This window comes from Ureibacillus yapensis, from assembly GCF_003515775.1.
In the GTDB taxonomy this organism is placed as follows: domain Bacteria; phylum Bacillota; class Bacilli; order Bacillales_A; family Planococcaceae; genus Ureibacillus; species Ureibacillus yapensis.
In genome coordinates this window covers 1-115343 of record NZ_QWEI01000009.1, presented here as the reverse complement: position 1 = coordinate 115343, position 115343 = coordinate 1, and the positions used below count along the sequence as shown (strand labels likewise).

The 115343-nt window shown below is 36.7% G+C and carries 126 protein-coding genes, 3 pseudogenes and 1 riboswitch (1 of these 130 running past the window's edge); of the genes and pseudogenes, 100 read left to right on the top strand and 29 right to left on the bottom strand.

Features of this window, described 5'->3' with window-relative positions:
- From D1B33_RS14830 to D1B33_RS14820, 3 genes are all read left to right on the top strand, one after another.
- Positions 1 to 545: the final stretch of an MFS transporter gene (locus D1B33_RS14830; RefSeq protein WP_118877182.1), read on the top strand. The gene continues 637 nt to the left of window position 1, outside the view; the window shows 545 of its 1182 coding nt (coding positions 638-1182); its start codon lies beyond the left edge, outside the window; its stop codon occupies positions 543 to 545.
- A gap of 204 nt (positions 546 to 749) precedes the next feature.
- Positions 750 to 1829, top strand: a complete 1080-nt coding sequence (locus tag D1B33_RS14825) for an aldo/keto reductase (protein WP_118877181.1) — start codon at positions 750 to 752, stop codon at positions 1827 to 1829.
- A gap of 302 nt (positions 1830 to 2131) precedes the next feature.
- A complete protein-coding gene (locus tag D1B33_RS14820) occupies positions 2132 to 3454 on the top strand; it encodes a hemolysin family protein (RefSeq protein ID WP_118877180.1) in 1323 nt (440 codons plus the stop codon).
- Between the two features lie 202 nt (positions 3455 to 3656).
- Here D1B33_RS14820 and D1B33_RS14815 read toward each other — a convergent pair whose 3' ends face one another.
- Entirely contained in the window at positions 3657 to 4619 is a 963-nt protein-coding gene (locus D1B33_RS14815) for an aromatic acid exporter family protein (protein WP_158582999.1), read from the bottom strand.
- Positions 4620 to 4808: 189 nt separating this feature from the next.
- Between D1B33_RS14815 and D1B33_RS14810 the strand changes: the two genes are divergently transcribed.
- The 5 genes from D1B33_RS14810 to D1B33_RS14790 all read left to right on the top strand — a co-directional run bounded on the left by D1B33_RS14810 (position 4809) and on the right by D1B33_RS14790 (position 12104).
- Complete coding sequence (locus tag D1B33_RS14810) at positions 4809 to 5957, top strand: ArgE/DapE family deacylase (RefSeq protein WP_118877178.1); 1149 nt, start codon at positions 4809 to 4811, stop codon at positions 5955 to 5957.
- A gap of 195 nt (positions 5958 to 6152) precedes the next feature.
- Complete coding sequence (locus tag D1B33_RS14805; protein WP_118877177.1) at positions 6153 to 8435, top strand: ATP-binding cassette domain-containing protein; 2283 nt, start codon at positions 6153 to 6155, stop codon at positions 8433 to 8435.
- Between the two features lie 299 nt (positions 8436 to 8734).
- Positions 8735 to 9478 (top strand): SDR family NAD(P)-dependent oxidoreductase, encoded by a 744-nt coding sequence (locus tag D1B33_RS14800; RefSeq protein ID WP_118877176.1) that lies wholly within the window; start codon positions 8735 to 8737, stop codon positions 9476 to 9478.
- 373 nt (positions 9479 to 9851) lie between these two features.
- Positions 9852 to 10472, top strand: a complete 621-nt coding sequence (cdaS, locus tag D1B33_RS14795) for a sporulation-specific diadenylate cyclase CdaS (protein WP_118877175.1) — start codon at positions 9852 to 9854, stop codon at positions 10470 to 10472.
- Between the two features lie 243 nt (positions 10473 to 10715).
- Positions 10716 to 12104: an NCS1 family transporter gene (locus D1B33_RS14790; RefSeq protein ID WP_118877174.1), complete on the top strand. Its 1389-nt coding sequence runs from the start codon at positions 10716 to 10718 to the stop codon at positions 12102 to 12104.
- Between the two features lie 193 nt (positions 12105 to 12297).
- On the opposite strand, the gene sspO is transcribed toward D1B33_RS14790, so the two are convergent.
- Complete coding sequence (gene sspO / locus D1B33_RS14785) at positions 12298 to 12453, bottom strand: small acid-soluble spore protein O (protein ID WP_233549495.1); 156 nt, start codon at positions 12451 to 12453, stop codon at positions 12298 to 12300.
- Positions 12454 to 12814: 361 nt separating this feature from the next.
- Here sspO and D1B33_RS18515 point away from each other — a divergent pair, with 361 nt between their 5' ends.
- The 3 genes from D1B33_RS18515 to D1B33_RS14775 all read left to right on the top strand — a co-directional run bounded on the left by D1B33_RS18515 (position 12815) and on the right by D1B33_RS14775 (position 14056).
- Entirely contained in the window at positions 12815 to 12979 is a 165-nt protein-coding gene (locus D1B33_RS18515) for a hypothetical protein (RefSeq protein ID WP_158582998.1), read from the top strand.
- A gap of 182 nt (positions 12980 to 13161) precedes the next feature.
- Positions 13162 to 13446 (top strand): DNA-binding protein, encoded by a 285-nt coding sequence (locus tag D1B33_RS14780; protein ID WP_118877172.1) that lies wholly within the window; start codon positions 13162 to 13164, stop codon positions 13444 to 13446.
- Positions 13447 to 13492: 46 nt separating this feature from the next.
- Complete coding sequence (locus D1B33_RS14775) at positions 13493 to 14056, top strand: DUF6434 domain-containing protein (protein ID WP_118877171.1); 564 nt, start codon at positions 13493 to 13495, stop codon at positions 14054 to 14056.
- A 137-nt stretch (positions 14057 to 14193) separates the two neighbouring features.
- Here the strand turns inward: D1B33_RS14775 and D1B33_RS14770 are convergent, their stop codons facing one another.
- Positions 14194 to 14643, bottom strand: coding sequence for an AraC family transcriptional regulator (locus D1B33_RS14770; protein WP_118877170.1), 450 nt, complete (start codon positions 14641 to 14643; stop codon positions 14194 to 14196).
- Positions 14644 to 14942: 299 nt separating this feature from the next.
- On the opposite strand from D1B33_RS14770, the gene D1B33_RS14765 reads away from it, so the two are divergent.
- From D1B33_RS14765 to D1B33_RS14750, 4 genes and pseudogenes are all read left to right on the top strand, one after another.
- Positions 14943 to 15824, top strand: coding sequence for a helix-turn-helix transcriptional regulator (locus D1B33_RS14765; RefSeq protein ID WP_118877169.1), 882 nt, complete (start codon positions 14943 to 14945; stop codon positions 15822 to 15824).
- 271 nt (positions 15825 to 16095) lie between these two features.
- Positions 16096 to 17349 carry an S-layer homology domain-containing protein gene (locus D1B33_RS14760; protein ID WP_118877168.1) on the top strand — a complete coding sequence of 418 codons (1254 nt, stop codon included), beginning with the start codon at positions 16096 to 16098 and terminating at the stop codon, positions 17347 to 17349.
- Between the two features lie 253 nt (positions 17350 to 17602).
- Positions 17603 to 18013 (top strand): annotated as a pseudogene (locus D1B33_RS14755) (DUF4275 family protein); the annotation flags it as partial.
- A 367-nt stretch (positions 18014 to 18380) separates the two neighbouring features.
- Positions 18381 to 19946 (top strand): sensor domain-containing diguanylate cyclase, encoded by a 1566-nt coding sequence (locus tag D1B33_RS14750; RefSeq protein WP_118877166.1) that lies wholly within the window; start codon positions 18381 to 18383, stop codon positions 19944 to 19946.
- Positions 19947 to 20038: 92 nt separating this feature from the next.
- On the opposite strand, the gene D1B33_RS14745 is transcribed toward D1B33_RS14750, so the two are convergent.
- Positions 20039 to 21286: a YeeE/YedE family protein gene (locus D1B33_RS14745; RefSeq protein WP_118877165.1), complete on the bottom strand. Its 1248-nt coding sequence runs from the start codon at positions 21284 to 21286 to the stop codon at positions 20039 to 20041.
- 347 nt (positions 21287 to 21633) lie between these two features.
- The gene (locus D1B33_RS14740) at positions 21634 to 22053 is read right to left on the bottom strand and encodes a hypothetical protein (RefSeq protein WP_118877164.1); all 420 of its coding nucleotides are present in this window, start codon (positions 22051 to 22053) and stop codon (positions 21634 to 21636) included.
- A gap of 314 nt (positions 22054 to 22367) precedes the next feature.
- Here D1B33_RS14740 and D1B33_RS14735 point away from each other — a divergent pair, with 314 nt between their 5' ends.
- The 27 genes from D1B33_RS14735 (at position 22368) to D1B33_RS14600 (ending at position 48194) form a co-directional block, all read left to right on the top strand.
- Positions 22368 to 22577, top strand: a complete 210-nt coding sequence (locus tag D1B33_RS14735) for a hypothetical protein (protein ID WP_118877163.1) — start codon at positions 22368 to 22370, stop codon at positions 22575 to 22577.
- A 684-nt stretch (positions 22578 to 23261) separates the two neighbouring features.
- Entirely contained in the window at positions 23262 to 24677 is a 1416-nt protein-coding gene (locus tag D1B33_RS14730) for a YfcC family protein (RefSeq protein WP_118877162.1), read from the top strand.
- 309 nt (positions 24678 to 24986) lie between these two features.
- Positions 24987 to 25505 (top strand): general stress protein, encoded by a 519-nt coding sequence (locus tag D1B33_RS18670; protein ID WP_118877161.1) that lies wholly within the window; start codon positions 24987 to 24989, stop codon positions 25503 to 25505.
- Positions 25506 to 25721: 216 nt separating this feature from the next.
- Complete coding sequence (locus D1B33_RS14720; protein WP_118877160.1) at positions 25722 to 26174, top strand: GNAT family N-acetyltransferase; 453 nt, start codon at positions 25722 to 25724, stop codon at positions 26172 to 26174.
- Positions 26175 to 26561: 387 nt separating this feature from the next.
- Positions 26562 to 26795: a hypothetical protein gene (locus tag D1B33_RS14710; RefSeq protein ID WP_118877159.1), complete on the top strand. Its 234-nt coding sequence runs from the start codon at positions 26562 to 26564 to the stop codon at positions 26793 to 26795.
- A gap of 317 nt (positions 26796 to 27112) precedes the next feature.
- A complete protein-coding gene (locus D1B33_RS14705) occupies positions 27113 to 27805 on the top strand; it encodes a GntR family transcriptional regulator (RefSeq protein ID WP_118877158.1) in 693 nt (230 codons plus the stop codon).
- Positions 27806 to 28007: 202 nt separating this feature from the next.
- Complete coding sequence (locus D1B33_RS18890) at positions 28008 to 28091, top strand: hypothetical protein (RefSeq protein WP_407656746.1); 84 nt, start codon at positions 28008 to 28010, stop codon at positions 28089 to 28091.
- Positions 28092 to 28180: 89 nt separating this feature from the next.
- The gene (locus D1B33_RS14695) at positions 28181 to 29731 is read left to right on the top strand and encodes an MFS transporter (RefSeq protein WP_118877157.1); all 1551 of its coding nucleotides are present in this window, start codon (positions 28181 to 28183) and stop codon (positions 29729 to 29731) included.
- Complete coding sequence (uxaC, locus tag D1B33_RS14690; protein WP_118877156.1) at positions 29732 to 31162, top strand: glucuronate isomerase; 1431 nt, start codon at positions 29732 to 29734, stop codon at positions 31160 to 31162. It abuts the gene before it with no gap.
- Between the two features lie 433 nt (positions 31163 to 31595).
- Positions 31596 to 32021 (top strand): hypothetical protein, encoded by a 426-nt coding sequence (locus tag D1B33_RS14680; RefSeq protein WP_118877155.1) that lies wholly within the window; start codon positions 31596 to 31598, stop codon positions 32019 to 32021.
- Between the two features lie 115 nt (positions 32022 to 32136).
- Positions 32137 to 33186 carry a serine hydrolase domain-containing protein gene (locus D1B33_RS14675; protein WP_118877154.1) on the top strand — a complete coding sequence of 350 codons (1050 nt, stop codon included), beginning with the start codon at positions 32137 to 32139 and terminating at the stop codon, positions 33184 to 33186.
- Positions 33187 to 33627: 441 nt separating this feature from the next.
- On the top strand, positions 33628 to 34362 hold the full coding sequence (locus tag D1B33_RS14670; protein ID WP_118877153.1) for a polysaccharide deacetylase family protein: 735 nt from the start codon (positions 33628 to 33630) through the stop codon (positions 34360 to 34362).
- Between the two features lie 433 nt (positions 34363 to 34795).
- A complete protein-coding gene (locus tag D1B33_RS14665) occupies positions 34796 to 35347 on the top strand; it encodes a sigma-70 family RNA polymerase sigma factor (RefSeq protein WP_118877152.1) in 552 nt (183 codons plus the stop codon).
- 3 nt (positions 35348 to 35350) lie between these two features.
- The gene (locus tag D1B33_RS14660; RefSeq protein ID WP_118877151.1) at positions 35351 to 35773 is read left to right on the top strand and encodes a PadR family transcriptional regulator; all 423 of its coding nucleotides are present in this window, start codon (positions 35351 to 35353) and stop codon (positions 35771 to 35773) included.
- A complete protein-coding gene (locus D1B33_RS14655; protein ID WP_118877150.1) occupies positions 35770 to 37104 on the top strand; it encodes an FtsW/RodA/SpoVE family cell cycle protein in 1335 nt (444 codons plus the stop codon). Before D1B33_RS14660 ends, D1B33_RS14655 begins: the two co-directional genes overlap by 4 nt.
- Before the next feature lie 348 nt (positions 37105 to 37452).
- Entirely contained in the window at positions 37453 to 38073 is a 621-nt protein-coding gene (locus tag D1B33_RS14650; protein ID WP_118877149.1) for an NAD(P)-dependent oxidoreductase, read from the top strand.
- Between the two features lie 122 nt (positions 38074 to 38195).
- Complete coding sequence (locus D1B33_RS18510; protein WP_158582997.1) at positions 38196 to 38345, top strand: hypothetical protein; 150 nt, start codon at positions 38196 to 38198, stop codon at positions 38343 to 38345.
- A 121-nt stretch (positions 38346 to 38466) separates the two neighbouring features.
- On the top strand, positions 38467 to 39534 hold the full coding sequence (locus D1B33_RS14645) for an NAD(P)-dependent alcohol dehydrogenase (protein WP_118877148.1): 1068 nt from the start codon (positions 38467 to 38469) through the stop codon (positions 39532 to 39534).
- A gap of 326 nt (positions 39535 to 39860) precedes the next feature.
- The gene (locus tag D1B33_RS14640; protein WP_118877147.1) at positions 39861 to 40070 is read left to right on the top strand and encodes a hypothetical protein; all 210 of its coding nucleotides are present in this window, start codon (positions 39861 to 39863) and stop codon (positions 40068 to 40070) included.
- 463 nt (positions 40071 to 40533) lie between these two features.
- Complete coding sequence (locus D1B33_RS14635; protein WP_118877146.1) at positions 40534 to 40920, top strand: pilus assembly protein PilB; 387 nt, start codon at positions 40534 to 40536, stop codon at positions 40918 to 40920.
- Between the two features lie 283 nt (positions 40921 to 41203).
- Positions 41204 to 41824, top strand: coding sequence for a hypothetical protein (locus tag D1B33_RS14630; RefSeq protein WP_118877145.1), 621 nt, complete (start codon positions 41204 to 41206; stop codon positions 41822 to 41824).
- A gap of 294 nt (positions 41825 to 42118) precedes the next feature.
- The gene (locus D1B33_RS14625; protein ID WP_028395991.1) at positions 42119 to 42328 is read left to right on the top strand and encodes a hypothetical protein; all 210 of its coding nucleotides are present in this window, start codon (positions 42119 to 42121) and stop codon (positions 42326 to 42328) included.
- Positions 42329 to 42780: 452 nt separating this feature from the next.
- A complete protein-coding gene (locus D1B33_RS14620; RefSeq protein WP_118877144.1) occupies positions 42781 to 44052 on the top strand; it encodes a RidA family protein in 1272 nt (423 codons plus the stop codon).
- 156 nt (positions 44053 to 44208) lie between these two features.
- On the top strand, positions 44209 to 45345 hold the full coding sequence (locus D1B33_RS14615) for an ArgE/DapE family deacylase (protein ID WP_118877143.1): 1137 nt from the start codon (positions 44209 to 44211) through the stop codon (positions 45343 to 45345).
- A gap of 299 nt (positions 45346 to 45644) precedes the next feature.
- Entirely contained in the window at positions 45645 to 46562 is a 918-nt protein-coding gene (locus tag D1B33_RS14610; RefSeq protein WP_158582996.1) for a DMT family transporter, read from the top strand.
- Positions 46563 to 46805: 243 nt separating this feature from the next.
- Positions 46806 to 47654, top strand: a complete 849-nt coding sequence (locus D1B33_RS14605; protein WP_118877141.1) for a stalk domain-containing protein — start codon at positions 46806 to 46808, stop codon at positions 47652 to 47654.
- 315 nt (positions 47655 to 47969) lie between these two features.
- Complete coding sequence (locus tag D1B33_RS14600) at positions 47970 to 48194, top strand: hypothetical protein (RefSeq protein WP_118877140.1); 225 nt, start codon at positions 47970 to 47972, stop codon at positions 48192 to 48194.
- A 66-nt stretch (positions 48195 to 48260) separates the two neighbouring features.
- Here the strand turns inward: D1B33_RS14600 and D1B33_RS14595 are convergent, their stop codons facing one another.
- Positions 48261 to 49499: a mechanosensitive ion channel family protein gene (locus tag D1B33_RS14595; protein WP_118877139.1), complete on the bottom strand. Its 1239-nt coding sequence runs from the start codon at positions 49497 to 49499 to the stop codon at positions 48261 to 48263.
- A gap of 412 nt (positions 49500 to 49911) precedes the next feature.
- A pseudogene (locus D1B33_RS14590) lies at positions 49912 to 50342 on the bottom strand (divergent polysaccharide deacetylase family protein).
- Positions 50343 to 50489: 147 nt separating this feature from the next.
- On the opposite strand from D1B33_RS14590, the gene D1B33_RS14585 reads away from it, so the two are divergent.
- From D1B33_RS14585 to D1B33_RS14565, 5 genes are all read left to right on the top strand, one after another.
- On the top strand, positions 50490 to 51314 hold the full coding sequence (locus D1B33_RS14585; protein ID WP_118877138.1) for a hypothetical protein: 825 nt from the start codon (positions 50490 to 50492) through the stop codon (positions 51312 to 51314).
- Positions 51315 to 51716: 402 nt separating this feature from the next.
- Positions 51717 to 52103 carry a hypothetical protein gene (locus D1B33_RS14580; protein ID WP_118877137.1) on the top strand — a complete coding sequence of 129 codons (387 nt, stop codon included), beginning with the start codon at positions 51717 to 51719 and terminating at the stop codon, positions 52101 to 52103.
- 391 nt (positions 52104 to 52494) lie between these two features.
- A complete protein-coding gene (locus tag D1B33_RS14575) occupies positions 52495 to 53187 on the top strand; it encodes a stalk domain-containing protein (protein ID WP_118877136.1) in 693 nt (230 codons plus the stop codon).
- Between the two features lie 331 nt (positions 53188 to 53518).
- Entirely contained in the window at positions 53519 to 53836 is a 318-nt protein-coding gene (locus D1B33_RS14570; RefSeq protein ID WP_118877135.1) for a PadR family transcriptional regulator, read from the top strand.
- A complete protein-coding gene (locus D1B33_RS14565; protein WP_118877134.1) occupies positions 53823 to 54389 on the top strand; it encodes a DUF2812 domain-containing protein in 567 nt (188 codons plus the stop codon). Before D1B33_RS14570 ends, D1B33_RS14565 begins: the two co-directional genes overlap by 14 nt.
- A 483-nt stretch (positions 54390 to 54872) precedes the next feature.
- On the opposite strand, the gene D1B33_RS14560 is transcribed toward D1B33_RS14565, so the two are convergent.
- Positions 54873 to 55010: a YjcZ family sporulation protein gene (locus D1B33_RS14560; RefSeq protein ID WP_118877133.1), complete on the bottom strand. Its 138-nt coding sequence runs from the start codon at positions 55008 to 55010 to the stop codon at positions 54873 to 54875.
- A 437-nt stretch (positions 55011 to 55447) separates the two neighbouring features.
- On the opposite strand from D1B33_RS14560, the gene D1B33_RS14555 reads away from it, so the two are divergent.
- Complete coding sequence (locus tag D1B33_RS14555; RefSeq protein ID WP_233549493.1) at positions 55448 to 55867, top strand: DUF4181 domain-containing protein; 420 nt, start codon at positions 55448 to 55450, stop codon at positions 55865 to 55867.
- 196 nt (positions 55868 to 56063) lie between these two features.
- Entirely contained in the window at positions 56064 to 56321 is a 258-nt protein-coding gene (locus D1B33_RS14550; protein WP_118877131.1) for a hypothetical protein, read from the top strand.
- Positions 56322 to 56540: 219 nt separating this feature from the next.
- Here the strand turns inward: D1B33_RS14550 and D1B33_RS14545 are convergent, their stop codons facing one another.
- Positions 56541 to 57134, bottom strand: a complete 594-nt coding sequence (locus tag D1B33_RS14545) for a TetR/AcrR family transcriptional regulator (protein ID WP_118877130.1) — start codon at positions 57132 to 57134, stop codon at positions 56541 to 56543.
- Between the two features lie 166 nt (positions 57135 to 57300).
- Here D1B33_RS14545 and D1B33_RS14540 point away from each other — a divergent pair, with 166 nt between their 5' ends.
- A complete protein-coding gene (locus tag D1B33_RS14540) occupies positions 57301 to 58242 on the top strand; it encodes a zinc-binding dehydrogenase (protein WP_118877129.1) in 942 nt (313 codons plus the stop codon).
- A 517-nt stretch (positions 58243 to 58759) separates the two neighbouring features.
- On the opposite strand, the gene D1B33_RS14535 is transcribed toward D1B33_RS14540, so the two are convergent.
- On the bottom strand, positions 58760 to 59440 hold the full coding sequence (locus D1B33_RS14535; protein ID WP_118877128.1) for an NAD(P)H-dependent oxidoreductase: 681 nt from the start codon (positions 59438 to 59440) through the stop codon (positions 58760 to 58762).
- Between the two features lie 289 nt (positions 59441 to 59729).
- Here D1B33_RS14535 and D1B33_RS14530 point away from each other — a divergent pair, with 289 nt between their 5' ends.
- A complete protein-coding gene (locus D1B33_RS14530) occupies positions 59730 to 60305 on the top strand; it encodes a TetR/AcrR family transcriptional regulator (protein WP_118877127.1) in 576 nt (191 codons plus the stop codon).
- 447 nt (positions 60306 to 60752) lie between these two features.
- On the opposite strand, the gene D1B33_RS14525 is transcribed toward D1B33_RS14530, so the two are convergent.
- Positions 60753 to 61403 (bottom strand): SDR family NAD(P)-dependent oxidoreductase, encoded by a 651-nt coding sequence (locus tag D1B33_RS14525; RefSeq protein WP_118877126.1) that lies wholly within the window; start codon positions 61401 to 61403, stop codon positions 60753 to 60755.
- A gap of 713 nt (positions 61404 to 62116) precedes the next feature.
- On the opposite strand from D1B33_RS14525, the gene D1B33_RS14515 reads away from it, so the two are divergent.
- Positions 62117 to 62686, top strand: coding sequence for a hypothetical protein (locus D1B33_RS14515; protein WP_158582995.1), 570 nt, complete (start codon positions 62117 to 62119; stop codon positions 62684 to 62686).
- 557 nt (positions 62687 to 63243) lie between these two features.
- On the opposite strand, the gene nagB is transcribed toward D1B33_RS14515, so the two are convergent.
- Positions 63244 to 63975 carry a glucosamine-6-phosphate deaminase gene (nagB, locus tag D1B33_RS14510; RefSeq protein WP_118877124.1) on the bottom strand — a complete coding sequence of 244 codons (732 nt, stop codon included), beginning with the start codon at positions 63973 to 63975 and terminating at the stop codon, positions 63244 to 63246.
- A 631-nt stretch (positions 63976 to 64606) separates the two neighbouring features.
- Here nagB and D1B33_RS14505 point away from each other — a divergent pair.
- From D1B33_RS14505 to D1B33_RS14470, 9 genes are all read left to right on the top strand, one after another.
- Positions 64607 to 64969: a Na-translocating system protein MpsC family protein gene (locus D1B33_RS14505; protein ID WP_118877123.1), complete on the top strand. Its 363-nt coding sequence runs from the start codon at positions 64607 to 64609 to the stop codon at positions 64967 to 64969.
- Positions 64970 to 65216: 247 nt separating this feature from the next.
- Positions 65217 to 65381: a multidrug transporter gene (locus D1B33_RS14500; RefSeq protein WP_118877122.1), complete on the top strand. Its 165-nt coding sequence runs from the start codon at positions 65217 to 65219 to the stop codon at positions 65379 to 65381.
- Positions 65382 to 65732: 351 nt separating this feature from the next.
- Positions 65733 to 66716 (top strand): MBL fold metallo-hydrolase, encoded by a 984-nt coding sequence (locus D1B33_RS14495; RefSeq protein WP_118877225.1) that lies wholly within the window; start codon positions 65733 to 65735, stop codon positions 66714 to 66716.
- 209 nt (positions 66717 to 66925) lie between these two features.
- Positions 66926 to 67459 carry a YtxH domain-containing protein gene (locus D1B33_RS14490; protein ID WP_233549492.1) on the top strand — a complete coding sequence of 178 codons (534 nt, stop codon included), beginning with the start codon at positions 66926 to 66928 and terminating at the stop codon, positions 67457 to 67459.
- 289 nt (positions 67460 to 67748) lie between these two features.
- Entirely contained in the window at positions 67749 to 67895 is a 147-nt protein-coding gene (locus D1B33_RS18595; RefSeq protein ID WP_199677428.1) for a hypothetical protein, read from the top strand.
- 292 nt (positions 67896 to 68187) lie between these two features.
- Positions 68188 to 68586, top strand: a complete 399-nt coding sequence (locus tag D1B33_RS14485) for a VOC family protein (RefSeq protein ID WP_118877121.1) — start codon at positions 68188 to 68190, stop codon at positions 68584 to 68586.
- A 162-nt stretch (positions 68587 to 68748) separates the two neighbouring features.
- Positions 68749 to 69252, top strand: coding sequence for a GNAT family N-acetyltransferase (locus D1B33_RS14480; protein WP_118877120.1), 504 nt, complete (start codon positions 68749 to 68751; stop codon positions 69250 to 69252).
- Positions 69253 to 69428: 176 nt separating this feature from the next.
- Positions 69429 to 69698 carry a hypothetical protein gene (locus D1B33_RS14475; RefSeq protein ID WP_118877119.1) on the top strand — a complete coding sequence of 90 codons (270 nt, stop codon included), beginning with the start codon at positions 69429 to 69431 and terminating at the stop codon, positions 69696 to 69698.
- Positions 69699 to 69824: 126 nt separating this feature from the next.
- Positions 69825 to 70607, top strand: a complete 783-nt coding sequence (locus tag D1B33_RS14470; protein ID WP_118877118.1) for an arylamine N-acetyltransferase family protein — start codon at positions 69825 to 69827, stop codon at positions 70605 to 70607.
- A 115-nt stretch (positions 70608 to 70722) separates the two neighbouring features.
- Here D1B33_RS14470 and D1B33_RS14465 read toward each other — a convergent pair whose 3' ends face one another.
- Positions 70723 to 70908, bottom strand: coding sequence for a hypothetical protein (locus D1B33_RS14465; protein ID WP_118877117.1), 186 nt, complete (start codon positions 70906 to 70908; stop codon positions 70723 to 70725).
- Between the two features lie 73 nt (positions 70909 to 70981).
- On the opposite strand from D1B33_RS14465, the gene D1B33_RS14460 reads away from it, so the two are divergent.
- The gene (locus tag D1B33_RS14460; RefSeq protein WP_118877116.1) at positions 70982 to 71548 is read left to right on the top strand and encodes a DinB family protein; all 567 of its coding nucleotides are present in this window, start codon (positions 70982 to 70984) and stop codon (positions 71546 to 71548) included.
- 75 nt (positions 71549 to 71623) lie between these two features.
- Here the strand turns inward: D1B33_RS14460 and D1B33_RS14455 are convergent, their stop codons facing one another.
- Positions 71624 to 72619: a DoxX family membrane protein gene (locus D1B33_RS14455; RefSeq protein WP_118877115.1), complete on the bottom strand. Its 996-nt coding sequence runs from the start codon at positions 72617 to 72619 to the stop codon at positions 71624 to 71626.
- A 236-nt stretch (positions 72620 to 72855) separates the two neighbouring features.
- On the opposite strand from D1B33_RS14455, the gene D1B33_RS14450 reads away from it, so the two are divergent.
- The 3 genes from D1B33_RS14450 (at position 72856) to D1B33_RS14440 (ending at position 74814) form a co-directional block, all read left to right on the top strand.
- Positions 72856 to 73143: a hypothetical protein gene (locus tag D1B33_RS14450; protein ID WP_118877114.1), complete on the top strand. Its 288-nt coding sequence runs from the start codon at positions 72856 to 72858 to the stop codon at positions 73141 to 73143.
- Between the two features lie 658 nt (positions 73144 to 73801).
- On the top strand, positions 73802 to 74242 hold the full coding sequence (locus D1B33_RS14445) for an ASCH domain-containing protein (RefSeq protein WP_118877113.1): 441 nt from the start codon (positions 73802 to 73804) through the stop codon (positions 74240 to 74242).
- Between the two features lie 170 nt (positions 74243 to 74412).
- Positions 74413 to 74814 carry a bleomycin resistance protein gene (locus D1B33_RS14440; protein ID WP_118877112.1) on the top strand — a complete coding sequence of 134 codons (402 nt, stop codon included), beginning with the start codon at positions 74413 to 74415 and terminating at the stop codon, positions 74812 to 74814.
- A 299-nt stretch (positions 74815 to 75113) separates the two neighbouring features.
- Here the strand turns inward: D1B33_RS14440 and D1B33_RS14435 are convergent, their stop codons facing one another.
- Positions 75114 to 75677 (bottom strand): cohesin, encoded by a 564-nt coding sequence (locus D1B33_RS14435; protein WP_199677427.1) that lies wholly within the window; start codon positions 75675 to 75677, stop codon positions 75114 to 75116.
- A gap of 384 nt (positions 75678 to 76061) precedes the next feature.
- Here D1B33_RS14435 and D1B33_RS14430 point away from each other — a divergent pair, with 384 nt between their 5' ends.
- Positions 76062 to 77243, top strand: a complete 1182-nt coding sequence (locus D1B33_RS14430; RefSeq protein ID WP_118877111.1) for a macrolide family glycosyltransferase — start codon at positions 76062 to 76064, stop codon at positions 77241 to 77243.
- Between the two features lie 310 nt (positions 77244 to 77553).
- On the opposite strand, the gene D1B33_RS14425 is transcribed toward D1B33_RS14430, so the two are convergent.
- From D1B33_RS14425 to D1B33_RS14415, 3 genes are all read right to left on the bottom strand, one after another.
- Entirely contained in the window at positions 77554 to 77829 is a 276-nt protein-coding gene (locus D1B33_RS14425; RefSeq protein WP_199677426.1) for a transporter, read from the bottom strand.
- 335 nt (positions 77830 to 78164) lie between these two features.
- Positions 78165 to 79181 (bottom strand): copper resistance D family protein, encoded by a 1017-nt coding sequence (locus D1B33_RS14420; protein WP_158582994.1) that lies wholly within the window; start codon positions 79179 to 79181, stop codon positions 78165 to 78167.
- Positions 79182 to 79259: 78 nt separating this feature from the next.
- On the bottom strand, positions 79260 to 79814 hold the full coding sequence (locus D1B33_RS14415; RefSeq protein WP_158582993.1) for a copper resistance CopC family protein: 555 nt from the start codon (positions 79812 to 79814) through the stop codon (positions 79260 to 79262).
- A 410-nt stretch (positions 79815 to 80224) separates the two neighbouring features.
- Here D1B33_RS14415 and D1B33_RS14410 point away from each other — a divergent pair, with 410 nt between their 5' ends.
- The 6 genes from D1B33_RS14410 (at position 80225) to D1B33_RS14385 (ending at position 85436) form a co-directional block, all read left to right on the top strand.
- Entirely contained in the window at positions 80225 to 80614 is a 390-nt protein-coding gene (locus tag D1B33_RS14410) for a DUF1259 domain-containing protein (protein WP_233549491.1), read from the top strand.
- Positions 80615 to 80810: 196 nt separating this feature from the next.
- On the top strand, positions 80811 to 81179 hold the full coding sequence (locus tag D1B33_RS14405; protein ID WP_118877107.1) for a hypothetical protein: 369 nt from the start codon (positions 80811 to 80813) through the stop codon (positions 81177 to 81179).
- 200 nt (positions 81180 to 81379) lie between these two features.
- Positions 81380 to 81703, top strand: coding sequence for a hypothetical protein (locus D1B33_RS14400; RefSeq protein WP_118877106.1), 324 nt, complete (start codon positions 81380 to 81382; stop codon positions 81701 to 81703).
- A 375-nt stretch (positions 81704 to 82078) separates the two neighbouring features.
- Entirely contained in the window at positions 82079 to 83155 is a 1077-nt protein-coding gene (locus tag D1B33_RS14395; RefSeq protein ID WP_118877105.1) for a Fe(3+) ABC transporter substrate-binding protein, read from the top strand.
- Positions 83155 to 84798 (top strand): ABC transporter permease, encoded by a 1644-nt coding sequence (locus D1B33_RS14390; RefSeq protein ID WP_118877104.1) that lies wholly within the window; start codon positions 83155 to 83157, stop codon positions 84796 to 84798. Before D1B33_RS14395 ends, D1B33_RS14390 begins: the two co-directional genes overlap by 1 nt.
- Positions 84798 to 85436, top strand: a complete 639-nt coding sequence (locus D1B33_RS14385; RefSeq protein WP_118877103.1) for an ABC transporter ATP-binding protein — start codon at positions 84798 to 84800, stop codon at positions 85434 to 85436. Before D1B33_RS14390 ends, D1B33_RS14385 begins: the two co-directional genes overlap by 1 nt.
- A 220-nt stretch (positions 85437 to 85656) precedes the next feature.
- Here the strand turns inward: D1B33_RS14385 and D1B33_RS14380 are convergent, their stop codons facing one another.
- Positions 85657 to 86037, bottom strand: a complete 381-nt coding sequence (locus tag D1B33_RS14380) for a YmaF family protein (protein ID WP_118877102.1) — start codon at positions 86035 to 86037, stop codon at positions 85657 to 85659.
- Between the two features lie 261 nt (positions 86038 to 86298).
- Here D1B33_RS14380 and D1B33_RS14375 point away from each other — a divergent pair, with 261 nt between their 5' ends.
- On the top strand, positions 86299 to 87087 hold the full coding sequence (locus D1B33_RS14375; RefSeq protein WP_118877101.1) for an alpha/beta fold hydrolase: 789 nt from the start codon (positions 86299 to 86301) through the stop codon (positions 87085 to 87087).
- Positions 87088 to 87188: 101 nt separating this feature from the next.
- On the opposite strand, the gene D1B33_RS14370 is transcribed toward D1B33_RS14375, so the two are convergent.
- The gene (locus tag D1B33_RS14370) at positions 87189 to 87482 is read right to left on the bottom strand and encodes a spore coat protein (RefSeq protein ID WP_118877100.1); all 294 of its coding nucleotides are present in this window, start codon (positions 87480 to 87482) and stop codon (positions 87189 to 87191) included.
- 10 nt (positions 87483 to 87492) lie between these two features.
- Positions 87493 to 87690, bottom strand: a complete 198-nt coding sequence (locus tag D1B33_RS14365) for a hypothetical protein (protein ID WP_199677425.1) — start codon at positions 87688 to 87690, stop codon at positions 87493 to 87495.
- Positions 87691 to 88319: 629 nt separating this feature from the next.
- On the opposite strand from D1B33_RS14365, the gene D1B33_RS14360 reads away from it, so the two are divergent.
- From D1B33_RS14360 to D1B33_RS14345, 4 genes are all read left to right on the top strand, one after another.
- On the top strand, positions 88320 to 88562 hold the full coding sequence (locus D1B33_RS14360) for an acyl carrier protein (protein WP_118877099.1): 243 nt from the start codon (positions 88320 to 88322) through the stop codon (positions 88560 to 88562).
- Positions 88562 to 90010: an AMP-binding protein gene (locus D1B33_RS14355; protein ID WP_118877098.1), complete on the top strand. Its 1449-nt coding sequence runs from the start codon at positions 88562 to 88564 to the stop codon at positions 90008 to 90010. The genes D1B33_RS14360 and D1B33_RS14355 overlap by 1 nt, the downstream gene beginning before the upstream one ends.
- A gap of 200 nt (positions 90011 to 90210) precedes the next feature.
- Positions 90211 to 91662 (top strand): MBOAT family O-acyltransferase, encoded by a 1452-nt coding sequence (locus tag D1B33_RS14350; protein ID WP_233549490.1) that lies wholly within the window; start codon positions 90211 to 90213, stop codon positions 91660 to 91662.
- Positions 91663 to 91739: 77 nt separating this feature from the next.
- A complete protein-coding gene (locus D1B33_RS14345; protein WP_233549489.1) occupies positions 91740 to 92660 on the top strand; it encodes a hypothetical protein in 921 nt (306 codons plus the stop codon).
- A 165-nt stretch (positions 92661 to 92825) separates the two neighbouring features.
- On the opposite strand, the gene metE is transcribed toward D1B33_RS14345, so the two are convergent.
- Together metE and D1B33_RS14335 are read right to left on the bottom strand one after the other, a co-directional pair.
- Positions 92826 to 95114, bottom strand: coding sequence for a 5-methyltetrahydropteroyltriglutamate--homocysteine S-methyltransferase (gene metE / locus D1B33_RS14340; protein ID WP_118877097.1), 2289 nt, complete (start codon positions 95112 to 95114; stop codon positions 92826 to 92828).
- A gap of 159 nt (positions 95115 to 95273) precedes the next feature.
- Positions 95274 to 95452: riboswitch (cobalamin riboswitch) on the bottom strand.
- Between the two features lie 227 nt (positions 95453 to 95679).
- Complete coding sequence (locus tag D1B33_RS14335) at positions 95680 to 96432, bottom strand: TrmB family transcriptional regulator (protein WP_407656745.1); 753 nt, start codon at positions 96430 to 96432, stop codon at positions 95680 to 95682.
- A 540-nt stretch (positions 96433 to 96972) separates the two neighbouring features.
- Between D1B33_RS14335 and D1B33_RS14330 the strand changes: the two genes are divergently transcribed.
- Positions 96973 to 97914 carry a sensor domain-containing diguanylate cyclase gene (locus D1B33_RS14330; protein ID WP_118877095.1) on the top strand — a complete coding sequence of 314 codons (942 nt, stop codon included), beginning with the start codon at positions 96973 to 96975 and terminating at the stop codon, positions 97912 to 97914.
- Positions 97915 to 97983: 69 nt separating this feature from the next.
- On the opposite strand, the gene D1B33_RS14325 is transcribed toward D1B33_RS14330, so the two are convergent.
- Positions 97984 to 99657, bottom strand: a complete 1674-nt coding sequence (locus D1B33_RS14325) for a putative bifunctional diguanylate cyclase/phosphodiesterase (protein WP_118877094.1) — start codon at positions 99655 to 99657, stop codon at positions 97984 to 97986.
- A 391-nt stretch (positions 99658 to 100048) separates the two neighbouring features.
- Here D1B33_RS14325 and D1B33_RS14320 point away from each other — a divergent pair, with 391 nt between their 5' ends.
- The 6 genes from D1B33_RS14320 (at position 100049) to D1B33_RS14300 (ending at position 103569) form a co-directional block, all read left to right on the top strand.
- Positions 100049 to 101017, top strand: coding sequence for an acyltransferase family protein (locus tag D1B33_RS14320; RefSeq protein ID WP_158582992.1), 969 nt, complete (start codon positions 100049 to 100051; stop codon positions 101015 to 101017).
- A gap of 194 nt (positions 101018 to 101211) precedes the next feature.
- Entirely contained in the window at positions 101212 to 101451 is a 240-nt protein-coding gene (locus D1B33_RS14315; protein WP_118877092.1) for a hypothetical protein, read from the top strand.
- Between the two features lie 197 nt (positions 101452 to 101648).
- Complete coding sequence (locus D1B33_RS18505; RefSeq protein WP_158582991.1) at positions 101649 to 101810, top strand: hypothetical protein; 162 nt, start codon at positions 101649 to 101651, stop codon at positions 101808 to 101810.
- A gap of 87 nt (positions 101811 to 101897) precedes the next feature.
- Complete coding sequence (locus D1B33_RS14310) at positions 101898 to 102329, top strand: general stress protein (RefSeq protein WP_118877091.1); 432 nt, start codon at positions 101898 to 101900, stop codon at positions 102327 to 102329.
- Positions 102330 to 102511: 182 nt separating this feature from the next.
- On the top strand, positions 102512 to 102931 hold the full coding sequence (locus tag D1B33_RS14305; protein ID WP_118877090.1) for a general stress protein: 420 nt from the start codon (positions 102512 to 102514) through the stop codon (positions 102929 to 102931).
- A gap of 260 nt (positions 102932 to 103191) precedes the next feature.
- Positions 103192 to 103569 (top strand): SET domain-containing protein, encoded by a 378-nt coding sequence (locus D1B33_RS14300; protein ID WP_118877089.1) that lies wholly within the window; start codon positions 103192 to 103194, stop codon positions 103567 to 103569.
- A gap of 295 nt (positions 103570 to 103864) precedes the next feature.
- Here the strand turns inward: D1B33_RS14300 and D1B33_RS14295 are convergent, their stop codons facing one another.
- The gene (locus tag D1B33_RS14295) at positions 103865 to 104017 is read right to left on the bottom strand and encodes a BH0509 family protein (protein WP_118877088.1); all 153 of its coding nucleotides are present in this window, start codon (positions 104015 to 104017) and stop codon (positions 103865 to 103867) included.
- A 194-nt stretch (positions 104018 to 104211) separates the two neighbouring features.
- Here D1B33_RS14295 and D1B33_RS14290 point away from each other — a divergent pair, with 194 nt between their 5' ends.
- Positions 104212 to 104838: a PH domain-containing protein gene (locus tag D1B33_RS14290; protein WP_118877087.1), complete on the top strand. Its 627-nt coding sequence runs from the start codon at positions 104212 to 104214 to the stop codon at positions 104836 to 104838.
- Positions 104839 to 105371: 533 nt separating this feature from the next.
- Here D1B33_RS14290 and D1B33_RS18590 read toward each other — a convergent pair.
- Positions 105372 to 105548 (bottom strand): hypothetical protein, encoded by a 177-nt coding sequence (locus D1B33_RS18590; protein ID WP_199677424.1) that lies wholly within the window; start codon positions 105546 to 105548, stop codon positions 105372 to 105374.
- A gap of 210 nt (positions 105549 to 105758) precedes the next feature.
- Here D1B33_RS18590 and D1B33_RS14285 point away from each other — a divergent pair, with 210 nt between their 5' ends.
- From D1B33_RS14285 to D1B33_RS14275, 3 genes are read left to right on the top strand one after another with little or no spacing between them, the layout of a single operon-like run.
- The gene (locus D1B33_RS14285; protein WP_158582990.1) at positions 105759 to 106184 is read left to right on the top strand and encodes a DMT family transporter; all 426 of its coding nucleotides are present in this window, start codon (positions 105759 to 105761) and stop codon (positions 106182 to 106184) included.
- A gap of 10 nt (positions 106185 to 106194) precedes the next feature.
- The gene (locus tag D1B33_RS14280) at positions 106195 to 106863 is read left to right on the top strand and encodes a Crp/Fnr family transcriptional regulator (RefSeq protein WP_158582989.1); all 669 of its coding nucleotides are present in this window, start codon (positions 106195 to 106197) and stop codon (positions 106861 to 106863) included.
- The gene (locus D1B33_RS14275) at positions 106860 to 107312 is read left to right on the top strand and encodes a DMT family transporter (RefSeq protein ID WP_118877084.1); all 453 of its coding nucleotides are present in this window, start codon (positions 106860 to 106862) and stop codon (positions 107310 to 107312) included. The genes D1B33_RS14280 and D1B33_RS14275 overlap by 4 nt, the downstream gene beginning before the upstream one ends.
- Positions 107313 to 107357: 45 nt before the next feature.
- Here the strand turns inward: D1B33_RS14275 and D1B33_RS14270 are convergent, their stop codons facing one another.
- Entirely contained in the window at positions 107358 to 108188 is an 831-nt protein-coding gene (locus tag D1B33_RS14270) for a LysM peptidoglycan-binding domain-containing protein (protein WP_118877083.1), read from the bottom strand.
- A 313-nt stretch (positions 108189 to 108501) separates the two neighbouring features.
- Between D1B33_RS14270 and D1B33_RS14265 the strand changes: the two genes are divergently transcribed.
- From D1B33_RS14265 to D1B33_RS14240, 6 genes are all read left to right on the top strand, one after another.
- Positions 108502 to 108705, top strand: a complete 204-nt coding sequence (locus tag D1B33_RS14265; RefSeq protein WP_118877082.1) for a hypothetical protein — start codon at positions 108502 to 108504, stop codon at positions 108703 to 108705.
- A 345-nt stretch (positions 108706 to 109050) separates the two neighbouring features.
- Positions 109051 to 109527, top strand: a complete 477-nt coding sequence (locus D1B33_RS14260) for a YkyB family protein (protein ID WP_118877081.1) — start codon at positions 109051 to 109053, stop codon at positions 109525 to 109527.
- A 62-nt stretch (positions 109528 to 109589) separates the two neighbouring features.
- Positions 109590 to 110030 carry a cell wall hydrolase gene (locus D1B33_RS14255; protein WP_118877080.1) on the top strand — a complete coding sequence of 147 codons (441 nt, stop codon included), beginning with the start codon at positions 109590 to 109592 and terminating at the stop codon, positions 110028 to 110030.
- Between the two features lie 260 nt (positions 110031 to 110290).
- Positions 110291 to 110683 (top strand): SLAP domain-containing protein, encoded by a 393-nt coding sequence (locus D1B33_RS14250; RefSeq protein WP_118877079.1) that lies wholly within the window; start codon positions 110291 to 110293, stop codon positions 110681 to 110683.
- A 20-nt stretch (positions 110684 to 110703) separates the two neighbouring features.
- Positions 110704 to 111411 (top strand): DNA alkylation repair protein, encoded by a 708-nt coding sequence (locus D1B33_RS14245; RefSeq protein WP_118877078.1) that lies wholly within the window; start codon positions 110704 to 110706, stop codon positions 111409 to 111411.
- Between the two features lie 118 nt (positions 111412 to 111529).
- The gene (locus tag D1B33_RS14240; RefSeq protein ID WP_118877077.1) at positions 111530 to 111718 is read left to right on the top strand and encodes a hypothetical protein; all 189 of its coding nucleotides are present in this window, start codon (positions 111530 to 111532) and stop codon (positions 111716 to 111718) included.
- 105 nt (positions 111719 to 111823) lie between these two features.
- Here the strand turns inward: D1B33_RS14240 and D1B33_RS14235 are convergent, their stop codons facing one another.
- The gene (locus D1B33_RS14235) at positions 111824 to 112456 is read right to left on the bottom strand and encodes a LysE family translocator (RefSeq protein ID WP_118877076.1); all 633 of its coding nucleotides are present in this window, start codon (positions 112454 to 112456) and stop codon (positions 111824 to 111826) included.
- 166 nt (positions 112457 to 112622) lie between these two features.
- Here D1B33_RS14235 and D1B33_RS14230 point away from each other — a divergent pair, with 166 nt between their 5' ends.
- The 5 genes from D1B33_RS14230 to D1B33_RS18355 all read left to right on the top strand — a co-directional run bounded on the left by D1B33_RS14230 (position 112623) and on the right by D1B33_RS18355 (position 114511).
- Entirely contained in the window at positions 112623 to 112835 is a 213-nt protein-coding gene (locus D1B33_RS14230; RefSeq protein WP_118877075.1) for a hypothetical protein, read from the top strand.
- 310 nt (positions 112836 to 113145) lie between these two features.
- Positions 113146 to 113466, top strand: coding sequence for a hypothetical protein (locus D1B33_RS14225; RefSeq protein WP_118877074.1), 321 nt, complete (start codon positions 113146 to 113148; stop codon positions 113464 to 113466).
- A 199-nt stretch (positions 113467 to 113665) separates the two neighbouring features.
- Complete coding sequence (locus tag D1B33_RS14220) at positions 113666 to 113881, top strand: hypothetical protein (RefSeq protein ID WP_118877073.1); 216 nt, start codon at positions 113666 to 113668, stop codon at positions 113879 to 113881.
- 207 nt (positions 113882 to 114088) lie between these two features.
- Positions 114089 to 114247 (top strand): YjcZ family sporulation protein, encoded by a 159-nt coding sequence (locus D1B33_RS14215; protein WP_407656743.1) that lies wholly within the window; start codon positions 114089 to 114091, stop codon positions 114245 to 114247.
- A 45-nt stretch (positions 114248 to 114292) separates the two neighbouring features.
- Positions 114293 to 114511: a hypothetical protein gene (locus tag D1B33_RS18355; RefSeq protein WP_147370417.1), complete on the top strand. Its 219-nt coding sequence runs from the start codon at positions 114293 to 114295 to the stop codon at positions 114509 to 114511.
- 77 nt (positions 114512 to 114588) lie between these two features.
- On the opposite strand, the gene D1B33_RS14205 is transcribed toward D1B33_RS18355, so the two are convergent.
- Entirely contained in the window at positions 114589 to 114918 is a 330-nt protein-coding gene (locus tag D1B33_RS14205) for a winged helix-turn-helix transcriptional regulator (protein WP_118877070.1), read from the bottom strand.
- 329 nt (positions 114919 to 115247) lie between these two features.
- Here D1B33_RS14205 and D1B33_RS18665 point away from each other — a divergent pair.
- Positions 115248 to 115343, top strand: a pseudogene (locus tag D1B33_RS18665) (NADPH-dependent oxidoreductase); the annotation flags it as partial.

Sequence of the window (115343 nt, the reverse complement as noted above, 5' to 3'; positions counted from 1 at the left end):
AAAATCCAAAATTGTGTATAGCATTTGTCATTACCTTTATGCTGCTGTTCTCACTAGTGGGAATGTATACGATTCTGGGTGATTATTTAGCATCAGAGAAATTCGGATTCACGGAACAGGAAATTCTAACTGTTCGGGCATTGGGGATTATAAGTATGCTTATGTCTATGTTCGCCGGGAAAATTTCGGGGAAATACGGGGTTATTCTTTCATTGCGCATCGCTTTGCTTGTTGCAGCTCTTGCATTATTCCTCATGGGTGTTAGTTCTTCAGCCATCATCCTGATTCTTTGCAGTCTTCTATTTGTTGGAGGCATTGCATTTGTCGTACCCGTCAATATTTCATTGGTTAATATATTCGCCGGGGCACAACGAGGAAGCGCTGTGCTGTTCAATGCTTTTATTCTGTTTCTTGGGGCGAGTGTAGGGCCCATGTTAGCAATAAAATTGATGGAATCAGGAAATTACCTCTTATCCTTTTCTATTTTTAGTATCGTTTTATTTATTGGTTTCCTCTTGTCATTGTTTATCAAAAAAACTTCGTGATGAAAAGTGTGTTGATCCAATAAGGTTTAACGCACTTTTTACTTTTATTGTGCTTGAACACCCTCAAAATTCAAGATAGCGATAGTGATGTTTTAGGGTATTAAATTCTAGAATGTCTTTCTTCAAACAAGGCTAAGATTCTTTCGCAGCGTTCATGTTTCACTTATGAAGTGCATGGGAAAACAAGCCATAGGAGGAATGATGATGGATTACAATCTATTTGGCAATTCAGGTCTGAATGTTTCTAAATATGCTTTAGGCACAATCCCGTTCAGTGGCACTAACGGCTTTGAAAAAGCGGGTGACATGGATCAGGAAACGGCAAATTATATGGTTGATTATGCACTGGATCAAGGCATCAACCAATTTGATACAGCAAATTTATATGCAAAAGGCGATGCGGAGATTGTTCTGGGCAAAGCGATAAGAGGCAAGCGCCATGATATGGTCATCAGCAGTAAAACAGGATTCCAACTCACAGATAATCCGAACGATGTCGGAGCGACAAGAATCAATATTGAATCGTCAATAGACGCTACATTGAAAAGGCTCGGTACTGACTATATCGATTTGTACTATGTACACTGTTGGGACGGGCAAGTACCGGTATACGAAACTGTCCAAGTGATGAACGACCTAATTAAAAAAGGGAAAATCCGCTATTGGGGAGTATCCAATTACAGCGGTTGGGCACTCGCAAAGACACATACGCTGGCAGTGGAAAATAAACTGATGCCGCCAATCGCGCAGCAAATCTATTACACACCTGAATCACGTGAAGCCGAGTACGAACTTTTGCCGGCAGGTAAAGAACTGGGCATTGCCAATAGTATTTGGTCCCCGCTGGGTGAGGGGCTTCTCACAGGTAAAATTACAAGAAACAAGAAAGCGGAACCCGGGACAAGACAAGGCAATGATTGGCCCGAACCATATATTAAAAATCTGGAATTATTTTATGACCTAGTTGATTTATTGCAAGAGGTGGCTTCCAAACATAAAGCGACAGTTCCACAAGTCGTTCTTGCATGGCTGCGCGATCAACCAAATGTAGACTCAATCGTCATAGCTGCAAGAAATAAAGAACAACTGCATGAAAACATTGCATCCTATAATTTAAAGTTAACGGACGATGATATTTCGCAAATTACTGACTTAACCGCACCTGAACCCATCTATCCATTATGGCATCGCGCGATGAATTCATTTGATCGAGCTTCAGACGCTGAGAAAGTATATTTGGAACAATACAATAAGTTGATGAACAGCAAAAACCAAGATATATAAAGAAGAAGTGGAGACATAAGTTGTGGCGATCACTTAAAGATTATTTCCTTCAGAAAATAAAAATATAGTGTCCTTAAATGAATCAAAAGAATCCGGGCGCTTTTCTGTAAAAAAGAAAAGCGCTTATTTTCATAGGTCCATCTATAGGATATCTGCAGATTAGAAGAGACTGGATAAAGTTTGCAGATAATCAGGCAGTTTGGGTGAGTGTATAAAGAGGGAATAAATTTGTATGATATAATTTATAGTTTTAAATTTAATGCATTATGTACCTATTTAAATAAAGGAACGGTGAATAATTCTTGGGCAGTATATGGATTTCAGTTGTAATTGTGTTAATACTCATTGTAGCAAATGGCATTTTTGCGATGACGGAAATTGCGATTGTGACATCTAAAAAGAACAGACTAGAGAAAATGCGGGATGAAGGAAATGCCAGTGCTGCATATGCATTAAAATTAGCAGAGGACCCGAACCAATTATTATCAACAATCCAAATTGGCATCACATTAATCGGGGTATTTACAGGCGCATTTGGAGGAGCAACAATAGCCAGTGAACTTGCTGTTTATGTTGAACGGGTCGAAGTTCTTGCTCCTATCAGCTATCAGCTAAGTTTTATCATAGTGGTTGGACTTTCTACTTATTTATCTTTAATTATCGGGGAGTTAGTGCCGAAACGGATAGGGATGGGAGATCCGGAAAAAGTGGCTTGTGCAGTAGCGAAACCGATGTTTTATTTCTCAAAAATTGGACGTCCCATCATATCTTTTTTAAGCATCTCTACTGAATTTGTATTGAAAATAATGGGGATAAAGCCAACAAAAGAACCGGATGTAACCGAAGAAGAAATTTCCCAATTGATTGCACAAGGTGTTTACAGTGGGGTTGTCGAAGAAATCGAGCAGAATATGGTCGAACAAATTTTTTATCTAGGAGATAAACGTCTTAGGGATATTTTGACAACCCGCACCCAGCTTGTGTGGATTGATATTGAGAATTCATTTGAAGAAAATATGAAAATAATGAAGGAAAGCCCTTACTCCAAATTTCCTGTTGGGGAAGGCAGTCTAGATAACTTTAAAGGAATAATTCATGCAAAAAATCTCTTATCAAATATTGTAGCAGGAGAGAAATTTGCGCTAGCTGATTATGTCGAAGAAACACTCGTCCTCCCTGAAGCGATGAAGGTGTTTCAGGCATTGGAAACATTTAAGATACATGGACAGCATGAAGCCATCATTATTGATGAGTATGGCGGAATTGAAGGATTTGTCACGCTTCATGACATTATGGAAAATATTGTTGGTGAAATGCCGGAGAAAGATGATGAAGAAGATCCGCAAATTATAGAGCGAAATGAGAATTCATGGTTAGCGGATGGTCTTGTTTCAATTGATGCATTCATCCGATTTTTCGACTTGGAAGATAACATCATCATGAACCCTAATAAAAACTTCCACACATTGGGAGGTTTTATTACCGATCACATAGGGGATATTCCGAAATTAAGGGATATCATTCAATTAGGGGAATTGCAATTGGAAGTGGTGGACATGGACGGTGTCCGGGTAGATAAAGTATTAATTTCAAAGATAGAAGTTGAGGAAGAAGAGGAAGATTAAACGTTAGGGGCGTTATCCTGAATAAGGATAATGCTCTTTTACATTGCCGAAAGGTGCTGCTGACATTTCATTAAAGCATCTCTAGTTTCATTAACATCATTTGGTTTATCCAAGAGAAAATCATAGGGGCGGCTTTCTTGACAAAAAAGCCAAAAAAGCCGCCCCTATGTTCATTGCCGCCAATCATGACCAGCCAATGAAGCTAAAGTTTGCTTCTATTAAAAATATTTTTCTTGATGATTAAATAGTTCCGGATTTCAAAATTTAAATAAAATAAATTTGCTCTGACTTCAAATTCTTCTCTTGACTTCGGCAATTCTGTTTCACGTATGGACTCTTCGTACTCTTCTAATTTCTTTAAAGCAATAGTGGTATCTCCTGAATCAACGTGTTGGCTGATATTCAGAAAGATATTGGCAAGCATTCCTTTTTGTTTGATCACTAACTCTGATGAAGAAATTATGCCGACAATTGTTGCCATTTTTTTTAGAATTTCCAATTGATCCTCCCGCATTTCGAGATAATAATAATCTTTATTTTCCTTTCTTAACAGATGGTTTTCTACCTCTTGAATCGTGATGCTTTTAGCTTGATTAAGCAAATCTTCTGCTTCCATTAATTCTTTTCTGTCCCATTTCCGATTGCTATCCTTTAAAAAAGCTGAGAATTCGTAGAGAATCACGCTGAATTTATGTTCAATTTGTGTTTTATATTTTTCAATTTTTTCCTTATGGCTTGGCATAATGCTGTTTACAAGTAGGGAAATTCCAATACCGATGAAGATAATATAAAGTTCATTCAATAAGTTTTCCAGATTGGCTTCCTCTACTGTATAAATATGCAAAACAATCACTATGCTCGTGACCAACCCTTCTTGAATACGTGCTTTAACAAGGATTGGAACAAACAATAAAATAAATAGCGTTAAGACAATTGGATTATATCCTAATAGCTCAAAAAAGATGGAACCCAGAATTAAAGAGAAAAGAGAGGCGAAAAACTTTTTCTGAATGGAATGCAATGTCTTTTTCTTTGTCTTTTCAATACACATAATGACGATGATGGCCGCAAATGATGCGAATTCCAAGTCGAGCAAACTCGCAATCCAAATTGCTAGCCCTGCTCCTATAGCAGTCTTAATTGTCCGATAGCCCATTCCAACCATATATACCATCCTGTGCTTTCTTATTTTTTAACTAATAGTTATGGACCCATTGTAACAGAAAAAATGCGGGGCGGTGGAAGCAAAGGATTCTTGGCCTATGAAAAGTGGCGCCATGTTATGGAGTGGCCATAATAAGGGTAAACAAAACTATGTAGGATATAAACAGAGAAGCTTTTGGAGGGATTTATCGTGAAACGTTTTACAGAAGAAGAAAAGATAAAGATTTTATCTGACATGATTGCGATAAAATCGATTAATGAAAACGAAATCGAAGTGGCAAATTACTTGAAAGATTTATTTGCTGAATACGGCATTGAATCTAAAATTGTTCCAGTTACAGACACTCGTGTAAACTTAGTGGCTGAAATCGGAAGCGGGAGTCCAGTTATTGGCGTTTCCGGTCATATGGATGTCGTTTCTCCAGGTGATGAAAGCGAGTGGACTTCAGATCCCTTCACATTGACAGAAAGTGAAGGGAAATTATACGGACGCGGAACAAATGACATGAAAGCTGGATTGGTGAACCTTGCTTTAGTGATGATTGAACTCAAGGAAAATAATGAACTGAAAAAGGGTACTGTCCGTTTTATGGCAACGACTGGCGAGGAAGTCGGCGGCGCTGGTTCCAAAAAATTATATGAAGAAGGCTATATGGAGGATGTCGATTATCTATGGGTGGCTGAACCATCCCATGATACGATTATTTACTCCCACAAAGGATCGCTTAACTTGCGTGTAACCTCCATTGGTGAAGCAGCACACAGCTCTATGCCTGACCAAGGGTATAACGCCATTATTCCACTGATGAAATATCTATTGGAATTAGACGGAACATTGAATGGTGATGATCGCAAAAATGAGGTTCTGGATCAATTGGTGATGAGTACAACCATTTTTAATGCAGGGAACCAAGTGAACTCGGTTCCGGAAAAAGCTGTAGCTGAAATAAACGTACGGACGATTCCAGAGTTCGATAACAATGAGGTGATCCACTTATTCAACACAGCAGCTGACAATTACAATAAAGAAGGTGCGAATATTCATGTTGAAGTGACCATGTCATTGCCAAGTGTTTTCACTTCAGGCCAATCTGAAATGATTCGCCTTGCTAAAGAACTCGGCAAAAAGCATTTGGATTTGGAAATTTCCGTTAAAGGTTCGCCGGGGGTGACGGATGCTTCAAACTTATTGAGAGGGAAAGATGAAAACTTCCCATTCATGATGTTTGGTCCTGGCGAAACGAAAATGGCGCACAAAACGGATGAATATGTCTATAAAGATTACTACTTTGCATTCTTCGATATCTATAAAGAATTGATTTTAGGATTAGCGAAATAACAGTTTAAAAATATAGAGATGACAATCATTTATGGTGGTTATCTCTTTTTGCTTGTTTTCTCATCAAAAATGTTAATGAGGAACGATATGGCGACCTCCCTGGTGGACAAGCAGAACTTTCATGTGATTTTATCAGATAATAGGGTATAACGAAAGATTGACAAAAATACTTTAATGCACAGAAAGGATAGTATAATGTCGGAAAGAAAAGATGAAATAATCTTAAGAGGGCTTAAGGAAAATAATCTAAAAAGTATAGATTTAAACATACCTAAAGAAAAGATTATTGTATTTACTGGACTTTCAGGATCAGGTAAAAGCTCCGTTGTTTTTGATACGTTAGCAACAGAAAGCAGAAGACAAATGACTTTGAACTATCCTCTCTATGTCCGAAATCAAATGCCAAGGTACGAAAGGCCTTATGCCGATCTTATGCAAAACTTAAGTCCGGTGATAGTTGTAGAGCAAAGACCTATAGGAGGCAATTCCCGTTCAACTGTAGGCACCTATATGGATATAGATCCACTAATTAGACTTTTGTTCTCGAGAATAGGACAACCATCGATAGGTTCTGCTAACGATTTTTCGAGTCAAAGTTCCTTTGGTAGATGTCCGGAATGTGGTGGATTTGGGGAAGTGATTGCACCAGATGTAAATAAGTTGGTTGATTTCGATAAGTCGCTCCGGGAATATGCTGTTAAATTCAAGCCTTTATCTCCTTCAGGTTGGCAAGGTAATTGGATGATGACCTGCGGATTATTTGATCCGGATAAACCCTTAAAAGACTACCCGGAAGAAGACCTCCACCTGCTGTTATATGGTCCCCGGGAAGGTGAAAGAGCTTATGCACCGTTTCACACAAAAAATGGACCGCACAATGCAGAGTGGGATGGGTTATTGCCCAGATTTACACGTGTCTATATAAATAGGGATATCTCAAAGCTAAAACAAGTATCCCAAGATGATGTATTAGCGGTGTCAACACATTCATTATGTCCAACATGCCAAGGTTCAGGCTTAAACCCGGAGGTATTAAAATGCAGAATCAATGGCTTGAATATCGCAGAATACGATCGATTAGAGCTTCCGGAAATACTTGAAGAACTAAAGAAAATAAAAGATCCTATGGGAGAATCGATAGCCAAACAAGCAATCCCGTATATAAAACAATTGGTCGACATGGGATTAGGGTATTTGAGTCTGACAAGAAAAATGGGCACCCTATCCGGAGGTGAAGCTCAACGCGTAAAAATTGCCCGTCATTTAGGGAGCAGTTTAAATAATATTACCTATATTTTCGATGAACCAAGTGCGGGGCTCCATCCGGAAGAAGTGAATATGTTAATTGGAATGCTAAAAAGGATAAAAGAGCATCATAATACCGTAATCGTAATCGAACACAATCTATCTATAATAAAAGCTGCTGATGAAATAATAGAGATGGGTCCGGGTGCAGGGGTGAATGGAGGAAAAGTTGTCTACCAAGGACAATTAGAAGGATTAAAAAACTCTCCAACTGCAAACGCCTTAAAGCACAAACTAAAAATAAACAAAAGCATAAGAGAGAGTAAAGGTTATTTTACAATAAGAGAAGCAAAGAACAACAATTTGAAAGATGTGAATGTAGATATTCCTAAAGAAGTCTTAGTCTCTGTCTGCGGGGTATCTGGTTCAGGCAAAAGCTCCTTAATATTGGAAGCATTCAAGGAAAGATATCCAGAATCCATAACAGTTGGACAAGGTGGTATCGGTATTTCCAGCCGTTCCACCATGGCTACATATATGGGAATAATGGATGACATTCGCGCAGCATTTGCAAAGGCAACAGGGCAACCGGCAGGATTGTTCAGTTTCAACTCCTTAGGGGCATGTCCTGTCTGTAAGGGAAAAGGAGTTCTTACACCTGAGGTAGCATTTGCAGATCCAGTGACAATTCCATGTGAGGCGTGCGGTGGTACGAGATACTCAGACGAAGCACTGTCCTATCGATATCAGGATAAAAATATAATTGAGATATTGCAATTAACAATAGATGAAGCTGCCGATTATTTTACACAGCAAAAAATCCTAAACAGAGTGAAGATGCTGAAGAACGTAGGATTAGGGTACTTGACCTTAGAACAGACGACAAGTTCTTTAAGCGGAGGAGAAACCCAACGCCTAAAACTCGCGAGCCAATTACAAAAGGAAGGTCAAATCTACCTGTTGGACGAACCATCCTTAGGATTACACGCAGAAGATGTTGAAAAACTTTTGGATGTATTTCAAAAGCTTGTGAACAGAGGCAACTCAGTCATAGTAATCGAACACAATTTAGACTTTATAGCGGCGAGCGACTGGATAATAGAAATGGGTCCGAGAGGAGGAAAACAAGACGGTGGGCAGATTATATTCGAAGGCACACCGGAAGAAATGCTAAACGCAGAGACAGTCACAGCAAAATGGTTAAAGGATGGAGCTGGAAAAGATCTCGCTTAAAATCGGGCCATGAAATACCCATTCTTAAACAAAGTAAATCTTGTAAAGGTTTTCCCTTAAACCATTGGGGGATTAGTTTAATAAGAAAAGAAAATATCTCGTAAATTTTGGGGATTATAGCTTTGAGGATGGATAAATTAAAGAGGAAAGATATATTTTTGTAATAAATAAATTTATCTTTAAATCAAGACTCTTTAATTGAAGATAAATTAAAAAAGATTTAAAATTAACTTGTTCACTAAAAGCAATATTAGAAATAGTACATGAGGTTGTTATCTTAATTTAAGGAGAGATTCGTAATGGGAAAATTAGATGGAAAAGTAGCAATCATTACAGGGGCAGCACAAGGTATGGGTGCTATGCATGCTCGTAAATTCGTGGAAGAAGGCGCAAAAGTAGCGATTACTGATCTTAACTTGGAAGGTGCCCAAAAACTAGCCGATGAATTAGGAGAAAACGCAATTGCTCTTAAATTGGATGTTGCCAGTGAAGAGAACTGGGTAGAAGTTGTAGCAAAAACAGAAGAAGCATTTGGTTCAATCAATGTGTTAGTAAACAATGCAGGGATTGGCATCTTCAAAACTTTAGAAGAATTAACTGTGAAAGACTTCGAATTAACATTCAAAGTAGACGAGCTTGGCGTATTCTTAGGAATGCAAAAAGTACTTCCGTCTATGAAAAAAGCTGGCGTAGGTTCGATCGTTAACATTTCATCCGTAGATGGTTTGGTAAGTGCCCCAACGGCTATTGCTTATAGTGCTTCAAAACATGCGGTAACTGGTATGACTAAAGGTGCGGCAGCTGAGCTTGGGCAATATAACATCCGTGTAAACTCTGTACATCCTGGAATTATCAAAACACCTATGGCGGACCAACCGGATGTTGAAGAATATCTTAGACAGCTTGAACAAGATATTCCACTAAGAAGAAGAGCGGAAGTAGAAGAAGTATCCAATTTAGTTGTATACCTTGCTTCTGACGATTCTAGTTATTCAACTGGAGCACAATTCGTTGTCGATGGCGGTATGATTTCAGATTTGTAATTAAATAAAGTTATAGGCCCCAACATTGGATGATTGGGGTCTTTTTTTTTGTAAGCATTAGATGTGCAACTAAATAAGACTAGTGAATTATCACATTACACTTCTAAACAACATTCAGAGCTGAGTAATTTAGTGTTTAGTCATTCGGTTTCTTTATTAAATTAAAGGGCGCTTTTCGGAACTAAAATATGCGTCTTTCTTCATGATAATGGCCATATTCTTGAATAACTATTTGGCTTGTAAAGCAGACTCCTGAATGGACATTCCATTAAAATTCTTACATATTTGTTCCCAGTAAGGTGAAAACTATTATTTAATTACTGCCATATCCATTAGTATTAAATTTTCTAAAATTGAAGGGAGTTATTGACATATGGACGCTAATTGCGATTTTTCACCAATGAAACAGCAAATGTCAGAAGGAATACAGCAAATCACTAACGAACTCCAACATAGTTTAGAGGTGCTAGGTGACGAAAATTATTGTCTCTTAGGGAAACTAGAGCAAATTAAAGAAAAATTTATTCAAATGGAGTCAGTAGCAGCTTCCTTTTACTTACAGTGTTATTTATCAGCTTTTACAGATAAATATATAGAGCTTTCCAACAGCGTTCAGCAACTTTCCGATCGTAGACATGGTGCGTTGATAGTGGTGCAGCGGCAAGATCCGCTTGATTCTTTTATTCAAAAAGGAATACCAATAGGGGGTACTTTAACGCCTGCATTGCTAGAAGCTATCTTTTATCCAGGCAACCCCCTTCATGATGGTGCCGTGCTGATTTGTGGTAATCAAATCGTTTCAGCCGCAAACGTCCTCCCCTTAACAACTGCAGTTATAAGCGGAAAAAAACTTGGCACTCGTCACCGTGCCGCGATAGGTTTATCAGAGAAAAGCGATGCTCTTGTACTTGTTGTGTCAGAAGAAACAGGCAGAGTTTCCTTTGCGCTGGATGGGGTACTTCATCCCATAGCTACTGCTCAATCCTTTCACTAAGGAGATTGTTTTTCTTTTTTAGAAAGCAACTTAATCTATGTTATTGTTTTTTTAATTAATCAAATATGTGCGTTAAAGTAAATGCCTAATTATAGGCAGAAAAATATCACTCCAAATGAAAAAGACTATGTATAACAGGATAAATAAAAGGTAACAGGTTAAACTTTTATTTATCGGAAAAAACTTAGCCCTAAAAACATCATACGACAATGGATAAGGTAAAAAGGAGTGCGGAGTGCATATATGTCGGTAAAAAGTGAAAGTCATGACGATAAAAACGCGAAGCTCACTGCAATGGATGAATCATTACATCCCAAATCCGTTGATGATAGGACCGTAAAGCCAAGAGATTATATCTTTATGTGGATTGGCGATGGGGTCAATATAGGAAATATGACGCTGGGAGCCAGTGTAATTGTAGCGGGACTGGCAACGTTAAATATCTATCAGACAATACTTGCCGCTTTGCTTGCAATTGGAATCATTTCAACTATTTTTTCTTTAAATGATCGACTAGGCTATAAAACAGGTATTCCATACGTTGTACAGCTAAGAATGTCTTTCGGAACAAAAGGAACAGTGATTTCTTCATTATTGCGCGGTATACCGGCAATCGTCTGGTACGGTATTCAAAGTTGGATTGGCGGTACTGCTTTAAATGAATTTTTGAAGATTGTTACAAATGGATCATTTGATAATGTTTTTGTCTGCTTCGTAGCCCTTCAAGCAATTCAGATTGTAATCTCGCTATTTGGCTTCCATGCGATTAAATGGGTAGAAACACTGGCATCCATTATTTTTATGATAGGACTTATTTACGTGTTTGGAATCCTTGTAACTTCTTATAGTACTGAAATTACTCAAAACTGGGTACGAGCGGAAGGTTCATGGGGACTGCCATTCTTCGGGCTCATTATGGTCTTTTTAGGGAATTATGCTGGGATCTTTGTAAGTGCTGCAGACTATTCCAGAGAGCTGAAAACGGGGATTAGCGATAAGAAACGCGGATTATTATACTTTGTTCCGATTACGATTTCATATGGTTTTGTAATTGTTATTGGTGCAATGCTAGCTTCAGCGACAGGGGTGACGAATCCTGCAATCGCACTTCCAATGGTCATCGAAAATCCTTATATTTCAGCAGGTGTATCTCTATTTATCGTCTTTACAGTAATTGCGACAAACATGGTAGCAAACGTTGTTCCACCAGCCTATGTAATTACATTACTGACAGGCTTAAAATATAGAATCTCTGTAACGATTACAGGGTTGCTTGCTCTATGTGCGTTCCCTTGGCTGCTTGTACAAGAGTCATCGGCTAAAGGGTTAAATATGTTCGTTCTCATTTACTCTGCATTTTTAGGTCCGGTTGTCTCCATACTCTTAGTCGAATATTATATTTTAAGAAAACAGAAAGTGAATATTTCGGAATTATACAATGATCAAGGTGCTCTTGCCGGATATAATCCAGCAGCTTTGCTTGCGATGTTGATTGGTGCAGCCGCTGCGTTTATTGAGGTAGACCTTGCATGGATTATTGGTTTAGTAGTAGCAGGAATAGCTTACTATCTACTTTCGAAATATGCCTTTAAGAATTCAGCCTTTAAAAGAGGAACGATTTTCGAGAAATAAATATTTTTCGCGAAGAATATATCTCATGCGGTTCTTAATGGTACCCGGTTATATATTCTGAATTGGTCATTATATTTATAAGCGTCAACAAGCCCCCATCTTACTATGGATGGGGGCTTGTTGTATCAGTTTGATAAGACGATACGCTTAATTAGCAATGTTGTTGATCACTGTGTCAATTTGTCTAGCGGCATCATTGCCGCTTCTTAGTTTTCTTATTATTATATCTCTCTGCCGGTGTCAAGGGTTCGTTTGCAAGTTCATGATCAAACTCCCTTGATAAATTCTTCCTTACTGCTTGCTCATCACTAGCGGTCCCATTTAATTTGTTCTTCGGACTGTTACTCACTATATACACCTCCATGTTTTTAGTTTGCCACGTGGTGTCCTTAGTATGTATTTTTGTTAAATGTTATGTCTAATTTTAGGCTTATCGATTGTTTAGTGAATAAGAGATTATTTTAAAGATAGAAAATGAATCAAACTAAAGGTGCAGCCTTGTAGAAAGAAAGGTGTCTTTGTACATGAAAAGAGCCAAATTCAGGTGCAACTTTTTAAGAAAATTGTCCTTTACTAAAATGGAATACGAGTGGCTTTTCGTATATTGCAACCTGGCGTAATTCGAGTATAATTTGTTTTTATTAGTAAACATCTTCAACAATGATCGTTTTTATTTGAATTAAATTGCAAAATAAGAAAGGTTGACATTTGTGGCTGAAATGACTAGTGAAGAATATTTGTATGCTTATTGTCAGTTGATTTTACAAGGCTATTCAAGAGAAGAAGCTAAAAAAATTATGGAAATAATTAAAGGGAAAATGAAATCTGAATATATAAAATTTGAAGATATTATGCAGAAGCTAATTCCAGAATAGGGCGCAATTCTTAATGAAGAATTGTGTCTTTTTTTAATTGGGCACCTATAGCTTATATCTTGTTAGCATTGCCTTCTTTAGCAATCAGGCCATTTAACTAAGCAAGTAAAAAATATATTTAAGGAACTTTTCTCAAATTAATTCGTATTACAGTTAACATTTAATAGGGAGGGGGGTTAAAAATGGATATAAATTTTTTCTGGATAGCTGTAGGGTTAGCAGCTTTGGGCTATTTTATAGGAGATGGATTGAAGAACTTTAAAAATCCAAAAGGGAGTTCCTCAGGATATCCCGCATTAATAAAAGAAAATGAGTTGTATCTTTATTTAGGATTAAGTAAAGAAGAAGTGAGCGATCTGCTAAGTAAATATCCCGATGCACCAAAAGTTGAGTTGAAAGGGACTACATATTATCCGTATCAACATTTTTTAAAATGGCTGTCATCTAACGATATTTATAAAAACTAACTTTTAGAATCAATAATGGTACTAACTCGAAATGGAGGTGAAATTCTTGAGGCCCGAACTAAAAAAGGATTTGAATGTACAAGACTTTCTCAATTTTTATTGGTTAAAAGAAGAATTACAAACCTTTTGCAGGGAGCATGGGATAAATGCTTCTGGTTCAAAAACTGAAATTTCAAATAGGATAGCTGCTTTTCTTTTAACCGGAGAAATACAGAAGACGCTGAAGAAAAGAAAGTCTCCTTCAAAGGAAGTGATATCAACAGATTTAAATTTAGATACGGTCATAACAGAAAATCACCGTTGTAGTCAAGCTGTAAGAGCCTTCTTTAAGTCACAGATTCCAAAATTTCATTTCTCCACCTATATTCAAAATTATTTTAGAGAAAATGTAGGAAAAACATATCGGGACGTTGTCAATGCATGGTATGAAGAAGAGGAAAGAAAAAAAGACCCCTCGTACAAAAAAGAAATAAGCTCACAATTTGAATACAATCAGTTTATTAGAGACTATTTTGCGGATCCACTAAACAAAGGCAAAAATCGAGAAGAAGCAATTAAAGCTTGGAATAAAATAAAAGAACTCCCGGGCAGCAACAAATACAAAGGCTAATTTACATATGTTGATATATCTGATTATTGCAATAAATAGCGTGATTCTCAGCAAGAATTGTGCATGGTTTCGTTATGTTTAAGACCTTCTTTTCCTCAGTTTAAAATTGTATCAAACAAGTAAAGAATTCTTGGGTATTACGGTTTAACAGGAACACATATTTCGCAAGAAGGATTGCCAGTCATATCTCCAGTGTATTTTTCCAATATTGGTTTGTTATCCATTTCATATCCATTACTTTGAAGTGATTGATAGATTTCATGATACGCTTTTTGAATTGCATCTGCAGTATGCTTCACTTCGTAAACAAGATACTTTCCACCGAGAATTTCACCCTCCAGAACGGAATTATCCACATCATAATCATTTGGAATTACAATGCAAGCATCAAATCTACAGTTATCAGGAAGTGTTGTTTCTGGACGATCTTGTGGAATAGCAAATAATGTTGCAGATTCAAGAAGATTTTTCTCTTTAGCCCATTTTTTTATATACTCCATTGCTTCAATATTGTCAGGTCCATAGGGGCCAATTCTTCTTATATAAGCAATGCGATAGTTTGGAAATGTTTCAACTTTAAATTTTATTATTATCTTCCTTTCTTATTTTTACTTGTTTGATACATCTCGAATTTAGCATGCTTTAAAAAAATAGACACTTTAATTTTTAAATTTTTACCAAATGGTTTTAAATCACAATCTTTTGCAATTGGGTGCTTTTCTAAATAAGGGATACGTCTGTCTTCATGAATAGAGAAATGATCTGGGACAACTCTTTATAGAAAACTAAAATAAATGTATGAATTTAAGCAACGAGTAATCTCTTTAGCAAGATTGATCAAAAAAAGATTCTCTTCATTCGGTATGATGACTTTGAGGTGAGCAAGTTGTATTACAGTGACGTAACGCAAAGAGTAATTTCATTTATTGAAAGCAATCTGACGGACGATATTCAACTGGATACTTTTCCAACGATTATTGGTTACTCAAAATATCATTTACTGCGTATTTTCAAGCAAGAAACAGGTATGTCAATTGGCGAATATATACGTCAACAGCGATTAGCGACGGCTTCTGCGCTGCTATTGCATACCGATGAATCTATATTGACGATTGCTTTCTTATTTCACTTTCAATCTCAAGAGGCGTTTACAAGAGCGTTTAAAGAAGTGTACGCCTTGCCACCGGGAAAATATCGAAAGCTTATAAAAGTCGTACGAATGATGGAGGATGAGAAAGAAATGAATCAAAGTAAACAAATTAAAGGCTGGGGTTTAAGTGGATCTAACCCTGAACTGTATGAATTAACAGTAGACTCCAATGTTTTTCATACAGGAACAAAATCAGGGCTGCTTTATGCAAAAAGTGAAGCAAACTCGCAACACTTCGCTACAATGATGCAAGGTTTCCAAGCACATGGCTACAAGGGAAAACGATTAAAGCTTTCATGTTTCTTAAAAACGGAGAATGTGCTTAAATGCGGTGCTTGGCTTCGTATTGATAATGCCGCTGGAGATACGATTCAATTTGATAATATGGATAATCGATCCATTCAGGGAACCACAGATTGGAATCACTATTCAATCGTGTTAGATGTTCCTGAAGATAGCTCTTCTATCCACTTTGGTGTTTTACTGATTGGCGAAGGAAAGGTTTGGTCAGATGGATTCCGTTTTGAAGAAGTAACGGAAAAAGTACCTACAACTAATATGCTTAACGTTGAACATCTGCCAAAACAACCAAGCAATTTAGATTTTAGTGAATTATAGTCCTTATGGAGAAGGTAAGCAACAAACAGTTCATTAAAGAGAACCAATCAGAAGAAATAGACCATAAAATGTACAAGAAACCATCATTGTCCAAAAGGATGAATGGTGGTTTTTTTGTTTAGCTCATCTGAGAATTGGGGGATGAATTTACTGGGAACACACCCATTAATTGGACTATATAAATGTTGATTTATCCTCTATTGGTAATAAAAAACTGCTACTATAATGATATAGTTTGAGACTATAAGTTTAATATAAGGGAGTTATATCATTGGCAAATGCAACAAGAGTTGGGAGACTGCTTATATTTTTATTGTTATTTACAACTATAAACCCGCTGATATCAAGTGCAAATGGCGTTAATCTCTTGCCATTTGAAGATAAAAAGTTAGGGAGAAATAGTCATGCTTATTTATCTATATACGGTGTTCCATCCACGCAAATGAAAGAGGCGTTTGTTGATAAAATTGCTGTCTACGCAATGCAAGCAAATGAAGAGTGGGGAATCCCGGCCAGTGTAGTTATTGGAATGGCCATTCTTGAAAGCGGATATGGAACAACGAGAATTGCCATAAATGCCAATAACATATTCGGAATTAAGGTATGGGGAGTTAATCCGAATAATGCGTGGCAACTTAAGGGGCAACCAGATGAGGACTATGAACCGGTTCCTGTTTTAGCCGATTATGGAGAAAATCGAAAGGTATTCGATGAAGGCAAAAGAAGGGATAACTGGTATCGTGCCTTCTCTTCCTATAAAGAAGCGGTTGATTATTTGGCTGGGAACTTGCTATTAAATCAAAGATATGGTTTCGCAAAAACAAATTATGAAGAAAGAGTCAAAAGTGGATGGAGTTTTGAGCAGGCATCCAAACAATATCTTTACGACATTGCCAATGCGGGGTATAACCATTTGGGCGGGGAATACTATCGAAATATAGTAGGCTCAAGGATGGATGAGTGGGATTTATATCAATATGATAAAAGAAAATTTAAAGACGTAGCTGGACATTGGGCCGAAGAACAAATCCTGTTTATAGCAGATAAGGGTTGGATATCCGGTTATCCGGATCGAACATATAAGCCGAGCAATTCTTTAACCAGAGCGCAAGCCGCTGCCATTATGAGCAACTTTTTAGCGCTGTCTCCAACAAATGAAGGAATTTCATTCAAAGATGTCGATGATGGCTTTTGGGCATTAAAACCGATTAGTTTGGTAGCGCAACATAAAATAATGAATGGTGTTGGCGATGGGCGTTTTTCCCCTAATACCGTATTAACAAGAGCGCAAATGGCACAGCTCTTTTATAGTGCCGGTTTTTATAGCCAATCTGCGAACAATCGCATGAATTCATATAAAGATGTAGGCAAAAATTTTTGGGCATACATAGCGATTGAAACTATGAAACAAGAAGGAATTATGGATGGCTATTCCGATGGACGATTTGGCCCTAATGATTTCACTACAAGAGCACAAATGGCCGCTGTAATTTACCGGTTGCATCAAAAAGGTTTTAATAGATAAAAGTCAGCAAATTTAGAAGCGCTTTATGTGCTTCTTTTTTCTTGAAAATAAATAGGATTGAAGAATAAGAATAGTCGATAGTCTGTTTCAGCAAAAGCAAGTGGAAGTGGTGCGGTAAGCATGGGTTTATCTTGTTCAGCTAAAGTGCCTTTTAATTGAATAAGAAATTCAAACATAACTAGATATTTATGTTAAAATCTGGTGTGTGGTTTTCAAGCAATGTATTAACAAGAAATGTTAAGGGGTTAATAAATTAAGATATAAAGAATTGAGGGTAATGGAAATACCGAAATGGGGAACCTATTTACGTGAGCAATGGCGTGCAAGTTTTGCAAGTCATCTTTCAAATGAAGAACAAAAATTGATTGGGATGGATGGGTTCCTGTGGCACTTATGTAGTTGGGAAAGGGTTAAATGTTTTGCGAAAGATGAAGCGATAGCTGCCTTTAATAAGCAATCGAAAATTAAATGTACTATCTTTTATCAATTTATAGATGAAGCTTATCTTCTTGAAAATGCTAGAACACTTACAGTAGAAGAACTTCCATATGATTTATATGATATGTACCACAGCGACATATATATAATGGATTGGAATTCTAAATGGACGTTTATCATGACACATGAAAGTGAACTTGGCCCTTACTTTATTCAGAAATTTTAGGGATTCCTTAATTATTTATTCGATAGTACGTGCAATAAATCTAAAACCTAAACTCAACAATCCGGCGCTTTTCTGAAATAAGGGATGCGTCTTTCTTTCATGAATAGGGCAACAGATTTGAACAATACCTAGATATATAGGTTATAGTTTATAAGAGACTGTGAAGTTAGTAATTAAGGTAAGCATAAGCATTTTGTTCAAAGGGAATTTAACTAAAGTAGAACTTGGATATAATCTAGGACAATTTGGCAGAATTTAATGGAAATAATAATTAAATTAATAAAGAAATAGTATAACATTAAAGCTGTAAAAAATGATGTATGAATCGTTTTTATAATCTCTTCACAAACAGATAAGGGTGTATTAAATGCTAAAAACAAGCAATAAAATAACATTGAAATCCTTGATAATAGGGGTTATTGCATTGGCCTTCTTATTATCTATTGCCAGTAGTATTTTAAGTAGTTATCAAGGAACTATCAAATTATTAAAAGAACAATCACTGGAAACGAACAGAGTATATTCACAGAAGCTTTCTCAAATGGTAGATGTGCATTTGAGCAATGCCCTTAAAGTTCTTGAGTATAGTTCTATGGAAATGGCTAGTAGTATGGATGATGAAGAAACATTAATTAAAGAAGCTAGTCGTTTACAGCAGCAAGAATTGACATTTAATTCTGTGACGATTGCGAATGAGGAAGGCTTAATACTTGCAGGGGCACCAATAGAATTTGGTCTTAAGGGAAAAACCATTACGTCAGAAGAAGGAATAAAAACGATTAAGAATCAAAAGCCTACAATCACAAAACCATATACAGCCTCCACAGGTAGAGTGCTTATTACCATTTCATATCCTATCTTTTCACAAGAAGGAAGATACGAAGGGTTAATTAACGGGACGATATACCTCCATGATTCAAATTTTTTCAACATGATATTAGGGGAACATTATTATAATGACGGATCTTATGTATTTGTTGTGGATAAAGAGGGGCGTATTATTTATCATCAAAATCCAGAGCGTGTCGGTGATGTCGTATCAGAAAATGAAGTGGTCAAACGTCTTATGAATGGTGAAAGTGGAGCGCAAGTTGTGACAAACACGCTTGGTACGAAAATGCTTGCAGGTTATAGTTCAGTGGAAAATACACATTGGGGGGTAGTAGCCCAAACACCCCAATCAGTTGCTCTCAATTCAGTTGAAAAGCTAGTGTTGAATATGTTTTTAACCGGACTTCCACTCCTTTTAGTTGCCATCTTTTTTGCTATTTTTGCAGCAGGGAAAATCGCAAAACCATTGCAAAGTATTGCGAACATGACTGAAGAAAGTGTAAAAGAAAGCGAAATGGAAAAATTAATTCAATTGAATGCTTGGTATTATGAGGCGCGTCAAATAAAAAATGCAATGATTAAAAGTTTCTCTTTCTTGCATGGTCAGGTAAATTTATTTATGGACAAATCGACTATAGACCCACTGACAGGTGTAATGAATAGGCGAACGCTTGAAGAAATTTTGCAAACAGGGACTGAAAAAGAAGAAGAACTTTCTGCGATTATGCTGGATATAGATCACTTTAAAAGCATTAATGATATTTACGGACATGCAGTGGGGGATGAAGTCCTAAAGTATTTTGCAGAGCAAATGAAAAAGGCTACACGCGAACAAGATTTATGTTTCCGATTTGGTGGAGAAGAATTTATTATTTTATTACCCGAAACGAATGCGCGAGATGCCTATATGATTGCAGAGCGTCTTCGCAAAGCATTAGAAAAAACAGATAGTCCTTTTGGTCGTCCTGTTACATTTTCAGCAGGTGTTGCCTCATTTCCTGAAATGGCTGCTAATTCCACAGAACTATTGGAATTAGCGGACAAAGCCCTATATGAAGCAAAGAAAGCCGGACGTAACCGGGTTATTATATTCAATCATTAAGTGGACAACTTTTTATTGGATATTCATAAACTGAGTAAAAGTAAAAAAATGCCTTCACTTTACACTTGTAAAGTGAAGGCATTTTTACGTGATTAACAGAATGTATCTGTCTTTTTTGGATTACTTAATCCAAATAATGGTCGAATAAATAAAGCAACTCCTGTACCGATCATTGCAAAGATCATCCATACCCATCCGTGTAAGCTGAAAGATGAAATACCGCCAAAGTAGGCACCGATATTACATCCGAATGCTAATCTTGCTCCATACCCCATTAGGAGTCCTCCAACTATAGAAGCACCAGCTACACCTGGTTTAACTTTCTTCGGTTTAAATGTACCTTGGGAAGTTGCTGCGATAAATGCACCAAGAATAATGCCGAAATTCAAGACACTTGTGGAATCAGCCAATACAGACTGGGAAAGAGCCTCAGATCCGGCAAAGTATCCCCATGATTGAACGTCAACACCCGCTGCTTGTAATGTTTTCCCTCCCCAAAGAGCGAATGCACTTGTTACCCCCCACGGTGTACCACGTACCGCTAGAACAATAGCATTTAAGATTGCTAGAATAATACCTGCAGCAAATAACGGCCAAGAACCTCTAAAGATTTTCTTCCACCCACTTGTTGTAGCAAGTGGTTTCATCATTGGGGGATTTTTTCTTTTGGCATATTGAACTAATGCGAAATAAATAAAACCAAATAAAGCCAATTGTACAATCCATGCTCCAAAGAATCCTAGTCCTGTTGATTCAGCCAATGAAAAAGGTTCTAATGAAGGAGTACCTAACCAAAACGGCAAATGATAAGCGCCCAGTGTTGAACCAATCATAAAGGTTACAAATGTAATAAGCATGGACGTTGCACCGCCGCCGAGATTATATAACAATCCGGATGCACACCCATTGCCAAGCTGCATTCCTATTCCGAATAGAAAGGATCCCAAAATGACACTTACACCGACTGGCGAAACATAACCGCTAGGGTCAACCCCAGTAAAGCTAAAGCCAGTTCCTAAAATAACCGCAAATAGTGTTGTTGATACAGCAAGCATAATCATATGTGCTTGTAACCCCTGAACATTACCGACAGACATGAGTCGACGGAATGCGGACGTAAAGCCAAAACGAGCATGCAATAATGTTACTCCAAGTGCTAATCCAAGAATATATAAAACACCCTGTGTCATCCCGGCTGTATTAATAATGGCAAATAATAATATGATTGCAATTAAAACACCAAATGATAGTAGTGGTTTTTGTACAGGGTTAAGAGCTTGTATAACAGTTGTTGGATTTTTAATAAAAGGCTTCTGTTGATATTCTATTTGTTGTTTCATTCTAATCCTCCTATTTCATATCTGTTTAATAGGGATATTAACTTACTTTTGCAGTTGTGTAAATGGTAAAAATAGAAAGCAGCTTTTTTCAGCCAATCATTAGTCAATTAAAGGACGCTTTAGTTTAAATTGCAACAGTAGAAGAATGATCAAAAAAAAGGACTCGATTCCCCTAAATAGGAATCGAGCCTATATAAAATTAAACTCTCAGCACAATGTGTTGCCATATACACTCGAAACATTGTAAGGCTGTCGCGTGGTTGGAGTTAGTGTAATAGCTGTGTTGAAAATACCTATGTGAATTTCAGCTTTCTGCTTTTTTAATTTAAACTTTTAAAAGGCTAGTTTTATTTATTCAATTCCTTATATAAAACATATTTTAATGCAGAAATTTCATCTTCAGACAGCTTGCCTTCAATTTCGGATAATACTTCATCCTTACTAATTGAACCGTTTTGCGCTTGTTGCTGAATCTCAAGTAAACGATTAACGCCCACTTTTTTGATTAACACACGTGTTGCTTCTTCCTTAGTTTGGAAGGGAAGAGTATCCGGATTAGTAGTTGCTGCCTCGTTTACAATTTCTTGAACCTTCGAATCGTTCTCGATATAGGATTTTACTTCTTCTAGATTTTCATCATCTAAAGTAGAGTCCACTTTTTCGATTATTTTTTCGGAAGCGATATTTGTCCCAAAATGCCACGCAGCATAGCCAGCTGCTCCGAGTAATATAAGAATTATGGCGGTAATTGTTAAAAACTTTTTCATCAACTCACCCCTGACACTTTGAATATAGCATAACTTTTAAAAAACCACGAAGAAAAAATATTCCCTATTATGGATTTAATTACACTACCTAGAACGCGGAGCAGATAAGTTTTCACCCTAGAATATAGGTAGCATAAAATTATCTATTGTAGGTACGACTATATTTCCAGCTGGTACTTGATACACAATCATACGCCACTCTTGAAGAGAAAGGATGACTTATTCAGTGTTCGGGCCAGATTGTTGAACAACCTTAAAAGGAAGTTGGATATTTATGTTAAAATATAGATGAAGTTTTGAAGAGAGGTGGGAATATGAGTATAAAGAAAATTACTCCCGTACAAGGGGTAGTAATATTCGGATTATTGTCATTAATGGTGTTTGCAATTTTAATTGCTTCTCAATTTTATCTTAGTTATACAGAAGTAACAAAAGCAGCCAATAGTTGTTTTAACATTGGTGGATATCCTATTATTCAAAAAACAGGTTTAGAAATGACGTATTTCGAGTGTGTAAAGAATTAATTTTAATTTTCTACATTAACGGGGACTATAAAACCTTCGAATTTTTAATTAGAACTAATCTTACTTAGGGACAGATAGTGAACAATCTATTTGTGAGTTAACGTGGACTTTAGTTGAATGGATAACTATCTTTAAAAATCGGGCGCAATTCTGGAAGAGGAATTGTGTCTTTTTCAGTAAGCGGTCCATTTTCAGGAATAATATTGAATCAATAAGAAAACTAGGTATTCATGTTAATAGATAGTATTTTAAACTAAAATGCTTAAAATATCCCTACGGTTTAGGGGATAAGGAAATTATGAAGGCAAAACATCGGATTTATTAAAGTAAGTAATAACTACATAGTGTGGGAAGCTGACTCTTTCGAATTAATATAATCTGAAGGGGGCGGTTTTTTTATACCCCAAATTATTTTTAAAAAATGAATTGGCACATAATGCAATGGTATTATTGTACATTTGGTTGTTCAGTGTTAACAAATCGGAATTTTTCATTGTGTGTCCTTAACAGATGAAACTATATTTATTGGTTATAAGGTCTAACGACTCAAGCTTGATAAGCTTGTATAATAAGTGTTGTCAGCAACTGTAAATAAAGTGAAATTCAGGTCAAATATCTAAAAGTTGTTGATGATAAAACAAACGATCCATTCGTCTTTGGAAATTAACTTCATGGAGGTTTCAAATGGAAAACGAAGAAATTATCAAAAAGAAGAAGTTTCAACTTCCGCATATTTATGTCATCTTATTTATTTTCAGTGCACTGGCTGCCATTTCGACTTACTTTATTCCTGCAGGTCAGTTTGAGCGTGTGCCAGGTCCGGAGGGAAGAACAGCGATTGATCCGAACTCATTTTCACATGTGGAATCTACACCAATTGGTATAGCTGATTTCCTTACTGTTATTCCACGGGGACTAATTGATGCCGGAGAAATTGTATTTTTCACGTTTATTATCGGCGGTATGTTTATGGTGCTGAAGACAACCGGAATCATTGAAGTGGTTGTGGACAGGCTGGCAAACCGTTTTGCCAAAAATAGTATTTTGCTGATCCCGATTTTAACAACAGTATTTGCAATTGGAGCAACATTAATCGGAACCCCTGAGCTATCGCTAGTTTATATTCCTGTCATTATGCCCTTAATCATTGCCTTAGGGTATGATTCCATTGTAGCTGCAGCGATTGCTCTTGTCGGTACGGTTGTCGGATTTACTACCGGAGTTTTAAACCCAATAAACGTAGGATTGTCGCAAAAAATTGTAGGTGTCCCGGTGTTTTCAGGATTGCCTTTGCGTTTAGCGCTTTTTATTGTTTGTATATCGGTGGGGATTTTCTTCATCATGCGCTATGCAAAAAAGGTACAAAAGAATCCATTAAACAGCTATGTTTATGAAGATGACCAAGAAAAAAGGGAACTTTACAAGCAGAAAGACAAAATTGAAGCGAAAAGCATGAACACAAGACAAAAATACGCTTCGGTTGCTGCATTTATCTTCCTTGGAATATTAGTCTATGGGGTGCTTCAGCTCAATTGGTTCATGGTAGAGATGGCAGGTCTATTTATCTTTATGGGAATCGTTGTCGGTCTGATTGCTGGACTGAACGCTACCCAGATCTCTAACGCGTTTACGGAAGGATTTCGTGATGTGCTTATGGGAGCCATTATTATTGGACTTGCCCGTTCTGTCGCAGTTGTGCTTGAAGACGGACAAATTATGGATTCGATCGTTCACAGCCTAGGTTCAATGGTCGGCGAGATGCCATCCGTCCTCGGTGCAGTAGGTATGTATCTGGTTCAGCTGACGATTAACTTTATTATCCCGTCCGGAAGTGGACAGGCCTTAGTCACGATGCCGATCATGGGTCCGCTTGCAGACATGATTGGCGTAACAAGACAGACAGCTGTACTTGCGTTCCAGTTCGGGGATGGCTTTGCCCATATACTATTCCCGACGTCTGGTTACTTTATGGCTGCACTCGTTATTGCTGGAGTATCCTGGCAAAAGTGGATTCGTTTCTATATGCCGGTATTCCTTGTATTTTCAGGAATTGGGATTGTTACGTTGGTTATCGCTCAGATGATTCAATACACAGGCTAAGAGTATTTGATTACAAGAAGAATGAAGCTGGTTCCAATTGTGGAAGTAGAGATGTAAACCTGACGAACTGGGTTTCTATTAAGATACATATGATGCCTAATTTCAGACTAAAGAGGAGTTGCTAAAACTCCTCTTTTTTAATTAGCTGACTTCGGTGAGTAAAATCAATCCAAATATAGTGCTAAACTACATATTCCTAAAGAATATAGATGTGGATATTTATGTTAAAATTAAGTGGGTGTGAAGAAATGTAATTAACAGGCAGGTATCTATACGAAGGCGAAACTTTATTAAAAAGGTGTGCTTACTATGAAGAGCAATTTAGAAAAACGATTTAAGTATTTATATACAGGGGAAAGATTTGCGATAATATTGTTCATACCTCTTAGTTGCTTAATTAATTACACATACCCTAATCTGCAATTATATTCACTACTTTCTTTTTGGATTTCATTTTGCTTATTGTTGTTTATTCTCATTCAAGGAACTTATTATTGGCATTCCAAATGGAAGCGCCTTATTACCGAAAAGAAATCTAAAACTCCAATTAAGACTGTTAGACTATTGAAAAAAATGAAAACAATTAACATAGTTATAATAATTTCTTCTATAATTTTATTTATTATTGATATACTTGTTCACTATCCCAATCTGCCAATCAAAGGGTTATTAATCAACGGATTTATATTTATTTTTGCCATACTCGAATTTATTAATTACTTCTATATTCAATTGTCTTATGATAACTTATCTGACATTAAATATTTAATAAAAACCAAGAAACTTAAGCGTTCTTGTTTAAGCAAAGATTTTAAGCACACTTTATAATTTAATTACTTCATATAAAATGAGAGATTGAGTTTTCTTATTGTGCTAATTAGGATCGTTAGTTGAATAAAAATCTTCAACAATCGGGCGCTTTCCTTGAATAATAAGGAAAGTGCTTTTTCCATTAAAGGGCCAGATTCTTTAGTAACGCGAAAAGGTATTGTGAAGAAGTATACTTATAGTCAAAGAAATCAGAAGTTAATAAAGGAGATTAAAATGGATATTAGGAAACTTGATAAGGGTGAAAAACTTCCAATGGAATTGCTATTATTGGCTGATCCATCAAGAGAAATTGTTGAGGAATATGTTAATAGAGGTGAATGTTTTATAGCTGAAATAGAACAGCAAATTATTGGAGTTTATGTGTTACTTCCAACTAGACCAGAGACAGTGGAACTTGTGAATGTCGCAGTCATAGATGAACTACATGGTAGAGGTATAGGCAAACGGTTGGTAATGAATGCAATTAGGGTAGCTAAGACAAAAGGCTACAAAACAATTGAAATTGGAACTGGAAATTCTAGCATAGGGCAACTGGCGCTTTATCAAAAATGTGGCTTTAGAATAGTTGGTGTTGATAGGGATTTTTTTGTTAGGCACTATCCAGAAGAAATTTTTGAAAATGGGATTCAGTGCAAGGATATGGTTCGTTTATCTCAAGATATATAGGTTAAAGGTATATGTTGTTCAACAATCGGGCGCGTTTATTTAGAGAAATCAGCAAAGAGGTTAATGGCTTCTAGAATTAATTGCTGCCAATCAATATAAAAGTGGGATATACAATCATACTAAAAGAAATCGAGGTAGCGAATGGCAAAGGACGTCAACTTGAAAACTTGTCCATCTTTGATTTTTCACTCGATGAAAAGGAAATGGGGCAAATCGCCGAATGTGAATATGGAATGCTGTTTGGAAAATTTAAAGGATCATTTAACGATGATTCTCTTTTTTTTAGAGTAAAAAGGTGAATGGAAAATCTCGAATGTCCGATTCTTCCAAAAAAATATGCAAAATAATTAATAAATAAGGATGATTGAATACTCTCAGTCTCCCAAAATGAAGAATAACAATATTGCTGCTTCCATTCTTACAATATTAAGACTTTATTTAGGCTTTGGTTTCCTTGTTGCTATTGAGGGGAAAATAACGAGTGGTCAATTTAATGCCAGTGAATTTATTGCAAATGCCATCAACAATCCTGTAACAGTTCCGGATGGCATAAGTGTATTTGGTTTTTATACAGCATTTTTAGAATCAATCGCATTGCCAAATGTACACATCATGAATTAATGAACCTTGTGCTAAAGGTAAAAATCAATCACATGATTATTTATATGTGCATCTGACCAACTTGGAAATGGAAGTCTCCGTTTCATCAATTTAGGAGGGGATGTTATATGTTTTATGAAGCTGGATGAATGGATTGGTATTCTTAAAATTCCAAAAATATAAATGAAAGCGCTTGCCAAATTGTGGATTGCTTTTTTATAATGGGTTAATAACTACCATATTAGTATACTAGTATGGCAACTGAGGATGGAAAGGAGGGTGATTTTCATTCCCTTTTGATATACGGAATGCAGTATATAAAAGAAAGAGGAAGATGGATGGTAAACAATATCGTAAACGCAAAAGAATTTGCTTATGAAGAAATAAAAACAGGAATTTTAAAATTAAAGTTAACTCCTGGAACCAAAATTTCCGAAAAAGCGATGTCTGATCGATTGAATGTCAGCCGCACGCCAATAAGGGAAGCTTTTTTGAAATTAGCCGAGGAAGAATTGTTAACGATTGTCCCGCAGAGAGGTACGTTTGTTTCACTCATCAATTTGGATCTTGCTGAAGAGGCTCGGTTTGTGCGGGAGATCATTGAGACAAAGATTGTCGAACTATGTTGTGACCACGTTGCAGAAAAATCTATCTTCAATCTTGAAGTCAACTTAAAAATGCAAGAGCATCATGTAAACAATCATAAACAGGTAAAACAAATCGATAAATTTCATGACTTGGATGAGCATTTTCATAAAGAGTTATTTATCGCTTGTGGAAAAGAACGGACATGGAAAATGATTCAGAATATAGCAGGTCATTTAAATCGCTTTCGATTGTTGCGATTAATCGATACAAAAGATTTGGACTGGGCATTGTTACTGGCCCATCACAAGGAAATATATCAAGCCATTGCTGAAAAAGATAAAAATAGGGCAGTCGAGCTTATGGAAGAACATATGAGATTGATGCTGTTTGAAAAGGAAATTCTGCTTCACGAGTTTCCAGAATATTTCTATTCATCTGAATAAGTAGAGGCCAACAATATGCAAATGGCCTTTTGATGGTGCGGAGTAGGCAATGACTCGATCTCGCTAAAATAACATTGCCGAATTGTTGGATTAAAGGTTCGTATGGGTGCTGCAAGATGTACCTGCAGAATAGGTTTAGCCGCTCGAAAGGATTGAAGAAGTGGTAAAGCAGGCCAACGCGTAAGGCTTACATACCAAAGTGATGGAGAGTGTGAATCTTCTAGAAGATATTAAACTCGGATTGCCTCCAAGAGAACAATATATTCAGAACTTAAAGAAACCTTGAAAAATTTAAGTCAATTTGGCGTGAAAGTCGTCTGCTATCACTTTATACCATTTTGATTTTATAAAACTAAATAAAAGGAGGGCGTATTGATGCCTAGAAAAAATAAGGAAATTACGCTCAGAACGAGTGTTGGATTTGGATTGACCGACATGATGGGCGGTGGAGCGTTTACCATAATTGGAGCTTGGCTGCTATTCTTCTTTACAACTTATGCCGGCTTATCGCCGGTTCAGGCTGCTTCCATTATTGCGATTGCCAGGATTGTGGATGCTGTCGTCAGTTTATTTGTAGGACCCATCTCGGATAACTTTTTTAAATTCAAATTGGGCCGGAAATATGGGCGACGGAGATTTTTCTTGCTCATAGGCTCTCCATTGATGCTCGTCTATGTATTGCTTTGGGTAGACGGTATGAGCTTTTACTATTATCTGTTCACATACTTGGCTTTTGAAATTATTGCGGCCATGGTATTGATTCCGTGGGAGACACTTCCATCCGAAATGACAACTGATTTTAATAAGCGAACAAAACTTTCGACTGCAAGAATGTTTATTTCAGGGCTTGGTACATTTTTGGCAACCTTTATTCCAGGTCAATTATTTGGTATGCTTGGCCAAGATAGTTCTACGGCATTTTTAATTAACGGCGCCATCTTCGCGGTTATCTTCGCTGTTTGTGTTTATATCTCTTACCGCACCACTTGGGAACGGGAAGTGCCGCCGGAGGTAATGCAGCAATTTGCCGATCAAAAGAATGAGAAAATAAGCTTTGCTGATCGACTAAAGGTGATTGCCCAAACCATGGTTGATTATGCCTCTACCTTCAAAGTAAAGAGTTTCCGAAAACATTTATTGATGTATATTAGCTCGATGACAGCGAAAGATGCGTTTAACGCAGTATTTGTTTTCTACTGTGTTTATGCGTTGAATAGTTCGTCGGAAGTTGCGGCTAATTTACTCTCTTTAAGTATTATTGGAATTCCTGGGGCCATCATTTATGGATTCGTAATAATCAAGATAGGGCCTGCAAACTTGGCGAAAATTTCTTATTCAACAATGATTCTTTGTGTTTTCGGTTATGCGGCAGTGTATTTCTTAAATCCAAGCAACTTAATCCTGACATTAGTCATTATTTCGTTCTTCTATCAAATCGGAAGAAGTATGCTGGAGTTTGTCCCTTGGAATGCATTCCCATTCATTCCGGATATAGACGAAATGATTACGAAACAAAGACGCGAAGGAATCTTTGCCTCAGTAATGACTTTCTTTAGAAAGTCTTCCGTTGCGCTTGCTACTTTCCTGGTAGGGGCAATTTTGGAGGGCGGTGGATTTGTCCAAAACGCATCGACGCAGCCTGACAGCGCAGTTCATACGATTATAGGCATTATGCTCGTTGGAGTGGTTGGACTGCTTCTTGTGGCGCTAATTACTGCCTTCACATTTAAATTAAACAAAGAAACACACGGTATTCTTGTGGATGAAGTCAACCGTTTGAAAGACAACGGCAGTAAAGAAGATGTCGATCCAAAAACAAAAGAAGTTGTGGAAACACTTACGGGGTATAAGTATGAAGACTTGTGGAATGACCAACAGCCTGTTGGCTATCCTCAAGCAGAGAAGATTAAAGAGGAGACGATTTAATTGAAGACCTTTATGGATAAAGATTTTTTGTTGCAAACAGATACGGCAAAAGTGCTCTATCACGACTTTGCTGCTAAAATGCCAATTTATGATTACCATTGCCACTTGGACCCGCGTGAAATCTATGAAAATAAAAGATATAAAAATATCACGGAGTTGTGGCTTGGCGGCGACCATTACAAGTGGCGCGCGATGAGAGCAAATGGAGTAGACGAATATTACATTACGGGGGAAGCAGATGACTACGAGAAATTTGTCAAATGGGCTGAAACCGTAGAAAAGCTGATGGGAAACCCGCTCTACCATTGGACACACATGGAGCTAAGACGATACTTCCAGGTGGATACGATCCTGAAAGGGGCGACTGCCAAAGAGGTTTGGGATGCATGTAATGCGAAGATTCAAGACCCCGACTTTTCGGCAAGACGTTTAATCGAACAGTCAAACGTCGTACTGATAGGTACAACAGACGATCCGATTGATGATTTGCGTTATCATAAGATGATTCAAGAGGATCAAGAGTTTTCGACTACCGTGTTGCCGGCATTTCGTCCGGATGCCATCATGGCCATTCAACAGACGCAATTATGGGCAGAGTATGCAGGTAAGCTTGGACAGCTGACCGGAATTGAGATTACAGATTTCTCGAACCTCATGCGTGCGTTGGAAAGCCGGATCGATTATTTCAATGAAATCGGCTGTAAATTATCTGATCACAGTATCGAGACAGTTGTCTATGAACCAGCTACATTGCAAGAACTTGATGCGATTGTACACAATGCATTGAACAATGAGCCCATTTCATTAAAGGAAAACAATCAATTTTTAACACAGCTCCTTGTAAATCTCGGTAAAGCCTATCACAAGAAGGGCTGGGTAATGCAATATCATATTGGGGCATTGAGAAATGCGAATTCGCGCTTGTTCCGTGCAATTGGAGCAAATGTGGGTGCAGACTCTTTCCGCGATGGGGGGATTGCCGTACCTCTTTCACAATTACTGGATGAACTTGACCGGGAACACAACCTTCCAAAAACCATCTTGTATGGCCTGAATCCAAAAGATAATGAGGTACTGGCTGCGATGGCCGGTAATTTCCAAGAAGGAGGTATCCCATCGAAAGTACAGTTCGGATCCGCCTGGTGGTTTAATGATCACATCGACGGTATGGAGGCGCAAATGAAGGTACTTGGGAATCTCGGATTATTATCCAGATTTATCGGGATGCTGACGGATTCACGGAGCTTTTTATCTTATAGCCGCCATGAATACTTTAGAAGAATATTGTGCAATATTGTCGGCAATTGGGTTGAAAATGGAGAATACCCAAATGATTTAGCCTGGTTAGGTCAAATCGTTCAGGATATTTCTTATAATAACGCACAAGAATACTTTGATTTTAACCTAAAGTCTTCACTAGCGCCGAACTGATTCGAAAGCGAAAAAATGGACCGCTTGTCGCGTAGTTTGTAAACATAGAAGAATCCGAATACCTGGTGATTGAGAATCGTCTTCCAAACGGTAGACGCGTTGGAAAAAGTCGGTGTCGTCTTTACCGAGCAACACGTGGTGGACCTTGTCGAGCGAATGAAAGTATGCACTTGTTTAAATCTGCTTCATAAGAATTAATAGCAAAAAACAGAGAAAGGTGAAATTGAGGACGCTCAATTCACCTTTCTCAATATTTGAAGCTAGTTATGTCCCAGCCTCTTTTTAATTTTCTATAAGTATTCAAAACTCAACAGTTACGGCACAATCCTTATTCAGCAATCGGGCCAGATTGTTGAATAACTTTAATGTGTAATTATGATTCTATAATAGCTTCCAACTGATATAATCGTAGTTATTAGGGGAGGTGTTTTTTGTGAGCAAGCTTAATAAATTCTTTAATGATTTTTTAAGTATTAAGAATAATAATTTAGATGAAATTACTGTATCTAACTTAGAACAAAAAATGAAACATGAAAAGTTTCCTAAAAAACTAATAGAAGAACTACTTTTTGAATTTAATAAAATGATAAATGAACAAGGAGAAATAGAATTCCAAAAACAGCTTGCCAGTTTACATTATCAGGTACCTAATCTATTCAGAAGCGAATTAAAAGCTGAAAAAATTTATAAGGATTATCGAAATTGGATAGAGGATGAAGTGGTTAAATTAGAAAATGAAACCAAATTATCTTGGGAAGAGCAAACAGAAGATATTGAAGACTTAAATATAACAGCTAGAAAAGCTCAATTAGTATTAAGGCAAAGGATTACAGAAGTGGTTTTAGATTTATTAAATTAAAGGGCGCTTTCCTTAAATAAGGAAAGTGCTTTTTTCATTAAAGGGCCATTTAATGGAACAATGGTATCAGTCAAAATCGTAATGAATAACATTAACATTGGGGGAGGTTAGCCATTTGGAAATTCAAAAACAAAAATTCCAAAAAATTTTCGGAAACGTTACAAAGAAAAAGCAAATACATGAATCTGTTCTTCTTGTAGAAAACTCCAATGGAGATGTTTCATACAGTTTTGGGTACGGGGGTAAGAATGTAGATACGCCATTCTTTATTGCAAGTATCACAAAGCTGTTCACAACCACTTGTATTTTTATTTTGAGAGACCAGGGAAAACTGTCACTGGATGATGAAATAACAAAATATTTAAAAAAAGACACATTAAGGAACCTTCACGTATACAAAGGTCGAGAGTATTCTAATAGAATTACACTCTCGAACTTATTGTTTCATACAAGTGGATTGAGGGATGTGATTGAGGAGGGTAGCAATAAGTCGAGAAAACGTGCTATTTATATGGATGTGCAAATTGATTTTAATGAAACCATAATAAAGACGAAGGAAATAAAACCACACTTTGCACCAGATATGGGAAAAAGAGCTCATTACGCAAATATAAACTTTGAAATCCTCGGAAAAATAATTGAAATGGTTACTAATTCAACATTGGATGATGTGTATAGACAATTAATTTTTGATCCTTTAGAACTCAAAAATACTTATCTCCCAAAAGATGAGGATGATTTTATCCCGTATGTTTATTATAAGAACACTGCCTTATACCGTCCCAAATTACTTAGGAGCATTCGCGCAAGTGGCGGTTGTGTTTCTACGGCTCGTGAATTAATGGTATTTATCAAGTCTTTCTTTAAAGGAAAGTTATTTAATAATACTGTTTTTCATGAACTAAAAGTAAATAACAGGTTGCAGGCTTCTATGCTTCCAATTCATTACGGTGCTGGATATATGAGAGTTCCACTAAATGGTCTTGCAACTCTTTTTATGGGAAAAGGTGAGTTAATTGGTCATTCTGGTTCGACAGGTTCCTTAGCATTTTACTATCCCGAAAAGGATATGTTTTTTATTGGAGATGTCAATCAAATGGAAAACCCAGCAACTCCTGTAAGGCTGGTGATGCGACTTGCCATGTCTATGAAACATGAAGACTAAAGTATCTTCCATTAACGTGTGCATATCGAGAATAAAAGTGGCGCCCTTTCTTGGCGAAAGGGTAAATATAGCGGATTAACCCAATTCCTGTAAGTTTAAAAAATTTAATTTAGGATATTGTGAAAAGATGTACTTAAAGTAACGGAGGCTTTAGTTCAATAACAATCCTCAACAATCGGGCGCGATTCTGTAATACGGATTAGCGCTTGTTTTCAATTAAGAGCCATTTAATAGAGGAAAAATATCAAGAAAAATAAAATACTTATGGTAATGCTAGTATATTTTTGGAGATTAGTCGAAGGAATTAAACTTAAGAGCAGGATTATTAAAGTCACACTTGATCAATGGTAGATGGAATGTATTATGGGAGAAGTCAGAATAGCCCCATGCTTTTGAGGGATAATAAAGAATAATAAAAAAAGATATAAAGCGAGGAGTTTTATGAAAAAGGTTGCAATGTTTTTCCTTTGTCTTCTTATATTAATTCTTCCATCACAAGTTTCTGCTCAACGTAAAGTACCTATTTTAATATATCATTCAATTGACGAATTTAAAGGTCATGGTGCTAAGGAGTTATATGTAACACCGAAAAATTTCGAGAAACAAATGATTTATCTAAAAGACCATGGCTTCACATTATTAACTTTTGATCGATGGCAAGACATTGATAAAGTAAACAAACCCATTTTCATTACCTTTGATGATGGGTACAAAAACAATCTCAATGCATTTGATATCTTTCAAAAACTGAAAACCGACCGTTTTAAACCAAGTGGTACCATTTTTGTTATTGCTGACTTTATCGGTCGCTCCAACCGATTATCGAAATCGGATTTAAAAATGATGGCTGATTCGGGAATCATCTCAATTCAATCTCATACTGCTACACATCCTTATTTGACGAAAATAAACAATTATGAATACGAACTGAAAGAATCCAAAGATAAAATTCAAAAAATAACGGGCAAACCAGTGAATGTTCTTGCGTACCCCTACGGAAATTTCAATAATAAGGTGGTAGCAGAAACGAAGAAATACTATTTGTTTGGACTTACGACAACACCTGAACTATTTTCTGAGAAGGGCAAAAAAGACGAACTCTATCTTTTGCCACGGATTTATATCAATTATTCAACAACTCTTGATGAATTTGCAAAAATCGTTGAAGGAGAATGAAGGGGTTATAACAGGAACACTTTATTATTTTGAATCTTTGTAATCAACACTCGGGCGCAATTCTTGAAAAGGAATTGTGCCTTCTTCAGCTAAAGGGCCATATTGTTTAATAACAATTATTTTGCAAAGTAGATATTGTGGAGGTCTACACTTAAACTAATTGGTAACGGTAAATGCAGATTTACAACAATATGCAATTCTGATTAGAACTGTTGCAATTACAGTTCCTTCTGAGAAATAAGGGATCATTAGTCGAATAAGTAGTCTTAAAAGCAACCTAACCTACCACCTACAACATTTTGGAACAATCTGATAAGAGGTTGTTCCTTTTTCCACTTATACTCTAGAATACAGACGGTCATAAAAAAATTATATTTTTTCAAACTGAATGAAGGGTAGCTTCGTCTAAGATATATGAGGGGGTGACAACTAGATGAATGAACTAAACCAATTGGCGGTGACAGATGAAATGATGCTGGATGAGCATGAGCAGATTATTGATCAATTAATGCGTGAATACAGCGATGATATCCTGCATCTTGTATATACATATGTAAAAAACCGAACCATAGCAGAAGATTTAGCACAAGAGATATTTATAAAGTGTTATGAAAAATTAAATCAATTTAATCAGCAGTCAACAATAAAAACTTGGCTATATCGCATTGCGAGTAATCACTGCAAGGACTATTTAAGAAGCTGGCATTATCGCAAAATAACGCTTAGCAATAAAGTATTTGACCATATTCCTTCTAAGTCAAAACAGGTGGAAGAGGAGGTTATCAAGCATAGTGAAGAAAATAGCTTAACGAATGCCGTCATGAATTTGCCTCTAAAGTACAGAGAAGTCGTATTTCTACATTATTATGAAGAACTGTCTTTAAAAGAGATAAGCAAGATTACTTCAGTAAATATAAATACATTAAAAACGAGATTAAAGCGTGCGAAGGAATTATTAAAAGACAAGATGATAGAGGAGGTTTAGGAGATGAATGATCCATTTAAGAACCTGAAGAGTTCGATGGAAAAATCAATATTCAAGGATTTTTCTTTTTCTAATGAAAGAAAAAATGCCGTGCGTGAAGCCATTCGTACGAATCAGCAATCACAATTTCATACAGAAACCATTATAGCTATATTAGAATCTGTTCAGCACGAATCAAAGGATGGCTACAATATTTCTGTCCAACTTTTTCAAAAAAATGAACGTGCTTTCCAAAAAAATGAAGGGCAGCTTTATACACTGCTACATCTATTAGAAAATAGAGAAATGCTTACTTCAAATTGGATAAATAACAAGAAATATTATTCTTTAAACTCCAAAGGTAAAAAATACTTAGCTACTTATAAACAAGATACCACTAAACAAGGACTATCCCTTAATCCCTTCATAACGGAGGCATCTTTATGAGTTCTCCCAAATTTGAAGAATTTTTAAGCAAAGTCACTTCCAAAGTCAAATCTACGGAGGCCCACAACAGGATAAAAAAAGAGCTTACTCATCATCTGCAAGAGTTAAGTCAATCTTACAAAAAAAGAGGATTTTCTGAAGAAGATTCAGAAGAAAAGGCCATTCAAGAAATGGGAAATCCATTTATTATTGGAGAGAAATTAAATCACCTTCATAAGCCAAAAATGGATTGGATTCTAATTGTTTTATTTGTTATTTTTGCTAGTATCAGTTTTCTCCCGTTAGTTGGTGGAATTCCTGGGATTTCATCATCAATCACCCATATTATGGGGAGACAAGCTATCTGGTACTCCTTAGCTGCTCTTGTGATTATTGGGTTTCTTTCCTTTAATTATCAAAAATCAAAGAATTGGTGGATGCACTTTTATGCTATCGGCTTGTTCATTCACGTATATCTCTATTTATTTGGATATACGGTCAACGGAGCAAAAAGATGGATTTCACTTCCAGGCCTAACGGTCGATGGCACTATATTGAGTTTATTTTTCTTTTTCCTGGCTTGGGCCGGTATTTTTAACAAAATAAATGAGTTTCGCAGTTGGAAAAAACAAGGATTTCTTCTTGTTTTATTTTGGATTCCCATATTGCTCTACATGATAGTGCCAAACTTTATGGTTGGGGTCATTTACTTTTTCTGTTTACTAGGAATGTTTACATTTGCACGTGTTCATAAGAAATTAGCTATCAACCTAGTCGTATCAAATCTAGTGGCTGGTATCATCTTCATCATTATCATTATTACTACGACCTCACACCAAAGTTATTTTCTTACTAGATTATCTACTTTTATAAACCCAAATGCCGATCCAAATGGAGCCGGATATATGTATATGGTCGTTAGGAATGTACTTGCAGAAGCGGGATGGTTCGGTAACGGGCTTAATAATGATTTGAAATTTCAATTGTTGCCAGAATCACATACAGATTTTGCTTTCCCCTTCCTCGTCTATTCTCTTGGTTGGACATTCGGAATCGGTCTTTGCTTGGTTCTGCTGATTTTTATTTTAAGAATCTCAAAAAATGCATTTAAAACAAAAGATCTTTATGGGAGATTAATCGTAATCGGTGGTTCTGTATTATTTGCCGTTCCTACTACTTGGAATATATTGATGGCCTTTGGAATCGTGCCCATCATGGAAGTTTCCCTGCCATTTATTAGTTATGGAGGAAGTGCAATCCTTTTTTATGCTGCTGTTTTAGGGTTCATTTTAAATGTTTATCGAAGAAAGGATATTGTGGAACCAACGATAGCAGATGATATAAACATTTAAAGTCAAAAATCAGAATGATGATAAAAAGGGCGACAGCTAAATAATAGTTGTCGCCTTTTTCTTAATCTCGAAGTACCGGTAATTTGATGAAATAATTGGTTTTATTAATGAGAACAAATTTAGTTATTCCATAAAAGGGCGCTTTTCTGAAATTAGGAAAGCGTACTTTCTTCATGAAAAGAGGGAGATTGTGGAGCATCTTCTCCAAAGAAAATTATCTCATCCTAAATTTTAAGAGTTTGTGAAAATATATAATATACTTTAAGTCATCCAACGTAATTAAAAAATATAAATTGTTTTAATGGTTTAGTGTAATGATTGAATTCATAGAGGGAGGTTCTTTTTAGAGTGAATATATTAATTTTAGGTGGAACTGGACGAGTTGGAAGTCAATTAGTTAATTATGCCCTTGAAGACAAACAGCATGTTACTGTACTAGTTCGCACTCCAGAGAAGATTCAAATAAACCATGAAAATTTGACTCTTTTTCGAGGCAATGTATTAAATAAAGATGATATCATACGTGCGATCTATGGAATTGATGTGATTATTAGTGCACTCAATACTGATGGGGGAACCACTTTATCGGAAAGTATGCCATTTATTATCGAAGCTATGGAAAAAGAAGGTATAAAACGAATTATCACTATTGGAACTGCCGGAATCCTTCAAAGTAGAATTAGCCCCAAATTACTGCGTTACCAGTCAAGTGAATCAAAACAAAAGTCAGTCCGCGCTGCCCAAGAACATAATAAAGTGTACGATATGCTTCAACAATCGAACCTAGAATGGACCATTGTCTGTCCTACATATTTGCCGGATGGAGAAAGGTTAGGTAAATATCGAATAGAACCTAATTTTTTACCGGAGGGCGGTAGTAAAATTTCAGTCCCGGATACAGCAGAATTTGCATTTAGCCAAATAAAAAGCAGCGATTATATAAAAACACGTGTAGGTATCGCCTACTAATAGTGCAGTTATTCCATTAAGGGGCGCGATTCAGCAATAAGGATCAGCGTTTGTTTTTATGAAGGCCAAGAGCTTGCCGCCCTTCCGCACACTAATTGCCTTCTTCGGAGAAATACGTTCGTATGCTCAGAAAAGGACTCATTTCTGTACGATTGGAACGGATTGGAAGTGAGTGGGTTTCTTCCGTAAAAAAACTGACGATTGTTGCTTTTATTAATCTAACCTTATTTGAAATGAAGTTTATTTTTATACGGGTGGGGAATCAAATTTAAAGTGAAGGTCTATTCATGGTGCTGCAGAAAGAGGAACCAAGATAGGCTATCTGCGACATTCCCACGAGTGAATTGCCATTAGAAAGCAAATACAAACTTTACATAAGGAGAGAATATAATTATGAAAATAAAAGCTGCAGTCACACCTAAAACGGGACAACCTTTTGAAATCACTGACGTTGAATTGCCTGAACTTGGATCAAAAGATGTTTTAATAAAAGTAACAGCATCCGGGATTTGCCATACTGATGTTTCAGGGAGAGACACAGGTATGGTCAATCCACCCGCAGTTCTGGGTCATGAAGGCGCTGGAATTGTTGAAGAGATAGGATCTGAAGTGACTGAACTTCAAAAAGGAGACCATGTGGTTGTCTCATTTGCAAGTTGCGGAAAATGTGATAATTGTTTAGCTAATCACCCTGCACATTGCAGATATTATGCTGACCTTAATTTAAATAGTCATATAGATCAAGATACCAATCAATTGGTATCCAGATTCTTTGGACAATCTTCATTTGCAACATACTCACTCGTTAACGAAAGGAATATTGTGAAAATTGATAAGGATATGGACTTAGCATTGGCGGCTCCACTAGGTTGTGGCTTGCAAACAGGAGCTAGTACTGTTTTAAATGTGCTAAAACCTGAAGCAGGTAGTTCTATTGCGGTATTTGGAGTCGGGGCTGTTGGATTAAGTGCAATTATGGCTGCTAAAATTGCAGGGTGCGAAAATATTATCGCAATCGATCTCCATGATAATCGCTTGGAACTTGCGGAAGAGTTGGGTGCGACAGCTACTATTAATAGTCGCAATGTAAATGTTGCGGAAAAAATCAACGAAATTACTGGTAAAGGCGTTCAGCATGTACTTGATACGACTGGAGTAGATATGGTAGTTGAACAAGCAATCCTATCGCTGGATACTTTCGGAAAACTGGCTACTGTCGTGACGGATTATAGCCTTAATATACCTTTGGAAATCTTGGCACTAAAAGGCGGCAGTATTGTAGGAACAAGTCAAGGTGATGCAATTCCACAAAAATTTATTCCAGAATTGATTTCTTACTATAAAAAGGGGCAATTTCCATTTGATCGAATGGTAAAATTTTATGATTTTGAACAAATAAATAAGGCCTTTGAAGAATCAGAGAATGGTTCAGTTATTAAACCTATTTTAAAAATGAATTAATACATTCTCAAAGTACGAAATTGAAATGAGAAAAGCACCTTTCAAGCAGTTTGAAAGGTGCTATTTTTAGGTGCCGATTACCGATTATTTATATTTATTTAGCAATAGGTGAATCGGTTGAAGTCCGATTCCACTTGCTGCGTTATCATCGAATAAATTTGCCTAGGGCGCAATTTGAAATAAGGTGAGCGTCATCCTTAGTGTTAACTTAATAACTACAAAAAACTGCCTTTGTATTTGGAATGGGCAGTTTTTTTATATTTTGCCTTAGAAGAATATAAAGGAATTTTCTTCGCAAACTATCTGTGGTGGAGGTGAGAATAAAGATGGCTAACAATCGTAACAACCGAGAAGAGTTTGCGAATGAAGCAAGCGTTAACCGCAATCGCAACCAATATGTAAATAATCGTGAAGAATTTGCAGCAGAAGCTGACTTCAACCGTAACGGAGCTGCAAGTGAACTTGAAGAGCGTATTAACGAAGCTAATTTCAAACGCAACCGTAATGGTGATGCAAACAACTGCGACATTCGATAATAAAAACCAATTATAGAAGTAAATTGTACTAGCCTCGAATTCCTTGTCAAGAATTCGGGGCTTTAATTTATTATCGTAAATTCAACATGAACCATATTTGTTCAATATGTTCAATGCTTAAACAATCGGGCGCGATTCTGTAATAGGATCAGCATTCCTATCATAAAAAGGGCCATTTAATAATTGAATATTAATGTTAAGATATATTTATGGTTTTAATATCGATAAACCGGCATTTTTTATTTTTCTAAGAAGTAAATTGCTATATATGATTTAATAAGAAGATTGAACAATAATATTCTTGAACAAACGGAAGAAATAAAAAAATTACGGGCTGAATTAAAATCTAAGCAGCAAGATTAATAAGTTAATTGACTATCTACCACAATTGATTTGCAATTCTTTAATAGAGAGAACGGTCATCTTAAGAACTGGATTTTAATAATTTAAAGAGGAAAGTCAAATGAGAAAAAATTATATAGCAAGAATGCTTCTATTACCAATAATTGTGGCATTAGTTACCACGTTAAGTATTCTATTGATCGAGAGAGAGGCGGAATCGGACTTAATGCCTCTTTCGATGTTTGAGAATCTAATGCTTTTTGTAATGCTCTATCTAGCAATTTATTTTTTTACTATTGTTTTGGCAGCTCCTATTAATATTTATATTTCTAAAAAGATTAAAAATAAAATCGTATCGATTATTTTGTTTAATATTATAGGGTTAATGTTGATAGGTTGTATTGATGCTTGGTTCTTAACTATTGTTGATTTAATGTCTGTATATTTGATTTTCCCATTGTTCTCACTTTTAGCGCTAATACCATTTAAGATTGAATGGAACGATTAGGTAGAAGAATTTGAATTAAAGTTAAGTAAATGATATGACTTGTATTTTCTATAATGTGTTTACATTCTTCAACAAACTTGAGGGTTATATAGTCTGCAATCGGGCGCAATTCTGTAATATGGATCAGCACTTTTTTCATTAATGGACCAGATGGTGGAATAACCTTTAAAGAGATTAGGATGGCAGAATCGAGAGAGGAAAAGTTGTGAAGTAGGAGTAAAAATTCATATCTTAATTTTGCTGCAATCAAGTAACATTAATTTCAAAAGTTGGAGTGAAACAAGTGAAGAAAAACTTGGAACCTATTCTAATAATAATTCTTTTTTCCTTAGTTGCAGGCATTGCCCTGTACTTTGCTGACAGTACGGATGCACAAAAAGTTGAAAAGTATATAAAGGAGAAATATGGATTTAAAATTGGCGTAGAACAGGTAATTGAAAACGGTATTGCTGCTCATCCTACGTTTGTGGTATTTCCGAAAAAACATCCGGATCTACTATTCAAAGCAACACTAAATCCTTCAACTGATACGATTACTGATGATTATCCTGAAGCATTGAAGGCCGACAAAGCTTTACATAAATTAGAGAAAGTGATTCCTGCGATTGAACAACTGGGATTTGAAAGTTATGATGAAGAATTTAAAGTAAGTTATTTAGGTTCCAAAAAACGTACTCTAAAATTATATTCTTCCACGCCGATCGATCCGGCTTCGCTTAAAGAAGAAAAATTGGAACGTTTCTTTGAATTGCAACAGTTGATTAAAGAAAGCGGCGCCAGTATTACGCATGTAATGGTAGAAGACAACCGTGAACCGGTAGAAAGCAATTCCATTTATTTCGCAATGACAGATATGAAAGATGTGAAAACAAAGGAAGAAGTCTTGAGGCTTTTATCCAAATAAAAAATTCAAGGTTATCGGCCAATTACGAAGAAAAAAGGAATAGGGCAGCAGAGAATGGAAAAGCAAGGCAACCAATGTAAATGGGCAAGTTCGAATCAGGCTTTGTTCTGCACCATTTAATTTTAAATGTGCTTAAACTAATTGGTAGTTTGGTTTGATAATATACTATTATTTATTTTAATGTGTACAAGCTTATGCTATAATGAGGAACTTATTATAATAATGACTGGTTTTTAATTGAACGGATGCCAAGAAAAGCCTCCGCTGACCGACAAAATATGGAGGTATAAGAGAATGAATAAACGATGGACAATTGGCAAAATTAAAGAATTTGTTGAGAACAATTCGGAAAGTAAGTTGCTAACGACGGAATATCATGGTTTTTCTCAAAAGCTGCTATTTAAATGTGCATGTGGCAGCAACTTTGAAAAAACATTTACGAAATTCAAAAATAATAACCAACGTAAGTGTGACGTGTGTCAACCTCCAAAAGCGTCACGCTAACCATATAGCGAATAAACGAAGTGCCGATTTCTAAGGGAAGTTGGCACTGTTTTTTATGTGACGTGTTGATTAAAATTTTTGATATACCTATTAAATACATCCCACGGAATTCTATTAGTAGTCAACACGCAGCAATACTGCTATAATTGACACTTGCTCAAATACGAAGACTATGTCTAGTGAGAGCTGTTTTTTTAATTGCATGAAGAAACGCATCAGTTGAGTTTAAAGCAGTTTTCAATGACCATATGATTGACTTCATCGAAATGGGGTGTATGGATAGTGGGAACAGCCAGCCATTCGGTGCACTCCGGGCGGTTTTGTAAGAATACGATTTTTTCCGTGCATCCGTTTTCGTCTTCGCAATCAGAAAACTTGGTTAAGATTTGTTTTTTCGGTACATACTTGAGTTGAAAATTGAATCAAAAATTGATTTAAAAGGGGAATACATCATGAGTAACTATAACGCAGTATCAGCAAGAAATACGGAAAATGCTCCAAACGGCAACGGTTTATATTCACAATCTGTAGCTTTCTCTCATTACAATAATCTTTCAGCTCAATTGCCTGTAGATCCAAAAACAGGTGAATTAGTAGCTGGTGGAATAAAAGAGCAAGCTGAACAGTGCTTTAATAATATTAAGGCAATTGTAGACAGCATCGATCATGTTATGAGCGATATCGTTAGAATTACGGTTTTCGTTAAGGATATCAAAGATGTTGACGCTGTAGACGAAGTTTATAAAACATTCTTCCCAACCTATGTTCCTGCACGAACAACAGTTGCAGTTGCAGCTTTGCCAATGGATGCTATGGTGCAAATTGAAGCACTTCTTTCACACGGTGAAGGTACAATTCCAAACGCACCACAAGCAGGCGACCTAATTAAGCTTACAAATAATACGGCGAATGCACCTACAAGCCCTCTATCTACACAAACCGTGGCTTTCTCCCACTACAATTACCTTTCAGCTCAATTGCCGATCGATCCAAAAACAGGCAGATTGGTTGCTGGAGGTGTCAAAGAACAGGCTGCACAGAGCTTGAAAAACATTAAGGCAATTTTAGAAAGTATCGACGTTCCTTTTGACGATATTGTTAAAATTACAATCTTCCTTAAAGACCTTTCGGATACTGAAGCGGTAAACGAAGTTTATTCAACATTTTTCCCAGACTCAGCTATCGCCAGAGCCGTAGCTTATGTTCCTGCACGAACAACTGTTGCAGCTTCAGCTTTACCGATGGATGCTTTGGTGCAAATTGAAGCAGTGGTGTCACACGGAGATGGTACGCCTCCACAAGAGGTTGAAGACAGACATGGCATCGTTATTTGGGCAAACAACACTGATAACGCACCAAAGAGCTCACTTTCTACGCAAACTGTAGCGTTCTCTCATTACAATCATCTTTCAGCTCAATTACCTTTAGATCCGAAAACGGGTAAATTGGTAGCTGGTGGTGTAAAAGAGCAAGCTGAGCAGTGCTTGAAAAATGCTAAGGCTATTGTCGAAAGTATCGATCACGTGATGGACGATGTGGTTAAAGTAAATATCTTCCTTAAAAATATTGAGGATATTGATGCTGTAGACGAAGCTTACAACACATTCTTCCCAGGTGGTGTACCTGCACGAAGAGTAGTTGGCGTATCTGCTTTACCTGAAGATGCTTTAATCCAAATTGATGTTGTTGTATCAAATGCTGAAGGAACACCTCCAAAAGCATAACAGGAACCTATAGTTTTAGGAGCTGTCTCAATGAAATTGAGATAGCTTCTTTTTTTGCGTTTTTCAGTTTCTGATTGCTTTTTTCATTGTAGGGGTATGTATAAAAGGTAGACAATTTCATATGTAAACCAGTTATACGGAAAGGGGACGAAAACGTTGAATAGAGAGGAACGCATAAAAGTTTTGCAAGATGTAATAAAAATAAAATCGGTAAATGATCGTGAATCAGAAGTAGCTGATTATTTATCCAATCTATTCCAACAATATGGCATTGAATCTAAAAAAGTAAAATATTGCGAAGGCCGTGAAAGCCTAGTAGCCCTATACAAAAAAGGTGACGGTAAAGTTTTAGGCATCAGTGGACACGAAGATGTAGTAGCAGCTGGCGACGAAAGTGAGTGGAAATTCCCGCCATTCTCAGCTGAAATCGATGGCGATAAATTATACGGCCGAGGTTCAACGGATATGAAAGCTGGTCTGGTGGCTTTGGCAATCGCTATGATTGAAACTAAAGAAGAGAACGTGGACATCAATGGTACCTTGAAATTCATGGGAACTGTTGGTGAAGAGGTCGGAGAATTAGGTTCTGAACAATTAACTAAAGAAGGTTATGCAGACGACCTCGATGGTTTGATTATTGGTGAACCAACTGGTCAGGCATTGATTTATACCCACAAAGGGTCAATGAACTATACAGTTGTTTCCCGTGGCAAATCTGCGCATAGTTCAATGCCTAAAGAAGGCATTAACTCAATTGCAAATATTAATGAATTTGTGACTCTTGCCAATGCAGAAATGCAAGAAATCACCAACAAATATAAAAATGAGGTATTGGGTGAAACTGCTCATTCCATTACAATCATCAACGGCGGGAACCAAGTTAACAGTATTCCAGCTATTACAACGTTGCAAGGCAATATTCGTACAATTCCTGAATTTGATAACAGCAAAGTTAAAGCATTATTACAAAATATTGTTGATGAATTGAACAAAAAGGAAGGTTTTAACTTAGAATTGATCGTTGATTATGATATTTATCCTGTAGAGTCTAAAGCAGATTCTGAACTAATTAAAGCCATCCAAGCTGTTTCCAAAACAGAATTGCCTGTAACTGGCATTTCACCAACGACAGACGCAGCTGCCTTTACTAAAGCTGACAATGAATTCGACCTTGTCATCTATGGTCCTGGCGTTCCGGATTTGCCTCATCAAACAGACGAATACGTATCAATCGAAAATTACTTGGAAATGATTGATATATACAAAGCAATTTACAAAGAATACTTAAAATAAGTGGTTAACATTGTGGATCATCATAAAAGTCCCGGATTTTAAATATCCGAGACTTTTCAGTGAGAATTAGGGAAAGATTAATATATTTAAATGGCGCTTTTCTGAATAAGGAAAGCGCCTTTCTTTATGAAAAAGACCATATAGTTGAAGAAGGGAAAAGATTATCAGTGTTGAATTGTTTAAAGAAAAGTTACTTAAGAGTTTTTATGTATAAGGACAATATGTGAAATAAAATCTCTAAAAGAATTTAAAGTGTATTGAAGGTGAGTTTAATTAGAATCATAGAAAAGGGGAATAATGTGCGGCTTGAAGTAAATGTCACCAAAAATAGAACGTATAAGCTAGGTGTAACTGCGTTATTGTTATCTGCTTTATTAACTGCAGCAAGCCAAGTATTTTACGCAAGCCGTGTACAAAATGCGCATCCATTTTTATTTACAGGAATCAGTTTCTTTTTGACTGCCTGTTATTTTTCCTTTTTTGCAAGAAGCCAAAAGGAAACTTATAGATGGAAGTCCTCATGGCAATCACTGCTAAAGTTAAACTTATCCTCTGTTTTAGCTTTTATGGGATTTTACTTTGCCTTGAAATTTATTGAACCTGCAATCGTTAGTTCGCTTGAGATGGGGTTAGGTCCATTATTTGTGATTTTCCTCGCATTGATGCAAAGAGAGGTTATTGCTAAAGCGCAGTGGGGAATTGCATTCGGTACATTATCGGCTTGTTTATTATTAGTCATTTCTGTCTTTAATGGTGTTTCAGGTGTTCAGACGAATCTAGATTCAAGCGCCATTCTTGGATTAATTGCGAGTGTGGCTTGTGGTTTAGGGGCTGTTTTATGTACGAATTATTCAAATCGGCTAAGCGGAATGGGGTGGACAAGCTCAATGATTCTGACACACCGACTTTATGGAATTATAATTTTGTCATTTATATTTACTTATAATATTCTATTTGATTATATTTTTGAAAATATACTATGGATTTTAATTGTAACAGTCGCTGGAGTTTTGCTTCCAATGTATTTATTGCAGAAAGGTATTCAATATTGCGAGACGTTTCTAGTGATGATGTCACTGTGCTTCGTTCCTGTCTTTACTTTTTTGTTTCAGCTATTCGATCCAAGAATATCTTGGTCAACAACGACTTTAATGGGTGTTGTATTATTATTCATATTGGGAGTTTTTAGTATAAATATTGGGGAAAAACAATCATGAGCCATTATCCAGGAATTTGCCCTCGTTTGAAAGAAAGGAGAGGAGAATGGAAAATGTATTAGTTAGAGAAGTGCCGTTATTGTTAAAGGTTTACATTTTAGTTATAGGCAGAATAGTTTAAGAAGGGAATTCATAAACCTTTATTGAAATTTATATAGTTCACTAATGGAGATTTCTTGGCTTGAGGTACAAACAATAATTCTTTCAAGGGACGTTTACCTTAAAAAAAGGAGCTATTAAATAATGAAAAAATTTTTCTCAGGAATTTTCCTTACATTGATTTTAATGCTTTCTTCTTTTCCTGTTCATGCAGCAAACATTCAAATCAAGATTGACGATGTAGTTATTGCATCGGATGTAAATCCTGAGATTAATAACAATCGAATAATGGTGCCTTTGCGTGTAATCAGTGAAAATTTGGCGGCGAAGGTCAATTGGTCGAATTCCGAAGTCACTCTCACTAAAAATGATATGAAGGTAAGATTAAAACTAAATAGTAATACGGCAGTAAAAAACGGTAAAACGGAGCTGCTTGATGCAAAACCATATATAAAGAATAATCGTATATTTGTTCCGATGCGTTTTCTTGCAGAAACATTTGGCTGTAATGTCAATTACAAAAATTCCACAGTAACGGTTGATACGAAGCCTTTAGTCATAGACAACGTGAAAATAAATGCAATCCAAGAAGAAGTCCATATGACCATGGGTGGTGTAGTACGACAAATTAAAGGTAATGTATATAATAAAGAAATTTATGATGTTTTTATAAAAAATAGAGGCAGTAAGGTAGAAGCTCCTGCTAATTATTCGTGGCATTACGATATTGACACTCCTGGAGCCTATTATAAAAATGGACAATACGATTTTCTGAATCAAGAAGGCAATAGCGTTAAACGCTTTGATATTTATTCTTTAATTAAATCCTTCCCAGCTGAAACTTTGGCAGGATACCAAGAGGTTTTAATTTACGACGCTACTGAAAATCAATGGTATGTATTTACTGATCACGCATTTCAATCTATTAATCAGTTAATAGATACTGCCAATAAGAACGGTTTTCTGAAAATTATCAGTAATACAGCTGTATAGCGTTAGTAATTGAACTTTCGAGGGCATAAACGAACGAAGAGGACTAACGCTCTTCTTTGGAGAGAACAACTCTACTTATTCTAGAATCGGGCACAATTCTGTAACAAGAATTGTGCTTTTTTTCATTTTAGTATTAACGGGGAATTTAGTTGAATAGCAATCTTCACAATCGGCACGATTCTGCAGTGGGAATTGTAATTTTATTCAAGAAAAGGGCCATTTTGTGCAACAAGACTCTTTATAAAATGGTTTAGAGTTCAATTTGAATCTTTTTACTTTTATTTTCCGTAAGTAAGGTAATAGGGAGGTAGAAAAATGAAAAGTATAATTGGACTATTTATCATTGCGTTCATATCAGTTGGAATAGCCGATTTAATTCAAGGAGTGATTTTAACATTAATTTACACGCCAAACACTTACTCAACAGGTGGTTTAGAAATGGCAAACATAATAAAATATAGTACTTACGCTATAACAGTAACAATTGCTTTTTGGAGTGTATCTAAGGTAAAGAATATGTTAAAAAAGGTGCTATCCTAAAGTCACTTAGACTTCTAGGACAGCACCTAGATTTTATTCAAGCTGTCATCTTATTATGAATCGCCTTTATTTTTGTGTTGGATTAATTAATTTCAGATCATTTCCTGTTGGATTTTGGAATATTCGAAGGCCAAACTCTGGTGCTACTGCCAAGAGGTGGTCGAAAATGTCAGATTGAATAGACTCATAAACCGCCCAATTCACATCATTTGAAAAAGCGTATATTTCAATTGGCAACCCATTTTCACTCGGCGCTAATTGCCTTACCATTGTCGTCATTTCTTTATGGATTCCCGGATGGTTTTTTATATAATTACTAATATACGCCCGAAATACACCAATATTTGTAAGCGACCTACCATTTACGTGATTGCTTATATTTATGCGGTTTTTGATATTATACTCTGCAATTTCACGTTGTTTTGTATCAATATAATCCGTGAGATAATGGATGTTCCGAAACTTCTCAATCATATCCTTCGAACAAAACGAAATGCTGGTTGTATCAATAAATAATGAGCGCTTGATCCGTCTACCACCAGTTGCTTGCATGCCTCTCCAGTTTTTAAAAGAGTCAGAAATTAAAGCATAACTTGGAATGGTTGTAATGGTTTTATCAAAATTTTGTACTTTTACTGTGTTTAGTGAAAGATCAATAACATCACCATCGGCTCCGTATTTCGGCATTTCAATCCAATCACCTACACGCACCATATCATTCGAAGTTAACTGAATCCCTGCAACAAGACCTAATAATGAATCTTTAAAAACCAGCAGCAATACAGCAGAAAGCGCACCTAGCCCACTTAGGATAATGAGTGGACTTTCACCGATTAAGTTCGCTATGACCAAAATAATCCCTAGGACAAAGACAATAATTTTAACTACTTGAATATATCCTTTAATCGGCCTCACTTTTGAAACTTCAAAGCTTTGATATATGTCATGAATAGCGTTCAATAAACTACTTAGTACGCTTAATCCGACAAGAATTATATACGTAATTGCCCCTTTTTCAATGAGTTCTTGATAGGTTGGAAAAGCTTGGGCAAAATAATGAATAATAATCGCCGGAACGATGTGAGATAACTTGTGGAAAACTTTCCTTTCTAAAAGAATATTATCCCATTCAAACTTATTATTGTTCACAATATGTGTAATTAACCGAATGACAATCTTTTTCGTTATAAAATTTGCAATTATACAAATGAGCACGATAAAAGTAATCATAAGAGCTACTGAAAGATACTCAGCCAATAATGGATCTACTCCATAATTAATCAGTTGTTTATAAATAAATCTCATTTACCTTCCTCCTGCCTACTATGTTAACAAAGATGTTTAAAAGAAGAAATTATGGGAAACAGCAAATGGAATAAAGTTAAGGGAATTCTGAATGAAGATATAATAAATGAATATGGTATTATTTCTGCTTAATGGGACAAGATGTTCGAGATGAATTTGGGTTTGATCAATCTTTTTTTCAAAATGAATTCTTCTTATTTATCGTAAAATACGGGTTTATAAGGTGTTTTTAATCAAACTTTCAAAGCAACACCGTGAGCGAAAAAGTACCTTATTAGCAGATGGCAAAGGAATTAAGCGTCAGTAAACCTACTCTTATTAAGTCGGTCCTCTATTTAATCAATTTATTTTCTGGAATTAATTCTGACAATGAAACAATGTTCGCCCTTTTTTCGTATATGGGAATATATTCTTATAAAATATTAACCATCATTGATCCTGAAACCCCCACATGACCAATGGCAACTAGCTGTTCATATTCCGTTAATTTCCCCTCCAGTTTTTTTGCTTGTTCAGTAATATGTTGGGTTGTGTATAAAAGATCAAAAAAGTGATCGTTTTCCAAATAAGGGACACCCATTTCGTTGGCCAGTTTACCGACGACACTTTTTCGCCTCGTCTTGCTATCGAGGTAAAAAAGCCCGTTCTCCTTGCATACCTCTAGAACATTTTCATTACTCTTTCATCCTCTGTTGCTTTTGATCCCATATGATGATTCATTCCGACAGCGTGAGGTACATCTTTAATTGCAGCCTCTACACGCTTCCTTATTTCTTTAATGGTTAAATCAGTAGTAATTGCGCCGGGACCAAGCCAACTTTTCTTCCCTTTTTTCGGCTCCATATTTTCATCTCATCACTCCTCAATTCGTATTAGAACTTCACATTGTTCTTTAAATAATTACAGTAAGTGATGAATACATCCAACTATTTTAGGAAAACTTTCTGTATGCTAAGGTTTTTCAAAATATAATGAAATTGAGTGAACTAAATGCGATTTGTTATTACAGTCATTCTTTTAACAATTATCTTGTTTATTAACTGTTCCTATGTTTTAGCAAAAGATGAAAATGTGGGCATTCAGATTGAAATGCTCCCTTGGGAAAAAGTGAATGGGATTTTGCCAAGGTACAGCGAGTTTACAGTATTGGATGTGGAAACAGGGAAAAAGTTTAAGGTGCAGAGACGTGCGGGTAACCGCCATGCGGACGTTCAGCCCTTGACTTCGAAAGATACGAAAATAATGAAAGAGATATACGGCGGCAAATGGAGCTGGAAACGAAGAGCTATTATAGTCATTCATCGCGATCAATGGATTGCGGCTTCAATGCATGGGATGCCACATGGTGCTGGTGCATTAGATAATAATTTTCCTGGTCATTTTTGCATCCATTTCTATGGAAGTAAGACCCACAGCACAAACTCCATGGATTTATCACATAAACTAATGATTTTAAAAGCAGCAGGCAAACTTGAAGAGTATGTTGCCGGCGCAGACCCGTTTGAACTAATTAATGCATATGTAGCTGGAATTAAGCAGCAGGATTCCCGGATAATCTCGACCATTTCCCTTCAGCAAATTGACTGGAAAGAGCATATTCAATCGATTGAAAATATAAATTTGAAACGTATATCTATTTTCCCTGTTGAAGACTTAGTAGATAAAATAAGTCTTCAAGTGCCAGTCGAAATCGAATGGGTAAATAATAATGCAGAAAAAAAGTTCTTTAAAGGGGATATTTACTTATTCCGTTTTTCCCCCGCAGATGCATGGAAAATAGATAGTATCCGGTTTTTAAAAGATAGTCGTATTTAAAGGAATATAAAAATAAAAAAACTTTTTAGATCAATCACTATGGATAAGGATGATTCTTAAAAGATACTTATACTTGTTTAAATGAAGAAGAATATCTCATCCAGAGTATTATTCTGGGTCTGTCATTTACACGCACTGGGGGTGAAGATTTTGAAAGTATTACCCCACTTGTGCTTTCGTCTAGCGATGTTTTTCATTAAAGGGGCAGGCTGTGGTGGAACGCAGTCTAAAGGGTTTAAAACCAAGAGCATTAAACTATTAGTATAAATTATTTTAATTACCTATTAGACCAGCTTCTTCTAAAACTCACTTTACAAATTATATATTTAGTGTAAAATTACACTAAATATAACTTATTTTATATTTGTTTTTAAATGAACATAAGATAAATGGAGTGGGATTATGAAGAAGACGATAGTTATAGGTGTTTTGGTTGTTAGTTTATCGGTAAATTTTTATCTATTTGGGAAATGGTTTTTTTGGGACCTCTGGTACGAGCCAACCGAGGAAGAACAAATTTATTTAAATCAGATGGCACAATTAACGGTTGAGAGCGAAGATTACCAGCATATCGCAAAATATTCGGACGTCATTGCTCTTGCACCTAGTATAAACAAAAGTACGGGTGGGCATTTTCCGTTCAATATGGAGATTGAGGTAAAAACAACTAAGAAGACTTTTCTTTTTACATGTGATGATGCTACTTGTTCGAAGATGAGTTTAGGAGGGGAATACCTCGCTACTTATACAGATGAAGATATACTGCTGCCTTTCAAAATATCAAAGTAAAGTGTACAAGCCTCGAATACTTTCAAGTATTCGAGGCTAATTGCATTTATTAGGCTTAGATTCAACAAAAGTAAATTATATATTTTTCAGTTTTAGGAAATCGGGCGTGATTGTAATTTGAAAAATTAAAATCTCTCTTCTGTAATATAGAAACTAGAAACTAGCATGGTCGATCTGCCATGAACCATCTTCTTGTACAAGATTTATCTGTCTTTGTAGGTCGCTATTTCTATCATTCCAATTATAGATTACTTGCTCTACACGTACGATACCGTTATCAAATTCCTCAACAGTAAAGTGTTATTAAATGAAATAAAGCTAATGTCATAGTATGTTCAGAATGAATAAAATGGTATAATTTTCTATAAATGATGTATTAAGGGGTGATTTTGTGAAAAAATTATTAATCGTAACAAGTTATTTGGTATTTTTTGTATTAGGAGGTTTGACCTTTACGTACCTCACAACAACAGAAGCGGCAAGTAGCTTGAAAAAAATCAGCGTATTCCAAGAAGCTATTAATTACTATGTAGATAAGGTGGAAAAAGTACCGGCTGAGGGTCAATCTGGATTTATTTATAAAGGCACTACATACGTCCCAATCCGATTTATTTCAGAATCTTTGGGAGAGAAAGTGACATGGGATGGAAAGACAAAATCGATTTATATTGGCGATGCTCCAAAATTCATCCCTTTAAAGGATGTAAAACCGATTAGTTCTGAAGATGACTTTGGTATATTTTCTAATCCAGCTGAAATCGTTATTAGTACGGGAGAAAGGTTTGAACAGTCATACCAATTTGGCGGAAGACATGGAGCAGGAGCTATTCAAGATGGTACAGGTGAATACTCATCTAATGGAAAGTACATCGGGTTCGAAACCTATTTAGCACCCGTTAAAAAGTCAGGTGAAAAATATGGAGCAGGGTCCTTAAAAATTTATGCAGATGATGAATTGGTTTATGATAGTGGATCAACTAAAGAAAAGACGAAGGTTAATGTTAATTTTGAAGGTGCTTCAAAAGTGAGATTAGAAATTGTCGGAGGCGGTCTAGGGGTATTAGATCCTCATTTTATTCAATAAAAGATAAAATCAACACAAAAGATACGGAAACGAAATGAATTGTGGGGGCTTCATCTTCGGCTATTTGTTAAATAATCCAATCGGGCGCTTTTCTTAAATAAGAAAGGTGCCTTTTTTTATGAAAAGGGCCATTTAAATTAAGTAAGACTAGATAGAAAGTCGCTTTCCCTTACGTTAGGAAAGCGACTTTTTTGATTGATTTTTCACTGTTATCAATCTTTTACTTTAAGTTCCTTTAACTGATTATAAAATCTTGTTGACTATTCAGTTGAACTGTATTATGTTATTGCTAAGTTGAACTATATAGTCGAACTGAATAGAGGTTGAGAATATGAAACATAAATTGTTGCCGTTGTCTGAAACGATGCATTATATTTTATTAGCTTTACGGGAGCCGCTCCACGGCTATGCCGTCATGCAAAAAATCGAAAAGATAAGTAACGGTACGGTTAATTTAGCAGCTGGAACATTGTATGGTGCGATTGAAAACTTGAATAAGCATGGTTGGATTGAACCCGTTGGAGAATCAGGCCGGAGAAAAGTTTATATGATTACTGAGGAAGGAAATGCCATTTTGAAAATGGAGCAAGACAGGTTATTGCATATATTATCTCTGTACGAAGGAAGTGAATCCAATGAAGAGGTGTAAAACGTTTTTTGATATCGAAAAAGAAGAACAATGGCTGAACGAGCAATTGCAAAAAGGCTACCGTTGTACAAATATTAGCGGATTAGGCATATACACTTTCGAAAAAACCGACAAGAAATATGTGATGCGGCTGGATTATCAAGATTATTTACCAAAGAAAAAGTTTAATGAGTACAAAGGGATATATGAAGACTTCAGTTGGAATCATATAAAAGGCTCCTGGCTTGGTGGAATACAATATTGGCAAAAAGAAGATGATGGACAAAATCAAATCTTCTCGGATCGCCAATCCAGAAGTAATTATTATAAGAGGTTGATGGGGTATTCATCTGGTTTAGCTATCGTGTTTTTGCTGTTCTCTTATATGCTATACAAGGATTCAGGTTTATATTTAGCTGAAGGTCTTTGGAGTATGGAAGGCTCATTATTCTGGAAAGCATTTTTATTTGAAACTCCATTTGCCCTTTTGCGGTTGCTTCCCGCCATTATGGCTGTTTTCTATGGTATCAGTTACTATAAAGCGTATCGAAAGTATTCAATGTTAAAAGAATAACAATGCGAGGAGGTTATCTGCGAACTTTTTTGACTCAAAGTAGTAATCGATGTAGCGCAGTCGGGTACTTTAGGGGAAGAAAAGAAGCACACTAAGTATTTGGTAAATAAAAAAGTGCAATTAAAACAGTAGTTCTCCTGAGAGATTATGGTTGGGGCTATTTAATAAATTATTAATTGTTTTATACCGTTAAATGAATGATGGTTCATAATGTCAATAGATAATATAAATCTACAATCGGGCGCGATTCTTCAATAAAGAAGATCGCCTTTTTCCATTATAGAGCCATATTGAATAACATTTGGTACTGGAATTTGGAGATTTATGTAAAGAAGAAGCGATCTTTAGGTTAGTTCTTTAAGTTACGACTAAGGAGTGTTTCTTCGTAGTAAATAAAGGTAAAAGCGCTCCGGTTAGAGCGCTTTTGTTCGGGAATGGGGAGATTTAGGTGACGGGAAATCTTGCGGTGGCGGACAAGATTAATTAGTAGTCATGCTTCATAAAGGAAGCACCAACGATAATCAATAGAATAAATAGTACAACAATCAAAACGAATTCTTTGTTGTGTTTGCGACCATAATCATAAGATCCACCTACATTGCTGGAATCATAACATCCCATAATTTTCACCCCCTTAACACTATATAATTTATGAGATTCTCTCTAAACGAACTGGTACAATTGCGGAGTTTTTAAACAGTTATTTACAGCGCTTCGCTGCTAAAAGCTTATGAATGAAGATGCAAAGGAACAAACACAACTACTTATTCAAAGATTGTTCGATAGATTAAAAAAAAACGCGACTCTTGTTAAATCACTTTCTTTCACAATCGGGCCATTTAATTGAATAAATTCTTTTATGAAAAGTTTCCAAAAGATGAATTGGGTGTAATTACTCTTAAACTAATGCAGCAGGTTAGTATAAGAGTGGTATTTAACTTATTTTCAACAAGCGAGCAACTTTCTTGAAGATGGTTATTGTCTTGAATAAGTAAGTTTGAAATAATTGGAACAGAAAGATGACAAAAAAAGAGTTAATTGTTAGGTGGCGGTTGTTCGTGGGGGATTTTTTAGCAAAGTTAATTTTAATGTTGTCTATTTTTGGACTTTTTCTCTTTTTAATTAATAAATTTTTGAGAAAATGGCTTAATGTTGAAAAGAAAAAATTATTTTCTTATAACCATGTAAATGATAAACACAAAAAAATTGATTGGACCATTAGAATTATTTTCATTTTCTTTTTGTTTATCAGTCTTTTCATAAACATCAACCGTGATCCTTTAAAGCGAATTTGGTTTTTAGAAACGCATATCCTACTATTTGTTTTTATTATTGTGTCTGAAACAGTTAGAGTAATTATGGAGAAGAGATACGCAGAAAACAAGAATGATTACATTTTTTCGGCTATTCAATTAGTGATAATATCAATATTTTTACTTTCGGTGTTTTCGACTGACATTTTTGGATTGTTTGGTTGATAAAAAATTCTATATTCAACAATCGGGCGCGATTCTTGAAGAGGAATTGTGCCTTTTTCAGCAATATGGCCAGATTGTAGAGTAACAAAAAAGTATATAGATGAATAATGAGAATGTGCTACGCTGTTTATATGTAGTAGATGGATGGGGACGTTGTTCTAAATTAGTTTAGAATTAAATAGGGTGGTATACCAAAATGGTTGTAAATATTATTTTTCCGATTTTTGCTTTATCGCTTTTTATGATTGGTATATGGATGGGAAGCATGATTGATCCGTTGTTTGGATTAATAGCGATTTTAGGAGGTTCGTTATTAGGATTCTCTACCTCATTTAAAAATGGTACAGTAATGAATAAAAAGTCAAGACTTTTACTCCTAGCATCTTTTATTTTCATGCTAAGTTTAATGTCATTAGCTTACTTGGCAATTCTGCATTTTATCTCTAGTTCTTAAAGAAAAGGGCGCAATTCTTGAAAAAGAATAGGTGCTCTTGTTCAATTAAAGGGCCATATTATTGAATAACACTTCAATAAATCTGGATATTATGTTAATATTTAGGTGAGTTTGTGAAAAAATGTACTTAAACTAAAGGGGCAGTTTAGTTTAACAAGTTTTACGGAAATCCCAAACTACGAAATAACCTTTCTTGTAGTTTGGGATTTTATAATTATCTCATGGCAATTTTTTTATTCTTTGCTCCGGTGACATTATCATAATACTCATTAGTTGCTCTGACATATAAATTGGAGAATATTTCATGCCATCTTTTACCCATTCAATGATTAATCCTGGAATGGCATAAGCTAGATAGGTAGTATATAAGTCATGATTTATTTTAGAATCCGATACTCTAAAATCCGTTTCCCCTAATTTTTTTATAGCTAGTGTCAATTGACTTGAAAAAAAAGTTAAAAGATAAGAGTGTACAATTGCTTTATAAAAAGTTGCATTGCGATAAACATGGTCAAACACACGTAATGAAGTTGTTTTTACATCTTTTATACTAAAATTTTTTAATGTTTGATAGGGTTCCCGATAAGCATTTACAAAGTCAGTTATTACATCATCTATTATTTCATTTAATAAGTTTTCTTTATTATCATAATGATTATAAAAAGTGACACGACTTATTCTTGCTCTTTCTACAATGCTAGTAATTGAAATGTCCTCGAACTCTTCTTCTTGCAGTAATTGTAAAAATGAATTTTTTAATAGTCTTTTTGTTTTAATAATTCTCTTATCTAAATACTTATACTTTTTTAACATTGTATCCCCCCTTTGTTCATTATACTAACTTTTCTTAGCATATTGATATGAAGTGTTAAATTATGCTTATATATGCTTTGAAAAGCGTTCCTATAATAAATATAATTTAAGTGTATAAACAATGAAAACGATTACATATCGTTTGAAAATTAGGGGGAGATTTAACATGAAAGCTTGGCAATTCACAGAAGTTAATAAACCATTAGAGTTGATTGAAGTACCAGAACCAACTCCTGGAAAAGATGAGGTTAAGATTAAAGTAAAAGCTAGTGGGCTTTGTCATAGTGACGTAGGAGTTATAGAAGGTGTTACTACTCCGTCCCTTGGTAAAATTCCAATGATTCTTGGTCATGAAATTGCAGGAGTAATAACTGAACTTGGCGAAGGTGTTACAGACTTCGAAGTTGGAGATAGAGTTGCAGTAAGGGCAGGAGCTGATGCACCTGGTTCAGCTACAGATGGTGGGTATGCCGAATTTGCAGTATCACCAAGTAAATTTGTTGTAAAAATACCTGATAATGTAGATTTTATTAGCGCAGCTTCAGCTACAGATGGTGGTATGACATCTTTTCACGCTTTATCAGTTACTGGGCAAGTTAAAGAGGGGGATAAAGTAGCTATTGTTGGTTTGGGTGGACTTGGTTTGTATGGTGCTCAAATTGCCTTAGGACTTGGAGCTACTGTGTATGGTGTTGATATAAAAGAAGAATCTCGTAAAGCAGCTGAACAATTTGGCGTAAAAAATTGTGTTAAAGATGTAAGAGAACTTGCTGATGAAGATATAGATGTAGTAGTTGATTTTGCAGGGTTTGAAGCAACTCTTTCAGGATCGATTGAAGCTGTTAGACCAGGTGGACGTGTTGTGCTAATTGGACTTGGTGCATCTGAAGGAAAAATTAATATATTTAAATTTGTTACAAAGTCATTGACTATGGCTAGTTCAATTGGTGGAACTACTGATGATCTTAAGGCAGTGTTAGAGTTAATTGGTAATGGTGATGTAAAACCACTATTACATCAAATTAAATTTGATGAAATCTCTGAAGGTCTTCAACAATTAGCTGATAATAAAGTAACTGGACGCCTAGTTGCCGTAATTGATAACTAATATACAATAAGATACTTTCTTAATAATTAAATTATAATAGTATCTCTCTAATTAGAGTTCCATTGGATGGGACTCTAATTTTTTTATCAAAAAGTAAAGAAAACGGATGGTTTGTTTGGTTTAGTTTAGATATCACTAATATCTTGTGCTAACGCGGGCTTTAGTTAAATACCAATCTTCAACAATCGGGCGCTATTGTTGAATAAGTGTCACTTATCTAATTATCTATAATAAAATCTAAATTTTATGCTCCATTAGTTGTCCTTCAAGTTAAGGGTCGATATTTTTCAATTTTGTTGAAGGTTGTTTTAGCTTATTCAACAATCGGGCATTTTATGGAATAAGACTTGATATTTTAATAAATAAGATTATGAAGTAAAGGGGCAGGTTAATTTAAGTACAATGTTTTATCTTTGTTTAACAATGGGGGCATTTTAGCTAAAGAACGAAAAGAACTGTAGATTAGTTTCTACAGTTCTTAGCATCTGTTATTTAAGAACTCTCTTATCCGAAATCATTAATTAATCCACTGCACAATATCCTTCATGTCTTTTCTTCCTCTAGGGAATTCAGGCTCATTTGCTCGGTATCCAAATGCAACCATAGCCGATACAGCTAAATGACCATCCTCCAGTAAGTTTTCTTCCTCAAGAAGCTTTTGTACCTTATCACGATAAAACCCTTCTATTGGGCAAGAGTCAATTCCTAGTAAAGCTGCTACAGTCATCATATTGGCAAAGGGAATATAGGTTGACTTTCCAGCCCAATCCAACATTGTACGCTCATTTACTAGGAGGTTTTGTTGATCTTCTTGGAATTCTTTATACATGTCTTTAATTTGATCATACATTTCAGCAGGATATCCTATAACATTAAGCGATTGATTTTTTACATATTCTGAGTCGTACTTTGTATCCTTGATTGTTCTTGCAAGAATGATAACGAAATGGCTCGCAGTGGGTAGTTGACCTTGTGCTCCTGGAGAAATTTCTTTTAGCTTTTCTCTGAATTCCTGGTGTTGAATAATGAGGAATTTCCAAGGCTCATAGCCAGATGAACTTGGTGAGAGTCGGGCTGCTTCTAAGATTACATTAAAGTCATCCTCTGAGATTTTTTTTGTTGGATCAAATCTTTTTATAGCACGTCTAAAATTAAACGCATCAAGAATTTCTTGTCTTTTTACTACTTTTTGTGTCATGTTCAAACACTCCTTCTTAGTTGTTTTTAGGTAAGCCTGCCTTTATTAGCATTCCATAGATAAGAAAATATGATGCGATTATATTTTCCTTATCTTTAAAGAGCTTGACCTATTCATCTAGTTGTCAAATAAAAATGTAGAATCTAACACCTTTTGCTTAAACAACAGATGTTGTATAATTGATTCTAAAGTAGAATTCATTTATTCTCAATCATCAGTTTTGGCGTTTTATTGCTTAAACAACAAATAAAGAAAAATGTAGTTTATCTCTAGAAAGAGGGGTATAAATATGCAAGATACGAAAGTTGATCCTCGTATTACTCGAACAAGAAGACTATTAATGGATGCTTTTTTAAAGTTAACTATTAAAAGAGATTTCAAGGATATTACGATAAAGGACATTACAGATGAAGCAACCGTTAATCGTGCTACTTTTTATTCTCATTTTCAAGATAAATACGACTTAATGGATGCTGTCATTGCAGAAGATATATTAGAGAACATTGTGGACAACTTGAGCCATTATAATCAGTTAAATGAAGAGTCTATTGTAAAGATCTTTGTTACATTAACTAAATTTCATACAAACTTAACTACACAATTAAACACACAATGTAGAAGGAGTTATGCATCTTTTAGTTCAATAATTGAACTAAAAGTAAAAAAAGAATTGGAAAAAGTATTTTATTCTCTCCTTTTAAAAGAACAGTCTAAGCTAGATTCGGAAACCTTAAAAATTGGTGCCGCTGTGTTAAGTTGGGGAATATACGGAGCCTTAGTGAATTGGCAACATAATAGTTCGTTATCAGCAGAACAATATATTAAAATAGCCTTGCCTTTTATAGTGACGGAAATATCATTTTAAAGGATGATTATTAACCATGTATTTTTTTACAATATCCGTTTATCTTAGTAAGCGTTACTAAACAATCGGGCGCTTTTCTTAAATAAGGAAAGCGTCTTTCTTCATGAAAGGGCCATTTAATGAAATAAGACTCTTAAGCAAGAATGAATACTTGTATTAACATCAGCATAGTATTGTGAAAAATTGCACTTAAACACCCTCAGTTCCATGATAATTAAACAAAAAAATAATTAGCTAGATGAATAATAAAAAATGAAGGAAGCTGATTTGAAAAGGCATTTTCATTAGCATTGTTAGTTATTCCTTGGCTACTCTCGGATTCGAAATTGCACAATTAAAAAGGAAAATGACCTCTGTTGAACCAACAGAGGTCATTTGTTCCCAAGCTTTTGAAGTGATACTTTATGTTCTATAACACGAAGGTTTTTGACTCAGAAATCATTAGCCTTAGCTGTATACAATTTCGTGCTCTTCACGTTTTTCATATAGTTCCCAATATTTCTCTGCAATTAAATCAGGCGCAAAATGAGTGCCCGGAGCGACAACTCCCGCAATAGTAACAGTTCCGACAAAAATGCCTTGAGGCTTTAGTTCTTCAGCCAGAGTAAATGCTAGGTTGCGTAGCGCTGCTTTGCCTATGCTCAAAGCAGTGTAGTCTGCCGAGGGATACAGCGCCGCTGCTCCACCCGTCAAGAGGATTGTTCCTGCTTTTTGTTCTACTTGTTCCGGGATAACTTGTAGTGCAGAATGCAAGGCACTGGCTACGTCCACCTGAAAATGAGATACAAGGGATTCCGCCGTAAGGGAAGTTGGTTTTCCGCCTTTCACAATTGCAGCGTTGTACACCAGCACATCCGTTGTACCGTAGTTTTTCTTGATTTGGTCAAAAGCTTCTGTTAGTGATGCAGGACTTGCCGCATCCGCCTCAACGGCGTAAGCTTCTATTCCTTCCGAGCTTAACTTCTTCACATATTGATCAAGTGCTACCTGATTACGGGAGACCAGGACTACACGGAAGTTATTAACACCGAATTTTTTTGCCACATGATTTCCGACACCAGGACCGGCTCCAATAACGACGATAAGCTTTTTATTCATTTTCATATCCTCCCTACGAATTTAGTAAACTCAATAAACAAAACAATTCATACTGCGTTATGTTATAAAAAGGACATTTTTCAGAAATTTAAAAATTCAATAGTTCGATTCTTTATATTACTATATTTATCATAATATGTAAAAAAATTTGATTATACCTGTCTCAACTTTTAATGAGAGTTGAGGCAATTAATCCTATTCCTAACAAGTGTGCTAACAATTTAAAAGATAAAGGATAGCTACTTTTTTTCAATATACCCATAACTATAATCGACCCAAGGGTTGCACCCATAAATAGGGGAAACGAGAACAGTGAAATCACAGAACCACTTACTATTGGGGATGTTTGTGAAAGTAACCGAGAATAACTTTGGAGCCCTTTCGCATTTTTCAATATTCAGCAATCGGGCGCTATTCTTGATGAAGAATATGCGCCAGTTTTCATTTGTGCAGCTATCTGTCGAAAATATTACCAAGGGTTGCTTGTGCAGCTCATTTTTCTTATTCAATTATAGGTGCGGTAGAATTGGTTAAACCATCATTATGAAACTATCAAGAAATAATAAGAGAGTAGGGTATCAGGATAAAAAAGGGTGCTGGATATTTTCAAAGTAGAGGATAAGAAAATATTTTTAGTACAAAAAACAATATAATCGAGTCCAATTTCATAGTAGAATTTTGTTATGAAAATAACCTGAAAGTAGGGTTTCAATGTGATGAATTTTTTACTTAGTACACTGATAATTTGGATATACCTGTTCATCATTATTATATATATAGGAATTACGGATGCTAATCGTGTTTGGGAACTATTGTTTTTCGCAGCAGTCTTTTTACCAATTTTTCTTCTTTTTGCGGTAGTCCTTCCCATATTGAACATATACTTAGTGAATCGGAAGAAAAAGGCGGTATATGGTTTAGTTATTGCTTATTTTTTCGCTGCTTGGCTATTGTTTTATTTGGTTTTGGAAGTTTTATCAGGAACTGCAACCTGGTTGGAAAATCGCTTGTTGTATGGCAAACAAGTTGATGAGGCAAAAATTGAGCTCCTTCAAGAGGCTGAACAATCAATAGAGGCTCGGTATAATCGGGAGTTCCAATTAATGGAGTCTATTTATTCTGATGAAGATAGGTTTTTACGTGTTCGATATTTTTTACAATACAAGGATGAAAGTTGCTTGAATGACTGTGATTTAATAGCCTTCTCTCTTTCCTATGAAAAAGAAGGTTGGAGGTTGAAAAGATTAGCGCCAACCGATATATGGTATCTAGAAAGTAATTAATCCTCTTCATTAAAAGAGGATATTAATACAATTGTTCATAATATTTGTAAATAGTTTACGTTAAATCAAGGGCGCGATTCTGTAATAAGGATCAGCGCTCGCTTTTATTAAAAGGCCATATTATGGTGCTGATTTAACCAATACAAAAAAAGTAGTTGAAATTGCAGAGGAGAAGCTTAAAGTAAAGTTGCCTGAACTCTATATTAGTCTTTTTAAACAACAGAATAGTGATTGAAATAATTTTTGAAAAATAAAAAATGCCGCTAAGGACGACATTTTTTTAACAACAAACAAAATTGTTTTCTCTCTTATCTATAACAAATTCTCCCTATACCTTTTTTGACGGCTCCACGCTTATATATAATCCACTGTAACCCCCACTATACAGTATTTTACAAAAATTAAGTATTGCTGTGGAATCGAACGAATGAACCAAAGAAGGAGGGGAATAAAGGATGAAGAATACAACTCAACTAAAGTTGTTTTGTGGGAAATATCAGATGAAATACAAATTAAAGTTTAAACCTCGAGTTTTCCTATTAATAATAAACGGACGATTAGATTTTTAATTCGGACAACGCATCTTCATCAGCAATGACGGTTACGTTCTTGTGTTGTTTCAAAACAGAAGCTGGAAACTTCGTGGATACATCGCCGTTCATTAGTTTTGCCACTGCTTCAGCTTTGTTTTTCCCAGAAACGAGCAATAAGATTTTTTTGCTTTCCATAATCGTTTCAATCCCCATCGTTACAGCTTTCGTGGGAACTTCCTCAATTGAATGGAAAAATCTTGAATTGGCTTCGCGTGTCGATTCGTTTAAATCAACAATATGCGTTCTGCTAGAGAACGGGGTACCCGGTTCATTGAAACCAATGTGCCCATTTAAACCTAAACCTAAAATCTGAACATCGATTTTTCCTGAGTCCTCGATTAATTTTTCATAATCCTTGCATTCCTGTTCGATATTTATTGAAGCACCGTTTGGTACATGTGCATTCTCGTCAAGAATATCTACATGGCTGAATAGTTTCTCATTCATATAATGACGATAGCTTTGCGGATCTTCGGCTTTTAAACCTACATATTCGTCTAAATTGAATGATATGACATTTTTAAAAGAGGCTTTGCCTTGCTTGAAGCTTTCAACTAAATTTGAATAAAGCCCTTCAGGCGTTGAACCTGTTGCAAGACCTAATACGAGTTTTTCGTTTTGAGTCATATTATTTAATACAAAATTGCAAGCTTCTCTACTTAGTTCATCATAATCTTTTACTTTGATAATCCTCATTATCTATCTCCTTACATAGCAGTTGAATTTTATTCTATTACTATTACTAGTATAATTTTTTTTCGTTTTCTGCGTCAAACTAAACGCAAGGCGGTGAAATCACAGTCTCCGATACTATGGATTGAATTTATGATGAATCTGAACTAATTGATGAAGGAATCTGCTTAAAGTAAAGGGTGCTTAAAATTAATTATCTTGTCCTTGACAGAGAGTTAACTAAATAATAGAATTTTATTATTAGATAGAGTTTTATCCGTTTTCTATTACTTTTAGTTTGATAGTCACTATTCTTAACATTGATTATAAATCGAAAGACAAATAGGAATCTGGAATACAATTGTAAATAAAAGGTAGACTATTTAAAGAACCTAGATTAGGTTAGTTAAAAGTAAACCGGCAATTTTTAAAGTATAATGGTTTCTTCATTTTAGGCCATTCGCTTTTAATTGTCGGTTTTTTTATTTTAAAAATATTTTTCCGCTCAAAAATCAAGACTTACCTCATATTGTTCCATATAGTAAGAAGTATATTTTTAGCTCATAGTCAAAAACTAAAGGATACAGACTATAGAGGAAAATCCGAAATTAAATGTATGCCGAATAAATGTGGAAGGCAAGAAAAGGGAGTCATTATGGATAAGACAAAAGGTGTTCTTGAAGCTGAAATCAGTAAAGTGTTGACTCATTGGGAGAAAAATTATCTTGGGCGCGGTTCCGTGTCGGTTAAATCTGATATCTTGCGCGATATGGTGGTTGTTGTGTTAAAAGGGGTCTTAACACCTGCTGAATATTCAGTATGCCAAGAAAAAGAAGGTCTATTATCAATAAAACAAATGCGAAATAGTTTGGTGGAATCAGGGGTGGAAGAAATAAAAGAAGCCCTATTAACCATAACAGGTATAGAAGTGGTAAGTTTTCATACCGATGTGAGTACAATAACTGGGGAACGCATCATGATCTTTAAGTTTTCGGAGGATTTGCAAAGTAAATTATGATGTGGCAATTGAATGGTATCATTTCTCTAGAATCGTTTCAAAAAATAAAGGAAGTTACAAAATGAAATAGAACTACAACTACAATCCTTTATAGGTGTGAAGAGGAGCTATAACTGATGGTACGTGAACTACAATGTTAGTGTGGTAGGGAACGGCATAAAAATCTATTAGATGTTGGGGATTACATAAATTATTTCGATTCGATCAATTATACAAGAGAAAGGTCATGCAGGAGGATTAAAATATTATGGAGAAGAAGACACTACCACAAATAGTTAAAAACTTTAAAAATATTCCTGAAACGAACAATAAAAAAATGCACCCGAATATAAAGGAAACAATCGCAAAAAATAAAGAAATAATAGATAAAAATCGTGAAATGCTACGGAAAAATAATTATTCATCCTCTTAATTGAGGATGTTCTTTAAACGCCAAAGATCCCTGCTTTTAGAAAGCGGGGATTTTTTTATCTGTAAACGATAAGCTTTAGGGAAAAATCATTACGTTCACTCCATACCCCGAGAATCATTTATAAGTTCGAAGAATATTAATTGATTGTAGCAAAATGCACAAATAGGGAATAAGAGTAAAATGTCCTACTACTGTCGGCTCAATTGAAAATCTAGTAATTATGGGGAAATTAAAAATGAAATGAGAGCAGGATTGGGCAGGTTTGTGGAGAAGAGTTGTTTGTTATTTGTTAAGCAAACAGGCACGGTTTCTGAAGTTGGAGACCATTATTTTTTTCAGGGGGAAGGGTATATGAAGGAATCTAATATTATCTTTTTTGAAAGGAAGTTTCCTAGCGCAAATATGGTTCTCATTAAGGATAAGCTTCCTATACTGATTGATACTGGCTTTGGAAGTGATGCAGAAGAAACCGAGCAATTAATTAGAAAAGCAGGAGTCTCACCGGAAGAATTGCACCTTATTGTAAATACGCACTATCATAGCGATCATGTTGGCGGCAATTTTCATTTTCAAAAAAATGTTGGGGTTCGGATTGCTGCTCATAGATGGGATGCCGATATAATAAACTCTTGTGATTCGGAGGCCTGCTGTTCAGAATGGTTAGATCAGCCTGTTGAACCTTATCGAGTAGATAGAAAGCTTTCGGATAATGATGAGATTGCTACGGGAAGCGGAACTTTAAAAGTGCTGCATACAGCAGGGCATACGTTGGGACATATTTGTCTCTATGAACCTGGTAAAGAGATATTAGTTTGCGGAGATTTATTTCATAAAAATGATGTCGGATGGTTAAATAATTTCCGGGAAGGTGTAGCTTCCATACAACGCTCAATTGAAAGTTTGGATCGACTGGCTAGGCTCCGGATCAGGAAGGTTTATTCGGGACATGGACCTCAAATAGACGATCCGCTTGGCTCTATCGATTCTGCCAGGAAACGGCTCGATAAGTGGCTCAATAGTCCGGATAAAGTTTCATGGCATGCGTGCAAGAGGATTTTTGCATTCACATTAATCATGAAAAACGGATTGGCAAAGGAAGAAATCAATTCCTACCTACTGCAATGTGGCTGGTTTCAAGATTTCGCACGTTATTCTTTTCAGCTTCAGGCAGAAGAGTTTATTCCAATCCTGCTTGATGAAATGATTCGTTCAGGAGCAGCAAGCTGGCACAATAACCATTTAGTCGCCCTTACGCCGTACAAAGCCCCTGAAAAGGAATGGTTGAATAAAGATATAAAGCCAAAAGATTGGAAATCACAAAATCCCTTCGTATAACCATAAGCAACAAGAGCAGCGATGAAAATGACGCGTTGCATTATCGCTATCTTCATAAAATTTATAGAGGAAAATTTTGTTTTTCAGAAAAGGGCCACGTAAAGAGAAAAATTGTAAAAGAGAATTGCTCAAATAGTTTAAATGAAAAAAATATAGGGCACTAAAAGAGAAAGATAACAAATTCACTAAACATACAGGAGGAATTATTTATGACACAAACTGCTACCTATATGAATAAATCGAGAACTAAAGAAAACGAAAAAAATGGAAAGCTTTTAAAGGGTGTTGTAATGGGTGCTGTAATTGGTGGTGCTATTGCAATGCTTGATTCAAACACTAGAAACAAAGTAACGTCCAAAACAAAAAACATGAAAGAATCTACAATGGATATGTACAGCCAGGTCAGAAACAATCCTACAGAAGTGAAAAATGACTTACAAGAGCGAATGAAATCTGCTTCTTCTGTTCTGAAAGAAGCAATCAACGATGCTCAAAACCTTTATGCAAAAGTGAATGAGAACATTCTTGAGCCAGTTAATCAGGTAAAGGAAGAGTCAAGTGAGATTCTTTCCAGTGCCAAAGAAGCCTCTACTGATTTAAAAGATATCGGTGGAAAAGTGAAAGAAGCTGGAGAAGAAGTGCTGGATGGCAGCAATGGACAAAGCAGCGGTTCCTATAATAAGGATTCTTCCGTCCCTCAGGTCTCTGCTGGTATTACGCCTAGTAAAGTGCCGGGACAATAGGCTTGAATAGTTATGGAGTGCGGTACACTTTGATCAACCATATATCCAATGAACTTCCACAATCGGGCGCAATTCTTGAAAAGGAATTGTGCCTTTTTTAGGGAAGAGGTCAAATTAGTGGAACAGGAAAGCGGACTTGTAAAGAAATTCCCAAAAATTCCAGTTTAATTTTGTGAATAAATAGGTTGCTTTCCTTTAAGAAAGAGTATATCCTTTACTACAGTTTTCGTTATACGATAAGTAAAATTTTTAAAAAATAGATAAGTCTGTCAGGAAAGGAGTGATAGTAATGGAGATTGGTGCAAAAATAAAAAAAGAAATTAAACATCCGATGATTAATGTAAGAAATGGAGATTTCTTTTGGTTTTTCTTTTTTGTTGCGCTGCCCTTTATTTCTTTAATTTATTCATTCGTTGAATTTCTTTATAAGAATTGAATTGGAGTCGGGTTATTCTCCAAAAACTAATAAACAGGCTTTCTTTTTTAACTAAGGGGAGCGTTAGTAAGTGATTTTAGGAGTAAGAACTTATTTATAATTATTCAATTATAGGACGCTTTTCTGAAAGAGGGAAAGCGTCTTTCTTCATGAAGTTGGCTATTTTCTGGAATAATAAAGAAGGTTCAATATAGAAAGTCGACCGTGATTTCTTGTTAAATATTAAGTCGAAAAAAATTCTTTATTAGTTTATGTGATAAACTCAAGAAAATATTAGATAGGAGTCGATTATATGGAAAAGATAACACCTTTCTTAATGTTTCAGGATGGCATGGCAGAAGAAGCAATGCAATTTTATACATCACTGATCGAGGATTCAGAAATTACAAAGATAGTTAGATATGGTGCTAATGAATCTGGAGATGAAGGAACCGTAATGCAAGCTACCTTTACCTTAAAAGGACAAGAATTTATGTGCATCGACAGTAATGTAAAACATCAATTTTCGTTTACTCCGTCATTTTCTATTTTTGTTACTTGTGATACTGAAGAGGAGATTGACCAACTTTATGAGAAACTAAATGAAGGTGGACAAGCACTTATGCCATTGAATGATTATGGGTTCAGCGAAAAGTTCGGTTGGCTAAATGACCGGTTCGGTGTTTCATGGCAACTTAATCTTCCAAAATAAATTTTGCTTGTTCAGCAATAGGGCGCTTAGGGAAAGCGTTTTTCTCTGGAATCGGTCTATTTTATTGACACTCTTAAGTTGTAAAGTGAATTGGTTTAACAATAAATACTTATTTAATTATAAAATTTAACAAAGAGAGTTATTGGGTAAAGGAGAAAGGCTGTGGAAATTAGGATTTTATCTTCGTTTGAAGATGCAGAAAAATATCGTAGCATTAGACTGGAATCTTTAAAAAATACACCTGAAGCATTCGCATCGAGCTATGGAGAAGAAAGGGACTTATCAATAGAGGAATTTCAGAACAAGCTTCAATCGAATTCCTCTTTTACCTATGGAGCTTTTGATCAGGGAGAACTAGTTGGAATTATAACTTTATATCAAGAAAATTTAAATAAACTGCAGCATAGAGCACATATTGGAGCAATGTACGTTTCTCCCTCCAAAAGGGGTTCAGGAATCGGTAAGGCTTTAATGGAAAAGGCAATAAAGAAAGCAAAAAGTATAGAAGATTTGGAACAGGTATATTTAGCGGTTGTTTCGACTAATGAATCAGCAAAAAAACTGTATTCATTATTGGGGTTTGAAGTTTTTGGTACAGAGAAGAAAGGATTGAAGTTGGAAAACAATACCTACTTTGATGTAGATTTTATGATTTTATATATTTAATTGTTAGTAAAGAAACCGGGCGCGATTCTTGAGAAATTGCGCCCTTTCTTTATATATCGAGTGTATAGGGGAATATTCCTATTATCTAGATGGATGGATATGTTAAATTGTGTTGAATGGTTACAAAAGCAATCATAGGATAGCAGAACAGGAAAATTTCATTAAGGGGATATGAGATGAAAAAAGATAAGTTAAAAGGATTATATGCTTTAGGTTCATTGTTAGGTGCAACAGGGCTTATATTTCTTTTTTTCAGCGCTAATATTGGAGCAAAACTAGCTGATCGCTGGTTATTGGGACAAGGTGGTTTTGCGGACACATCTTTGTATGAAATCATGGTGAGAGCAAACACGAATAATTTCTTGGCAGCTGGCAGCATACTTTTTGCCGTTGGTCTTATGACTCTCGTTTTTTCTTACTACAAGATGCTGAATATTGAGGAATAGGGGCATAAGAGATTTCTTTTTTAATAAACGGGGACAGAATTTTGGATCAATGAAGCAGGGAATGAAATTTTAAAATAGAAGTAGTAAATTATACAAACCGTTGAAGGCTTATTGGAGGGAATATGAATGAGTGAATTGAATGATTTATTTCGTAAAAGAATCGGGTTTCCTGAAAACGAAGTTATAACATTTGAAACATTGGAGATTATTCTTGAAAAATCGGCAAAAGCCATTCCTTTTGAAAATTTATGTATTATTGACAATAAAAAACGTGAAATTACGACAGAAAACTTAACCAATAAAATACTAGAAAAAAATGAAGGCGGCCTTTGTTATGAGTTGAATTCGATTTTTTATCTTTTCCTGATCGAAAATGGATTTAATGCAGCCCTGGCGCGCGGAGTGGTTTATAATCATGCTGCTCAAAGTTATCTTACACTTGGACGAACGCATGTAACCATTCTTATAACTCACAACAATGAAAAATACTTAATAGATACGGGCTTTGGAGGAAATTTGCCATTAAAACCGGTTCCTTTAAACGGAGAGGCTGTAACCTCCGATAATGGGGAATTTCGAATCAAGAAAGTGAATAGTGAACATGGAGACTATATTCTTGAGATGAAATTAAAGCATAAGGATACAGAGTGGAAAATAGGCTATGCCTTTGATTCTCGGAAGCCTATTTACGATATCTCGGAATTTAACGAAATTCAAACGGTTATCGCTGAGCACCCAGAATCTTCATTTAACAAGCATCCTTTAATCACACGGCTTACAGATGAAGGGAATGTAACCTTAACAAATACTTCATTTACACAGTGGGTTGATGGACTCGTTACAAAAGAAGAAATTGACACCCCAAGATACAAAGAGCTATTAAAACAGCATTTTGATATTAAACAATAAATCATATGAGGAAAATGCTAAACATAATGAGGCCCTTTTAGCGTTGGTGAAATTGTTATAAGGACTTATCATATTAATGTGGTAAAATTGGGTTAATATGGATATATGAAAAGGATTATTGTTCATCTTTCGATTTTAAAAAAGCATCAACTGATTCATCTAATAGTCTTTCCCGATTGGGGTCTTCATTGACATCTGTATCCACTTCCATTGCTTTTTTAAGTATGCCGTATGTATCTTCCTCAATATTGTATTCATTCACTTGGTATTTAGGCGGGACTGAATGATGGCGATTGGGCATATAAAATCCTCCTTTGCATTTCAATTAGTATGAACATTAATCTGAAATAAATCCATTAAGGTGGAGGTTCACTATGAAATCTCAGAGCATGAGAAATCACTTCCTAACGCTAAGGCAACAAAGAGACAGTCTTGTTTCTGAACTTGAATACTTATCAATGGCACAATTATGGGAAAGACCGAATGAAGAAAAATGGTCTATCGGAGAGTCAATTTATCACTTATATTTGATGGCGAAAATGCTGAGAGTTGCAGCGATCATAACGATACCATGTGCCAAGTTTTATGCGCGAAGGATGAAGAACAAGCCATTTGACCGTGATATAAATGATATTTATGGAGAGTATAAAGAAAAACGCGGGAGAGGTATGAAGGCGCCATTTATTCTGAATCCACCAAAGAAAATTTGTCATACGATGGACTTTAAGGAATTGAATTGTCTTCTAATTGATGAAACGAAGGAATTATCAAAACTAGTGGAGAATATTGATGAAGAAATCGCAGGACATATCGTCTTTTTGGATCCTATGGCAAATTACCCCAATCTCATTCAAGCCGTTCAACTTTTGGCAATACATGAAGCACATCATTTTAGGATCATTCAAAGGGATCTTGAAACTATAAAAAAGGAAACTGAATAAGGGAAGTGCGTTTATCATTAAAAAAACCCCATAAAAGGGGGTTTTGCTAAAAGTATGGAATATCAGTAAAATTTTTTATGCGAATCGATAATAAATCAACAAAAATGTGCTTAGCACAAATAAAAAGTTTAGGAAAACAAAGATCATCTGGTCCAATCGGGTCTTATGCATTTTAACTGGGGGATGATAAAAGGATATTCCCTCGATAATAAATATGAGTAAAACAATATGAATCATCGCATGTCCCACTACTTCGGTGTAGCCGAAAATCATCGTTGTCAGAACAAATAAAATGGTGACGGCAACAGCCAATAAACGGTTGAGAATACCAACAACCAATAGGTAACCAACGACGAATTCGATGAAGGCCGACAGAACAATGAATAGTTCCGGCGGAAAGCCAAAAGTAGGGACTTGATGGCGATGAATAATATCGATTGTCATAAAAGGATAAACCCATTTTTCTACTGCAACCCAACATAAACTTAAACCTGTTCCGAGGTAAAGAAAGGGAAATCCTGCCGTCTCCCATCTCGTTCTTCCCACCAATAACACGCCAATAATGGCAAGGTAAAACCCATAATCCAGCATATGAAACCAACCGGAATAACTCCAAATATAAAGAAATAAACCAAGCATTAATACAGAAGCTATTTTCGTTGCGATATGATGCGGTATTAACAGCAGAACGATAATTGCCCACATCAATACCGTTTGCCATCCATGATGGATCGTGAACTCAGGGGCAAACATTGTTCCATTAACTACTTGCAAAATAAATGAGGCTGCAGTACCGTACTGAAGAATCAATCGAGAGTATTTCCGATATTCATCCAATTTCTTATCAATTGTGGCGACACCGGGAATCTTCATTAACTGTGGTATGAATTGAGATAATAACGCTAAGAATAGAGCGATTAATAAAGATAACACGATAAATTCTATTGAAAGGATTTGTTCAATCGGAATCTTTTCAGGCTCTTTCTGCGTAAACCATTTTACATGCGCCTTTGCAATGATTGGTGTAATACAAAATAATGCAAATAATAATATAATATTACTTTTCTTCAATGAACAATAGCACCCCTTTTGAATAATGCTTAAAAATTATTATTCCTTAAGAAACCGGCGATTATGTTGGCGTTTTGTAAAAAGACGAAAAAAGCCCATTATAAAAGGCTTTATAGGGGAATATCCATGAATTTGAAAAGGATTTATGAAAAATGATTTGTTGTGGACAACATTAAGTCCACAATCAGGACAATTCTGAAATAAACAGCAACGAGCTTTTAGGAGTTGAAATACTTATGATTATAAAAATCGACTTTGGGGATGATTTTATTCAATATGTTTCTTGTTCAACAAAAGTAGGGAGGAAGATCACCTGTATTCAGGAAGACTTCCTGGAGTGGATTTTTAATGAAGAAAAAAATACAGAGTATTGGACTTTGGAAAATGGCAAAAAAATTTACCCTAATTATGACGCAGATGCACTTGTGGAATGGTTAAACAATGTAAGTTTTAGGAGAGGGATTGCTAAAGCTAAAGTAATCACAAATCCTCAATTAAAAGAAAAAAAGATAGTCTATTATTAGTTTGATGCCAGCGTAGTTTATTCGGAAAAGGGGAATCTTTTCGAAAACAATGCACTGAAAGATATAAGAAAACTGCACCCATTCGGATGCAGTTTTATTTTTTTCTAAGCAATACATCACCTAAAGGAATTCCAAACACAACAACCACAACCGTTAGAACTAACAGGGTTTCTAAGATAAAATACGCAGCTTGATCGAACATCAGCATCTCTCCTCCTTTTCTTTATACTTTATCATACCTTATATTCTGTGATTATCATACTTCTTATTGAAAATTCAAATAAATTAGGCATACAATTTATTTGCGGCTGTTATGATATTTCCATTAACTAAAATAGAGGGGATGCTGGTGATCGATAAGCGAAAAACAGGAAGTGTTTTAGGTTTTATGGCTCTTCTGCCTGTGGATTGCTTACATACCAGCCTACCTATCAAACCACGAGGACAGTCATTCACCTCGAAGAAACTTCAAAGTTCTATGGCAGGATTTATGTAATCTTTTATTATTAATTCACCATGTTTTGTAATATCTTCTGTAGTTTTATTCAAGTGTGCTTTGATTGTAAGAGTATTTATACCACCTATGTGGAATGCCATCTTTAAGGGAATCTTATCAGATGAAGGTTAATAGAGGAAATAATTAATTGGAGGATGAAGTATGAATAAGGTACAACAATTTTGGATTGATTTTTGTGCAGAAAATCATAAGGAAGGGATTAAATTCAAAGATGCTTTTCAATTTGGAGTTTCTGCTGATTGGTTAGCCGATTTAGTTGTAGAAGGAAAGAAGACAGCGACAACTTCAGGTTTTGTGTTTTATGAACTAGAAAAAGAAGCTATACCTCAAGCTGGTGAATATTATATTGTTTTAGATGGACAGGAAGAACCCGTCGCAGTCATTCAAATCCACTCCGTCGAAGTTGTTCCGATGAATGAGGTAACAGAGGAATATGCTTTAGCAGAAGGTGAAGGAGATTATCGATTTTGGTGGGATGCACATGAAAAGTTTTTTACCGATTTATTAAAAGAATATAATATGGAATTTTCACCAAATATGTTAGTTGTATGTGAACGGTTTGAAAAAGTATATTCAAAATAACTAGTTAATTAACTTTAAAGTCTTAGGGCAGATTAGATTTGATAACTTATAGTTAATAGAAGTTTATTAAATTTCAACAATCGGCGTTGTCCTTGATTGGGGAGAGCGCTTATTTTAATTTAGAAATAAGTATTACCTTCTCTAAAATATAGCTTAAGGGAGTAAAGAGAATGAAATTCAATGCCCTAATACCAGAATTATCTGTTAAGGATATAAAAAAGTCGAAGTGGTTTTACATAGAGATAATTGGATTTCAATTAGAATATGAGAGAACTGATGATAAATTTGCCTTTCTATCACTTAATGGAGCGCAAATCATGATTGAAGAAGTTAATGGATTTTGGAATACAGGGGTGTTAGAATATCCTTTCGGCAGAGGCATTAACTTTCAAATACTGACTAATGATATACAGCCCATTGTAGAGAGGCTAATACAAAATGAATTTTTGCTATTTAGGGAACCTACTGTTAATGAATATAAAAGTAAGCACAACTTAATAAAAGAACTTGAATTTCTCGTTCAAGACCCAGATGGTTATTTATTAAGATTTTCACAAGAAAGTAGTAGTTAATTCCCTAGTTATATTTCGATGAAGAACACATGCTTTTATCACTCTTAACAAAATTGAAAGTTACTAATCGGCACAGTCGTTGAATTAGCTAGTGTAGCGTGGCGTTTCTTATCTTATGCCGTTGACGAGGCCTTCCTTTAATAATAAATAGTGCTCAATCCTCATGAACAGGGCAAATTGACAAGATATATATTCAATGCCCAAAAGCCGACAGAGGTTGGCAGCTTTTGGACAAGGTTTTTTTAGGATGAAATTCTTTTTATTTTTAACATGGTTCTCAAGAAATTGGATTACCTTTATTAGTGGAGCGTTGATCCATTATCATGCTTACTTGGTTGGCCCTTTGCAGGGGTAAATTCTTTCGCGATTTCTGCTTGGCTTTTCGGTTTCTGATTTCCAAAATTTGCAGCACTTGATCCATTATCATGCTTAAATGTTTGGCCTTTGGAAGAGGTAAATTCTTTTGCAATTTCTTCCTGGCTCTTCGGTTGTGATGTCATTGTATTTGTAATTGCACCATTTGAGTTTTTGCTTAGTTGACTGTTAGGAAGAAATTCCTTTGCAATTTCTTCGATAGCCTTTGAACTTCCAGCTTTAGCCGTATTTGTAGTGTTGCCGCTTTTTCTTGTTTGGTCTTGAGGAAGAAATTCCTTTGCAATTTCTTCGATAGCTTTTGAACTTCCGGCATTTGTCATGCTTGCAGTGTTGCCGCTCTTTGAAGCTTGGCCCTGAGGTAGAAATTCTTTTGCAATTTCCTCAACACTTGTTGTTTTATTGTTTGTCGAAGGCTTAGTAGCTGGTTTATTAGAAGAATTGTTCGTTTGATTAAGAGTTGGGAGAAATTCTTTTGCAATCTCTTCCAAATTCTTTAATAAAGATCCTATAGGATTCCCTTGATTGGATTGGTTTGATTGACCTTTGTTTGATTGGCGATTTTTCTTATGATCGAATATTGACATATGTTCATCTCCTTTAGTACTTAATATGAGAGGAGTAGGGAATAATTATGTCAAGAAATAATGTGTTTTGCGAAAATAAAATCGATAATAGTACCAGTCATGCTATTCAAAAATTGGGCGCTATCCTTGAGAAGAGGTCAGCGCTCTTTTTAGCGCAATAAAGGATTATTTTAGCGTGAAATAATAACGATTCTTTTATGTTAAGATTAATGTTGATGATAAAAGTGGGATTATATAACAATTTATCATATTTAATCCAAAAAGCAAATCTATGGGAGATGAATCAAGATGAGCAAAATCGTATTTTTTTCCATACCTGCACACGGTCATACCAATCCAACCATCCCGGTGGTAACGGAGTTAGTGAATAGAGGCCATAAAGTTTGGTATTATTCCTTTTTGGAATTTCAGGAAAAAATAAAAGGCTCTGGTGCTGCATTTATTGCATGCGATGAATTTTTGCCCAACGTTTCACAAAAAGTACTGGATCGGAAAGTTGGCAAAGATTTTGCGGCTTTAATTGAAATGATTGCCGATACGACCATTGCTTTGGATGAAAAGGTTTGTAAGGAATTAAGGGAAATTCAGCCGGATTGTATTGTATCCGACTCTTTATGTTTTTGGGGAAAACTATTTGCCAAGAAACTTGATATCCCATATATTTGCTCGACTACTTCCTTTGCCTTTAATCAATATACAGCCAAACTGATGAAGCGGAACTTCATGGAAATATGGAGAATGATTGTCGGTATGCCAAGAATTCATAAAAAAATGAAGTTGCTTCAAAATCATGGTTATGACGTGGAGAATTTTGTAGAGATTGTTCAAAATGATAACGAGACGGACACCATTGTTTACACTTCGAAAGAATTCCAGCCGCTGGTACATACTTTTTCTGAACGATATGCCTTTGTGGGACCATCCATCAGGCAGACTTCGCCAATAGTGAATGACAAAAAAGATAAAACGGTTGTCTATATTTCCCTTGGAACTGTATTAAATCAAAATCGAAATTTTTACCGGAGCGCCATTCAAGCTTTTGCAAATACGGGCTATGAGGTTGTGATGTCAGTAGGAGAACAGACCGAGGTTTCTTCACTTGGCAACATACCAGAAAATTTCACGGTGAAAAACTCCGTGGATCAGATATCGGTATTACAGGCTACAGATGTATTTATCACCCATTGTGGCATGAATAGTGTGAATGAAAGCCTGTATTTTGGCGTCCCCATGGTTTTATTTCCACAACATAGCGAACAAAGGATCGTGGCTGATCGAGTTGCCGAGCTAGGTGCAGGAGTGCAGCTAAAAGGAAAGAAGCCAAACGATTTGGCGGCAGCGGTTGCTGAGATACTGGCGGACCTTTCGTATTACGATAATGCACAGAAACTGTCAAAAACCTTCCGGAATGCCGGCGGTGCGGCAGAAGCGGCCGATGTGATTATGGCTAAGATTGAGGAGCGCTCTTAACCTTTGTCATTGTCTATACTTTTCGATGTACGACATAATTTTTCGGGCAGGGAAATAGGTTATTATAGTAGCGTTGGGTTTTGGTAACTGCATGAAGAAGGGAGTGGAAAAAACAGAGGCCTATGTAGATGAATGTTTTATTTATCGTGAGTTCATATTGTACAATAAGGCGCTATCCTATGGAAAAGGAGCAGCGCCTACTTCTATTTAAAGTGTATAAAAAATGCCAAAAACTGATCGGTTTTTAATGCCTTTTTTGCAGAATAGAAAATCCTCATCTTAAGAGATGTGAGTTAAGGCTTATGCGATTTTAGTATAATGTTGGGACAGGAGGGCAGGCAACAGCATCTATAAATCTCGGATCAATTCCATAAAATTGCCAGAAGGCCCCATTCCATCGATATCCAGATACTTCGCCATACTCGACGCGAGTTGGATAAAACCAGAATTGGTCCCCATTTCTAAGCCATACATAAGTGTTTTGATAGATACAATCAATGATATATGAAACAGAAGGTTTTGACGGTACAAAAGGTGGGGGAGGGAATTGCGGTGCCATTGTTCCCTCGGGTTGGAAAAAACCCATGTATTTTCACTCCTTTAAGTTAATTCCTAGACATTATATGTAGAAAAGAAGTAAAGGGGTTCTTTAACTGGATTGTCCGAAACAATATGTTGAAAATCTGGACTAGTTGGAGCAATACCTTTATTCCGCGCCAATTGCTTCAGAGGCATGCATTATTTAGGGACATTCAGCAGAATTATATTTTACAAGATTGCGAAGAACTGTACAAAATGGTGATTGATGCAATGATTAATATCGAACTTATCGATTAAGCCAACCGATTATCTGAATCTGTTTAATTATTTGGATTCAGCAAAATAAAAACGAGAAGGCTCATTAACTGAGCCATTCTCGTTTTAGCGAACTACTATTGTCACCATTAACATGGTAAAAATACTTGCCACCAATAAGCAGCTGAAAAGGAAAGACAATAAAATTGGCGCTTTTCGGAAAAAAGATAATACCATTAATCCCAAAAGCAATACGGTTAAGAAAAAGAAGATGACCGTATTTGAATTGACCACAAAACCAACCGTACTGTTGATATCAATGGGTGCATCATTGAAAAAGCGGAACAAAGGCGATATGGCTTCATTTGTTAAATAATTCCCATGAGGCGGTGGTTGTTGTGAAAAGATCGCTGTAATCGTAAATATTGCAAATAAGATAAAGCTTTCCAGACGAATCCATGGAGTTGGATTAAAGCTGGCATTTTTACTTATTTTATATTTTACGATCAGCCCGTTTACTAATGCATAAAAAAGAAGCGGCAGCATGAATAGGTGCTTCAACAATAAACCTTGGCCATAGGAAACCATCCATGAGTCGATATAGCCATCCACGATCACATCCATCATAAATAACCCACTAAGAGCCGTAGCGCTTAAACAGCTAAAAGCAACGATAGAAAACCAGCTTAAAAATTTGAGCCAATTCTCATGATTGTTGGAAAACCAGCCCATTATAAGCAGAACCCCAACCCAAATGCTCACAGCAACTAAATGAATAAAGTCGCTGATGATGCCGATTTGAGGATTAAGTGCACCGGCATGGCTAGACCAAGCAACCGTAAATATAGATCCAAATGTCAGTAACGCGCCCAAATAAGCGAAAAGGGTCTTTTCGGTGGACTTAGTAAAGATAATCAAGAGAACCAATACGATTGAAACAAGCAGGGTAAAGTCCCACGCAGTACCGGCTGTATAGGTTGTCAAAACTATTTTTATCGACTCCATTAAACCTAATCGTGGAGCAATAAATAAAATAATATCCCAAACCGGTATAAAGGCAAAAATAGGGATTCCAATTGCACTGAGCAACAATAAGCTCTTTGGAATGTTTAGTTCGGGACGATAGTGGCGTGGAACAAGCATAAGAAGAAAACTTCCTGCTAAAACCGAAAAGCATAGATATAACAGTACCTGACTAATAATCACTAGAATTTCCATTGATTATTTCCTTTTTTTAAAGAAGAAAATCCCGCCTGCCAAAATGGCAATAACAAGGACAACAATCAGGATTGTAGCACCAGAAGAGGATTCTTCTTCGGCTTCAGTTGTTTGGTTGTTGGCCTCTGTTGTTTCTTCTGCTGTCCCCGTTGTTTCTGATGCTTCAGCCGCTTCCTCTGAAACTTCTTCAGCTTCCGTCACCGGGACATCCACTTTAAACGAGAAATCACCTTCCAATGGGTGGCCATCTGCACTAATGATACTCCAGTTTACACTATAATCGCCATTTGGAAGAGGCTCCGCAACGGTACCTGTTAAAGTGCCTTCTCCAATAGTAATATCTTGGATTTCAACAGCTTGTCCTGAAGTTGTTGTAACCTCAATGAAACTGCCTTGTTCAATTTGTCCTTCAAATTCAAGGGTAATTTCATTTAATGGCTCCGCGACGACCTCTCCATCTGCCGGGTTGGACGCACCCAGGTTGGAATGAGCAAAAGCGGTGTGTGAAATAGTTGTTGCCAGTAAGACTGCTGCTGCAGCTATAGTAAATCGTTTCAAAATAAACCCTCCTGAACCTTTGTGATAAAAAGATTTTTAGTATTCAATCAGTTCATGATTTTCATATAAAACTGATTGAAGTAGCCTCCCTTAACGTAATTGAGAAATAGTTCCCATTCAAGCGATGTCACGTATTTGTCATAAATTATAATATTTTTTGGTCAACTTCCTCCAATAGTGTTTGTTGAATATATGACGAAGATATAGCGAGAAGAATGTGGATGCAATTTTTATAACAGATAAGAATATAGTGAAAGATGATCATCACTATCATTAAAAGTGTTAAACCTTTGGGGTTAATTTATTTCTCTTTTTTTTATTATTATATCGATGCCTACATACAATCTGCCTAACAAATCTTGCATATCCCTCATAAACTGTATTAGATAATGCAGGAAGGAGGAATAATTTTGTCAACTTGTCAAAAACTTGCAGATATTATCGGTGGCGAAGTAGTTCAATCTACCCCTGTTTGTGTAATTATGCGTCTTCGGGATATTCGAGCAACGATCTTAGGGCGTCGCACGATTTCTCCATTAGCACTTCCATTTATGTTGTCTTTTGAGAATAATGGTCTTAATCTGGGTGAAACGGTGCTCCTTGAAAGAGAAATTAATCCAATGCTCGATGCATTGAGAAAAAGAGGACTTAAAGTAACTGCCTTTCATAACCACTGGCTGTTTGATGAACCAAGGTTAATGTATATGCATTGGGAGAATGTTGAAATGGATCCGTTTGAATTTACGAGAAGAAGTTTTGAGGCAGCAAAAGAAGCACGTCTTAGATTTTTTGACAAATAGATGAGGGGCGTTTTTTATAACCATTCTCTTGAAATATTGTGGACTCTATTGACACCCTGAGGGTATATTTTTTTGTTGCAGAGGAGGACTATAAATTTATTGACCAATAGTTCTTCTGACTATTACATTCGTCTATATTCTCCTTTAAGCAAATGAATACACTATGAGCAGAACGAAAGAGAGAGAGGTGAAGAACATGAGTAGAGTATGGCGAAACAGAAGAAATCGTGACAACGGAAACAATCAATCTGAATTCCGAGTTCGTGCCAATGCTGAAAATGAAAATGAAAATGAAAATGAAATCGACATCGACAATGAGGCAAGAGCAAGAAATGAAGTGGATAATGATGTCGACACAAACGTCGTAGACAGAAATACCAACATTGCACGAGTCACAAACAGTGGAAACGCTCGCGTTGATTTAGATATCAATGTTGATTCTGATTCCAATTCACGTGTACGCGCCGAGGCTGATTCTGATTCTGATTCTGAAGCAGACGCTGATGCAGAAGCTAATGCAAACCAACGCCAACGCCAAAACCAAAACCAACGATTCGAAATTTAACTTTATCCAGTTGGGGGTCAAACCCCAACTGAATGAAGTTAAAGCCTCCGGCGGATGCCACAGATTTTTTAGAGGGAATTTATCGAGCCAGCTCGATAAAATCTAGGCGCTAATACGCCAAGGCGTATTTGATTAGGAGCAAAGGGTGGGATGGGAGGATGAAAACTATCCCATCTTTTTTTGCATAAAGGAGGGCGGAGATGAGCGAACACCGCAATAGAAACGATAATAGCAATAAAGTTTGGGAGATGGATCTTGCCAAGTCCCATATAGGCGAAAGCGGAAACTCGGATGTGGATGTAAATGTTAACGTAATTGTTGATACTACATCGATTGCATACGCATATCTATGCTCGATGCTTGCCACGAACAAAATGTCGCATGAAGAATTTAGAGCTGCTTTGAAAATGTTGAAAGAGCTAACAAGTGGCGATAAAAAGAAAGATGAGAGAAACGAGAAGTCCCGGAACGTTCAATATATCGAAAATCATCGAGAAAGAAGACGCAGAAGGGAAAATCGGTAATAATATGAATTTTCAAAGTGAGCGTTAATGAAGAGGAACTATAGTTCTTTTGTTGAACATATTTTTGGAGCATCAAATTCTGTCAAATGGAATTCTTACTATTACTTATACTAGAGTGTATCTTGGTGACTGAATTTAATTGAGCCTGGCTGCAAAGGACTAAGCCTTGTGGATTTGCATCTCCCATAAGGCTTTTTTTAACTGTTCTTTTTAATGCATATAAATAAATATATATATAATGGAAGGTTGAATTTTCAGAAAAGCTGTTGACACATTACTCGGCAGAAAGTAAAATTACTTTTAGCTAATTGATAATGATTATCATAATCGTTGTTGGTCGAATATCAAAATTGAATAGAAGGAGAGATTAGTAAAATGAAATTTCCAAAATTATTTAAACCTTTCTTGGTCAGTGCAGCTCTTGCTATTGGGTTGGCCGGTTGCAGCGCACAAAAGACAACAACCGAGGAGGAAGCATCTGGTCCTCAAAAAGCAGAAAATCAAGAAGTTAATATTTATACTGCAAGGCATTATGATGCTGATGACGAAATCTATAAAAAGTTTACGGAAGAAACAGGCATTAAAGTAAATGTTGTTAAAGGGGAAGCGGAAGAACTTATTGAACGATTAAAACGTGAAGGGGAAAGTACAGAAGCGGATTTATTTATCACTGTGGATGGTGGTGTTCTGGCAAATGCTAAACAAAACGGCATCTTCCAACCAGTATCTTCCGAAATTATTAATGAAAATGTACCTGAAAACCTTCGTGATGCAGAAAATAACTGGATTGGGATGGGAACAAGAGCACGTATCATTGCCTATTCAAAAGAACGGGTGTCGCCTGAGGAATTGTCTACATATGAAGATTTAACAAATGAGAAATGGAAGGGCAGATTATTGGTACGCTCTTCAACAAGTCTATATAACCAATCTTTACTTGCTTCATTTATTGAACTGAACGGTGAAGAACAAGCGGAACAGTGGGCACAAGGAATCGTAAATAATTTTGCTCGCCAGCCGGATGGAGGAGACCGCGATCAAGCAAAAGCGATTGCTGCCGGTACTGGGGATATTGCCATCATGAATACCTACTATGTAGGCCTGCTTGCAAATTCCGAAGATCCGGAAGAGGTAAAAGTTGCTGACAGCATTGGCGTCTTCTTCCCGAACCAAGAAACAAACGGGACGCATGTAAACATCAGTGGTATTGGGTTGACGAAGCATAGCAAGAATAAAGAAAATGCTACAAAGCTGATCGAGTATATTACAGGTGTTGAAGCTCAGGAATTCTTGGCTGCCAATAATTTTGAGTTCCCTGTAAATCCGCAAGCACAAAAACCGGAATTGCTGGAGAGTTGGGGAGAATTTAAAATGCAAGAATTGAATTTCGATACTTTAGGAGAGCATAATAAAAAGGCAATCGAAATCTTTAATAAAACAGGTTGGAAGTAATGAAACTGGATTTAATGAAACGAAATCTAAAAAAAGAACTAAATGGTTGGTGGATCATCAGCTTGGTTGGGGCAGTAGTCATTCTACTGCCTATCCTTTTTATTTTCTCCACAATATTTCAAGAACCCAATGAAAACTGGATTCATATACGTCAGTACTTGCTAAGCAATTATGTAGCAAACACACTCTTGCTTGTTGGACTCACCGGAACTTTTACAGCTTTTCTAGGTGTTAGTTTGGCTTGGCTGATTGCCGCGTATGATTTTCCGCTTAGAAAGTTTTTCCGCCATGGTTTATTGTTGCCGCTTGCAATACCAACTTTTATTGCGGCCTATACTTATCGGACGATGTTAGGGTATACGGGTATCATTCAATCAACCTTAAGAAATGAATATAATTACCAGATTAATCCGGAATTGTTGTCCATTTCCGGAATCAGGGGAGCAGTATTCATTTTCACTATGTTTTTATTTCCCTATGTTTATATGATTACAAGAGCATTCCTTGAAAGTCAAAGTACATCCTACATAGAAAATGCAAGATTGTTAGGGCAGAAACCAAGCGCCATCTTTTTTAAAATAGTTCTGCCTCTTGCAAGGCCGGCGATTGTGGGGGGGACGGTCCTTGTCATATTCGAAGTGCTGGGGGACTATGGGGTAACAAGCCTTTTGGGTATCCATACGATTGCAACCGCCATTTTTCAAACATGGTTCGGGATGTATGACGTGAATTCCGCAATGAGGCTTGCTGCGTGGTTAATGGTTATTATTATGGGCGTTTTCTTCCTTGAAAAATTGCTAAGACAGAGAAAACGGTATCATCTCAATAATAAATCAAGGCCTCTTGTTCCCGTCAAACTGAAAGGAATGAAAGGAATAGGGGCTTTCATTTACTGCGGTGCCATATTTCTGATAAGTTTCCTTATCCCCTTTATTCAGCTGATTACATGGGCAAAAATGACCTTTACTAAGGTGTGGGAATCTTCATTTTTCACTTTGATTTATCAAACGGTGTTTTTGGCAGTGATCGCTACATTGATTATTCTGATATTTTCATTGGTTGCGGCTAATGTTTGCCGTTCTCACTCAACCTTTTCCTTCGCCGTTTCAAAAGTTATTACTTCGGGATATTCGATTCCGGGGCCCATTATCGCAATCGGTGTATTGGCGCTCTTTATTTCCCTTGATCAATGGCTTGCACCGATATACAAGAGTATGGGGCTTGGGGAAGCGCCGCTTATTTTAAGTTTATCTTTAGTAATGTTGGTTGCTGGTTATTTTATACGTTTTATGGCAACAGGATTTAATGCAATAGAGGTAGGTTATGAGAAAATAGGCATGAAATATACGGAAGCTTCCAGAATGCTTGGCTTAAGTGTTACAAAAACGTTTTTTAAAGTCGAGTTGCCTTTAATAAAAGGAGCTTTAATGAGCGGCTTTGTATTGACGTTTGTTGAAATTTGCAAGGAACTGCCATTGGCTTTGTTGCTGAGACCTTTCAATTTTGAAACACTGGCAACAAAGACCTATCAATATGCACATGATGAGCAAATTTATGAGGCTTCGATTTCATCGCTTTTGATTATTGGGATTAGTATTTTATCGGTAGTAATCATACAAGTGTTAGGTAAGAGGGTGAAGTAATGAGTATCTTGGAGATTGAAAAACTTGCTTTTTCCTATTCAAAAAAAGAAGATCCGGTCATTAAGGATTTTTCCTTTTCCATGGAACAGGGTGAAATTGTCGGGATTTTAGGGCGCAGCGGAAGTGGAAAAAGTACACTGCTTCGATTGATAGCCGGCTTGGAAATGCCCTTGAAAGGAAGCATAAAAGTAGCAGGAACGACGGTAGTAAATGATGGTGTTTACCTTCATCCAGAAGAACGGGGAGTAGGCATGGTATTTCAAGACTATGCTCTGTTTCCTCATATGACAGTGAAAAATAATATACTTTTCGGGTTGTCCCGGATGCCTCGAAATGAGAGAAAACAGCGTTTGGATGAAATGTTGGATCTTGTCCAGTTGAAAAACTTTTCCAATCGCTACCCACATGAATTGAGTGGAGGGCAGCAGCAAAGGGTTGCGCTTGCCAGAGCGCTTGCACCGCAACCCAGCATCTTGTTGATGGATGAACCATTCAGTAACTTGGATGCGGACTTGAGAGAAGCAATCAGGGAAGAGCTTGGGGTAATTTTGAATAACGCCAACATGACTTGTATTATAGTGACACATGATCGAAATGATGTTGCAGCGATATGCAATCGCAGTGTTGTGCTGGGTTAAGGGAATATGGCGAATGATTGCACCAATATTGTTCTGCGAAGCTTTCATCTTATGAAAACACCTAATAAACAGTTAGGTGTTTTTCTATGGTGCCAATAAATTTATGATGTTTAGTAAGCAACCCCTTTGGAAGTCCAAAGGGGTTGTTTAAGAATGATTAAAATAAATTATACTTGTTTTAAATTAAAGCTTTTTATAAATAGCGAGCTAGATAACCGTATTATAGACTTGTGTTTCCTCGATAACTGTGTTTATGGGGATGTGCACCATCCACAGTAGTAAAACCGCTGAATTCATGATAATGACCGCCATTAGGAAGAGGGATGGCGGGACCAGTAACACCGCGAATTTCATGTTGATGTCGATCATCTATCGAGGTGAAAGTAAAGTATCTATGAGTGTGTGGTACTCCGCTTGGGGCAGGTTCTGTAGTTCCGGCATACTTGTGATTATGCCCTGCATTAAAAGAAGTGACACCTCTGAATTCGTGGACATGGGCAGGCACGGGTCTTCCATCCCACTGTGTAATAAGAAGTTGGTGGGAATGCATCGGATCGGAATCATCAGAATGAACCATAAAACCAGAAACAGGGATTTCCAATAAATAAACTCCTTTTTAGCTTTTTTTATACTATATGTATGAGGGAGGAAAAAGGTTTTAGAATAATGCCGAAAGCGGGAGATAATGGAATGCAATCCAGGACTGGAGCAATCCGTGACTTGGGAGTATACTGATGTTTCTTCTAAACCAAGTGCATTAAAATTAAAATAGATAAATTGGAAATTTTGTGTTGATATGAATTTATAAGTATTGGAGTTAAGTTTGAAAGATCATCATTTTTTGTGTGAAGGTGGGGGAGAAATGCCTTATTTAGGGACAAAGGATGGTATGAAACTGTTTTATGAAGTTTATGGAGAAGGGAGACCTCTTGTATTCATACATGGATTAGGTGCCTCTTCCACCATGTTTGAACCCCAGGTAGAGTATTTTAAAAAATTTTTCCAAGTGATTGTAATTGATTTAAGAGGAAATGGAAAGTCCGGAAAACTCGACTGTCCGGCCAAAGAGATATTGGACATACAATCCAATGAACTAAAAGAACTTCTTGATTTTTTGCAGGTTGATGCTGCCATCTTTGTTGGCGTCTCCTATGGCGGTGTGTTGGTTCAAAAGTTCGCGATTACATACCCCCGGACCGTGAAGGCATTGGTGATAGTGGACAGTTTTTGTGATACATCCATTGATTCCTTGCCAAAATTACTCGCCATGATTGGGGCGAACCAGACCTGGATTTTAAATTTGCCGAAAAAATGGCTGGCCCAATTAATGAAATCCTCGTATAAAAAATGGCCACTGGCTTGCGCGGAAATGGAAAGGATGATGCTCAATCTGAGAAGAGATGAAGTAAAAATCCAGCGTAATGCAATCAATCGAATAAGCTTCAATGAACAGTTATCGGATTTAGAAGCTCCAGCCCTTTGCTTAGTGGGGGACCATACGAAATTGGGCGTTCAGATGATGCAGCAGGTAGCGCGTTATGTAAAAAATTCGGAGTTGCAGATTATTGGAGATTCTTTTGATCCAAGCAATCTCTGCCAGCCGCACGTTTTTAATAATAACGTCCATCGCTTTGTATCGAAAATTTATTAGCTGTTTAAGGATAAGAAAGATTGAAATTATTTAAGCCTGATTCTTTTACGCGTAGGCGCACAAAAAAATAAAGCGTACAGATTTGTACGCTTTGGGGCAATTTAAAATTGGTCGTCTGGATGCAGGTTATTCTGCATCAGTTCCTGTACTTTGCTGATTTGCTCCTTGGAAGCCAGCTCGGTTTTGTACCAGCCTTTATTGTTCATTATTTCAAAAAGCTGAACATGGTTGGAGCGGGCGTTTTCAAAACATTGTACATATACTTCCCGCAGCTCATTATGCGTGGTTTCCAGCATAGTGTTGGCAATGCTTCGGCAACGTCCCTTCTCCAACTCAAGGCTAAGCTGTAGCATCTCCCTGTCTGTTAGGCCGCGCCCAGCAATATTATTTGGCATAAGGTCCACCTCATTTTAAGTTATGGTTTAGATATCGAGAGAGGTCCGCAACTTTTAACTGGTGTGTTTCAGCCATCTCCTCTAAAATTCTTCTAAGCTCCGCATCTTTGCATTGTGCTGCACACCAATTCATGGTTTTTGCAGTAATTTCCTCTGCGCGGATTTCATCTTCAATAAATGCCAATTCCCTCATTGTTAGGTCGGTCAACTTTATCACCTCCGGCCCATTTCATGTACAGTTAGTATAGTTTGTATCGGACAATTTTATCCTTTATACAAAATCCTTTTCCCTTTTCATGGCGTTTATAATCTAGGTTTGTATCCAAAACCCAATAAAATTAATTAAGCAACACAGAAGAGAAGGTTCTTGTTTAAAAAGATAAAGAATTCAGATAGCTTCGAAATGAATAAAGTTATGAGGAATGATTAACGTGGTAGTTATATTGCGGTAAGATTTGAATTTATTGTAATAACGCCTATTCGTCATTGGCTCTAAAAGAATTTGTCCTTTTTGAATGTAGATAAGTGAGAGTTTATGTAACTTTTATTAAACTAACTTGTGCTTTAATTGAATAACAAACTTCAACAAACGGGCGCTTTCCATGAATAAGGGAAGCGCTTTTTTCTGTTGACGGGCGATGGGATTTTCGTTGCAAAGATTCTCTCCTGTAATACTTATTGACCTATAGAAAAGTGATATGCTAGAATCATTATGAAAATGATTATCGTTATCAATAAGGGGATTGAAAATGCTAATTAGTAGACCCAAAAAATTTGTTAGATATAGAAACTAATTTGCTAACAAGCTCTTCATACAGAATTGAAAGGGTGTAAATGATGAAAAATATCGAAAAGTATAGAAATGCATTTATAGCTGTGCTGGATTTAGAGGAAGATGATGTAAGTGAAGATTTAGCGCTTGGAGTAACAAGAGAATGGGATTCAATTGGACATATGACACTGATTTCTGAAATGGAGGATGTTTTTGATGTCTCAATAGATTCTGAATGGATTACTGAGTTCAATTCTTATATGTCAGGAATAGAGATCTTGAAACGATTGGGAGTGGACTTTGATTAATGAACAGTTTCAAAAAAATTGAGGAGTTTGGGAACCGCACCGCGGTATATGCTGAACGAAATTATTCTTACTTTGAAATGGTGGAAATTGCTGATGCTATCTGCCGTGAAGTAGGTGAAAGAACGCTCGTTTTTTGTTTATGTTCTAATAATAAAGAGTCTTTATTTGGCTACGTGGGCTTTATCAGGGGTGGTGTTGTACCTGTACTTTTGGATGCATCCATACATATTGATCGGCTGCGAAGACTGATTAACCTTTATAAGCCTACGTATATTTGGGCGAGAAGTGATAATCAAGACCTATTAAAATCAATGGATCGTTCATTTGTTTTTGGAGATTACACCTTATTTAAACGTCGGACACCATTCCAGCATAATCTTCATGAACATCTTGCGCTTCTATTAACAACCTCCGGGAGTACTGGGAGTCCCAAATTTGTTCGCTTAAGTTATGAGAATATTTTCAAAAATGCTGAATCAATAGCTAGGTACCTTGACATCAATGCAGATGATAAACCTATAACAACACTTCCAATGAATTACTCCTATGGTCTTTCTATCATCAATAGTCATTTGATATGCGGAGCGACAATAATTGTAACGGATGCATCTATCATGACTAAAGATTTTTGGGAATTATGTAGAGGGCAGCGAGCAACAACTTTTGGAGGAGTTCCTTTTGTATATGAGATGCTTGACAGGTTGAATTTTGAAGAGTTTAATCTTCCAAGTTTAAAAAAACTAACTCAAGCAGGTGGAAAATTAAGCCCAATGCTATCGAGAAAATTTTCTGAAGTATGTAACCGGAAAGGGATACAATTTTTTACCATGTATGGGCAAACTGAAGCAACGGCGCGGATGACTTATTTACCATATGATAAGAGTCTTGAGAAAGCGGGAAGTATTGGCATTGCCATTCCAGGTGGAAAACTGATTCTGCAAGATGACAATGGCAACAAAATAACAGCGCCTAATGTAATCGGCGAATTGATATACATAGGAGAGAATGTTTCTTTGGGGTATGCTGAATCGTTATTCGATCTTTCGAAAAAAGATGAGAACAACGGTATTTTGCGTACAGGTGATATGGCTTACTTCGATCAGGATGGGTATTTTTTTATAACTGGCCGAATCAAAAGGATGATTAAAGTCTATGGAAACCGTATCAGTCTTGATGAAGTTGAAGGACTTTTAAATGAGCATGGATATGATTGTATCTGCGCTGGGACGGATGACCACCTATATATTTACACATTAAAAGATGATTCTGTTCAAATTAAAAAAATAATTAAGGAAAAATTAAACTTAAAAGGCTTTAAGGTTATGAAAATTGAGGAAATCCCACGTAATCATTTTGGAAAAATCCTCTATTCTAAGTTGCCTAATATGAATCAATTACAATCGCCTGAACCTGTAACAGGGAATTTGATATACGCGACAAAACTTTAAAAACTGAGATCTGAAGCTGACTGTGCCAGCTTCTAGGTGAAACATTGAAATAACGTGAATCCTACATTAGTAAATAGTTTATTAGTTCTTAAGCGTTTCGACGATACATTTCAGGGTTTCACGTAACTTGGACAACTTTAGGGTTATTTTTTGCCTCGTTTTATGAAAAATCTTAAGTTTATTTTTTATCAGGTGATTGGATGACTTTGATATCAATTGAATTTCTCCTATTTTTCGCAATAATTGTTTGTATTTATTATATAATCGCACATCGATTCAGATGGATTCTATTATTAGGAGCGAGTTACGTTTTTTACGCTACCTTAAGCATCCAATTTATACCGTTACTGCTTGCAAGCACAGCTTTTACTTATTTTACTGGCATTATAATTGAAAGACAGGAGACAAAAAAACAGAAGAAAAAAGTCATGCTTGCTGGTATTTCCGTATTATTGTTTTTTCTCGGTTGGTTTAAATATTTTAATTTTGTAAATGACTCGCTTCGAGAGATTGCAAAATTTATGGGTTTGAATTATAGCGTACCATACCAAGAAATTGTCCTGCCATTAGCCATTTCTTTTTATACATTTCAGGCAGTAAGTTATCTTGTGGATATTTACTATGGAAAGCAAAAGGCAGAAAGACATTATGGCTATTTTTCGATATATTTTGCATTTTTTCCGCAATTGGTTGCTGGGCCGATTGAACGTGCCAAGAAATTGCTTCCGCAGTTTAAAGTGGAACAGAGTTTGAATTATGAAAATTTAACCTGTGGGATGAAACGAATTGCATGGGGTTTTTTTAAGAAGACATTAATTGCAGATCGACTAGCTCCAATTGTATCTAGTGTTTTTGATAGTCCTAACCCGACTGGTTCACAAATCGTACTAGCTACTATTTTATTCTCGATTCAATTGTTCGCTGATTTTTCAGCATGCAGTGACATTGCTATCGGTTGCGCAAGAATGCTGGGAATAAAGTTAACAGAAAACTTTAAGCAACCGCACTTTGCAGTTTCGATAGCGGATTTTTGGAGCAGATGGCATATAACGCTCTCTACATGGCTAAGGGACTATATCTTTGTCCCATTATGTAAGGGAAAAAAGAAGAGAAGTGAAATTTATTTTGCAATAGTGATTACTTTTTTAGTAAGCGGCATTTGGCATGGAGCAGCTTGGACTTTTGTTTTATGGGGTCTAATTCATGGATTTTACCGCGTGTTTGGAGATTATACAAAAAATTCTCGTGAAAAAATGGTTTCATTTATTCAATTGGATAGAAGTCCGGTACTGCATAGATGGGTGAAAATTGCAATTACTTTCCTGCTGGTTTGCTTTTCTAGAGTCTTTTTTCGATCGGATTCTATAACACAGGCATTTGAAAATGCAAAGCTTTTCTTAACAATTAGCTCCTGGAGACCATCGGGAATTATTAAAGCATTTGAAATATTTTCTCTGTTGGATTTAGTGATTTTCATTTTATTCTTTATCATTGTACAACTATTTCAGTATATCGAAAGAAAAAATGGTTCAACCTGGGAATGGCTATCACAGCGCTCGATTATCGCTAGATTCTCATTTTATATTTTTATCATTGTTTCAGTCCTTATCTTCGGTGTTTCGGGAAATGGGTTTGTTTATGGTGGATTTTAATCTTCATACACATTACATGGGAATTGGTTGCGTTTTATTCATGAGCATTTGGTGATTTAAGTAAAAGAAGCACTCTATTGAAAGGATTTGCTATGGGACGTTTATTTATTAAGTTAACAATTGTCGCTACTATTGTTTTACTATTATTTCTGCCGGTAAATAACTTTGTAAAACATTCTTATGATTACAACATAAACCATGAAATGCTGGCTTTTAAGAAAGATCCATATCCAGTTGATATCATCAATCTAGGTGCATCGCATTCCATGTATGGATATTATTTTAAGCCTACGGGTTTGTCCCATCTAGACTTAGCACTCCCTTCACAGACGATTGAGTACGACTTTAAATTGTTGAAAGAGTATGGCAAGTATCTTAAACCTGGTGGCATAGTGATCGTTTCCATCTCTCAAATTACATTCGCAAATTCAGAGACCAAGAACATAGGAAATTATTATAAAGTTTTGGATCGTACGGAAATTGAACCGTTTCGTTTAATGGATTATTACAGTTACTTGTACTTGCCTGGGACAAATAGCGGGAGTTTTAATTCTGCGCTCTCGGATAAATTGAAAAACTTTAAATGGAATTCTCATCAACCTTGGGCAAATAACGGCAAAAACTATTCGGGAAGAAAGTATGAGAGAGTAGAAGCACAATACAGAGAAGCGGTTGAAAGCAACAACATTGAACGGAATGTGAAGCAGTTAAGAGAGATTGTGGATTATTGCAGCGAGAAAGGCTACAGAGTAATATTAACCATGGAGCCAGTACATCAGTCTTATCAAGAATATTTCAATGAAGAAGTAATGAATAGACTTGTTTTTCAGTACTTGGAAGCTCTTAATTTAGATGTCCCTTTTTTAAATTATATGCGTGATCAAAGATTCGCAGACAACAAAGATTATTTTATCGATGCAGATCATTTAAACAGAGAGGGAAGAAAAATGTTCTCTTGGATAGTTTACAAGGACCTCAAGGAATTGGGCTATTTATGAGCGACCTTCATGAATTGGGCAAGATGAAAGAAAGGAGCAACACAAATGCGTTGCTCCTTTTTGAGATACCTCTTTATTGCTAGGGGGGCCTTAGTTCAATAACACTCTTCATATTCGGCGCAATATTGGAGGGGGAATTGCGTTCTTTTATGTTTGTAGCCAATATTATATTGTTGCTGGTTGTTGTCTTAATTTATGCGCTGCTTGAACCATATTTTTTAAGGAAGCAACAGTTTCTGGCTCCTGTCGCGTTTTTAAGCCGCAGTCTGGATTTACCCAAAATTGTTCTTTAGGAATGACCGCTAAGCTTTCATTTAAAATATGGCTAATTTCTTCAATAGTTGGGACACGAGGGCTATGAATGTCATAGACGCCTAAACCAATACCTAATTCATATGGGTTTGCTTTTAATGAATGAATAAGCTCGCCATGGCTTCTTGATGTTTCAAGGGAAATCACGTCTGCATCCAATGCGCGAATAGGATCGATAAAGTCATTAAATTCACAGTAGCACATATGCGTATGAATTTGTGTATCTGTTGCTACACTTGACGTTGCCAGTTTAAACGCATCGACAGCCCATGTTAAATACTCATTCCAATTTTCTTTACGTAATGGCAAGCCTTCGCGCAATGCTGGTTCATCTACTTGAATGATTTTAATGCCAGCAGCTTCTAAAGCAGCAACTTCTTTACGTAATGCCAAGCCAATCTGATAAGCTACCTCTTGTCTTGGGATGTCATTTCGAACAAATGACCAATTTAAAATAGTAATTGGGCCTGTAAGCATTCCTTTTACGTATTTGTTGGTAAGTTGTTGAGCTTCTGCAACTTCTTTGACTGTCATCTCGTGAGTCCATTCCACATCTCCGTAAATAATCGGAGGTTTCACGCAACGAGAACCATAAGAGACTACCCAAGCAAAATCTGTGAACGCAAAGCCTGTTAAATGCTCACCGAAGTATTCGACCATATCTGTACGTTCAAATTCTCCGTGAACCAAAACATCTAGTCCGATATCCTCTTGAATTTGAATCCATCGTGCAGTTTCTTCCTTTACAAATTGTGCATATTGCTCATCTGAAATTTCGTTTTTACGCCAAGCGGCACGAGTCTTTTTCACAAGCTGTGATTGCGGGAAACTGCCGATTGTTGTTGTGGGATAATCAGGTAACTGTAAAGCTTCTTTTTGAATTTGTTGTCGCTCTGAAAAGGGTACTGAACGTGCAAAGTCTTTTGCGGTAAGCAGCTTTAATGCATCGTCCACCACTTTATTTTTCCGGATCGGATGGATTGCGAGTGCTTCAATCGCTTTTAAACTATCTGCTACAACTCCTTCTTTCAACCAAGCACCTTTTTCAATATAGTAAGTTATCTCTGCGATTTCTCTAATTTTTTCATCTGCAAATGCTAAATGATCATAGAGCTCCTGTGGTAAGTTTTCTTCCATTTTTTTAGATACAGGTACGTGCTGTAAGTTGCAGGACGAACTAATCCAGATCTCCTCTGCATTGCTTAATTGTTTTACGGCATTAATTGTAGATATCGCCTCTGCTAAATTAGCAGACCAAATGTCACGACCGTTAATAATGCCTAAACTTAGCGTTTTATTCTGTGGGAAACCATAATTTTGCAATGCTTTTATGTTTTCTTTTCCGCCATGGACAAAATCAAGGCCAATTCCTGCTACCGGCAGACGGCTTAATCGCTCGAATGATGTTAAAGCTTCAAAGTATGTCTGTACTAAAATTTTTGCTTCCGGGACAGCTTCATTGATTTGCTTATACAGTTCCTCAACGATTAATATTTCTTCTTCAGCTAAACTTTTGGTTAAAGATGGTTCCTCAACTTGAATCCAATCTGCACCCGCAGTAACCAGTTCTTTGATGATTTGGCTATACAGCGGAATTAGTTGAAGGAAAAATGCTGCACGGGTTTTTTCGTCATAGCCTTTTGCTAAATCTACGAACGTATATGGTCCGATAATTGTAGGCTTGCCAATAATACCTAATTCATTTTTGGCTTCCAAAAATTGATCCAAAATATAGTTTCCGTTTAAAGTTAACGATTGGCCTTCATATTCTGGCACAATGTAGTGGTAATTTGTGTTATACCATTTTGTCATTTCACAAGCGACTGCATCCTTCGCTCCACGCGCCATTGCATAATAAGTTTCATTAGCAGTTGGGTTTTCCAATGCTTCATAGCGTTTAGGAATTAAATTGAACATTGTTGCTAAATCGAGCATACGGTCGTACTTTGTAAAATCTCCAACAGTAATGAACTGCAAACCTAAATCTTTCTGATGCTTTAAACGATTGATTCTCAAATTTTTTAGTTCAGCTTCGAATTGCTCCTCAGTAATTTCATTTTTCCAAAACTTCTCTAACGTACGCTTCCATTCGCGTTTGGCTCCGATATATGGATAGCCGACAACAGTACTTGTTACATTCATTCCGATAAGCCTCCTTTAAATTTACATAACCCAAAATAAAAAGCCATTTCCTAATCGGGAAATAGCTTTAGACTTATCTATGCATACTCAAAAAAGAGTAAAAATGATTAACGCACAATTCATTTCGCACAGAACACCGCCCATTTCCACGTGAGCTTGGGTGTGTACTAGAACCAGGCAGGTTTCCTGACTTATCATCAACGCTTCTCTAGCCTTCCCGTATATACAGTGGCTTAGTATAGAGTTGCTCCGAATTACAGTTGCGGGACAGTGTTGGATTTTCACCAAGCTTCCCTTTTAAACGCACTATCGTGAGTACCTATTCTTACACATTATGTAATTGTTAAACACTATAACATAAAAACTATTATTTAAATACTAAAATTCTGAATAAAGGGAAATATGTGTTTATTTAAGTGTGTATCGATAAATTTGATTCTTAAAATATACTGGGATAATTGCTTTCACTCTATAAATCTATTTCGAGATTGTTTTTCCGATGAATAGAGCCTGAATATTGAACAGAGAAACATTGGTAGGATGTTTCTCCGTTCGGCAAATGAGCCTAGTTTTCAAAAAACATCCGTCTTTCCACTGATATCCATTGATCAAAATCTTCATTGCTGCTTTTGACAATTCGATTGACCAAAACATCATGCCAAATGTAATTTTCGAGTAAATATATATGAACCGGATCATCTGTATAAAAGGCTAGGTTGCGTGATTCCAAGGAAGGTCCATAAATCATTTCTTGTGCATCAATGGATAAAATAAACCAATGTTCCGTAGTGGATGCTTGTGTGTATTGAGTAGGGCGGTGGGTGTCCAATTTACTGATCGGATTCTCTACATTAATTGTAATTCCTTTGATATCAACACGTTTCGCAGCTTCTTCTAGATCCTCTTTTAACACTTCATACATATCATCCCAAAGTGAGATAATAATACGCTTTGTTGCTTTTTTTAATAGAGCCTGGCAATAGCTGATAATCGTTTCCTGATCTTTTATGGTCATAACACGATTTGTTGGTACATTTTCGCTGCTTTCCATTTCTTTTAAGGATTTGCTAATATCGTTGAAATTCTGGCTCCAGGTTGATTGAACCTTTTGTAAAAATACGTCCACTGGTAAAGGGGAGTATTGCATTGTTTCATCGATTTCTTCTTTAATCACGATTCCTTTCTCCGCGAGCACGTCCAATATCTCATAAATGCGAGCACGGGGCACACCTGAATCTTTGCTGACTTGATATGCGGACACAGTCCCTAGCTTGACCAGTGAAATGTATGCTTTAGCCTCATATTCGTTGAAATTCATATTTTTTAATTGTTGTATTAAATCCTTCACTGCGATCTCCTCCAGTAGGGCTTATTATTCCCATCATACCAAAATGAATTGTACTGGTAGTAACTATAATGGGGCGGTTTGGCTTTTTGGGAGCCTTAGTAATTCAATTGTAGGTGGCGGGGGATTGAATAAAATATTGCGACCCATTGTAACCTTTGTTTTTATTGGTCGATGCTTGGTGCAGTTAAAGTCAATTATATTTCATCCTATATACTCAAGCCTCTTATTTTCATTATGCTGGCAGTGGTATCGATTTACACAATACTTAAAAAGATTGGGGAGTATTGAAAAGCGAAATGATATGGAGAAGATATATTGAATCACGGGGTAAGCAAATTTAAATATGCCTTCTTATTGCTTAAGGGTTGAACAGAACCTGTTAATCTATGTTAAACTGGAGGAGATTTGGAAATTTTGTACCAACCATTCGAAGAGTTGGGGAGCTGGCAGAAAAGCAACCAGTTCGGCTATTTTCTGCTAGCTTTTTAGTTAATAAAATCGAGGTGCTTGATGATGATCACTTTACAAGAATTGCAGGTATACCGAAATTTTGATGAGCTTGCAAATGACGTCCTTGACCTGGCAAAGGAAATCTTGCCTGATAAGTTGATTTATTTAACCGCTTTTAGTGATGGACAGCAAATCATCTTAAAACTTTCAGATGAAAATACACAGATTCTTTTATCCGAAGGAATGGTTATCAACCTTGAAGAAACCGTTTGCAATCGGGTTGACTTCGAAAGAAACCAACCGTTGATTTTTGAGGATATAAAGAAAGAACCTTGCTTGGATGATTTAAAAGAAATACTCGAAGATGTAAATATTGAATCCTATCTGGGAATACCGATTTCACTTGTGAGTGGGGAACGGTTCGGGACATTATGTGCAGCTCATCATGAAGCCAGCCATTTTGACAAGAAAAGCGTAGATTTGCTTCAACGAATTGCCAGGATGTTTTCTTATTACTTGGAATTGGAGCGTCTTGCTTATCGAGATGCATTGACCGGCCTGTACAATAGGCAGTATCTTTTTAGATTTTTTGATGCTTTATCCAAAGAGGGAGGCGTCCTATTTTTTCTTGATTTGGATGGGTTTAAAAAGGTCAATGACAAATATGGCCATGATGCAGGGGATGAGGTACTTAAGGAAGTGGCTTCAAAGCTCCAGCTATTTGTGGAAGGAGAGAACGGGGCCTTTGCAGCCCGCTTAGGGGGAGATGAATTCATTATCAATTTCCCTGGCATTTTTACCAAAGCAGACTTGATCAAGCGAGCGGAAAAGCTGCTGAACTCTCTAAACAATTGGGCTGCCAAATATCCGCTCTCCGCAAGCATTGGTATTGTCGCATATCCCGCCAATGGCTATCTTGCTTTAGAAACGCTCCTGAAAAATGCGGATAGCGCGATGTATAAGGCAAAAGGGGCAGGGAAGAACACGTATGCCATCTTTTAAATGAACGAGAGGGAGTTTAGAAAAGGGCTGAAGAAATTCGATTTCCCTCAAGCCCTTTAATTTGAAGCTTTATACTAAACTGCTCACCAGGAATTTGGCTTCCAGCACTTCTTTCGGGATTGGCTTGCTTATATAGTAGCCTTGAATTACCTCAATCCCAAGAGAATGTATGATGTGATATTGTTGTTTATCCTCTACTCCTTCGGCAACCACTTTTAAACCGAGGCTTTTGGCGATATTGCTGACGGATCGGACAATTTCCTTTTTGGTTTCGTTAGTAAGCTCGTTAACAAATGATTTATCGATTTTAACAAAGTCAATTGGCAGAGAGCTCAGATAACTTAGCGAAGAGTAGCCGGTCCCAAAATCGTCCAATGCGATGGTTACACCGAAGTCTTGCAGTTGTTTTAGTTTATCCAGCGTATCTGTCAAGTTGGTAATGGCCATGCTTTCCGTGATTTCCAGTGTTAGGTATTGTGGGTCAAGCTTGGCTTGCCGGGTAATTTCTTTTATTTTACCCACAATAGTATTGCTGACCAGTTGGTGGTTCGAAATATTGACCGAGACAGAAAGGTCATGCCCTTGATTTCGCCACTGTTGCGTCTGTTTGCATGCTTCCTCCAACACCCATTTACCAATCGGCACGATTAAACCGGTTTCTTCAGCCAATGGAATAAATTCGGCTGGAGACATGAATCCCTTCTCAGGATGATGCCAGCGGAGCAATGCTTCCATGGCAATGATTTTATTGGTTTTTAAATCGAGTTGCGGCTGGTAGTAGACTTCTAATTCATTCCTCAAGAGCGCTTTTCGCAAGTCGTTTTCCAGCAATAATTTAGTTGAAATTTCATCATTCATTGCTTCGGTGAAAAACTTGTAATTGTTGCGCCCGGATTCTTTTGCTCGATACATGGCCAAATCGGCATACTTGATTAGGCTTTCTGCATCTCTTCCATCTGATGGATAACTACTGATCCCCATGCTTGGCGTACAGTAAATCTCTTTTCCATCGAGAATGAAAGGGGTGGACATCAATTGAAGGATATTATTCACAGTTTTTTCAATTTCATCGCATGAGACATCCTGCAGCAGCAGAATAAATTCATCGCCCCCTTGTCGAGAGACAATATCTTTTTCACCCACTGAACTGACGAGTCTTTTCGCCGCCTCCTCCAAAAGAAGATCACCCATTCGATGGCCAAATGTGTCATTGATTATTTTAAAGCGGTCCAAGTCAATAAATACGACAGCCAACTTTTTCCCATTAAGCATCGCTTGCGTAATCTCCTGTTCCATCAGGGTATTGAAATTATTGCGATTAATTAGGCCTGTCAGCGTATCATAGTGAGCGAGATAGAGAATTTCGTTGTTTGCTTTCTCCAATTCCTCGGCTGTAGGAATTTTGAGAAGCTTTGGAATAACCGTCCAAATCAAGATGGCTGTGATAATCGAGATTGTTGCTGTTAATGCTGCTGCGATGGATTGCAGAGTATAAAATTGATGGGTCGCAAAAATATGCGGCAGCACATGCAAGAGATGCGTTATGCCGCACATCAATATAAACAAAGTAAAACAAAGGTACATCCATTTGAACTTAAGGTCTCGCCGCTTCTTGATAAAATATAAAATGGAAAGCGGAATCGTGAAATAAGCCAGACTGGTTAATAAATCAGAAACTGTTTGAACAGGGAGATATGACGTATGCATGGAGGAAATTACTAAACTAGTTAACATTTGACTCATTCTACTTTATTCTCCTTTTGGGTGGTGCAAAAATGGTGCTAAGCCGTTCTTGCCGATTGCTGTCTGTTTTCACGGGAATGATCCCCAAACTAATCGCTCGGTAAAAGTATATAAAATATTCAAGCTATTAAATTTAATAAGCAACATTTCCCATTATATAGCATTGAATCGAAATGTTGTATATACTTTCCGAAATAAATTATGTCTTTTTTCATAATTATACCTAAAAATTATCTCTAAATTTAGATGTTATAAATCCAATGGCCTAGTTAACGAAATGGTAAATCGACAAAAAATAGGAGATTAGATTTCATTTCTTTTGGGTAGGGAATATTTGGAGCATAGAAGTTAGCGATTTTATGCTAAAATGTATATCCGAAAGGAAGTCGTCATGAAAAGAACAGCTTATTTTGATAACGCAAAAGCAATTTTAATCTATTTAGTTGTGTTAGGACATCTCATGTCAGGATATTTGTTGAACAATGGCTATCTAGATTCCCTATATATCGTAATTTATTTATTCCATATGCCTGCCTTTATCTTAATTTCTGGGCATTTCTCTAAGACCATCAAGAATAAGGAAGATTTTAAGAAAATGGCAAAAACCTTGCTGCTGCCGTATCTGATCTTCCAATTATTATATACCTTGTACTATAAACAGGTGTTTGGCGACAGTGTTACGTTTGATTTATTTGAACCGCGTTATGCTTTATGGTTTTTACTAAGCATGATTATGTGGAAACTGATGCTTTGGGTATTCGGACGACACAAAGCGATGATTTTGGTATCTATCGTGTTGTCATTGCTTGTAGGTTATATTAGTGAAGTCAATCAATGGCTGTCGCTGTCGAGAACATTTTTCTTCTTCCCGTTCTTTTTACTGGGGTATTTCTTGAACCGCGAAAATTTCGTGAAGTTGAAAAATCACTGGAATGTCGCAATAGCAAGCGTGTTGGCGGTAGCACTTGTCATATTTGTTTACCTTTACGGCAATATCCAATGGAAAGAATGGTTCTTTGGAAGAAATCCGTATGATGAAATCAGCTACGGAATTTTTGAATCGGGAATTTTAAGCCGAATGACCATTTACGTGCTGATGATTGTCAGTACATATATATTCTTATCCTTGGTCCCAAAAAGCTCGCAATGGTATACCAATATTGGTGGTAAAACATTGGTTGTCTATCTTCTGCATCTATTTATTGTTAGAGCGTTTAGAGAAACGGGAATTTATAGCTGGATAGAAGAAACGGGGAATTATATCGCTTTGTTCGCAATTGCCTTTGTCATTGTCTATGTCCTTTCAAGCAAGTGGGTATGGAAACTGACTGCACCTATACTCACGGCAGGCAAGAAATAAATATGTTTAGTCCAAGAACCCGGAAAATGAAACTCCGGGTTCTTTTTCATATAGAAAGCAAATTTAAAAATTTAGTAATATTCAGCATAGCAATGTGAATAAGCTATCTCTAATAACTTACTTGGCCTGTATTGTTAGTGAATATTTTTCCTTTCAGGGAACAATACTGGAAGGTAGAGAAGGAGGAGTTTTTCATGATTGCAGCGATTGACAAAATCAAAGTGGAAGAATACGAGTTTCTGTTGGAATATAAAAATGAGCGTGAAGGGCTTCCTTATGTTTTATGGGTATTCAAGAATGGGGAACCGCTTATGCAACATCATCAGCCTGACCAAATAAATATGAACTTTCCCGCAAATTTCAGCAGGGCCTTTTTGGTAGACGTCTGTCATCGATTTGTAAGCAATGAACAACTGAACGCGTGTCCTGCATAAGGATGGGCTAGTCAGAAATGCTTGCTTAAAAAAGAATGTAAAAAATGTGTTTGAAAACGAAATTACAGGGAAACAAGATACTGCTAGGTACTTCCTAGATTTCATCTCTTCAAATCTTCTACTTTTGTAGGAGATTTTTTTATTGGACATTAGCATATGTAATATATATAGGACATAAAAAGTGGAGGTGCTTATGGATGATCTTTGTATGGATGCTTGCAATGATTCTGGTGATATTCGTTCCCGTTTTCATGTGGAAACACGGTGTAGTATTGAGTAATCGCGGTTATATCGGTGTTTTGATTGGTTTATGTTCCATTGGTGCTTTTTCATTGTTCGGCATTTTGTCCGGACACTGATTGTGTTTAAAACCAAACGTTTCCATGTTTTCACTTTTTCCTTACGTGGTACAGTTTAACTAGAAGCGTGAAAAAGGAGGAAGAATTATGTATCCAACAGATGATGCGACTCCCGGGAGATTCAACATTGAGGTGGCGTATACAAAACAAGAAGCAGTGGAAATCATTAAAAGATTGAAAAACGACGAGATTCCAAAAGGCGACATTCATGTGGTAGGAAAAGAATTGGTCGAATTCGCCAATTTAAAATGGGACGCTGAAATCAATTTGCACCGTATCGGCAATAACGGCGACAAAATTACCTCTTTCTTTACTGGAGAGAATGCTGACATCGAAGGGCTAAAGAGGGCGAAATTGCCGGAAGACGAGCTTCATCGCTTCCAACAGATTGTTGATAACGGCGGCGTGCTGATTTATTCGGATGAGTATTTGGACACGAAAAAAGTGGTCAATCAAATGGAAAGAGATCCGAATTATATTGACGATTCTGCTACCTATGATGATGGAGCGCGGTTATAGGGCATATGTTTAAAACGGCGATAAAAAAGTAAAAGTATTAATCCGGAAAGTGTGGATTAATACTTTTTTATATTTGCTATCTAGCAAAACTGCGCTAACTTGTCAAGTGTTAACTTCGAAAAATATGTTTATCGTTTTGGGCGAGGGGTAAAGAAGAGTATACTCAAAAGGAGGAATTCAAGATGTATTCATCACATCATAACAGCATAGGTCGATATAACATTGAAGTGGCCCATACGAAAACGGAAGCACTAGGAATTATTGATCGATTGAAGAATGATGGAATTCCTAAGGGTCAGATTAATGTGATAGGCAAAGATTTAGACGGTCTTAAAGATTTAAAATGGGATCCGGATGTAGATGTACAGAAAACAGGTACTGTCGGAGATAAATTTAAATCCTTGTTCACGGGAGAAGATGCAGTCATGGAAGGTCTTAAAGATGCAGACTTGCCGGAAAGCCAATTGCTGCACTACAAAGAAGTTGTGGAAAATGGCGGTGTATTAATTTACACAGACGATTATATCGAGACAACCGTGGTCGAAAGAGACCTGCCGCGAGACTTAAATTCCTTCGGCAATTACCAGAACCCATTGCTCTAGATGGCACAAAAGTGAGCGGACTGGCTCCATATCGCGTTAATAAGGGCCGGCGCCTTTGTTAACATAAAAGACGTTAACCCGAGACGGGGTTAACGTCTTTTGGTGCTTTCAGAGTTTTTGGTCAAATTATTATCGGCTTTGAAGAGAGCATGAACTTAACTTTAATCGCGATTTAAACAGGATCATGGGAGTTTTTATATACTTCCTCTTCGAATTCATGATAGAGTTAGAAGAAATTCTAAAGTGAGTAGGCGATAAAGATGATTGAAGTAAAAACATCACCACTAAGTAACGGAGAATTCAATAGAGGGGTATTTGCAACCTGTGATATTAAAAAAGGCACGCTTATTCATGAAGCGCCTGTTATCGCTTACCCAAACGATCAGCATCATCATATTGAGCAAACCCTATTGGCTGACTATGCATTTGAGTATGGAATCAATCATACTGCCATCCTTCTAGGATACGGCATGTTATTCAACCATTCCTACACACCAAACGCAACCTATGAAATCAATTTTAACAATCACACCTTTGATTTTTATGCTTATAAGGATATCCAGGCAGGCGAAGAAATTCTAATCAACTACAATGGCGATGAGGAAGACCAGGAAAAACTGTGGTTTGATGTGGAATAGAATTTAGGTACATGAAGTGCATTTGGGAAGGGAATTGCATCCGGAAAGCCTTTCATAGGGTGGATGAAGTGCATTTGGGAAGAGGAATGCCCGCGGAAAGCCTCTCATAGGGTGAATGAAGTGCATTTGAGAAGAAAATTGCACCCGGAAAGCCTTTCATAGGGTGGATGAAGTGCATTTGGGAAGAGAATTGCACGTGGAAAGCCTTTCAGAAAGGGAATGAAGTGCATTTGGGAAGGAATATAACTCCAAATGCACTTCATCAGCAGAGCGAACTTACTTGCACTGTATTGATTTAAAAATCACATTCCATTTCTTTTCGCGAGTAGTAAAATTCGTATGTAGTTTCCAACATACGATCGCTGCTATTCAACAGCTGCTCCGAATCAATATTAAAGTACTTTTCCAAAAATTGAATCATATTTGATCGTTCCTTCTCTGTCAACATACAATCGACCTCCTAATTGATATATAACAATATATTCACCTATACTCTGATATATAACAGATAAAAGCCCAAATATCGGTTAAATTTTCTAAAGCTTGAAGGGCAGGATACAATATGTGGAAAAGGACTCATTGATTTTGGAACGTGTTTCATCTTATCCTTAGAGGGATGATGAACTGTAGGGAGGATTTTGCATGTTTAAAAATTTCGTTGGAAATGCAGTAGGTGACGCTTTAGGGCTAAGTGATATCGGGCAAGTAATCAAACCCGAAGACTACGGCAAAACCGAGTCGGATGATTTTATTTTAACAGAGGATGGGGAGAAGATTTTCTTCCTTATTAAATCAAAGACGGATGAGTATTGCTTTACAAACTTGGCTTTATTGCACTTGGACGGAGAATCTGCCGTGAGCAAAAAGCGCGTTTTGAAACGATATGATTACTACAAACATCAATTCGAGAACGTCATGTTGGAGACGGCGGGTACAATCGATCTAGACCTTGAAATTAAGTTCCAGATTGGCCATAACGATTTTTCCATCGACATTTCCAAGAAATTCGGAGTGGAAATTGCTGATCTTTATAAATCGTTGCTTGCCATTTCCAAAATACAGGAAAAGAATGCGCGTTTAAACGAGTTTGCAAAAGAGGCCCTGTCCATTGCGCGTAATCTCGATTACGGAGCACGTTCCACGGACACGCCGATCAATATTGAATTCAACAAAATTGTAGACTTCGCCAACACCTGGTTAGTCCAAACCTATGAACAAAACGAGAAAAAAGATTTCTCGGATGTCTTCCAAAAATATATCCAAAATTAAAAGAGGAAAGCGTTGATTCTAACGGATCGACGCTTTTTTTGGCGCAATAGTGAAGATTGTAATGATGATCGGCTAAAGCGGCGATTTAAGTGAGTTTGGTGAAATATGCTCGATTAGAAGGGGTTTAAAGCGGTATTTGAAATGATGTTGATGAAAGATGCTTGATTAGAAGCAGTCTAAAGAAGTGTTTGAAGTGAGATTGATGAAAAACGCTCGATTAGAAGTGGGCTAAAGCGGTGTCTGCAGTGTTTTTGATGGAAGATGCTCGATTAGAAGGTGGATAAAGCAAAGTTAGCCTTGAGATTGATGAAAAACGCTCGATTAGAAGCGTTCTAAGCGATATGTGCAGTGATACTAATGAAAATGTTCGAATAGAAGCTGTCTCAAGCTGATGATTAAGAAAATGCCGGCATCCTAAATAATAATCCCCTAGATAAGTAAAGCGGCAAATGCAACAATGGCCTTATTTCACAATAAGTTGAGCTGGGCCACATGTTAATCTGCCGCTATACTAACTTGAAAACAGCAATCCATTATAAATTTTCGTTTTGTTGTTTGATTTCGTCGCCGGTGATGGCAATATTGGTTTCTTCCATCTCTTTATGTTTGTGGACGGAGTTTTTGAGGACGTTCTTGGCGCTTAACCCCGTATCAATCGTGAATTCTTTCTCTTTTGGGGCTGTTGTCAGGAAACGATTATTGTCTTTCACTTTGCATCACTCCTTTTTAAAAGTTTTTACTGCAACCCTTTTACATATACGTAAAGGCTGGGTGACAAATAAAGGTATTAAAAGCTTTTTCATAATTTCGTTATGGAATAAGCTTTTTAAGTACATTTTAAAAACGAGACATATGTCCTTACATATAAGGGTAAGGAATGGTGTAATTAATTTATATTTATCATCGAGATGAGGAATTTTATGATAGGAATTATGATGGCGATTTTGGCCGGTTTTTTCATTGCCTTGCAAAATGTTACAAATGCCGCGATTGGTGCGGAAGTAAGTACCTGGACAACCGCCATGATTACACAGGCAGTCGGGGCTGTGGGGGCAATGATTATTTCAATTTTAGCAAGGCAGAATCGTTTGGCGGGATTCGCTGAAGTGAAACCTTTGTATTTATTTGGGGGATCATTTGGGGCCGTTGTTGTTGCATCCAGTGTGCTGGCCGTTACATACGTAGGGGCAACTGTTGCCAATGCTTTACTCCTGATTGCGCAATTGGGGACTGTCGTTCTGGTTGAAGCGATGGGGGGATTGGATTTGAAAAAGTCACCGATTGCCGGCAAACAGTGGCTGGGGTTGGCATTGATGATGCTTGGTGCTGTTTTTATTAGTTTATAGGGGTGTTGTCGTGGATAACGATTATATTAAAGAATTTTCGCTTCAACGTGTTTTAAATGATGAACTGCTCCACAGCCTTACCATTACTTCCTACAACAAAGGAGATTTCGTTATCAGGCAAGGCGAGAATCCACGTTTTTTATTTTTCTTGGCGAAGGGTAAAATTAAAGCATATAAAATATCGCCTGAAGGAAAAAGGGTGATTATATCCTTTAAGGACTCATTCGATATTATCGGCGATATTGAATTTGTGCAACAGGCTCCCTATATTAACACCGTGGAAGCGATGACGGATGTCGAAATGCTGACCATTCCGATACAAGTTGCTCAAAAATATGGAATGGGTTATTTGCCTTTTGTTCGTTTTCTTTTAGAACGGATTACCGAAAAACTTTACGCCAATTCAAATGCATTGACGTTTAATTTAATGTATCCCGTGGAAGTGCGATTGTGCAGTTATTTGCTATCGATGTCCATGAATAACGAGGCTGTATCAACACGTGATTTACGCGATGCTGCGGATTTAATCGGCACCACGAAGCGCCATATGAATCGGGTCATTGGTGATTTGTGTAAGAAAGGTATTTTGGAACGAAGAGAGCGTTCGATTTTGATTGTTGATCGTGAACGGCTCACTATTCTTGGGAAAAACAATATATATGAGGAGGAAAAGCAATGATTTTAGGTGGAATTTTGGCATTGATCGCCGGAGCTGGCGTTGGGCTGCAAAATATATTTAATCGCCACTTAAATGAGCATGTCAGTAGTTGGATGGCTACGACTTTTGTTTTGTTGACCGGTAGCATCGCGAGTCTTCTGATTGGGTTGCTTGTTGACGGTCCAGCTATTTTTGATGTTAGCGGCATGAAACTCAGCTACTGGCTTTTTGGCTTGATTGGAATCGGAATTATCTATTGCATGATGCAAGCCATGAAACAACTTGGCCCGACAAAGGCAGTTTTAATCGCAGTTATAGCCCAGTTGACGTCTTCGCTTGTGTTTGACCTGACGGGATTTTTAGTGTTGCCTCAAATGAATTTAAAATGGGAAGATATTTTGGGCATTATGTTGATGATTGCCGGGGTTTTAATTTTTAATATGAAAAAGAAAGATATTTCCAAAACATAAAAAGCAAAAAAGAACCTTTAACAGTTCTTTTTTGCTTTATATATATTAATTTAAAATCGTCACTTTCACTTGTTTCACGCCATAATTGATGGCTGCTTGTTTAGAAGGAATAAAGACATCGATTTTATTTCCTTTTATGGCACTGCCTGTGTCTCCAGCAATGGCTTCACCATAACCTTCTACATAAACCTTGCTGCCCAGTGGAATCACGGATGGGTCAACCGAAATCACTTTTGCATTCGGGTTTTGTTTTAGGTTAATGCCCGTAGCTGTAACGCCTGAACAACCCTCGCATGAAGCCGTATATGCTGTTGCTTGCATGATTAGCTCCTTGCTGTTTGTGCTTGTAGAAGGTGCTGTTTGTGCTGCACTTTCAGATGCACGTGTAGTAGAGACGCCAGCAACTGCTTTTTTCGGCGCGCTTTGCTGTGAAACTGCCTTCTGTGAGCTTTCTTGAGATGAAGCAGTTGGTTGCGGTGCCGGAGTGTTTTGTGCTGGAGCCGCTGCCACTACTGTTTTGCCATTATTATATAGAGTTAAAGTTAAACCAGGTTGAATCAGCTCGGATTGCAACTGGTTCCAATTTTTTATTTGCGAAACGGTTACATTATATTTTTGCGCTATGCTCCACAATGTATCGCCTTTTTTAACAGTATATTGATTTTGTGGATTAAGCGTTAAAACATCTCCTGCATGGATAGTATCCGAAGAAAGGTGGTTCCACGTTTGGATATTTTCTACCGTTACATTATGTTCGCGGGAGATTCCCCAAAGTGTATCGCCTTTTTCTACAGTAATAGTTGAAGCTTGTGCATTTGCACCGATTCCAGCCGCAAGAACGGCAACAGGTACTATTGAAATTACTTTTTTAAACATATATAAAAATCCTCCAATGTTCTTCGTTGTTAATTTTCTCTATCCTATCATAGATTTTTGATAGAAAAAGAACAAAGAGGTGTTAATTCGATTACAGGAATGGCAATTATATTGCAAAAACATTTCATGTATTATCCAACACAAGAAAAAATTATTATTATTAGCAATCTTTTAAGTGGTTGCTTGTATGAGGATTTTGGCCCGGCTGGAGAATGAGTTGTGGCGTTTGGTGAGGGTAGCAGGTGTCAAAGTAGTGTAGAGCAGGTTTTACATTTGCATGAACTTGGGGGAAGAGATATAAGAAGGATTCTAAATGCCCGTTTTGATGTGGGCAGGGAGCAACAGGGTTTATAGAAGCAATCTAAACGCCCGTTTGACTGAGTGTGAAAAAGGGTTAATAGAAGCAATCCAATTTGTTTTCCACCCCGAACTTGTGTATAAGCGATTGTTTTATTGTTTGCAATTAGGTTTTATTCGCTATTATATAAGAAAAGAAAAAAATAAAAACCCGGAATAAATTCCGGGTCTGATTTCACTACATGATATCCATGACACACTGCCTCGCTTTCGCATGAATCTTAAGATATTCCTAAGACAACTTGCTCTAGCTCTATTCAGTTACAGATGGTCCTTCTGAGTTAACGATCATTCGCCCTCATCGGGTTAACCCTCCTAGTCATTGGACTTGAAGTGGAATCTCTAATAGTATAGGCCGGCTCAATTTTTTTATACATCTCATTTAAAAATTTTTATAGTAAATTTATATTGAAGAAAATGTGCAAAAGAGGTAAGTTTATTTTGTCAAAAGGGTAAAAGAGATTATAACTGTAAAGATCATGCTTACAAAGAAAGGGGAAGCCAGATGAACAAGCAACCGAATAAACCGAGCCGGAATAGAAACTTTGAATTTTCAGTAGAGAACCTCTCAAGAGCAGTCTTTGTAGTAAACAAACATGCAAAATCGGCAACAGACCCTAAATTTTTATATACGTTGAAGAAACAAGCACTGGAAAAAATGCTCGATGAAGGCAAAGCAGAGAAGGTTGGCTTGCACTTCTCGAGAAACCCGAAGCTTTCAAAACAAACTTCTTCTGTTTTAATTTCCTGTGGAGAATTTTTATTTCACACGCCTCCAACAAAACAAGACTTTCAAACATTGCCCCATTTAGGCGACTTGAATGACCAGCAAAGAAATCCCAAAACGCAAGTTTCTTTAAAACAAGCCAAATCCTTGCTGCTGGCATACACAGGAATGAAAGAACCTCAACCAACGAATCCCTATTCCCAGAAAACCAAACCCTATTTGTCTCCATATGCAAAACGCTTTGGTGAGCGTTAATAAGGTTTTTAGACAATCATCAATTTTGACTTTTTTTCATACTATACTGTTGGGGTGAAAAAATGCCAAGAATAAAATACAGAGATGCGGATGTTGATTTAATAGCGCGGATGATGCGGGCGGAAGCCGAGGGTGAAGGCAACCAGGGTATGCTGTATGTAGGCAACGTAATTGTCAATCGCGTTATTGCCGATTGCTTGGACTTTCGGGATGTGAGGACGGTGGAAGATGTCATTTACCAGGTCCAGGGAGGAAATTATTCTTTTGAAGCGGTTCAAAAGGGGAATTTATTCTATAGTCCAGCGAGAGAAAATGAACGACGATTAGCAAGACAGGTACTGGAATATTGGAGGGAACTGCCAGGAAGGTATGCGCTTTGGTATTTCAATCCGTATGCACCTTGCCCACCGACATGGTATGATCAACCGTTTGCCGGCCAATTTAAAAATCATTGTTATTATGAACCGCAAGCGAATACGTGTGAAAGTGTTTATAGTGGATAAGATTCGGGAAAGCATTCTTGAGAATCATGGAAAAAGGGGATCCTACAATCATTTTAACGATTGTAGGTCCCTCTTTTTTATTCCGCTCTTGTGAAATGTTTATAAGATATTCGATACCAAGCTTCGCTAGTTCCGCTTCGACCGGCAAACATTAAACCGAGATTATGTGGGATAAGGACGCTTTTCTTGCATTCGAATGTTGCAATGAGGGTTAAGTTTTCTGCCCCCTATGTTACACTAACCTTCAAGAGGTGTTTATTATGCAGCAATTGCAATTTGAAGCATCCTGGGACAAAGCGTTGGCTGATCAGGACCGAAAAATAATAGAAGCTATCTTTAATGAGACAGTGCAATTAAACAGTTCCGGCATTATTTGTTCGCCTATAAGGGAAGCGATTAACCATAAAGAGGAATTGCTGGTCACTGTATTGGTTCATAATTTTACGAACGATTCATGGAACCTTCATCATACACAACTACAATATAGCATAAAAGGAAAGATTGTTGCGGACCATATGTTTACGCTCCCAAAACTCGAAATTCCGCCCAAGATGAGCATGCCCTGGACATTCATCTTTCCAAAGGACAGCTATCTTCCGCAAACTTCTTATAGCAATGGGCGATTGAACATCCTTCCATCTGAGGATACATAATAGTAAAGGAAGCGGTAAAAATGAACTTTGAAACAGTAATGCAGGAGCTTGAAGCGCTCAGCAAGGAACGAACGAAAAAAATATACATTTCCAATGGAGCGCAGGAACCGTTATTCGGCGTGGCCACGGGGGCAATGAAGCCGATTGCAAAAAAAATTAAAATCAATCAGACTCTAGCTGAAGAACTTTATGCGACAGGGAATTACGATGCCATGTACTTTGCAGGCATTATTGCTGACCCGAAAGCTATGACCGAGTCTGACTATGACCGTTGGATGGACGCAGCGTATTTTTATATGCTGTCTGATTATGTGGTGGCCGTTACTTTATCGGAGTCGGATACTGCACAGGAAGTAGCAGATAAATGGATTGCAAGCGGGGAGGAGCTGAGAATGTCGGCAGGCTGGAGCTGTTACTGCTGGCTTTTGGGAAATCGCAAAGACCATGAATTTTCTGAGAGCAAGATTTCGGAAATGCTGGATCTTGTGAAAAAGACCATTCACGATTCACCTGAACGAACAAAATCATCAATGAATAATTTTCTGTACACAGTCGGAATTTCCTTTGTACCGCTACATGAAAAGGCAGTCGAGACAGCAAAGGCAGTAGGGATTGTAGAAGTCAAGCGGGACAATAAAAAAAGCAGCTTCCTCAACGCTTACGAAAATATTCAAAAAGAAATAGATAAAGGAAGACTTGGTTTTAAACGCAAGTATGTTCGATGTTAAAAAATCGGGTGTAGCCGTTTTTTCAAAAACCGCCATGATTATTCAACCATTTTAGAAATAAAAAACGAATAGTTACACCTCCATGTCTCAAAATAAGAATCATGGAGGTGAGAGAGAAATGGAAAGAAGAAAGTACAATAAAGATCAACAAGACCGCAATGCGAACAATCGTGAAGAATTTGCTGAAGAAGTGGACTTCAATCGCAATCAAAACAATGAAGAATTCGCGTTAGAAGCAAACTTCAACCGCAACCAAAGAAGAAATAATCAACAAAACGACGAAAATTGTGAAGATTGCCAATTTTAGGACTAAATTTTAATTTCTCTGAACTGAATTAAACTGTTAAAAAAGCGTTGATCCATTATGGATTGGCGTTTTTTTATTGGAAAAAGAGGCCGTGTCAAAACAATATCAATGATTTCCCTTTTCCAAAGCGAGTTTTAATCCAAAACCGATAAGAACCGTACCTGTAAGCCCTTCTACGAAAGTTTGAGTTTTCGGTTTTTTCATAAAAGCGCTGACTTGATGAATTAAATAAATATAAAAGACAAACCATAGAGCCGTAAGTACCGCATACGTAATGCCCATAATCAGGAACGGCATAAATGTGTTGCCTCCCGTATCGACGAATTGAGGGAAAAAGGTCAAGAAAAAGATGGCTACTTTGGGATTTAATATATTCGTCAGAAATCCTTGTTTAAAACAGGATGTTTGCTCAAATTGAATTTCAGCCTTTTGCTCATCGCCTTCTCGCTCCTCTTTTTTTCTCAAAGATAGTAGGGTTTTGATGCCCAGGTAAACCAAGTAAATGGCTCCTGCATATTTGAAAATGGAAAATAAAAAAGCGGATTTCGCAACAATCGCAGAAAGCCCCAAAATAGCGGCGGAAGTATGGATCAATAGTGCGCAACAAGTGCCCAGCATTGTTTGAAGACCACCCGATTTGCCCAACGTGAGCGTATTTTTCGTGGCAATTGCCGTATCAGGTCCGGGCAAAATAATAAGTACCATACACATAAAAAGAAACAAATAATAATTCTCCATTTTTCCAATCCTTTCCTTCATTATTTATTCTGTATTATAAATAACTGTCGGCACTTTATAAAGATTATTTTTACTTTCTCCTGGCACTATTCATCCGGTAGAGAGGATGTTTGACCTGCCGAAAGTCGGAAATATACCTATTAAGAAGCATGGAGAAGGGTGGGGTATGGTGATGGACTTTAAAGAAGAAAAAGAAAATCGAAGAAAAGATTATTATGAAGATTTGACCGTCAATCGAAAAAACATTGAAGAAGAAAATACACAGCATGAATTCTCCGAAAACCTGAACAAAGGCAAAAAATTGGAACAAAAAGAAAACCGTCAGGAAGAATTTTTCGAGGATTTGGACGTTACCCGCAAACAGGACGAGCGAAATTAATTTGTCATTGCGAAGAAAAATAGTAATGGACTTAGTTCATGAGTGCGAACTAAGTCCATTTTTTTTGCCGTATTTGCGTTTAGTGGGAAACCTTACTCATTCGCTTTAAAAAATGACATTTCGCTCCTTGAGGCATGCCAAAGTTTTCGTGCTGCGGAAGATCAACTATTCTAAAAAGGCTGGCTTTACTCCGAGCATTGGGCCATCTCAATTTTGAAGGGTGGCTCTATATAACATTTCTTAGGTTTCATGGATTTCATTTTTAATGCTCATACTGAAAATATTATCACTGAAAGAGGAGTGAAAAGCCATGCCCAGAAAGACTGCTGAAACAAATGACCAAGAAGAGAGTATGACGGTGCCGGTGCCTCAAAATATTGATGAAATCGATAACATATCCCGTATGTTGGGCTCCGTGCTGGATTATTTGTCTGATGAAGAAAATGAAGAAATTGACATTGAATATATTTTTGATAAAACAGAGGGCCTCCGGGAATGGTGGGGCCGCTATCAGGAAAGAAACAGGAAAAAGATTGAAGAGGAAATTAAAGCATCTCTTGGTGAGCTTTCTTTTGAAGATCTTCAAAAAATTCACGAACAGATTAAAGAAAACAGAGCGGATGTTCATTAGTTCATGTGATGGACAATCGAAGAGAAGAGGACTAAAAAGCATTAACCAAGTGGCATGTTGTCCAATAAGCTGAAGTTATGAACAGAATGGATAGCTCACAATGTGGAAGGCATTCATCCCACAAGATGGATGCTCTTTTTGTTTTGCATGAACTATATTATTGCCTCCTTTGGGCATATTACATTAAGAGGTGATGATAATGAGCAAGCAAAAAAGAAATGACAAACAACGCATTAATGTGGAATTAGGTGGAATGGATCTTTTCGGGACAACTTCCAATGCAGCGGTGGGCGGCTATAAAGCTTCCGGAGATATTGAAAATGCGGGAAGATTAGATAAAGGCTTCCAAAAGGTTGAGGAAGAAGATCGCACACCAAAAGCGTCCCTAAAAGAAGGGGAAAAAGAAGGATATTAATTTAAACGTCATAAAGAATGATGAAAGGACTCGGTTTCCACAGTGAAACCGGTCTTTTTTTCATAATAAAAAGATATAAACGGAATTTTAGATAGCTGAATGAAATGCCAGAGGAAATTGGAAGAATAAAAATATTTTTGAAATTCCACTTTTGTACAGGGTGACTTTCTTAACCAACCATAAACTATATCGTATAGAAGGGGGTGAATGAATATGGGATACAATAATGTAGGCGGAAGTTACGATTGCGGGAACGTTGGTGGAGTAGGCGACTACAAAAACAACAGTAAAGAATTCGTGTTGATTGTTGTGTTGTTTATTTTATTGATTATCGTTGGTGCTCACTTCATGAAAAACGGTTACTAATTTGACCTAGAATATTAAATCCTCGAATGTAAAGGAGGAAAGATAATGCAAAACTATACTCGCTACGATCGAGATTATGAAGACTATGATTATGATAGACACCGCAGAAGAAGACGTCGCCATCGCCATCACCATCACTATCCGATGTATCCAATGCACCATATGTATCCAATGCATCATATGTACCCAATGTATCCGATGCATCACATGTATCCTCGCCCATATTCTCCATATGGCCGCATGCCTTACAATCGTCCGTATTAACCCTGGATCCAAAAATAAAAAGAGGCAGAATTCATTTCGGAATTCTGCCTCTTTATCTATATTTACCTTTGTTTCGTTTAAGCATCGGCACCATTTTCCGAGTTAAACCAAAATTGTGACCAATCTTCTATTTCTTTTAAAACCGGTTTTAGTGAAAGTCCTTTTTCAGTTAAAGAATATTCAATTACAACCGGTGTTTCGGGTATGACTTTCCGTGCAATGACTTCTTGATGTTCGAGATCCTTCAAACGGTCCGATAATACTTTTCCGCTGATCCCAATGCTGGATTGGATTTCGCTAAATCGTTGCGGGCCATCTAACAATTGATATATTACTAAAGCATTCCATCTTTGGCTCAACAGGGATATTGCCTTTTCAAATTTAGGGCAAATCGTTGGTTGCTTCATGTTCCTAACACCTCTTTTGTATCTATTATACCACAAAGTCACCTAATTGATTACAAAAATTAAGTTAGTTACTTGACATTTACATATTACTAAAATACACTAAGTTACATATAGTAACCTTTTGAATTCGAAATAATACAAGTCTTTAATGAAGTGTGATTAAGTTTTAATGCATGCGGGTATTCTTTTTAATGAATCCGAAAGGTGAAAACAAAGTAACCCTGAACTACGGAATCGCTGTAGTATCGGAATAGTGGTATGAAGTTTTGCTAAAAGGCAAGTGATGATGGCAATAATGGCTCTTTTCATCACGGAAAGTGAGGGAACCAATGGGATTTTTAGATAAACTCTTTGGTAAAAAACAAGAAGTACAGGAGGAGAAGAAAGTGGAAAAATTAAACATTGGTATTATTTTAGGATCAACT

Coding starts and splice junctions, on each gene's coding strand:
- D1B33_RS14660 (WP_118877151.1), top strand. CDS start 35,351: ATGAATGATCCATTTAAGAACCTGAAGAGTTCGATGGAAAAATCAATA.
- D1B33_RS14500 (WP_118877122.1), top strand. CDS start 65,217: ATGGAGAAGAAGACACTACCACAAATAGTTAAAAACTTTAAAAATATT.
- D1B33_RS14270 (WP_118877083.1), bottom strand. CDS start 108,188: ATGTTTAAAAAAGTAATTTCAATAGTACCTGTTGCCGTTCTTGCGGCT.
- D1B33_RS14240 (WP_118877077.1), top strand. CDS start 111,530: ATGGAAAGAAGAAAGTACAATAAAGATCAACAAGACCGCAATGCGAAC.
- D1B33_RS14595 (WP_118877139.1), bottom strand. CDS start 49,499: ATGAGATTTATTTATAAACAACTGATTAATTATGGAGTAGATCCATTA.
- D1B33_RS14535 (WP_118877128.1), bottom strand. CDS start 59,440: ATGACACAAAAAGTAGTAAAAAGACAAGAAATTCTTGATGCGTTTAAT.
- D1B33_RS14405 (WP_118877107.1), top strand. CDS start 80,811: ATGAGTAGAGTATGGCGAAACAGAAGAAATCGTGACAACGGAAACAAT.
- D1B33_RS14205 (WP_118877070.1), bottom strand. CDS start 114,918: ATGAAGCAACCAACGATTTGCCCTAAATTTGAAAAGGCAATATCCCTG.
- D1B33_RS14225 (WP_118877074.1), top strand. CDS start 113,146: ATGCCCAGAAAGACTGCTGAAACAAATGACCAAGAAGAGAGTATGACG.
- D1B33_RS14665 (WP_118877152.1), top strand. CDS start 34,796: ATGAATGAACTAAACCAATTGGCGGTGACAGATGAAATGATGCTGGAT.
- D1B33_RS14220 (WP_118877073.1), top strand. CDS start 113,666: ATGAGCAAGCAAAAAAGAAATGACAAACAACGCATTAATGTGGAATTA.
- D1B33_RS14565 (WP_118877134.1), top strand. CDS start 53,823: ATGAAGAGGTGTAAAACGTTTTTTGATATCGAAAAAGAAGAACAATGG.
- D1B33_RS14320 (WP_158582992.1), top strand. CDS start 100,049: ATGAAAAGAACAGCTTATTTTGATAACGCAAAAGCAATTTTAATCTAT.
- D1B33_RS14250 (WP_118877079.1), top strand. CDS start 110,291: ATGCAGCAATTGCAATTTGAAGCATCCTGGGACAAAGCGTTGGCTGAT.
- D1B33_RS14780 (WP_118877172.1), top strand. CDS start 13,162: ATGGATATAAATTTTTTCTGGATAGCTGTAGGGTTAGCAGCTTTGGGC.
- D1B33_RS14465 (WP_118877117.1), bottom strand. CDS start 70,908: ATGCCCAATCGCCATCATTCAGTCCCGCCTAAATACCAAGTGAATGAA.
- D1B33_RS14570 (WP_118877135.1), top strand. CDS start 53,519: ATGAAACATAAATTGTTGCCGTTGTCTGAAACGATGCATTATATTTTA.
- D1B33_RS14315 (WP_118877092.1), top strand. CDS start 101,212: ATGATTGCAGCGATTGACAAAATCAAAGTGGAAGAATACGAGTTTCTG.
- D1B33_RS14735 (WP_118877163.1), top strand. CDS start 22,368: ATGAGTATAAAGAAAATTACTCCCGTACAAGGGGTAGTAATATTCGGA.
- D1B33_RS14495 (WP_118877225.1), top strand. CDS start 65,733: ATGAAGGAATCTAATATTATCTTTTTTGAAAGGAAGTTTCCTAGCGCA.
- D1B33_RS14235 (WP_118877076.1), bottom strand. CDS start 112,456: ATGGAGAATTATTATTTGTTTCTTTTTATGTGTATGGTACTTATTATT.
- nagB (WP_118877124.1), bottom strand. CDS start 63,975: ATGAGGATTATCAAAGTAAAAGATTATGATGAACTAAGTAGAGAAGCT.
- D1B33_RS14530 (WP_118877127.1), top strand. CDS start 59,730: ATGCAAGATACGAAAGTTGATCCTCGTATTACTCGAACAAGAAGACTA.
- D1B33_RS14215 (WP_407656743.1), top strand. CDS start 114,089: ATGAATATGGGATACAATAATGTAGGCGGAAGTTACGATTGCGGGAAC.
- D1B33_RS18670 (WP_118877161.1), top strand. CDS start 24,987: ATGAAGAGCAATTTAGAAAAACGATTTAAGTATTTATATACAGGGGAA.
- D1B33_RS14375 (WP_118877101.1), top strand. CDS start 86,299: ATGCCTTATTTAGGGACAAAGGATGGTATGAAACTGTTTTATGAAGTT.
- D1B33_RS14355 (WP_118877098.1), top strand. CDS start 88,562: ATGAACAGTTTCAAAAAAATTGAGGAGTTTGGGAACCGCACCGCGGTA.
- D1B33_RS14390 (WP_118877104.1), top strand. CDS start 83,155: ATGAAACTGGATTTAATGAAACGAAATCTAAAAAAAGAACTAAATGGT.
- D1B33_RS14360 (WP_118877099.1), top strand. CDS start 88,320: ATGAAAAATATCGAAAAGTATAGAAATGCATTTATAGCTGTGCTGGAT.
- D1B33_RS14255 (WP_118877080.1), top strand. CDS start 109,590: ATGCCAAGAATAAAATACAGAGATGCGGATGTTGATTTAATAGCGCGG.
- D1B33_RS14260 (WP_118877081.1), top strand. CDS start 109,051: ATGAACAAGCAACCGAATAAACCGAGCCGGAATAGAAACTTTGAATTT.
- D1B33_RS14645 (WP_118877148.1), top strand. CDS start 38,467: ATGAAAATAAAAGCTGCAGTCACACCTAAAACGGGACAACCTTTTGAA.
- D1B33_RS14420 (WP_158582994.1), bottom strand. CDS start 79,181: ATGCTTGTTCCACGCCACTATCGTCCCGAACTAAACATTCCAAAGAGC.
- D1B33_RS18510 (WP_158582997.1), top strand. CDS start 38,196: ATGCTCAGAAAAGGACTCATTTCTGTACGATTGGAACGGATTGGAAGT.
- D1B33_RS14335 (WP_407656745.1), bottom strand. CDS start 96,432: ATGAATTTCAACGAATATGAGGCTAAAGCATACATTTCACTGGTCAAG.
- D1B33_RS14400 (WP_118877106.1), top strand. CDS start 81,380: ATGAGCGAACACCGCAATAGAAACGATAATAGCAATAAAGTTTGGGAG.
- metE (WP_118877097.1), bottom strand. CDS start 95,114: ATGAATGTAACAAGTACTGTTGTCGGCTATCCATATATCGGAGCCAAA.
- D1B33_RS14505 (WP_118877123.1), top strand. CDS start 64,607: ATGGATAAGACAAAAGGTGTTCTTGAAGCTGAAATCAGTAAAGTGTTG.
- D1B33_RS14230 (WP_118877075.1), top strand. CDS start 112,623: ATGGTGATGGACTTTAAAGAAGAAAAAGAAAATCGAAGAAAAGATTAT.
- D1B33_RS14370 (WP_118877100.1), bottom strand. CDS start 87,482: ATGCCAAATAATATTGCTGGGCGCGGCCTAACAGACAGGGAGATGCTA.
- D1B33_RS14625 (WP_028395991.1), top strand. CDS start 42,119: ATGAATAAACGATGGACAATTGGCAAAATTAAAGAATTTGTTGAGAAC.
- D1B33_RS14560 (WP_118877133.1), bottom strand. CDS start 55,010: ATGGGATGTTATGATTCCAGCAATGTAGGTGGATCTTATGATTATGGT.
- D1B33_RS18595 (WP_199677428.1), top strand. CDS start 67,749: ATGGAGATTGGTGCAAAAATAAAAAAAGAAATTAAACATCCGATGATT.
- D1B33_RS14745 (WP_118877165.1), bottom strand. CDS start 21,286: ATGAAACAACAAATAGAATATCAACAGAAGCCTTTTATTAAAAATCCA.
- D1B33_RS14295 (WP_118877088.1), bottom strand. CDS start 104,017: ATGTTGACAGAGAAGGAACGATCAAATATGATTCAATTTTTGGAAAAG.
- D1B33_RS14800 (WP_118877176.1), top strand. CDS start 8,735: ATGGGAAAATTAGATGGAAAAGTAGCAATCATTACAGGGGCAGCACAA.
- D1B33_RS14670 (WP_118877153.1), top strand. CDS start 33,628: ATGAAAAAGGTTGCAATGTTTTTCCTTTGTCTTCTTATATTAATTCTT.
- D1B33_RS14490 (WP_233549492.1), top strand. CDS start 66,926: ATGACACAAACTGCTACCTATATGAATAAATCGAGAACTAAAGAAAAC.
- D1B33_RS14470 (WP_118877118.1), top strand. CDS start 69,825: ATGAGTGAATTGAATGATTTATTTCGTAAAAGAATCGGGTTTCCTGAA.
- D1B33_RS14445 (WP_118877113.1), top strand. CDS start 73,802: ATGAATAAGGTACAACAATTTTGGATTGATTTTTGTGCAGAAAATCAT.
- cdaS (WP_118877175.1), top strand. CDS start 9,852: ATGGACGCTAATTGCGATTTTTCACCAATGAAACAGCAAATGTCAGAA.
- D1B33_RS14475 (WP_118877119.1), top strand. CDS start 69,429: ATGAAAAAAGATAAGTTAAAAGGATTATATGCTTTAGGTTCATTGTTA.
- D1B33_RS14460 (WP_118877116.1), top strand. CDS start 70,982: ATGAAATCTCAGAGCATGAGAAATCACTTCCTAACGCTAAGGCAACAA.
- D1B33_RS14550 (WP_118877131.1), top strand. CDS start 56,064: ATGGTTGTAAATATTATTTTTCCGATTTTTGCTTTATCGCTTTTTATG.
- D1B33_RS14720 (WP_118877160.1), top strand. CDS start 25,722: ATGGATATTAGGAAACTTGATAAGGGTGAAAAACTTCCAATGGAATTG.
- D1B33_RS14325 (WP_118877094.1), bottom strand. CDS start 99,657: ATGAGTCAAATGTTAACTAGTTTAGTAATTTCCTCCATGCATACGTCA.
- D1B33_RS14350 (WP_233549490.1), top strand. CDS start 90,211: ATGACTTTGATATCAATTGAATTTCTCCTATTTTTCGCAATAATTGTT.
- D1B33_RS14245 (WP_118877078.1), top strand. CDS start 110,704: ATGAACTTTGAAACAGTAATGCAGGAGCTTGAAGCGCTCAGCAAGGAA.
- D1B33_RS14710 (WP_118877159.1), top strand. CDS start 26,562: ATGAAGAATAACAATATTGCTGCTTCCATTCTTACAATATTAAGACTT.
- D1B33_RS14450 (WP_118877114.1), top strand. CDS start 72,856: ATGATTATAAAAATCGACTTTGGGGATGATTTTATTCAATATGTTTCT.
- D1B33_RS18505 (WP_158582991.1), top strand. CDS start 101,649: ATGATCTTTGTATGGATGCTTGCAATGATTCTGGTGATATTCGTTCCC.
- D1B33_RS14310 (WP_118877091.1), top strand. CDS start 101,898: ATGTATCCAACAGATGATGCGACTCCCGGGAGATTCAACATTGAGGTG.
- D1B33_RS14825 (WP_118877181.1), top strand. CDS start 750: ATGGATTACAATCTATTTGGCAATTCAGGTCTGAATGTTTCTAAATAT.
- D1B33_RS14705 (WP_118877158.1), top strand. CDS start 27,113: ATGGTAAACAATATCGTAAACGCAAAAGAATTTGCTTATGAAGAAATA.
- D1B33_RS14640 (WP_118877147.1), top strand. CDS start 39,861: ATGGCTAACAATCGTAACAACCGAGAAGAGTTTGCGAATGAAGCAAGC.
- D1B33_RS14305 (WP_118877090.1), top strand. CDS start 102,512: ATGTATTCATCACATCATAACAGCATAGGTCGATATAACATTGAAGTG.
- D1B33_RS14605 (WP_118877141.1), top strand. CDS start 46,806: ATGAAAAAATTTTTCTCAGGAATTTTCCTTACATTGATTTTAATGCTT.
- D1B33_RS14655 (WP_118877150.1), top strand. CDS start 35,770: ATGAGTTCTCCCAAATTTGAAGAATTTTTAAGCAAAGTCACTTCCAAA.
- D1B33_RS18355 (WP_147370417.1), top strand. CDS start 114,293: ATGCAAAACTATACTCGCTACGATCGAGATTATGAAGACTATGATTAT.
- D1B33_RS14395 (WP_118877105.1), top strand. CDS start 82,079: ATGAAATTTCCAAAATTATTTAAACCTTTCTTGGTCAGTGCAGCTCTT.
- D1B33_RS14285 (WP_158582990.1), top strand. CDS start 105,759: ATGATAGGAATTATGATGGCGATTTTGGCCGGTTTTTTCATTGCCTTG.
- D1B33_RS18890 (WP_407656746.1), top strand. CDS start 28,008: ATGGAGAGTGTGAATCTTCTAGAAGATATTAAACTCGGATTGCCTCCA.
- D1B33_RS14815 (WP_158582999.1), bottom strand. CDS start 4,619: ATGGTTGGAATGGGCTATCGGACAATTAAGACTGCTATAGGAGCAGGG.
- D1B33_RS14265 (WP_118877082.1), top strand. CDS start 108,502: ATGCCCGTTTTGATGTGGGCAGGGAGCAACAGGGTTTATAGAAGCAAT.
- D1B33_RS14805 (WP_118877177.1), top strand. CDS start 6,153: ATGTCGGAAAGAAAAGATGAAATAATCTTAAGAGGGCTTAAGGAAAAT.
- D1B33_RS14740 (WP_118877164.1), bottom strand. CDS start 22,053: ATGAAAAAGTTTTTAACAATTACCGCCATAATTCTTATATTACTCGGA.
- D1B33_RS14275 (WP_118877084.1), top strand. CDS start 106,860: ATGATTTTAGGTGGAATTTTGGCATTGATCGCCGGAGCTGGCGTTGGG.
- D1B33_RS14600 (WP_118877140.1), top strand. CDS start 47,970: ATGAAAAGTATAATTGGACTATTTATCATTGCGTTCATATCAGTTGGA.
- D1B33_RS14525 (WP_118877126.1), bottom strand. CDS start 61,403: ATGAATAAAAAGCTTATCGTCGTTATTGGAGCCGGTCCTGGTGTCGGA.
- D1B33_RS14750 (WP_118877166.1), top strand. CDS start 18,381: ATGCTAAAAACAAGCAATAAAATAACATTGAAATCCTTGATAATAGGG.
- D1B33_RS14790 (WP_118877174.1), top strand. CDS start 10,716: ATGTCGGTAAAAAGTGAAAGTCATGACGATAAAAACGCGAAGCTCACT.
- D1B33_RS14620 (WP_118877144.1), top strand. CDS start 42,781: ATGAGTAACTATAACGCAGTATCAGCAAGAAATACGGAAAATGCTCCA.
- D1B33_RS14430 (WP_118877111.1), top strand. CDS start 76,062: ATGAGCAAAATCGTATTTTTTTCCATACCTGCACACGGTCATACCAAT.
- D1B33_RS14540 (WP_118877129.1), top strand. CDS start 57,301: ATGAAAGCTTGGCAATTCACAGAAGTTAATAAACCATTAGAGTTGATT.
- D1B33_RS14635 (WP_118877146.1), top strand. CDS start 40,534: ATGAGAAAAAATTATATAGCAAGAATGCTTCTATTACCAATAATTGTG.
- D1B33_RS14580 (WP_118877137.1), top strand. CDS start 51,717: ATGAAGAAGACGATAGTTATAGGTGTTTTGGTTGTTAGTTTATCGGTA.
- D1B33_RS14545 (WP_118877130.1), bottom strand. CDS start 57,134: ATGTTAAAAAAGTATAAGTATTTAGATAAGAGAATTATTAAAACAAAA.
- D1B33_RS14385 (WP_118877103.1), top strand. CDS start 84,798: ATGAGTATCTTGGAGATTGAAAAACTTGCTTTTTCCTATTCAAAAAAA.
- D1B33_RS14485 (WP_118877121.1), top strand. CDS start 68,188: ATGGAAAAGATAACACCTTTCTTAATGTTTCAGGATGGCATGGCAGAA.
- D1B33_RS14695 (WP_118877157.1), top strand. CDS start 28,181: ATGCCTAGAAAAAATAAGGAAATTACGCTCAGAACGAGTGTTGGATTT.
- D1B33_RS14330 (WP_118877095.1), top strand. CDS start 96,973: ATGATGATCACTTTACAAGAATTGCAGGTATACCGAAATTTTGATGAG.
- D1B33_RS14425 (WP_199677426.1), bottom strand. CDS start 77,829: ATGGGTTTTTTCCAACCCGAGGGAACAATGGCACCGCAATTCCCTCCC.
- D1B33_RS14585 (WP_118877138.1), top strand. CDS start 50,490: ATGCGATTTGTTATTACAGTCATTCTTTTAACAATTATCTTGTTTATT.
- D1B33_RS14730 (WP_118877162.1), top strand. CDS start 23,262: ATGGAAAACGAAGAAATTATCAAAAAGAAGAAGTTTCAACTTCCGCAT.
- D1B33_RS14300 (WP_118877089.1), top strand. CDS start 103,192: ATGATTGAAGTAAAAACATCACCACTAAGTAACGGAGAATTCAATAGA.
- D1B33_RS14290 (WP_118877087.1), top strand. CDS start 104,212: ATGTTTAAAAATTTCGTTGGAAATGCAGTAGGTGACGCTTTAGGGCTA.
- D1B33_RS14440 (WP_118877112.1), top strand. CDS start 74,413: ATGAAATTCAATGCCCTAATACCAGAATTATCTGTTAAGGATATAAAA.